This is a genomic window from Anaerolentibacter hominis, assembly GCF_032380675.1.
Lineage (GTDB): Bacteria > Bacillota > Clostridia > Lachnospirales > Lachnospiraceae > Anaerolentibacter > Anaerolentibacter hominis.
On record NZ_JAWDIX010000001.1, the window covers coordinates 1,268,774 to 1,384,116 of the forward strand.

The 115,343-nt window shown below is 47.4% G+C and carries 101 protein-coding genes, 3 tRNA genes, 2 pseudogenes and 1 other annotated feature (1 of these 107 cut by a window edge); of the genes and pseudogenes, 85 read left to right on the forward strand and 21 right to left on the reverse strand.

What is annotated here, in order from left to right:
• Positions 1-356: 356 nt before the first annotated feature.
• Positions 357-1,628, forward strand: coding sequence for a glycosyltransferase family 2 protein (locus ABCW47_RS05870; RefSeq protein ID WP_343208923.1), 1,272 nt, complete (start codon positions 357-359; stop codon positions 1,626-1,628).
• Between the two features lie 95 nt (positions 1,629-1,723).
• On the opposite strand, the gene ABCW47_RS05875 is transcribed toward ABCW47_RS05870, so the two are convergent.
• The 3 genes from ABCW47_RS05875 to holA all read right to left on the reverse strand — a co-directional run bounded on the left by ABCW47_RS05875 (position 1,724) and on the right by holA (position 3,378).
• A complete protein-coding gene (locus ABCW47_RS05875; protein ID WP_343208924.1) occupies positions 1,724-2,209 on the reverse strand; it encodes a GNAT family N-acetyltransferase in 486 nt (161 codons plus the stop codon).
• A gap of 90 nt (positions 2,210-2,299) precedes the next feature.
• Positions 2,300-2,387: transfer RNA gene (locus ABCW47_RS05880), tRNA-Ser, on the reverse strand.
• A gap of 10 nt (positions 2,388-2,397) precedes the next feature.
• A complete protein-coding gene (gene holA, locus ABCW47_RS05885; RefSeq protein ID WP_343208925.1) occupies positions 2,398-3,378 on the reverse strand; it encodes a DNA polymerase III subunit delta in 981 nt (326 codons plus the stop codon).
• A 276-nt stretch (positions 3,379-3,654) separates the two neighbouring features.
• On the opposite strand from holA, the gene ABCW47_RS05890 reads away from it, so the two are divergent.
• From ABCW47_RS05890 to ABCW47_RS05950, 13 genes and pseudogenes are all read left to right on the forward strand, one after another.
• A complete protein-coding gene (locus tag ABCW47_RS05890; RefSeq protein ID WP_343208926.1) occupies positions 3,655-4,371 on the forward strand; it encodes an MBL fold metallo-hydrolase in 717 nt (238 codons plus the stop codon).
• A 16-nt stretch (positions 4,372-4,387) separates the two neighbouring features.
• Entirely contained in the window at positions 4,388-5,167 is a 780-nt protein-coding gene (locus ABCW47_RS05895) for a PAS domain-containing protein (protein WP_343208927.1), read from the forward strand.
• Between the two features lie 132 nt (positions 5,168-5,299).
• Positions 5,300-6,660: pseudogene (locus ABCW47_RS05900) on the forward strand (FAD-dependent oxidoreductase).
• A 15-nt stretch (positions 6,661-6,675) separates the two neighbouring features.
• Complete coding sequence (locus ABCW47_RS05905) at positions 6,676-8,004, forward strand: redoxin family protein (RefSeq protein ID WP_343208928.1); 1,329 nt, start codon at positions 6,676-6,678, stop codon at positions 8,002-8,004.
• Between the two features lie 390 nt (positions 8,005-8,394).
• Positions 8,395-9,531: a tyrosine-type recombinase/integrase gene (locus ABCW47_RS05910; protein WP_343208929.1), complete on the forward strand. Its 1,137-nt coding sequence runs from the start codon at positions 8,395-8,397 to the stop codon at positions 9,529-9,531.
• Between the two features lie 175 nt (positions 9,532-9,706).
• Entirely contained in the window at positions 9,707-10,591 is an 885-nt protein-coding gene (locus ABCW47_RS05915) for a GGDEF domain-containing protein (protein WP_343208930.1), read from the forward strand.
• 173 nt (positions 10,592-10,764) lie between these two features.
• Positions 10,765-12,192: an MATE family efflux transporter gene (locus ABCW47_RS05920; protein WP_343208931.1), complete on the forward strand. Its 1,428-nt coding sequence runs from the start codon at positions 10,765-10,767 to the stop codon at positions 12,190-12,192.
• Between the two features lie 297 nt (positions 12,193-12,489).
• Positions 12,490-13,326: a tyrosine-type recombinase/integrase gene (locus ABCW47_RS05925; protein WP_343208932.1), complete on the forward strand. Its 837-nt coding sequence runs from the start codon at positions 12,490-12,492 to the stop codon at positions 13,324-13,326.
• Positions 13,327-13,812: 486 nt separating this feature from the next.
• Complete coding sequence (locus ABCW47_RS05930) at positions 13,813-16,593, forward strand: InlB B-repeat-containing protein (protein WP_343208933.1); 2,781 nt, start codon at positions 13,813-13,815, stop codon at positions 16,591-16,593.
• Between the two features lie 365 nt (positions 16,594-16,958).
• Positions 16,959-17,294, forward strand: a complete 336-nt coding sequence (locus ABCW47_RS05935) for a hypothetical protein (protein ID WP_343208934.1) — start codon at positions 16,959-16,961, stop codon at positions 17,292-17,294.
• Between the two features lie 93 nt (positions 17,295-17,387).
• The gene (dapA, locus tag ABCW47_RS05940) at positions 17,388-18,284 is read left to right on the forward strand and encodes a 4-hydroxy-tetrahydrodipicolinate synthase (protein WP_343208935.1); all 897 of its coding nucleotides are present in this window, start codon (positions 17,388-17,390) and stop codon (positions 18,282-18,284) included.
• A 126-nt stretch (positions 18,285-18,410) separates the two neighbouring features.
• Positions 18,411-18,678, forward strand: a binding site (T-box leader).
• A 493-nt stretch (positions 18,679-19,171) separates the two neighbouring features.
• Positions 19,172-20,377 (forward strand): tyrosine--tRNA ligase, encoded by a 1,206-nt coding sequence (gene tyrS / locus ABCW47_RS05945; RefSeq protein WP_343208936.1) that lies wholly within the window; start codon positions 19,172-19,174, stop codon positions 20,375-20,377.
• Positions 20,378-20,709: 332 nt separating this feature from the next.
• Positions 20,710-21,633 (forward strand): GH25 family lysozyme, encoded by a 924-nt coding sequence (locus ABCW47_RS05950; RefSeq protein WP_343208937.1) that lies wholly within the window; start codon positions 20,710-20,712, stop codon positions 21,631-21,633.
• Between the two features lie 105 nt (positions 21,634-21,738).
• Here the strand turns inward: ABCW47_RS05950 and ABCW47_RS05955 are convergent, their stop codons facing one another.
• On the reverse strand, positions 21,739-22,167 hold the full coding sequence (locus tag ABCW47_RS05955; RefSeq protein ID WP_343208938.1) for a hypothetical protein: 429 nt from the start codon (positions 22,165-22,167) through the stop codon (positions 21,739-21,741).
• Between the two features lie 169 nt (positions 22,168-22,336).
• On the opposite strand from ABCW47_RS05955, the gene ABCW47_RS05960 reads away from it, so the two are divergent.
• Genes ABCW47_RS05960 through bioD form a run of 3 tightly spaced genes read left to right on the forward strand, consistent with a single transcriptional unit; the run spans position 22,337 to position 24,551 of the window.
• Positions 22,337-22,912, forward strand: coding sequence for a biotin transporter BioY (locus ABCW47_RS05960; RefSeq protein ID WP_343208939.1), 576 nt, complete (start codon positions 22,337-22,339; stop codon positions 22,910-22,912).
• Entirely contained in the window at positions 22,909-23,871 is a 963-nt protein-coding gene (bioB, locus tag ABCW47_RS05965; protein WP_343208940.1) for a biotin synthase BioB, read from the forward strand. The genes ABCW47_RS05960 and bioB overlap by 4 nt, the downstream gene beginning before the upstream one ends.
• Positions 23,868-24,551: a dethiobiotin synthase gene (gene bioD / locus ABCW47_RS05970; protein WP_343208941.1), complete on the forward strand. Its 684-nt coding sequence runs from the start codon at positions 23,868-23,870 to the stop codon at positions 24,549-24,551. Before bioB ends, bioD begins: the two co-directional genes overlap by 4 nt.
• A gap of 247 nt (positions 24,552-24,798) precedes the next feature.
• On the opposite strand, the gene ABCW47_RS05975 is transcribed toward bioD, so the two are convergent.
• Entirely contained in the window at positions 24,799-25,044 is a 246-nt protein-coding gene (locus ABCW47_RS05975; protein ID WP_343208942.1) for a spore coat protein, read from the reverse strand.
• A gap of 29 nt (positions 25,045-25,073) precedes the next feature.
• Complete coding sequence (locus ABCW47_RS05980; RefSeq protein ID WP_343208943.1) at positions 25,074-25,247, reverse strand: hypothetical protein; 174 nt, start codon at positions 25,245-25,247, stop codon at positions 25,074-25,076.
• Between the two features lie 225 nt (positions 25,248-25,472).
• On the opposite strand from ABCW47_RS05980, the gene ABCW47_RS05985 reads away from it, so the two are divergent.
• From ABCW47_RS05985 to ABCW47_RS06000, 4 genes are read left to right on the forward strand one after another with little or no spacing between them, the layout of a single operon-like run.
• Entirely contained in the window at positions 25,473-26,105 is a 633-nt protein-coding gene (locus tag ABCW47_RS05985) for a TetR/AcrR family transcriptional regulator (RefSeq protein ID WP_343208944.1), read from the forward strand.
• 4 nt (positions 26,106-26,109) lie between these two features.
• On the forward strand, positions 26,110-27,003 hold the full coding sequence (locus ABCW47_RS05990) for an ABC transporter ATP-binding protein (protein WP_343208945.1): 894 nt from the start codon (positions 26,110-26,112) through the stop codon (positions 27,001-27,003).
• Positions 27,000-27,794 carry an ABC transporter permease gene (locus ABCW47_RS05995; RefSeq protein WP_343208946.1) on the forward strand — a complete coding sequence of 265 codons (795 nt, stop codon included), beginning with the start codon at positions 27,000-27,002 and terminating at the stop codon, positions 27,792-27,794. The genes ABCW47_RS05990 and ABCW47_RS05995 overlap by 4 nt, the downstream gene beginning before the upstream one ends.
• A gap of 46 nt (positions 27,795-27,840) precedes the next feature.
• The gene (locus ABCW47_RS06000; protein WP_343208947.1) at positions 27,841-29,718 is read left to right on the forward strand and encodes an EAL domain-containing protein; all 1,878 of its coding nucleotides are present in this window, start codon (positions 27,841-27,843) and stop codon (positions 29,716-29,718) included.
• A 37-nt stretch (positions 29,719-29,755) separates the two neighbouring features.
• Here the strand turns inward: ABCW47_RS06000 and ABCW47_RS15125 are convergent, their stop codons facing one another.
• A complete protein-coding gene (locus ABCW47_RS15125) occupies positions 29,756-30,019 on the reverse strand; it encodes a PF20097 family protein (RefSeq protein ID WP_425516059.1) in 264 nt (87 codons plus the stop codon).
• 197 nt (positions 30,020-30,216) lie between these two features.
• Here ABCW47_RS15125 and ABCW47_RS06005 point away from each other — a divergent pair, with 197 nt between their 5' ends.
• From ABCW47_RS06005 to ABCW47_RS06040, 8 genes are all read left to right on the forward strand, one after another.
• Positions 30,217-30,873 carry an HAD family hydrolase gene (locus ABCW47_RS06005; RefSeq protein ID WP_343208948.1) on the forward strand — a complete coding sequence of 219 codons (657 nt, stop codon included), beginning with the start codon at positions 30,217-30,219 and terminating at the stop codon, positions 30,871-30,873.
• A gap of 330 nt (positions 30,874-31,203) precedes the next feature.
• A complete protein-coding gene (locus ABCW47_RS06010) occupies positions 31,204-32,190 on the forward strand; it encodes a 2-hydroxyacid dehydrogenase (RefSeq protein ID WP_343208949.1) in 987 nt (328 codons plus the stop codon).
• Between the two features lie 98 nt (positions 32,191-32,288).
• Positions 32,289-33,287 (forward strand): DUF4846 domain-containing protein, encoded by a 999-nt coding sequence (locus tag ABCW47_RS06015; protein WP_343208950.1) that lies wholly within the window; start codon positions 32,289-32,291, stop codon positions 33,285-33,287.
• A 165-nt stretch (positions 33,288-33,452) separates the two neighbouring features.
• The gene (metF, locus tag ABCW47_RS06020) at positions 33,453-34,322 is read left to right on the forward strand and encodes a methylenetetrahydrofolate reductase [NAD(P)H] (RefSeq protein WP_343209603.1); all 870 of its coding nucleotides are present in this window, start codon (positions 33,453-33,455) and stop codon (positions 34,320-34,322) included.
• 21 nt (positions 34,323-34,343) lie between these two features.
• The gene (gene proC / locus ABCW47_RS06025) at positions 34,344-35,156 is read left to right on the forward strand and encodes a pyrroline-5-carboxylate reductase (RefSeq protein WP_343208951.1); all 813 of its coding nucleotides are present in this window, start codon (positions 34,344-34,346) and stop codon (positions 35,154-35,156) included.
• Between the two features lie 150 nt (positions 35,157-35,306).
• Entirely contained in the window at positions 35,307-36,443 is a 1,137-nt protein-coding gene (locus ABCW47_RS06030; RefSeq protein WP_343208952.1) for an aldo/keto reductase, read from the forward strand.
• A gap of 337 nt (positions 36,444-36,780) precedes the next feature.
• Positions 36,781-37,815 (forward strand): lysylphosphatidylglycerol synthase transmembrane domain-containing protein, encoded by a 1,035-nt coding sequence (locus tag ABCW47_RS06035; protein ID WP_343208953.1) that lies wholly within the window; start codon positions 36,781-36,783, stop codon positions 37,813-37,815.
• A 31-nt stretch (positions 37,816-37,846) separates the two neighbouring features.
• Complete coding sequence (locus tag ABCW47_RS06040; RefSeq protein WP_343208954.1) at positions 37,847-38,221, forward strand: hypothetical protein; 375 nt, start codon at positions 37,847-37,849, stop codon at positions 38,219-38,221.
• 147 nt (positions 38,222-38,368) lie between these two features.
• Here the strand turns inward: ABCW47_RS06040 and ABCW47_RS06045 are convergent, their stop codons facing one another.
• Together ABCW47_RS06045 and ABCW47_RS06050 are read right to left on the reverse strand one after the other, a co-directional pair.
• Entirely contained in the window at positions 38,369-40,822 is a 2,454-nt protein-coding gene (locus ABCW47_RS06045) for an ATP-binding cassette domain-containing protein (RefSeq protein ID WP_343208955.1), read from the reverse strand.
• 170 nt (positions 40,823-40,992) lie between these two features.
• Positions 40,993-42,519 (reverse strand): sodium:solute symporter family transporter, encoded by a 1,527-nt coding sequence (locus ABCW47_RS06050; protein ID WP_343208956.1) that lies wholly within the window; start codon positions 42,517-42,519, stop codon positions 40,993-40,995.
• 206 nt (positions 42,520-42,725) lie between these two features.
• Here ABCW47_RS06050 and ABCW47_RS06055 point away from each other — a divergent pair, with 206 nt between their 5' ends.
• Together ABCW47_RS06055 and ABCW47_RS06060 are read left to right on the forward strand one after the other, a co-directional pair.
• Positions 42,726-43,367 carry a pentapeptide repeat-containing protein gene (locus ABCW47_RS06055; protein WP_343208957.1) on the forward strand — a complete coding sequence of 214 codons (642 nt, stop codon included), beginning with the start codon at positions 42,726-42,728 and terminating at the stop codon, positions 43,365-43,367.
• A gap of 49 nt (positions 43,368-43,416) precedes the next feature.
• Positions 43,417-43,872: a GNAT family N-acetyltransferase gene (locus tag ABCW47_RS06060; RefSeq protein WP_343208958.1), complete on the forward strand. Its 456-nt coding sequence runs from the start codon at positions 43,417-43,419 to the stop codon at positions 43,870-43,872.
• Positions 43,873-44,204: 332 nt separating this feature from the next.
• On the opposite strand, the gene rpsT is transcribed toward ABCW47_RS06060, so the two are convergent.
• Positions 44,205-44,468 (reverse strand): 30S ribosomal protein S20, encoded by a 264-nt coding sequence (gene rpsT / locus ABCW47_RS06065; protein ID WP_343208959.1) that lies wholly within the window; start codon positions 44,466-44,468, stop codon positions 44,205-44,207.
• A 227-nt stretch (positions 44,469-44,695) separates the two neighbouring features.
• Here rpsT and gpr point away from each other — a divergent pair, with 227 nt between their 5' ends.
• From gpr to ABCW47_RS06180, 23 genes are all read left to right on the forward strand, one after another.
• Positions 44,696-45,502 (forward strand): GPR endopeptidase, encoded by an 807-nt coding sequence (gpr, locus tag ABCW47_RS06070; protein WP_343208960.1) that lies wholly within the window; start codon positions 44,696-44,698, stop codon positions 45,500-45,502.
• Positions 45,503-45,588: 86 nt separating this feature from the next.
• The gene (gene spoIIP, locus ABCW47_RS06075) at positions 45,589-46,788 is read left to right on the forward strand and encodes a stage II sporulation protein P (protein ID WP_343208961.1); all 1,200 of its coding nucleotides are present in this window, start codon (positions 45,589-45,591) and stop codon (positions 46,786-46,788) included.
• 161 nt (positions 46,789-46,949) lie between these two features.
• A complete protein-coding gene (gene lepA, locus ABCW47_RS06080; protein WP_343209604.1) occupies positions 46,950-48,764 on the forward strand; it encodes a translation elongation factor 4 in 1,815 nt (604 codons plus the stop codon).
• A gap of 2 nt (positions 48,765-48,766) precedes the next feature.
• The gene (gene hemW, locus ABCW47_RS06085; RefSeq protein WP_343208962.1) at positions 48,767-49,897 is read left to right on the forward strand and encodes a radical SAM family heme chaperone HemW; all 1,131 of its coding nucleotides are present in this window, start codon (positions 48,767-48,769) and stop codon (positions 49,895-49,897) included.
• A 93-nt stretch (positions 49,898-49,990) separates the two neighbouring features.
• A complete protein-coding gene (locus ABCW47_RS06090; protein ID WP_343208963.1) occupies positions 49,991-50,410 on the forward strand; it encodes a hypothetical protein in 420 nt (139 codons plus the stop codon).
• On the forward strand, positions 50,407-50,637 hold the full coding sequence (locus ABCW47_RS06095; RefSeq protein WP_343208964.1) for a hypothetical protein: 231 nt from the start codon (positions 50,407-50,409) through the stop codon (positions 50,635-50,637). The genes ABCW47_RS06090 and ABCW47_RS06095 overlap by 4 nt, the downstream gene beginning before the upstream one ends.
• Before the next feature lie 187 nt (positions 50,638-50,824).
• Positions 50,825-52,003 (forward strand): iron-containing alcohol dehydrogenase, encoded by a 1,179-nt coding sequence (locus tag ABCW47_RS06100; RefSeq protein ID WP_343208965.1) that lies wholly within the window; start codon positions 50,825-50,827, stop codon positions 52,001-52,003.
• A gap of 116 nt (positions 52,004-52,119) precedes the next feature.
• Positions 52,120-53,406: a dihydroorotase gene (locus ABCW47_RS06105; protein WP_343208966.1), complete on the forward strand. Its 1,287-nt coding sequence runs from the start codon at positions 52,120-52,122 to the stop codon at positions 53,404-53,406.
• A 30-nt stretch (positions 53,407-53,436) separates the two neighbouring features.
• Positions 53,437-54,357: an orotidine-5'-phosphate decarboxylase gene (gene pyrF, locus ABCW47_RS06110; protein ID WP_343208967.1), complete on the forward strand. Its 921-nt coding sequence runs from the start codon at positions 53,437-53,439 to the stop codon at positions 54,355-54,357.
• 10 nt (positions 54,358-54,367) lie between these two features.
• Positions 54,368-55,138, forward strand: a complete 771-nt coding sequence (locus ABCW47_RS06115; RefSeq protein WP_343208968.1) for a dihydroorotate dehydrogenase electron transfer subunit — start codon at positions 54,368-54,370, stop codon at positions 55,136-55,138.
• Positions 55,135-56,040: a dihydroorotate dehydrogenase gene (locus ABCW47_RS06120; RefSeq protein ID WP_343208969.1), complete on the forward strand. Its 906-nt coding sequence runs from the start codon at positions 55,135-55,137 to the stop codon at positions 56,038-56,040. The genes ABCW47_RS06115 and ABCW47_RS06120 overlap by 4 nt, the downstream gene beginning before the upstream one ends.
• A 21-nt stretch (positions 56,041-56,061) precedes the next feature.
• Entirely contained in the window at positions 56,062-56,739 is a 678-nt protein-coding gene (gene pyrE, locus ABCW47_RS06125) for an orotate phosphoribosyltransferase (RefSeq protein WP_343208970.1), read from the forward strand.
• Positions 56,740-56,821: 82 nt separating this feature from the next.
• On the forward strand, positions 56,822-56,974 hold the full coding sequence (locus tag ABCW47_RS06130; RefSeq protein ID WP_343208971.1) for a hypothetical protein: 153 nt from the start codon (positions 56,822-56,824) through the stop codon (positions 56,972-56,974).
• A 591-nt stretch (positions 56,975-57,565) separates the two neighbouring features.
• Positions 57,566-57,907: a hypothetical protein gene (locus ABCW47_RS06135; protein ID WP_343208972.1), complete on the forward strand. Its 342-nt coding sequence runs from the start codon at positions 57,566-57,568 to the stop codon at positions 57,905-57,907.
• 16 nt (positions 57,908-57,923) lie between these two features.
• Positions 57,924-58,736 carry a hypothetical protein gene (locus tag ABCW47_RS06140; RefSeq protein WP_343208973.1) on the forward strand — a complete coding sequence of 271 codons (813 nt, stop codon included), beginning with the start codon at positions 57,924-57,926 and terminating at the stop codon, positions 58,734-58,736.
• Positions 58,737-58,831: 95 nt separating this feature from the next.
• Positions 58,832-60,361 carry an ATPase, T2SS/T4P/T4SS family gene (locus ABCW47_RS06145; protein ID WP_343208974.1) on the forward strand — a complete coding sequence of 510 codons (1,530 nt, stop codon included), beginning with the start codon at positions 58,832-58,834 and terminating at the stop codon, positions 60,359-60,361.
• 77 nt (positions 60,362-60,438) lie between these two features.
• A complete protein-coding gene (locus tag ABCW47_RS06150) occupies positions 60,439-62,118 on the forward strand; it encodes a hypothetical protein (RefSeq protein WP_343208975.1) in 1,680 nt (559 codons plus the stop codon).
• A 16-nt stretch (positions 62,119-62,134) separates the two neighbouring features.
• On the forward strand, positions 62,135-62,587 hold the full coding sequence (locus ABCW47_RS06155) for a hypothetical protein (RefSeq protein WP_343208976.1): 453 nt from the start codon (positions 62,135-62,137) through the stop codon (positions 62,585-62,587).
• A 5-nt stretch (positions 62,588-62,592) separates the two neighbouring features.
• Complete coding sequence (locus ABCW47_RS06160) at positions 62,593-62,748, forward strand: hypothetical protein (protein ID WP_343208977.1); 156 nt, start codon at positions 62,593-62,595, stop codon at positions 62,746-62,748.
• Positions 62,749-62,762: 14 nt separating this feature from the next.
• The gene (locus ABCW47_RS06165) at positions 62,763-63,251 is read left to right on the forward strand and encodes a hypothetical protein (RefSeq protein WP_343208978.1); all 489 of its coding nucleotides are present in this window, start codon (positions 62,763-62,765) and stop codon (positions 63,249-63,251) included.
• On the forward strand, positions 63,199-64,047 hold the full coding sequence (locus ABCW47_RS06170) for a hypothetical protein (protein ID WP_343208979.1): 849 nt from the start codon (positions 63,199-63,201) through the stop codon (positions 64,045-64,047). Before ABCW47_RS06165 ends, ABCW47_RS06170 begins: the two co-directional genes overlap by 53 nt.
• Positions 64,044-67,124, forward strand: a complete 3,081-nt coding sequence (locus tag ABCW47_RS06175; protein ID WP_343208980.1) for a DUF5704 domain-containing protein — start codon at positions 64,044-64,046, stop codon at positions 67,122-67,124. Before ABCW47_RS06170 ends, ABCW47_RS06175 begins: the two co-directional genes overlap by 4 nt.
• Before the next feature lie 99 nt (positions 67,125-67,223).
• Positions 67,224-68,240 (forward strand): LacI family DNA-binding transcriptional regulator, encoded by a 1,017-nt coding sequence (locus ABCW47_RS06180; RefSeq protein ID WP_343208981.1) that lies wholly within the window; start codon positions 67,224-67,226, stop codon positions 68,238-68,240.
• A gap of 136 nt (positions 68,241-68,376) precedes the next feature.
• Here ABCW47_RS06180 and ABCW47_RS06185 read toward each other — a convergent pair whose 3' ends face one another.
• Complete coding sequence (locus ABCW47_RS06185; protein WP_343208982.1) at positions 68,377-69,657, reverse strand: HlyC/CorC family transporter; 1,281 nt, start codon at positions 69,655-69,657, stop codon at positions 68,377-68,379.
• A gap of 356 nt (positions 69,658-70,013) precedes the next feature.
• On the opposite strand from ABCW47_RS06185, the gene ABCW47_RS06190 reads away from it, so the two are divergent.
• Positions 70,014-70,616: a zinc dependent phospholipase C family protein gene (locus tag ABCW47_RS06190; RefSeq protein ID WP_343208983.1), complete on the forward strand. Its 603-nt coding sequence runs from the start codon at positions 70,014-70,016 to the stop codon at positions 70,614-70,616.
• A gap of 85 nt (positions 70,617-70,701) precedes the next feature.
• Here the strand turns inward: ABCW47_RS06190 and ABCW47_RS06195 are convergent, their stop codons facing one another.
• A complete protein-coding gene (locus ABCW47_RS06195) occupies positions 70,702-72,333 on the reverse strand; it encodes an ABC-F family ATP-binding cassette domain-containing protein (protein ID WP_343208984.1) in 1,632 nt (543 codons plus the stop codon).
• 476 nt (positions 72,334-72,809) lie between these two features.
• Here ABCW47_RS06195 and ABCW47_RS06200 point away from each other — a divergent pair, with 476 nt between their 5' ends.
• Both ABCW47_RS06200 and ABCW47_RS06205 read left to right on the forward strand, forming a co-directional pair.
• Positions 72,810-74,639, forward strand: coding sequence for an alpha-amylase family glycosyl hydrolase (locus ABCW47_RS06200; RefSeq protein WP_343208985.1), 1,830 nt, complete (start codon positions 72,810-72,812; stop codon positions 74,637-74,639).
• Entirely contained in the window at positions 74,636-75,304 is a 669-nt protein-coding gene (locus ABCW47_RS06205; RefSeq protein WP_343208987.1) for a TraX family protein, read from the forward strand. Before ABCW47_RS06200 ends, ABCW47_RS06205 begins: the two co-directional genes overlap by 4 nt.
• A gap of 277 nt (positions 75,305-75,581) precedes the next feature.
• Here the strand turns inward: ABCW47_RS06205 and ABCW47_RS06210 are convergent, their stop codons facing one another.
• From ABCW47_RS06210 to ABCW47_RS06225, 4 genes are all read right to left on the reverse strand, one after another.
• On the reverse strand, positions 75,582-75,935 hold the full coding sequence (locus ABCW47_RS06210) for a DUF2200 domain-containing protein (protein ID WP_343208988.1): 354 nt from the start codon (positions 75,933-75,935) through the stop codon (positions 75,582-75,584).
• Between the two features lie 4 nt (positions 75,936-75,939).
• Positions 75,940-77,712, reverse strand: a complete 1,773-nt coding sequence (gene ade, locus ABCW47_RS06215) for an adenine deaminase (RefSeq protein WP_343208989.1) — start codon at positions 77,710-77,712, stop codon at positions 75,940-75,942.
• Positions 77,713-77,951: 239 nt separating this feature from the next.
• Complete coding sequence (locus ABCW47_RS06220; RefSeq protein ID WP_343208990.1) at positions 77,952-79,283, reverse strand: NCS2 family permease; 1,332 nt, start codon at positions 79,281-79,283, stop codon at positions 77,952-77,954.
• 317 nt (positions 79,284-79,600) lie between these two features.
• A complete protein-coding gene (locus ABCW47_RS06225; protein WP_343208991.1) occupies positions 79,601-79,798 on the reverse strand; it encodes a hypothetical protein in 198 nt (65 codons plus the stop codon).
• A 301-nt stretch (positions 79,799-80,099) separates the two neighbouring features.
• Between ABCW47_RS06225 and ABCW47_RS06230 the strand changes: the two genes are divergently transcribed.
• From ABCW47_RS06230 to ABCW47_RS06275, 10 genes and pseudogenes are all read left to right on the forward strand, one after another.
• Positions 80,100-80,537 (forward strand): DUF5721 family protein, encoded by a 438-nt coding sequence (locus ABCW47_RS06230; protein WP_343208992.1) that lies wholly within the window; start codon positions 80,100-80,102, stop codon positions 80,535-80,537.
• A 152-nt stretch (positions 80,538-80,689) separates the two neighbouring features.
• Positions 80,690-81,394 (forward strand): UMP kinase, encoded by a 705-nt coding sequence (pyrH, locus tag ABCW47_RS06235; protein WP_343208993.1) that lies wholly within the window; start codon positions 80,690-80,692, stop codon positions 81,392-81,394.
• A gap of 19 nt (positions 81,395-81,413) precedes the next feature.
• A complete protein-coding gene (gene frr, locus ABCW47_RS06240) occupies positions 81,414-81,971 on the forward strand; it encodes a ribosome recycling factor (protein WP_343208994.1) in 558 nt (185 codons plus the stop codon).
• A gap of 228 nt (positions 81,972-82,199) precedes the next feature.
• Positions 82,200-82,907 (forward strand): undecaprenyl pyrophosphate synthase, encoded by a 708-nt coding sequence (gene uppS / locus ABCW47_RS06245; protein WP_343209605.1) that lies wholly within the window; start codon positions 82,200-82,202, stop codon positions 82,905-82,907.
• Between the two features lie 9 nt (positions 82,908-82,916).
• Entirely contained in the window at positions 82,917-83,729 is an 813-nt protein-coding gene (locus ABCW47_RS06250) for a phosphatidate cytidylyltransferase (protein ID WP_343208995.1), read from the forward strand.
• A complete protein-coding gene (locus ABCW47_RS06255; RefSeq protein ID WP_343208996.1) occupies positions 83,726-84,868 on the forward strand; it encodes a 1-deoxy-D-xylulose-5-phosphate reductoisomerase in 1,143 nt (380 codons plus the stop codon). Before ABCW47_RS06250 ends, ABCW47_RS06255 begins: the two co-directional genes overlap by 4 nt.
• 57 nt (positions 84,869-84,925) lie before the next feature.
• Positions 84,926-85,969 carry an RIP metalloprotease RseP gene (rseP, locus tag ABCW47_RS06260; protein ID WP_343208997.1) on the forward strand — a complete coding sequence of 348 codons (1,044 nt, stop codon included), beginning with the start codon at positions 84,926-84,928 and terminating at the stop codon, positions 85,967-85,969.
• A gap of 38 nt (positions 85,970-86,007) precedes the next feature.
• A pseudogene (gene ispG / locus ABCW47_RS06265) lies at positions 86,008-87,066 on the forward strand (flavodoxin-dependent (E)-4-hydroxy-3-methylbut-2-enyl-diphosphate synthase); the annotation flags it as partial.
• Between the two features lie 35 nt (positions 87,067-87,101).
• Positions 87,102-91,472 carry a PolC-type DNA polymerase III gene (locus ABCW47_RS06270; RefSeq protein WP_425516060.1) on the forward strand — a complete coding sequence of 1,457 codons (4,371 nt, stop codon included), beginning with the start codon at positions 87,102-87,104 and terminating at the stop codon, positions 91,470-91,472.
• 127 nt (positions 91,473-91,599) lie between these two features.
• Positions 91,600-92,475 carry a class II fructose-bisphosphate aldolase gene (locus ABCW47_RS06275; RefSeq protein WP_343208999.1) on the forward strand — a complete coding sequence of 292 codons (876 nt, stop codon included), beginning with the start codon at positions 91,600-91,602 and terminating at the stop codon, positions 92,473-92,475.
• Positions 92,476-92,753: 278 nt separating this feature from the next.
• On the opposite strand, the gene ABCW47_RS06280 is transcribed toward ABCW47_RS06275, so the two are convergent.
• Positions 92,754-92,825, reverse strand: a tRNA-Glu gene (locus tag ABCW47_RS06280).
• Positions 92,826-93,035: 210 nt separating this feature from the next.
• Between ABCW47_RS06280 and ABCW47_RS06285 the strand changes: the two genes are divergently transcribed.
• Positions 93,036-93,833, forward strand: coding sequence for a prepilin-type N-terminal cleavage/methylation domain-containing protein (locus ABCW47_RS06285; protein ID WP_343209000.1), 798 nt, complete (start codon positions 93,036-93,038; stop codon positions 93,831-93,833).
• 114 nt (positions 93,834-93,947) lie between these two features.
• Positions 93,948-94,451: a COG2426 family protein gene (locus tag ABCW47_RS06290; RefSeq protein ID WP_343209001.1), complete on the forward strand. Its 504-nt coding sequence runs from the start codon at positions 93,948-93,950 to the stop codon at positions 94,449-94,451.
• 69 nt (positions 94,452-94,520) lie between these two features.
• Here ABCW47_RS06290 and ABCW47_RS06295 read toward each other — a convergent pair whose 3' ends face one another.
• Positions 94,521-95,882, reverse strand: coding sequence for a polysaccharide deacetylase (locus tag ABCW47_RS06295; RefSeq protein WP_343209002.1), 1,362 nt, complete (start codon positions 95,880-95,882; stop codon positions 94,521-94,523).
• Positions 95,883-96,176: 294 nt separating this feature from the next.
• Here ABCW47_RS06295 and ABCW47_RS06300 point away from each other — a divergent pair, with 294 nt between their 5' ends.
• The 9 genes from ABCW47_RS06300 (at position 96,177) to ABCW47_RS06340 (ending at position 104,957) form a co-directional block, all read left to right on the forward strand.
• The gene (locus ABCW47_RS06300) at positions 96,177-96,641 is read left to right on the forward strand and encodes a ribosome maturation factor RimP (protein WP_343209003.1); all 465 of its coding nucleotides are present in this window, start codon (positions 96,177-96,179) and stop codon (positions 96,639-96,641) included.
• Positions 96,642-96,666: 25 nt separating this feature from the next.
• A complete protein-coding gene (gene nusA, locus ABCW47_RS06305) occupies positions 96,667-97,950 on the forward strand; it encodes a transcription termination factor NusA (RefSeq protein ID WP_343209004.1) in 1,284 nt (427 codons plus the stop codon).
• A 35-nt stretch (positions 97,951-97,985) separates the two neighbouring features.
• Positions 97,986-98,261, forward strand: a complete 276-nt coding sequence (rnpM, locus tag ABCW47_RS06310) for an RNase P modulator RnpM (RefSeq protein ID WP_343209005.1) — start codon at positions 97,986-97,988, stop codon at positions 98,259-98,261.
• Entirely contained in the window at positions 98,248-98,547 is a 300-nt protein-coding gene (locus ABCW47_RS06315; RefSeq protein ID WP_343209006.1) for a L7Ae/L30e/S12e/Gadd45 family ribosomal protein, read from the forward strand. The genes rnpM and ABCW47_RS06315 overlap by 14 nt, the downstream gene beginning before the upstream one ends.
• 21 nt (positions 98,548-98,568) lie before the next feature.
• The gene (gene infB, locus ABCW47_RS06320) at positions 98,569-101,436 is read left to right on the forward strand and encodes a translation initiation factor IF-2 (RefSeq protein ID WP_343209007.1); all 2,868 of its coding nucleotides are present in this window, start codon (positions 98,569-98,571) and stop codon (positions 101,434-101,436) included.
• Positions 101,437-101,493: 57 nt separating this feature from the next.
• The gene (gene rbfA, locus ABCW47_RS06325; protein ID WP_343209008.1) at positions 101,494-101,865 is read left to right on the forward strand and encodes a 30S ribosome-binding factor RbfA; all 372 of its coding nucleotides are present in this window, start codon (positions 101,494-101,496) and stop codon (positions 101,863-101,865) included.
• A gap of 76 nt (positions 101,866-101,941) precedes the next feature.
• The gene (locus ABCW47_RS06330) at positions 101,942-102,913 is read left to right on the forward strand and encodes a DHH family phosphoesterase (RefSeq protein ID WP_343209009.1); all 972 of its coding nucleotides are present in this window, start codon (positions 101,942-101,944) and stop codon (positions 102,911-102,913) included.
• A gap of 74 nt (positions 102,914-102,987) precedes the next feature.
• Positions 102,988-103,893, forward strand: coding sequence for a tRNA pseudouridine(55) synthase TruB (gene truB / locus ABCW47_RS06335; RefSeq protein WP_343209010.1), 906 nt, complete (start codon positions 102,988-102,990; stop codon positions 103,891-103,893).
• Between the two features lie 128 nt (positions 103,894-104,021).
• Positions 104,022-104,957 (forward strand): bifunctional riboflavin kinase/FAD synthetase, encoded by a 936-nt coding sequence (locus ABCW47_RS06340; RefSeq protein WP_343209011.1) that lies wholly within the window; start codon positions 104,022-104,024, stop codon positions 104,955-104,957.
• 180 nt (positions 104,958-105,137) lie between these two features.
• Here ABCW47_RS06340 and pdxR read toward each other — a convergent pair whose 3' ends face one another.
• From pdxR to ABCW47_RS06355, 3 genes are all read right to left on the reverse strand, one after another.
• The gene (pdxR, locus tag ABCW47_RS06345; protein ID WP_343209012.1) at positions 105,138-106,553 is read right to left on the reverse strand and encodes a MocR-like pyridoxine biosynthesis transcription factor PdxR; all 1,416 of its coding nucleotides are present in this window, start codon (positions 106,551-106,553) and stop codon (positions 105,138-105,140) included.
• Between the two features lie 3 nt (positions 106,554-106,556).
• Positions 106,557-107,081, reverse strand: coding sequence for a peptidylprolyl isomerase (locus ABCW47_RS06350; protein ID WP_343209013.1), 525 nt, complete (start codon positions 107,079-107,081; stop codon positions 106,557-106,559).
• Positions 107,082-107,268: 187 nt separating this feature from the next.
• Positions 107,269-107,351, reverse strand: a tRNA-Leu gene (locus ABCW47_RS06355).
• A 78-nt stretch (positions 107,352-107,429) separates the two neighbouring features.
• Between ABCW47_RS06355 and polA the strand changes: the two genes are divergently transcribed.
• From polA to ABCW47_RS06390, 7 genes are all read left to right on the forward strand, one after another.
• Positions 107,430-110,072, forward strand: a complete 2,643-nt coding sequence (polA, locus tag ABCW47_RS06360; RefSeq protein WP_343209014.1) for a DNA polymerase I — start codon at positions 107,430-107,432, stop codon at positions 110,070-110,072.
• On the forward strand, positions 110,059-110,676 hold the full coding sequence (gene coaE, locus ABCW47_RS06365; RefSeq protein WP_343209015.1) for a dephospho-CoA kinase: 618 nt from the start codon (positions 110,059-110,061) through the stop codon (positions 110,674-110,676). Before polA ends, coaE begins: the two co-directional genes overlap by 14 nt.
• A 94-nt stretch (positions 110,677-110,770) precedes the next feature.
• On the forward strand, positions 110,771-111,565 hold the full coding sequence (locus ABCW47_RS06370; RefSeq protein WP_343209016.1) for an MBL fold metallo-hydrolase: 795 nt from the start codon (positions 110,771-110,773) through the stop codon (positions 111,563-111,565).
• A gap of 114 nt (positions 111,566-111,679) precedes the next feature.
• Positions 111,680-111,952, forward strand: a complete 273-nt coding sequence (locus ABCW47_RS06375) for an ACT domain-containing protein (protein ID WP_343209017.1) — start codon at positions 111,680-111,682, stop codon at positions 111,950-111,952.
• 22 nt (positions 111,953-111,974) lie between these two features.
• Entirely contained in the window at positions 111,975-113,339 is a 1,365-nt protein-coding gene (locus ABCW47_RS06380) for a PFL family protein (RefSeq protein ID WP_343209018.1), read from the forward strand.
• Positions 113,340-113,354: 15 nt separating this feature from the next.
• Positions 113,355-114,908: an LCP family protein gene (locus ABCW47_RS06385; RefSeq protein ID WP_343209019.1), complete on the forward strand. Its 1,554-nt coding sequence runs from the start codon at positions 113,355-113,357 to the stop codon at positions 114,906-114,908.
• Positions 114,909-115,206: 298 nt separating this feature from the next.
• Positions 115,207-115,343: the 5' end (the start) of a phosphohexomutase domain-containing protein gene (locus ABCW47_RS06390; protein WP_343209020.1), read on the forward strand. 1,384 nt of this gene lie beyond the right edge of the window; the window shows 137 of its 1,521 coding nt (coding positions 1-137); the start codon lies at positions 115,207-115,209; its stop codon lies beyond the right edge, outside the window.

The window sequence follows — 115,343 nt, forward strand, 5'->3', positions numbered from 1 at the left end:
AAACCGGGAAGAATGAATGAAAAAAGCGGTTATAAGAGACTTGACCCAAGAAAATCTTATGGTTGTTTCATTTTTCATTAATAAATTCTTCATAATTTGGTCATAAAAAGAACACAGGAAAGAGCTTATACTGTGTGTGATTTGAATGGGAAGCCAGACTATCCGGCTTTGTCTAATTCAGACAGAACGAATATGGCGGGTTGACCAGCGGTTTGGACGGTGCTGTGTACATAGGTATTTTTCTATATCAGTAAAGAAAAATAGTGCATGGAGTTTGCTGCCGGACAGAAATGCTGCCCCACGAACTCTTTTTAGAAAGAGGGGTTGGATGGCACAAACAGGAGGAGATATGTAACATGCTTGCATTTGTCAGAAACTTTAATTTTCTTATCTTAGTGCTGTTTTTTTTGTGCTATTCCTATCAGATTGTTTACATTTTTATTTGTTTTCTGAAAAAAGATAAGAAAGAAAATGAACCAGCTAAGGAACAGCATAAGTTTGCAGTGCTGATATCAGCCAGAAATGAGAGCGCGGTGATTGGAGAACTGCTGGACAGCATTAATCAGCAGACCTACCCGAAAGAACTGCTGGATGTCTATGTTGTGGCGGATAACTGTACGGATAATACGGCGCAGATCGCCAGAGATCACGGCGCAAAAGTATTTGAACGGTTTAATAAAGTCAATGTGGGAAAGGGATATGCCTTAGATTATGCCTTTGCCAAAATTGATGAAAAGGTGGGTGTCAGAAATTACGAGGGTTATCTGGTCTTCGATGCAGATAATGTGCTGGACCCCCACTATGTAGAAGAAATGAATAGGACGTTTGACAGGGGCTACCGTGTCATTACCAGCTATCGGAATTCCAAGAATTATGATTCTAACTGGATTTCAGCGGGTTATGCCCTGTGGTTTTTAAGAGAATCCACTTACTTAAACGGAGCGAGAATGCTCTGTCATTCCAGCTGTGCGATATCAGGAACCGGATTCCTTGTCTCCAGTGAGATTATTGAGAAGAATCACGGATGGAAACATCATCTGCTGACGGAAGATATTGAGTTTTCCATCGACAATGTAATTCAGGGCGAGGTGATCGGCTACTGTAAGAATGCAGTGGTGTATGATGAACAGCCCACCAGATTCGGCGCTTCCTGGAAACAGAGAATGCGCTGGGCAAAGGGCTTTTACCAGGTGCTCCAGCACTACGGCAGGAACCTTCTGGCCAAATGTGTGAAAGGCAGAAGCTTCCAGTGCTTTGACATGATGATGACGATTGCACCGGCTACGCTGCTTACGCTGGGAAGCCTGGCTGTAAACCTTTTTGTATTCCTCTATGGCCTTGCGAACGGCCGGCCATTTCTGGCGGAAGTGGCGCTGGCGGAGATTGGGGCGACTTTTATGGGTATCTATCTGTCCCTGTTCATGTTCGGCGCGATTACGACGGCCACGGAGTGGAAGAGAATCTACTGTTCGCCGGTTAAAAAGCTGGCCTATATGTTTACGTTCCCGATCTTTATTTTTACCTATGTACCGATCGCGATCGCGGCGCTCTTCAAACCGGTACAGTGGGAACCAGTTCATCATTCCATCAGCAAGAATGTGAACGAGATACAGCAGAGGGCATCCTGACGGATTGAGGCTGAAAAGAATAATAGGAAAATTAAAACTCCGGCAGACTGGAAATGGCAGTCTGCCGGAGTTTGTTCTATAGGAAGCTTTGCCTGTTACAGAGTATGGTAGAAAAGGATAATATCCTCATAAGTTCCATCCTTTAAAAGGAAACCTCCCGGAACTGTACCAAGCTCAATGAACCCCAGTTTTTTATAAAGGTGGATCGCCCCCGCATTGGATTTCACCACAGCGTTAAACTGAAGTACGTGAAAGCCCAGCTCGGCGGCCTTTTCCAGTGATCCGCACACCAGAGCCTCACCGATATGCTGGCCTCTCAGATCGGAGCGCACTGCATAGCTGGCATTTGCCAGATGGCCGCAGCGTCCTATATTGTTGGGATGAAGAATGTATAGTCCGGCGATTGCGCCGTCCATTTCAGCTACCGCGGTAAATGTCTGGCTGCCGAAAAAAGATGGGGCAGTTTCCTCTGTCAGGAAATCAAGCTGCGGAAAAGCAACGCCATCCTCCACCACTTTATTCCAGATGGGAATCATCTGGGGCAGATCCTGTACCGTAAATTCTCTGATATGTAATTCCATTTTTATACCAATTCCTTTCCCTGTGTATGTTCAAAACAATAACTCTCCGGAAAAAAAGCTGCCGATAGTCCGACAGCTTTCTGTGTGAAACGGAGACGGAGGGATTCGAACCCTCGTGCCCGGTAAAGGACAAAACGATTTCGAGTCGTTCTCGTTATGGCCGCTTCGATACGTCTCCATAATTTATTTCAAGACGGATTGCTGAACTCGATCAGCAGCAGTTCTACGCCGATAACATCCTGCAAACGTCCTGTTTTTATATATTCTTCTGTCTCAAGACAGCGGGTAACGGACGCTGTCAGCTGACTGTGTGTAAATTTACTGCTCCCGGCAATATACTTATTTACCACGAAGGGAGGAACCCCAACGGCGGGAGCAATTTCTTTCGGACTTTTATGTTCTTTCTGAAATCCCTTCACCTGCATTAAGATATTGTAATGCCTGGTCAGCAGATAAAGAATCGAAAGCGGACTTTCCCGCAGAAGCAGGAGATCGTGATAAAGAGCCAGTGCCTTTTCCTGCTGCCTTGCGGCAATTGCGTCCACCATTTCAAAAATCTTGCCGGAGATCTGAGGTGTACAGACCGCATCAATATCCTCATCCGTAATCACTTCCCGGTCCAGGGCATAACAGATGACCTTCTCCAGTTCGGTGCGGATTCGTTCCATATCGGTTCCGGTCTGGCTCAGAAAATAGCGGATCGTCTGTTCCGTAATCTTCTTGTGATCTCTCTTTAACAGAGTTGCCGTCCACACGACCAGTTCCCGCTCGGACATACCATTTAATTCCGCAATATAGCCCTTTTCCTTTACCGCTTTATACAGGCGGCTGCGCTTATCAATCTCATTCTCCACAAACAGGATATAAGTGGTTTCCGGCAGGGAGGCGATTACCTCGGGCATATCGCTCTGTGCTTTGAAAAAACCGCTCTGCTCAATTAAGACCAGCCTTCTGTCCCGAAAAAATGGAAGTGTCTGGGAGATCGCCCCGACTTCCTTTACATTGATGCCCTTTCCCTCAAAATGGCTGAAATTCATACCATCGTCATCAGCAAGGATACCGGCCTTTAACTTATCTCTGTAAAAATGTTTCAGATAGGATTCACTTCCGCAAAGAAGATAGATCTGTTTAAACTGACCGTCTTTTAAGTCCTGCTTTAACTGTTTCATACCATTGTCCAATTCTGAAAGCCGGTTTTTATGCGCTGCATATGAATCGGGATGATCTGCGGCGAAAACCTGTTTGAAAGGTACTTATATAGTGTACTAAAAAGTGCTTCAATTATCAAGCGGGAATCGGGTAAAAATTGAATTCTTTCCCCATGAGAAAGCTGGAAGTGACAGTTTTCTGATTAAATATGTTGAGATTTCATTGAGTATATCTGCTATCTGGTATTATACTAGTTAATAAACAGGAAAATATTCCGTCGGAAAGGATGAGGAGAGATGCTTGTAACTTATTTGGATCACAGCGGCTTCTGTGTGGAGCTTGAGAAACACATATTTGTATTTGACTATTATAAAGGAAGGGTGCCGGATTTTGATAAAGAGAAACAGATCTATGTGTTTTCCAGTCATGCCCACCATGACCATTTCAACCGGACCATATTAACGTGGCAGGAGCAGTATCCGGATATACACTATGTATTTTCGGCAGATATAAAGTGCCCGAAAGCAGAAAATATTACGTTTGTTCCGGCAGATAAAGCTGTGACGATCGGGGAGTTCACGGTAGAGACATTTGCTTCTACGGACGAGGGTGTTGCTTATCTCGTTACGGCGGAGGGCAGGACCATTTATCATGCGGGAGATCTGAACTGGTGGACATGGATAGGAGAGACTAGTCTGGAGTACCAGGATATGACAAAACGTTTCCAGCACGAAATGGAGAAGCTGCGGGGAAGGCGTCTGGATCTGGCTTTTATGGTTCTGGACCCAAGGCAGGAGGAACGGTATTACTGGGGGTTTGATTATTTTATGCGTACGACAGACACGCAGATTGTTTTTCCCATGCACTTTTGGGGGGACTTTCCGGTGATCGGCAGACTGCTTGCAGACCCTCATTCCGAACCGTACCGGAAGCAGATCCAGGTGATACACCACGAAGGAGAACAATTTCTGATTCAGGACAATCCATCCGGTGAACCGGAATGTCTTATATAGAAGGAGGCAGGCTGATATGAAAGAACCAGAACACAGATCCGATGCAAAAGAGGTGCAGGATTCGCCTGGGAAAGAGTGGAAGATCAATCTGAGCAGACAGCAGGTAGAAGATGTGGTTACGGAACGGCTGGGGAAGAACCTGTTGGTGGGAATTACCGGAGTATATGACGTACAGGATTATCCGTTCTTCTATATCAACGATGCCTTTCTCGGGTATCTGGGATACACCAGTTTGGAATTTATTTACGCTACCAGATGTGCGGCCGCGAACAGCGTAGTACCGGAAGACCGGGAGAGGCTCCGGGATGAGGTGCTGGCGGCTCTGAGCCGGAATAACGCTTATACGGCAGAGTACCGGATGCTGAAGCAGGACGGAAGCTATATCTGGGTGAGAAGCAGCGGACAGCGGCTGATTGCAGAGGAAAATCCTCCTATCATTGTCAGCACCTGTGTGGATATCACAGAGCTGGTGAATCTTCGTGCCGCCATGAAGCGGCGCATGGAAAACATGCACCGATTTCTGGAGCAGCTGTCAAACCCGGTATGTGCCGTCTCAAAGAAAACGTTACAGATTGTATCTGCCAATACTGCCTGCTGCCGAAGTTTTGGCTGGAGCGATTCGGATTTTCCTATTTCTGTTCAGGGATTGCCGGATGAATGGAAAGCGGAAGGGGCAGGCGCAACGGAGACGCCGGTCTTATGTTCTGTTCAGCAGCGACCGGTAAGATTAACCTGCTATCCGGAGCTGGGACACCCGGATGAATCTATTTGTCTGATCGAAAAGGCCTGTAATTGAAAATTGTTACAGGCTTTTTCAATTTCTGCTTGACAAAACTAACTGTAATTAATATAATAACAGTATAAAGTGTAATTGGTAAAGTTACAGTTGTTGGAAAGAACTGAAAAAACGAGGAATGAGGTCAGCAGAATGAGAGAATATGACGCGATTGTTATTGGATTTGGAAAAGGCGGAAAACATTAGCCGGTGCATTGGCCGGTGCAGGGAAAAAAGTAGCCGTTGTAGAACAATCTGCCGGTATGTACGGAGGTACCTGCATTAATGTGGGGTGTATCCCTTCAAAATCGCTTATCAAGAGTGCGGAGCTTTCCGAAGTACAAAAAGGGGGCTTTGAAGAAAAGGCGGCCAGATACCGGGCGGCTGTCCGAAAGAAAAATCAGCTGACCGGTATGCTGAGACAGAAAAATTTTCATAAACTCAATGATAATGCTGCTATAGATGTGATAAATGGGAAAGCTGAATTTGCAGACAATCACAGAATAAGGATAATAAAAACGGATGAAGAGGAAATTATTACTGGAGAGCAGATTTTTATTAACACGGGCTCCAGACCCTTTTTTCCTCCGATACCGGGACTGAAGGAGAGCAGCTTCTGTTATACCAGTGAAACGTTGATGGACCTGGAAATCCTGCCGGAGCATCTGATCATTATTGGGGGAGGCTATATTGGCATGGAATTTGCATCGATGTATGCTAATTTTGGCTCTCAGGTTACGGTGATTCAGGATGGAGATGTTTTTCTTCCAAGGGAGGATGAGGAGATTGCGGCGGCCGTACTGGAAAGCTTAAGGGAAAGGAACATAAGAGTCATCCTTTCCGGTAAGACGGAAGAAATAAAGGACGATAAGACGAACGCGGTTGTTGCCGTGAATACTGAAAATGGAAGAGAGATGCTCAAAGCAGATGCAATTCTGATAGCCGCGGGCAGAAGACCAAATACATCGGAATTGAATCTGGAAGCTGCCGGAGTCGAACTGGATGAAAGAAATGCCGTAAAGACGGATGCTCGGAAAAGAACATCTGTACCGAATATCTGGGCGATGGGAGATGTAACAGGCGGCCTCCAGTTTACCTACATTTCTCTGGATGATTTTAGAATCGTGAAATCACAGATTCTGGGTGATAAAAGCAGAACCGGAGAAAACCGGGGGACGGTACCATACAGTGTCTTTTTAGATCCGCCCTTCTCACGTGCAGGCCTGACCGAGCGGGAAGCCCTGGAACAGGGATACTCCATTCTGGTGAAGAGGCTGCCGGCAGCAGCTATACCGAAAGCCCAGGTTCTTAGCAAGCCACGGGGATTACTGAAGGTGATTCTGGATGAGAAGACGGGCTATATTCTTGGGGCACATCTCTTTTGTGCACAATCCCATGAAATAATTAATTTGATTAAACTGGCGATAGATGCTAAAATTCCTTATACTGTGCTTCGTGACGGGATTTATACCCATCCCACGATGGCCGAGGCGTTTAATGACTTATTTGCATAATAAAGGAGAATAATTATGGGACTTTCACTAGGAACCAGTGTTCCGATACTAACTGTATTTTTGCAGGGAATACTGAGCTTTTTTTCACCTTGCGTATTGCCCCTTGTACCACTTTATATCGGTTATCTGGCAGGGGGGACCAGAACGGTAGACGAAGACGGGACTGTCCGGTATGAAAAGAAAAAGGTAATGCTCAATACGCTCTTTTTTGTAATAGGCGTAAGTTTTGCATTCTTTCTGCTGGGACTGGGATTTACGGCAGCCGGTCGTTTCTTCGGCGGCAACAAGGTGCTTTTTGCCCGTATCGGCGCAATCATTGTAATACTGTTCGGCCTGTATCAGCTGGGATTTTTTGGTTCAAAGGTTTTGAACAGGGAACGCCGCCTGCCTTTCCAGATGGGAAAGCTGGCGATGAATCCGCTTGTGGCTCTTGTTCTGGGCTTTACGTTCAGCTTTGCATGGACACCTTGTGTGGGGCCGGCGCTGGGCAGCGTGCTTCTTATGGCTTCTTCCGCAGGCTCATCAGCAGCAGGATTCGGACTGATTGGCGTATATACACTTGGTTTTGTCATTCCGTTTCTGGCTGTGGGACTCTTTACCGGATCTCTGCTGGATTTCTTCCGGAAACATCAAAAGGTCGTTAAGTACACGGTCAAGGCCGGCGGTGTGCTGATGATTCTCATGGGAATCATGATGTGGACCGGCTGGATGAATGGCATTACCAGCTATCTATCCAGAGCGGATCAGCCAGACAGCAGCAAGACGGCGCAGACAGGTGAGAAGACGCCGGGAGAGAATCCGGAGCAGGATGGCGAAGATCAGCCGGTTCCCGGATCGGATGAACAGGGAGAACCTTCTTCGGAGGATAAGGAAGAAGAGGATGAGAAAATTCCGGCACCTGATTTTACTCTTACCGATCAATATGGCGAAGAACATACGCTCTCTGATTATAAAGGCAAAGTTGTATTTTTAAACTTCTGGGCGACCTGGTGCGGGCCGTGCAGGCAGGAGATGCCGGATATCCAGGAGCTGTATGAAGAATACAGGGAAAACGGGGAAGATGTGATTATACTGGGTGTCGCGAACCCCAAGTCTGAGGATTCTCCGAAGCAGCAGGATGTTTCACTGGATGAAGTGAAAGAATTTCTTACAGAAAATGAGTACACGTATCCGACGGTTATGGATATGACGGGAGAATTTCTTTATAAGTACAATGTAAATGCATTTCCTACCACATTTATGATTGATACGGACGGCAATGTATTCGGCTACATTACAGGAACACTGACAAAGAGTATGATGCAGGAAATTATCAAACAGACAATCGAGGGGAAAAGACCTTAGACGAATATCCCGGCAAGCGGATCTGTTTGACAGGAATAAAACGGCGGTATGCAGGCAGTACGATAAGTACACCTGTATGCCGCCGTTTTTTTCACTTAAAAGATTACATAAAATACTTCATTTTATGAAAATGATTTTTATTTTTCTATTTTATGATAGTAAAAGAAGGCATGGTTGTCAATAATCGACATGCTTTTTATCTGTATTTCCAATCTGATATAAATATTTCAGCTATCCATTGTTTTTTATGCCTTATGGGGCTGGACTTAAGGATCAGAGGGGAATTCCGGGGTAAAGCATTCATCATTTAAGCCGTCAGCCGGGCCGTCAGAATTTATACTATTACGGCGGCGAAGCAACCAAGAAAAAAACAGAAGGAGTAGAGTGTATATGGCACGGCATGGTGAAAATATTTATCAGAGAAAAGACGGACGTTTTGAGGGACGGTATGTTAAGGGGAAAAGAGAAAATGGGACAACTTGTTTCGGTTATGTTTATGGAAAAAAATATACGGAAGTGAAAAAAAAGCTTCTCTGCGTCAAAGCACAGATGGAAATAGAGAAGAGGGAGTACAGAAATACGGACGGGTTAACAGCCGGAGAGTGGCTCTGGCTCTGGCTTGAAAACGGAAGACCGCAGTGGAAAGATTCCACCTATGGGGTTTACCGGGGATTGATTGAGAAACATCTGATTCCCTATATCGGGCAGATGCCTCTGGAAGAGATCAATACGGCATCCATTCACCTTATCCGTTCCAGACTGGAAGAGGTGAATCCGGGAGCGGCGGCAGAAGCAGCCACATTACGGCTTCTCAAATCTGTGTTAAAAACTGCTGTAGAGGAAGGCCGCCTGGAGAAACTGCCGCTGTTTACCCCTGTCAGAAAGAAATGGGATCAGAACAGCCCTCGTTATTTGACTAGAGAGGAACAGAACAGGCTGGAGAGAATCGCCCTGGAGAAAAAACGCTATGAGGTACTTGTGGCTCTGTATACAGGCCTTCGTGTAGGGGAAGTGGCGGCTCTGCAGTGGCAGGACGTAGATCTGAATACCGGCACAATTTTTGTCAACCATACAATCCTGCGGATCAGTCAGTTCGGCGGGCCAGAAAAAACCGCCCTCAGGCTTGGAGAGCCGAAGACGAGACATTCCCGGAGAAGTATACCAATACCCGCATCCCTGACCAACCTGCTCAGGGATGCCAGACCAGAAAAGGCGGAGGGAACGGATTTTCTGTTTGGCAAGGACGGACGGATGCCAGATCCCCGGAGTATTCAGAGCCGCTTTTGTACGCTGGTACAAAGAGCCGGCCTGGCAGATGTACATTTTCATACGCTGAGACATACCTTTGCAACCAGATGTCTGGAATACGGATTTCATCTGGAACTGATCCGGGATCTTCTGGGTCACAGCTCTGCCAACATCACATTACAGTTCTACGCACACAGTACCGATCAGTTTAAACGGGAGGCTATGAACCGGTTTCCAGGTCCGAATCTGGAAGAAGCTCCTGGAGAAAGAGCCGTTTAGGCCGTCCAGACGCCGTCAGACCGTTATAAAAGGCCTGTCGCTCTATCTTTTTCAGACTGTCGTAAAATGAAGTATTTTGCGAAAAATGCAAGCCGTCTTCCTGATACTATTTTGTACAATATTCAGGAATTTAACAGCCAGGTAAAGATTTCAGCGAAATAGGAATGGAGAAAGAATGGAAGAAACCAAAATGATATCCATGAAAAAGATGGATGTAAAATTGAAGGAAATGCTTGATCATACACTTCTTTTCGAATGTTATCTGCTGGTAGATCCGGAAACAGGCGACTGTTATGACTATAAAGACGGCGAAATCATCCGGCTGGAACAGAAATGTTATGAGTACTGGAGAAAAGAGGAAATGTGCAGGAACTGCCCGGGAAAGAAAGTACTAGAACAGAAGCACCCCATGTTTAAACTGGAATTTTCGGATGGAAGAGTATACCTGGTTGCTTCTGTTCCGATTGAGCTTGGCGGAGCAGTCCGGACGGCGGAGCTGATTCAGGATGTAAGCGGTTCTCTTCACATCTCAGACGGGCCTTATCAGGCGCAGGATATTATAGAATGGATCGACGGACTCAATGAGCTGGCAATCAGAGACAGCTTTACGAGACTGTACAATAAAGATTACGCCCAGGTTAGATTAAAACGGGAGCTGGAAAACTGTACACGCGATATCACCATTGCTCTCCTGGATATTGATGATTTTAAAATGGTGAACGACTGTTACGGACATCTCATGGGGGATGACGTCATTCTGTACGTGGTTGAACAGATGAAAGAAAGTACCCGGAAGAGGGCAGGATGGTCGGCTAGAATCGGCGGGGATGAGTTTCTGCTTGTATTCTATCAGATGGAATGGGAGGAAGCATCTCAGGTCTGCAAGGGACTGGAGCGGCAGCTGAAGGAACATGTTTTTATAAAGGAAAAGAAAACATTTTCAATCGAGGTCAGTATCGGCATGGCCCGAACAGAGGGGAAAGAAGAGTTCCGAAGCCTGATGGAGCGCGCTGACCAGGATATGTACCGGATCAAACAAAGGAAACGTTCAACTTTATAGTTCTCTCGGAAAGGCAGCGCTGCATGTTATGCACCTGCCTTTCCTTATAGGCAGAACCGGGTGTTTGCTGTTTGATTTTTCATTCTTTAACGGCTATACTTAATAATATTAAGGGTGTACAAGCGGGCACATGTCCGCCGGATACATATTTGGAAGAAGAAAGAAGGGTACATATGAACGTACAACAGGCAGAAGTTTCCAATCCCCTGGGAAGGGATAAAATAGGCGTCCTGCTGGCGCGATTTGGAATCCCCAGTGTGATTTCCATGTTAGTCAGCGCTCTGTATAATATAGTGGACCAGATTTTTATCGGGCAGGGAGTAGGGCTGCTGGGAAATGCGGCGACGAATGTAGCGCTGCCCCTAACCACAATCAGTATGTCAATTGCACTGCTTCTGGGGGTAGGAGGAGCTTCGAATTTTAATCTGGAACTGGGGGCCGGCAATCGGGACAAGGCTATGAAGATCGGGGGTAATACTCTTAGTCTGCTGGCTGTGTGCGGAGTGGCTCTGTGTGTACTGATCCGGATTTTTCTAAATCCGCTTATGCTGGCCTTTGGCTCAACGGAGCTGGTGCTTCCCTATGCGCTGACCTATACGGGTATCACTTCGTTTGGATTCCCTTTTTTGATTTTGTGCAGCGGTACCTGCAACTTGATCAGGGCGGACGGATCGCCCAAATATTCGATGGTCTGTATGGTGACCGGTGCGATTATTAATACGATTCTGGACCCTCTTTTCATCTTTGTATTTCACTGGGGCATTGCAGGAGCAGCCTGGGCAACTGTAATCGGACAGGTGGTTTCCTGTCTGATCGCGCTGAAATATCTGACCGGCTTTCGTACCGGGAAGTTCACCAGAGATTGTTTCCGAATCCGCAAAAAACAGAGTATATCGATCTGTGCGCTGGGGGCTTCCTCCGGTTTTAATCAGATTGCCATGATGGTAGTGCAGATAGCCATGAATAATACCATGACCCACTACGGCGCACAATCGGTTTACGGCAGGGAAATACCCCTGGCTGTCTCCGGCATCATCGGCAAGGTAAATATGATATTGATGGCTTTCGGTATCGGCATTGCCCAGGGCAGCCAGCCGATTGTAGGATTCAATTATGGGGCCAAAAATTATAAACGCGTAAAGGATACGTATCGTCTGGGAATCTTGGTGGTTACCGGAATTTTTACTCTGGGATTTTTGTGTTTTCAGCTGTTCCCGAGACAGATAATCCGTATATTCGGCGATGGGGACGAGCTGTACTATGTGTTTGCGGCCCGGTATTTCCGCATCTATCTGATGCTGGTATTTATTAACGGTCTGCAGATCGTCAGTTCTTCTTTCTTTACCTCCATCGGAAAAGCATTTAAAGGTGTGATTCTTTCTCTGACGAGGCAGATTATTTTCCTTCTGCCGCTGATTTTATGCCTGCCGGTGTTCTTTGGCATCGACGGGGTTATGTTTGCCGGGCCCATTGCGGACGGTATGGCAGCGATAACCGCGGTGATACTGGTCCTTGGCGAGATGAAGAAGATGAGGCTTCTTGAGGAAAGCTATTCCGGCGGGATGCACACTCGCGTGAAAGGAGATAGTCAGCTAAGCTGACCACACTTTGTTCTAGAAAGCCGTATAAAAACAGATGCGGAGACTGTGGAAATGAAGTCCGGTGCGGGATTCCCCTGGAACGGTTAACCCCTCAGATGTACGAACTAAAATAACCATTTGTGCCCGCAGCCGGATTTCTGTAAAATTGAAAGAATGAAATGCCAGCTCCATGTGATGAATGATATCACATGGAGCTTTTTCGTTACGTCGGAAAGGTCTTGTAATCATAAAACCTTCTCAGCCTTTCACTAATACTTATTAAAATTGAGGGGAAGATATCAGAAGGAGGTTGTTTTTATGAATATGATCACAGAAAAAAGTATACGGGCCTTTGAAGACAGCATGTATATCGACGAAAAATCCAGAGCCACGATAGTTAAATATGTGCATGCGGTAAAACAGCTGGCCGGGTATCTGGCAGGGCGGGAGATGACGAAGCATAAGCTTCTGGAATACAGTGACTATCTGCAAAAAAACAGGAAGGCAAAGACGGTAAATGCAAGACTGTCGGCGATCAACAATTATCTGGAATTCTGCGGACATCCTGATCGTAAGATAAAGCTGCTGAAAGTCCAGCGCCAGGCCTTTCTAGAAGAATCGAGGGAACTATCTCAGACCGAATACAAACGGCTGCTGACGGCAGCGCAAAGCCGGGGAAATGAGCGGCTGCATCTGCTCATGCTTACGGTGTGCAGTACAGGCATTCGGATTGGAGAACTGTCGTATATCACGTTAGAGGCGGCGGAAGCAGGGCGTGCCGAGATCAGCATGAAGGGCAAGACCAGGACTGTTTTATTGCCGAAAGAACTGCGAAGAAGACTGATCCACTATGCGGCGGGACAGGGGATCACCGGCGGACTCCTTTTTCGGACTAAGAGCGGCAGGCCGATGGACCGTTCCAACATATGCCATGATATGAAAAAGCTGTGCAGCACCGCAAATGTTGATCCCCGAAAAGTATTCCCCCACAACCTGCGCCATCTGTTTGCACGGACGTTCTATGCAGTGGAGAAAAATCTTTCCCATCTGGCGGACGTACTGGGTCACAGCCGGATTGAAACGACCAGAATCTATGTTGCTGTCAGTGCGGCAGCCCACGAACGCACCATAAATAAAATGAAACTGATTTTATAAAAAGTATACCAGGATAAAATAAAAACCACGGAGTAATCCTTCCGTGGTAAATCCCTGTCTGATCCGCGCTGTACAGGCGTGTTACAGATACATATATTATAGTTTAAAAGGACTGAAATTACAATAGAAAACAACTAAATGTCATATTCTTTTCATGCTGAAAAAGCCTGTAACCGTTCTCCCTTGCTGCAGGCTTTTTTCGAGTGCATATGAGAGACAGCGGATTGTCGAAATCCCTGTCTCTTTTTTATTTCTACACTGCTTTATGAGTGTTTATCAGTAAACAAGTACCACAGAAGGATTATTCCGTGGTATCGAAAGGACCGGAAAGTACTGCAGAGAAAGGAGGCTGCAGTTTCAAACGATACAAAAGCATTCACTTTAATATACCGCCGGAGACATATCCCTTCGAGATTCCTGCTGCAGGCAACAACGGCTGTTAATAGTTCAGCTTGAAACAGCCAATATAGGAGGAAGGGAAAATATATGAAACGAATAAACTATGTGAAATGTCTGGCTTTGCTGTTGGCTGCGGTCATGCTTATGACTGCGGCTCCAGGAATGGCGTCTGCGTCAGAAAAACAGGAATTCAAAAATACACCGGCTCTGAAAGCAGCCGGGAGCACTTCCGGAACAGGCGGCCCCAGCAGATTGAATGACAGAGGATATGGAACCGGCCATCTGATCAGAGTCAATATTGTCAAGGTTACACTTAAGGCAGATGGAAGATATGCAGCGGAGAATGTGGGCAGCCGTCAGGAGTACTGTGTTGACAGAAGCAGCCATTCCAGCGGTAATCATTTTATGCCGCTGAAATGGTTTCATCCCTCTAATAACGGATTAAGCACAGAAAACTGGGCCGGCTGGTCATGCTACAGCTACTGGAATAACAGGTATAACGGCACATTTACAGCCTCAACGAGTGATTCCTTCTACATAGACTGTACCATAGTGGGCAAAAAAGACATCTATGATGCACAGTACAACTTTTACCTGGTTTACAGGGAAGCAGCGCCTGCTGTCAATAGCTACAGTTTATCCTACGACGCCAATACACCTGCGGACGGAACTGTCACGAATATGCCCGATCCCAACCCCCAGACGCTGAAAACGACAGAGACATCCTGGTCTCCGGCTGTATCCTCTGCGGTTCCGGACTGCCAGGGATATACATTTAAGGGTTGGAATACGAAGAGGGATGGGTCAGGGAATACCTATAAGGCTGGAAATCAAATTACAGGAATCATTACTGCCTCCAGTCCGTCTCTCGTATTGTATGCACTATGGGAAAAGAATACAGACACCGAACAGAACCTGACCGTTGAAAAGCATGTCACGCAGATAGGAGCACGAAATTTTGTTTCACCTGCAGAATTCCAGGCAGCGAAGGACAGCAGCGGCAAAGTATATTATCAGCTGGGAGATACCGTCAAATGGGATATTGTCATCACGAATCCCGATCGTTCTGACAAGACAATATCTCTGGGAGAATCCATGTGCTACAACGATGAAGGCGGCACTGGAAATTCATATGTTAAGCCTGGAAAATATACGGTAACAGGAGGGGGCATCATCTGGACAGGCAGCAGCACGAACGCCAATGTCACGATCCCCGGCGGCGGCAGCGTGACGCTGACTGTTGCCTATACGACCAACCTGGAAGATGTAAAAGACCAATCACGTAAAAATGCGGAACGTCTGTTTAACCATGTGAATATATCCAACTATCAGATTAACGGAATATCTGCATCAAATGAAGCCGACAGTGAGACTGTGTTCCAGAAAGATGAGACCAGCCTTGTGCCGGAGAGAAAAGGAGAGTACCAGTTTGGCGTTAGAAAGGAAATCAATCCGATAGGATGTACGCTTACCAGTGAAAATCTTCCGGAGAACTACTCGATGGATTATCATGTAGTAAATAAAGCCGCGGGAATTGATAAAACAGGCACACTGACCCTTTCCAATGCAGCTGTGAAGAAGGCTACAGTAATTGAATGGACAGTAAGCGATCTGATGATCCCTGATTATCAGTTTGATTTTGACGGGAGCGGAAAGACTGCGGCCGATTTTGAAGATTATACGACGACAGTTACTTTAACAGAACATAATTATGATATCGCCGGCTATACCTGCGAAGTGACTTCACTGATTTCCGGGGAGCTAAACGATACGGCCTCCATAACGGCATCGATGCCCGTAAAGGAATGGAATGAGAACGGGAATGCTGATACCGACTGGCACGGAATGAGGAACAGCTACAAAGCCGCCGGAAGTCAGAATCCTGATACAGTCACATTCCGGATTCCGTTCCAGAAGACGGTCATTCAGGAAGGCACTCAGGCGCCAGGCGCCGAAACCTTCCAGTTCAATGTTACGATACCGGCCTTTAATGATATAGGATTTAACCAGGCTCTACTGACCATTAGCGGCAATCGGATTGAAACCAATGGAGCGGGAACTTATGAAGGAACGATACTTGTTACAGCAGATCGGAACGATGCTGTGTTTTTATCCGATGGAATTTTGATTTCCGAAGTGAACAGCGGGACAGGCGGGTGGAAATACGACGATACTGTGTGGACTGTAATTCCAGAAGCACACGATGACAGCGGAGTACCCGCCGCATTTCGATTTTTATCCGACAAGGATAGCAATAAGGAATTTGAGTTTATGACCTTCACCAATTCTTATACGAAAAATCAGGGAAGCGTTATCATCCCGGTTACCTACACGGTCACCTATACAGACGGTGTTGAAGATGAGGAGGTTTTTAAGGATCAGATCTATGGCGGACTCGTCTATGGAACGGCAACACCGGCGTTCCAGGGTACACCGGAGAGGGATGGCTACCATTTTAAGGGATGGAGCCCCGTACCAGACAACACCGTCAGGGGCAGTGTTATTTATATCGCTCAGTGGGAACAGGAGGATGGTAATCCAGGTCAGGAGACTCCCGGACAGAATGGTACGGATAAAAATGATCCTGATACGAATGGTTCCGGTAAGGACAGCACTGATCCGGATGTGACTGATAGAGATGGCTCTGGTATAGAACGTCCAGGAAAAACAGACCCGGCCAGAGAGGACGCTGCCAAAGATAATTCCGGTCTGACCGGCAATGAGAAAAATACAGAAGGGGATCATATGGATAAGAAAAATCCTCAGACCGGTGATCATGACAACCTGCTTTTCTGGATCTTACTTGGGGGTATTTCTTTACTCGGCGCGGTGACGCTGCACATGGTATATCGGAAAAAGATAAACTGAGAATAAGTATAACGAAAAAACGGCGTGGAGCCTTGGGGTATCCACGCCATTTTATTCTGGAAGCAGATAAGACTCCCACCTTAATAGGTGGTGAGTAAATAACAAATTCGTCTTATGGGAGCCCAGTCTCCTTCCAAGATAAAGCCTCCGGCGGATTGCAGAGCCGCACAGATGTATAATGTCATGCAAAGCATGACGTGCGGCTCGCAGCAAGTACGCCAAGGCGTACTTGAAATGGCGGAGAACGTACAGGGGGAAGCTTTATACAATTCTTATACCGGTCCGGTTTTCTTAATAGCATATTGATCGCATTTTTCTGCGGCATGTATATAATTAGACTTAATTCAAAAAGAGGAGGCTATAGTATGCAAATCAAAGAATATGGTGTAAAGACGAATCCGGGCGTACTGCTGATTGATAATAAGGATGAGTCATTGTACAGGGAACTGTCCCGGCAGTACCACATTTTATGCCCTTGTCTTAGTCAGGAGGAAAGAAAAGATTTGAGTAAACTGCATGCAATATCTTCCTATATCCGGCGTAACTTTCAGGGAAACGTATATGCTGTTGCCGTAACGGCCGGTAATATGGAGGTGGCCAGGGTTATACTGCTGGAGGATGGTATCCGTTCAAAGAAAATCATTATTGAGAGCAGGGAGGGAAAGCCAGGTAACCTGATCGCGAAAATTCTGAGAGAATAGCGGCGGTCTGAAAAACACATGGACATGTACTTTTGAATAGATTACATATAAGGAAAAGGCAGCGTCGCAGCCCATCGACGCTAGGGTAGAACAATGAAAAAAACGATATTTAAGGGTTCCGGCGTCGCGATTGTCACGCCTATGAAACCGGATTACACCATAGATTATGATAGTCTGGAAAAGATGATTGAGTATCAGATTTCTCACCATACAGATGCGATTATTGCGGCCGGCACAACCGGAGAGGGTTCCACACTTACGGAAGAAGAGCATATGGAATTGATTCGTTTTGTGGCGGATCAGACCAGAGGAAGGGTTCCGGTTATTGCAGGCGCAGGCAGCAACTGTACCAGACATGCACAGGTGCTGTCACGAAATGCCCAGAAAGCCGGAGCGGACGCACTTTTGCTGGTAACACCCTACTACAATAAAACGTCGCAGAGAGGCTTGTACCTTCACTTTGAGGCCTGTGCCAGGGCAGTGGATCTGCCTATCATTTTATATAATATCCCTTCCAGAACAGGTCTTAACATTCTGCCGGAGACATACGAAAAACTGAGTCATATTGAACAGATTCAGGCAGTAAAGGAGGCCGGAGGCAATTTTGCACAGATAGCTGAGACTGCGGCACTTTGCGGGGACAGACTGGATCTTTACTCCGGAAATGACGATCAGGTAACCGCACTGCTCTCACTGGGCGGCAAAGGGGTGATCTCTGTTCTTGCAAACATACTGCCGGAGGAAGTACACCGACTCTGTGCAAGCTTTTTTCAGGGGGAACAGAAAGAAAGCCTGCGGCTGCAGACATATTATATGGCATTAATTAAAGCTCTTTTTTCCGATGTAAACCCCATACCGGTTAAAGAAGCGCTGCATCTGCTTGGGATCACTGAAAACACGGTGAGACTGCCTCTTTGCAGCATGGAGAAAGCCGGAGCGGAAAAATTAAGAAATGTACTGGAACAATATGGACTGAAAACACTTTCATAAAAGGGGTTGACAAAGGCGGCGCAGGAAGGCTATAATTTGATCAATTTAATTTTGCATAACGAAGAAGGCATCCGGCCTTCGGAGTATAAGTGTATGATTCCGGACTGATTCATTTCGTTTGGAATGAGAAAAGCAACGAAGAGAAGAAGTAGCAATATGTGGAGCCAACAGAAAGCAGCCGGCAGATGAGAGGCGCAGGAGAAGCAGATTGTGAATACATCTTGGAGCTTCGCACCGAACAGGTAATGTAAGTAGGCTGCGACGGAAGAGGGGAAGCCCTCGCACCCGTTATCGTGCTGGAGTATCGCTGTAACAGGCCGTACTTGAGGAGTCGGACAATGTGAGTTGTCCGTGAAAAAAGGTGGTAACACGGGATATGGCTCCCGTCCTTTTCAGGACGGGGGCTCTTTTTTTTGCGTTAAAGCCGGTCAAGTGGCTGACTGAATGTGCAGGCTTGCCTGTACAGACAGTCAGACATTTGACCGGCAAGCGGAAATGAGTAAGAAGGGCGATAGCCCGAATTACGAATTTACGTAGCGGTTGCGGGAGTGCGAAGCACGTAGCAACCGACTTTAACGCAAGAAAGCTGATAAAACCATCAAGCGGCTGGGAGTTTGCACAGGCTTGCCTGGGCAGACGACCAGACATTTGATGGGCTTTAACGGAAATGAGTAAGAAGGGCGATAGCCCGAATTACGAATTTACGTAGCGGTTGCGGGAGTGCGAAGCACGTAGCAACCGACTTTAACGCAAGAAAGCTGATAAGACCGGCTTTAACGCTAAAGCTGATAAAACCGTCCCGTTGGCTCCTGGAACGAAAGTTGTCTCTCCACTCTATAGATCTTGCAGGATTAAAGAAAAAAGACCAAGAAAGGAAGTATAATTGCATGATTAGCGTACAAGAACAAATGAAGATCATTACAAAAGGAGTGGACACTTTGGTAAATCGGGAGGAGCTTGAGAAAAAGCTGACCCGCAGTCTGGAAACCGGGCGGCCTCTCACCATCAAGCTGGGGCTGGACCCAAGCGCGCCGGATATTCACCTGGGCCACGCGGTTGTCCTGAGGAAAATCCGCCAGATGCAGGACCTTGGACACAGAGCGGTTATTATTATCGGGGATTTTACAGGACGAATCGGAGATCCGACCGGCAAATCCAAAGGGCGTGCGGCTCTGACAAAAGAGCAGGTTATGGAAAATGCCCATACCTATCAGACACAGATTTTTAAGGTACTGGACCGGGAGAAAACAGAAGTCCGCTTCAACAGTGAATGGCTTTCTGAACTGAATTTTGAGGAAGTGATCCGGCTGGCTATGACAACGACGGTAGCCCGGATTCTGGAAAGAGACGATTTTATGAAGCGGTATAAGCAGAACAGCCCCATCGGTCTGCATGAATTTTTCTATCCCCTCATGCAGGCTTATGATTCCATTGCGATAGATGCGGATGTGGAGCTGGGCGGTACGGATCAGACCTTTAATATCCTCATGGGACGCACGCTGCAGAAAAACCTTGGGAAGGAACAGCAGATAGCCATGTTTATGCCGATTCTGGAGGGCCTGGACGGCGTGGAGAAGATGAGCAAAAGCCTGGGCAACTATATCGGGGTTCAGGAGGAGGCACCGGTAATGTTTAAAAAAGTTATGGAGGTACCGGATGAGCTGATCCTGAAATACTTTGAACTGGCTACCGATGAGCATCCGGACCGGATTGCTGAAATAAGAAAAGAACTGGAAGAGGGGAAGAATCCGAGGGATGTAAAATACGCACTCGCTGAGATTATTACTTCTTTGTACCATACGGAGGAAGAGACTAGGAAGGCGAAAGAATTTTATGATACCGCGTTCTCACGGAAGGAAATCCCGGATGATATACCGGATTTGGTGATCGCGGATGACAATGACCGTCTTATTGATATTATTCCCCTTCTTGTCAAAAATGGATTGGTGCCTTCCGGGAGCGAATTCAGGAGACTGTTAAAACAGGGCGGCGTCCGCATCAACGGAGAGCAGCAGGGGGACCTGGACTGGGTGCTTGCTCAGGGAGATGTGCTGCGGATCGGCAAGAAGAAATTTGTACGCATTATAAAATAATATCACCAGATATAACCTTATTTATCATGGAAGTAGATAAGACTCCCCCTCTATAGGTGGTGAGTAAATAACAAATTCGTCTTGGTGGGAGCCCAGTCTCCTTTCAAGATAAAGCCTCCGGCGGATTGCAGAGCCGCACAGATGTATTATGTCATGCAAAGCATGACGTGCGGCTCGCAGCAAGTACGCCGAGGCGTACTTGAATTTTCTGCTCCAACTCGTCCTAACCTTTTTTCAATATTCACATATATTGTTAATACCATCTGTTGTCAGGAGGATCATAAATACTAGCATAGCTCCTTTCCATGGATGGTAAAAAGGAGGGCAGGAAAATGGATCGAGGAATCGATGTAAGCAGCTGGCAGGGAAAAATTAATTTTGCCAGGGTGGCAAGAGCCGGTATTAAGGTGGTTTATATCCGCTCCAGCCTGGGAAGTGACTATACGGACCCCCAGTTCAGGAGAAATTATAAAGAGGCGAAAAAGCATGGCCTTAAGGTGGGATTTTATCATTTTGTGACCGCACGGAGTAAGGAGCAGGCCAGAGCACAGGCGAGATTTTTTGTTTCCGTTCTGCGGGAAACTGATCCGGATTGTGCGCTTGCCATGGACTTCGAAAGCTTTGGTACGCTGAACAGGCGCGAAATAAATGAAATCGCTGAGGAATTTATTAAAACAGCCGGAAACCTGAGCAAAAAATCAATGGCGGTATACAGCGATCAGTATAATGCAGCGCATACCTTTGATGAAACTCTGACGAAATATCCGCTCTGGATTGCTCAATACGGCGTCAGGAGGCCTTCTTCCGATATCCGCTGGAAGGACTGGGCCGGCTGGCAATATTCCGATAAGGGAAGGATCGACGGAATCGGAGGGGAGAATGTGGACCTGGACTGGTTTAAGGATCAGATTTATCTCAGGGAGGAAGAGAAAGGAAAACTTCCCTCAAAGAAAAAACATGTGGTATATTATGTCGTGAAGAGCGGGGACACCCTCTCACGAATCGCCGCAAAGTACCATACTACAGTGGCAAAGATAGCGAAAGAGAACCATCTGTCCAACCCGAACCTGATTTATCCGGGAACAATATTAAAAATACCGGTCAAAAAGGTCAGAAGAAGATATTACAGAGTAAAGTCAGGCGATACAATCTGGGGAATCGCCCGGAAGCTGGGTGTATCCGAAGCACGGCTGACAGGAATCAACAAAATCAAGAATCCTGATCTGATTTATCCGGGGCAAAGACTGGAATATTAATGGGATAATAGTAGGATAATGAAGAATGAATAGCGAATAGTGAATAATGAATAATGAAGAACTGAAGTAATGAGATGCAGGGCCTTCGGCCCTGCATTTTGTTCGTCAAACAAATTTTTTCAGCTCTTCAAAATTCTTTTCTTCCATATGGAGCAGGTTTTTCATCAGATCTAAAATGTTTTTTTCTGCATCTTTATATTTGCGGCTGTTGCGCAGGGCGTTAATAATACCCATTGTGCTGCCGGTCATCATCATTTCCGCGATATGATTGCTGGACTTATCATTCATTGTCTGGATATCAATCATAAAATTCGTTCTGACCTTCTCCATTCTGCTCAGCCCTTTTTCGTCCAGTCCGTGCTGGTTCAGCAGTTCCTTGGATTTGTGGTGAAATATTTTATACTCTCTTAACTGTTCTTTCAAAACTGTCTGAAATTCTTTATCGGTTACAATCTCCAGCAGCTGTGAGATGGTAAGCACGCCCATCTGGGAGTTTTGATAAATATAATTTAATAATTCAGTATTTCCATTCACAATATCTTCTCCTTCCGAATCACCGTTTTATGCCATTTGCTCATTAGTTTTTCATACGTTAGTATGTGCAGTATACTCATATTTATCCGAATATTGTAAACTTATAATAATATAATAGTTGACAAAATGATAAAGTTTGACTATTCTGGATAGCAGAAAGGAGAGGGATATGAAAGAAAAAACGTTAACAAAATCTGGATTTAAAACAAAAGAACTGGTTCTGTGTGCACTGTTTACCGCTCTGACTGCAATTGGAGCTTTTATTCAGATACCCGTGCCGAATATGGATTATTTTACACTGCAGTTTTTCTTTGTGCTGATGGCCGGCATGCTGCTGGGAGCAAAGCTTGGGGCAATCTCGACGGCGGTCTATGTGCTGCTGGGACTGGCCGGAGTTCCCATCTTTGCAGCAGGGGGAGGGATCAGTTATGTGTTTCGGCCCAGCTTCGGCTATCTTCTGGGCTTTATTCTGGCTGCCTTTGTAACCGGATTTATTCTGGAACGGACATCTCTGAAAGGAACCGCCGGCTGCCTGACTGCGGCTTTTGCCGGACTTCTTATCTGCTATGGGGTGGGCCTGGTGTATAAATATATCATTTTAAATAGTTATATGGATACGCCAACACCCTGGTCGGTTGTGCTGCTTTCCTGTTTTCCGCTGGATCTGCCGGGAGATATTGTACTCTGTATTCTGGCCTCCCTTTTGGGCGTCCGGCTCAGACCAGTTATCAGGAGGGGAATATGAGGGAAAATTCGATTATAGAGGCAGCCGAAGCGGGGCTGTCAAAAGAACAGGCGCTCTCATTGCTGGAGGAAGATACTGGAACACTTGTCTGTGCCGCCGGCGAAGTCCGGTCCCGTTTCTGCGGCAGCCACTTTGAACTATGTACGATCATCAATAGCAAAAGCGGCAAATGCTCGGAGGATTGCCGTTACTGTGCCCAGTCTGCCCATTATCCGTCCGATACAGAATGTTATGACATGCTCTCAGCGGAGGAGGTGTCAGCGTGCGCCGTCTCCAATGAAAAGGCCGGTGTGGAGAGGTTTTCCATTGTTACATCGGGACGAACCCTCTCGGACTGCGAGACCGATAAGCTGTGCGGTATCGTACGGACGCTGAAGCAGAATACGACACTTTCTCTGTGCTCCTCCAATGGTCTGCTAAAATATAACCAGCTAAAAAAACTGTATGAGGCGGGAATCACCCGCTATCACTGTAACATGGAGACATCAGAAAGCTTTTTCCCTTCCATCTGTACCACCCATACCTACCAGGACAAGAAAGATACCATAGCGGCGGCACAGAAGGCCGGAATGAGTATCTGCAGCGGCGGAATCATTGGTTTGGGGGAATCTTTTGAGGACAGAATTGATCTGGCCTTTACCCTGAAGGAAATACGGGCCGATTCCATTCCCCTTAACATACTGAATCCCATACCGGGCACGCCCCTTGCCGGGCAGCCGTCCCTCTCCGAGGAAGAGATAGTAAGGACTGCGGCGCTGTTCCGGCTGATCTTAAAAGATAAGACCATTCGACTGGCAGGCGGACGGACGCTGCTTGCCGATAAGGGACGTTTGGCTGTCCGGGCAGGGGTCAATGCTATGATATCGGGCGACATGCTGACTACCGCGGGGATTCGTACGATGGAAGATATTCATATGGTGAAGGAGCTGGGTTTTGAAACCGGGAGGGAAAACAAATGAGCGGAATATTTATCGCCGGGACAGGAACCGACGTGGGCAAGACTTATATAACGGGTCAGCTGATAAAACTTCTTCGCGATGCAGGAGAGCAGGCGGGCTATTATAAGCCGGTGCTCAGCGGGGCGGAGAACCGGGATGGACGCAGGGTGCCGGGAGACGCGGAATATGTTGTAAAAACAGCGGGACTGCCCGGCAAACCGGAGGATTACGTCTCTTACTGCCTGGAGTTTGCTGCCTCCCCTCATCTGTCGGCCAGAATGGAACAGGAAGAAATAGGGCTGGAGAAGATTCTGGAAGATTTCAGGGAGAAATGTAAAGAATTTGACTGGCTGACCGTGGAGGGGTGCGGAGGCTTATATTGCCCTCTGTGGGAAGATGATGGGAGAGAGCTGCTGCTCACCGATGTGATTCAGGCTATGAAACTGCCGGTATGTCTGGTCGCCGACGCGGGTCTTGGCACACTGAACCATATTATGCTTACGGCAGAGAGTATGGCAGCGAAAGGGATAGTACTAAAAGCTGTAATTCTAAACCGCTTTGTAAAGGGTGATCCAATCTGCAGGGAAAATCAGCGATGGTTATCAAACCATCTGAGAGTACCTGTTATACCGTGCGGGGAAAATGGAGTGCCGCAGACCGGTGCGGATGAATGGAAGAACTTATATTCATCATGGAAGTAGATGAGACTCCCCCTCTATAGGAGGTGAGTAAATAACAAATTCGTCTTGGTGGGAGCCCAGTCCCCTTCCAAGATAAAGCCTCCGGCGGATTGCAGAGCCGCACAGATGTATTATGTCATGCAAAGCATGACGTGCGGCTCGCAGCAAGTACGCCGAGGCGTACTTGAAGATAAAAAAGAAGTCCTGGCCGCAGCCTGGACTTCTTTTTTTTATCATATATTGTAGGCTTCCAGAGTAACGGGAGGTGTTACTTCATGGAAAAGCTCTGTTTAACCTGATCCATTTTCTGCTGTTCAGCCTGTTCTGACTGATACCAGCCTTTTGCTTTCATTTTCTTGTAGATATCGTCCTGCATTTTTAATGTTTCATCCAGTGCTTCTTTAAAGGTACATCTTACGTTTTCTGTGCCGGATTCGATCGTTCCGTGCATATACAGATCACATAATCCTTTTGTGTTGTTCAGAAGATTCATCATTGTATTTTTGTCTTCCATGGTATCCCTTCCTTTCTTCTTTGGTTTTCTTAAACCAGATTATAAAATTTGCCGAATAATTCCTGATGCTTTGTGGACATCTGATCCGCCAGCTGTTTTAATTCAGAATCGGTTAATTTCTGGCCGCAGTTGCAACATTCCGTTTTAATAAATTCCTCATGACCCAGAGCATCTTTTACATATTCTAATTCTTTTGGACTCATTTTTTCTCCATCCTTTCCGGGACCTGCTAATCAGATGAAAACAGTCCCCAAACCAGTTGTTTTCGTCTGTTTTATTTTCGATCCGTGTTATATATTCTGCGGATTTACGGCTCAAAATATGTGATAAAAGCACGGCTTTAAATATTACTAATTGTGGCATTACTTAGAAAAGTGTTGACCGAATCGGTCAATAAATGTATACTGAAAAAAGGAGGTAAAATAAGAATGTTACCTAATATAAATAAGAAATTTTTTGATCTTCCGGCGGCGCGGCAGAATGCTATTTTAAACGGCGCAATGAAGGCATTTGCGATTTTCGGATACCGAAAAACTTCCACAGAAGAAATCGCCGGCCATGCCGGAATCTCCAAGGCTCTTATATTTCATTATTTTAAAAATAAAAAAACGCTCTATCTGTTTCTCTATGGGTATGCCTTAAATCTGATGATACAGGAGCTTCAGAAGGGAGGAGGACTGAGAACAGACGGGGGAGACCTGTTTGACATGCTGAAACAGTCGCAGAAAATAAAGGTAAGAGCGATGGAAAAGCATCCTTACTTATTTGAGTTCATAGCGGCAGCTTACTATGAAGAGGACCCGGAGATTGTAACGGAACTGGGAAATCAGAACAACGATTTGATTGGACGCAGCAAAGCAAATGTACTAGAAAAGATCGACCGTGAGAAATTCAGGACGGACGTGGATGTACCCCTTCTCCTGGATACGATTATCTGGTGCGCGGACGGAATGATGCGGGAGCGGATGCGCAGTTTTGACGGAAACGTACAAAAGATTGCGGACGACTTCAATCAGGTTTTGGATTTATTAAAAACGTTAACATATAAAAAGGAGGTTTAAATTCTTGAATGAAATTGAACTGAATGGCCTGACAAAATCATATGGTCCGGAGAAAGGCGTGTTTGACCTTACCCTTTCGGTGAAAAAAGGCGAGGTGTTTGGATTTTTAGGTCCGAATGGAGCGGGCAAGACGACGACGATCCGTCAGCTGATGGGCTTTATTAAACCCCTGAGCGGCAGCAGCCGGATCAGAGGCATGGACTGCTTTTCAGAAAGTGCCGAAATTAAAGAAATTGTCGGCTATCTTCCGGGAGAAATTGCCTTTATGGATGAAATGAGAGGCAGGGAATTTCTGGAATTTATGGCCAAACTAAAGGGGATGAAGGAAAGAAAGCGCATGCATGATCTGATCGAACGCTTTGATCTGGACCCTTCCGGAAGAATACGGAAAATGTCAAAAGGAATGAAACAGAAGATCGGGTTGGTCTGCGCCTTTATGGATGAGCCGGAGATACTGATTCTGGATGAGCCTTCCAGCGGTCTGGACCCTTTGATGCAGAACCGGTTTATCGAGCTGATACTGGAAGAAAAAAAGGCAGGCAGGACCATATTTTTGTCCTCACATATTTTTGAAGAAATCGAGAGAACCTGTGATCGGATGGCGATGATCAAAAACGGCAGGCTGATCGCCACAGAAGAAATGAAGAAGCTGAAAAAGGCAAGAAGCCGTCAGTACATACTCTCCTTTGAGACGGAGGAGGCCTGTATGGCATTCCGGAAGGAAGACTTTGTGATGAAACCGGTGGATGCGACCCACCTTCTGATCACCACTCACCACAATCTGAAACCGTTTCTTGCACGGGCCTGCGAGTATCCCATCAATGGCCTGGAATCCGGAAAAGAAAGCCTGGAGGAGCTGTTCTTGAACTTTTACAGTGAGGAGGTACCTGGCAAATGAATCTGACGCTGCTTAAAAAAGAATGGAAGTCCAACTATAAACTCTGCCTGATCTTTGCGGGTGTTCTGGCGCTCTATCAGGCGGTCATCCTGTATATGTTTGATCCGGCGCTGGGCAGTTCCCTGGACCAGTTTACGGAGGCCATGCCGGAGCTTATGGCTATGTTCGGTATGGCAAATGCGGGAGGTACCCTTATCGAATTTCTGGCCAATTATCTTTACGGTGCGCTCCTGCTGATCTTTCCGCTGGTATTTGAAATACTGCTGATCAATAAGCTGGTAGTGCGGTATGTGGACAGAGGCTCCATGGCCTACCTCTTATCTACAAAAAACAGCAGAAGAAAAATTATTGTTACCCAGGCAGCGGTGGTTTGGATCTTTGAGCTGGTATTGCTGGGATTTTCCACCCTGTTTATGATTCTGACCAGCCAGATTGCTTTCCCCGGAGAACTTGCGGTTTATGAACTGCTGAAATTGAATGTCTGTCTGTTCCTGCTTCAGTTCTCTCTCAGCGGAATTTGTTTTCTGGCCGCCTGCGCCAGCAGTGACAGCCGGTATTATCATCTGTTCGGCGCCGGTATCCCGGTACTGTTTTATCTGGTGCAGATGCTGGCGAATATGGGAGGCAAACTGGAAAATTTAAAGTATGCCACGCTGTTTACCCTGTTTGAACCGATGCGAATTATCGGCGAGGGCATAAACTGGGTTAGTGTGATAATATTGGCAGTTTTGGGCATTCTACTTTATGGGCTGGCTATCCGTATCTTCTGCAGAAAAGATTTGTCACTATAGGGTATTTCTGGTATTATGGGGTACATAGAAAAAAGGAAATTTGCACATGATACCGGGAGTGAATATGGACTTGAATAAGAGCAATGCAATATCTGAACTGGATGGATTAACCGGCCTTTATCAATATAGAGCCTTTGCGGAAAGAACGGACTTCTTTTTTGAAACGAACCGGGGAGCCGTAGGACAGCTGCATGCTTTTTATATTGTAGACCTGATTAACTTTAAATTGCTCAATGATCTCTATGGACACAGGACCGGAGACATGATCCTGCGCACGGCGGCGGAACGGTTACAGGCTCTCTTTAAGGGAAGCAGCGCCTGGCTTGCCCGGTTCGGCGGCACCAAGTTTATGGTATTTCTTCCCAGGGCACAGGATATGGACGCTGTGGAGGCAAAGGCGGAAACCTTGTTAAAGACCGGTCAGGATATTCCGGTTGAGAACTCTGGTATCGTATCCGTTAAAACCGGCGTGGGTGTGGCGCTGTCACCGAAGCATGGCAATTCGTTCGATGATCTCTTTACAAGAGCCGACCGTGCCCTGGTATTTGCTTCGTATTTTGATCATAAGCGTCATGTGATTTTTGATACGGCCCTGGATCTGTCCAGGGATTACCCGGAGGCCAATTTCGGCAGTTTCATGGACCCGCTGACGGAGAACGTGAATTATGACCGGTTCCGGCTGCTGGCCGGGGATCTGCTTCGGACAGAGCGTTCCGTCAACCATCTGCTCTGCTATGGCGACCTGAAACGATTTAAGCATATCAACGATCAATACGGCTTCGAAGTAGGGGATGTTGTTTTAAAGAAGATGGCCAGGATTCTAAAGACCGACCTGGAAGAGGGAGAATTCTTCACCAGAGTGATGGGGGATACGTTTGCGGTTTTTGCGAAGTGCAGCGGCACCGGAGGCCTGAAACGTAAATTTCAAAATATTATGAGGCAGATCCTGGATATTCCGGAACTGAACCGGAGTAATTTTATCCCTGAAATTGCGGCCGGCTATGTCATTATTAATGAAAAGAACCGGGATCTGGGAATCAACAGGCTGATCGACCAGACGATTACCGCTCAGAAATATGCCAAGCAGCAGACCGGCAGCTGCGTCATCCAGTATGGAGAGAAATTTGAGAAGGCGCTGCGGGAAGAACAGCAGCTGGAGCATGATCTGAACCGGGCATTTGAGCGCGGAGAGTTCCAGGTTTATTTTCAGCCTCAGTACGATCTTGTCAGCCAGAAGTATGTAAAGGCGGAGGCGCTGGTGAGATGGGAGAGACCGGGGCATGGAATACAGGGGCCGGATTGGTTTATACCTGCCTGTGAGAAACGGAATATTATTGACCGGATGGATTTTTATATTCTGGATGAAATTTGTGCAGATCTGGCGGAACGGATGTATAGCGGCAAACCTGTGCTTCCCATAGCGGTAAACCAGTCCAGAATTACGCTGCACACGCCGGATTATCTGAAGCGGTTGATAGGGATCGTAAATTATTACCATATTCCGCCCGCTCTGATTGAACTGGAGGTGACGGAGAGTACTTTCATCCGGAACAGTCAGAGAACCGTAAGAATATTGAATCAGCTGAAGAGATCCGGCTTCTCTATTTCAATGGATGATTTCGGCTCCGGTTATTCATCGCTGAATTTACTGCGGGAGATCCCGATTGATGTATTAAAACTGGATCGGGAATTTATCAGAGAAGGGATCGATTCCCGGCGTACTCGCACAATCATCCGCTGCATTGTGGATATGGCGGCGGAGCTAGGTATCACCGTGGTGTGCGAAGGGGTGGAGATCAGGGAACAGGTGGACTTTTTAAAACAGATCGGCTGCCGGATCGTACAGGGCTATTATTTTGCCAAACCAATTTCAATGGCTGACTATAATCTCTTTTTGCAGTATGACGATGTTGATTGTAAATAGAAAATATACAGAAAAGGCAGTCCGGGTCCGGACTGCCTTATTCATAGTCTATTATTATTTTTTTACAGCTGCGGCAGCAGTGGGCGGCCGGCCACTCCGGCTGCGCAGATACGTCGTACGGCGAGGGCGGCAGAGCAACAGCATTTGCTTTCCTGATAAATTTCTCCGTATAGAACGAGATTTTACACGGAGATACACCTTCAGGGAGAAAATAATTTCCACCTCTGCTTCTCAATGTGCCGCTTTCTAATTCGGCTCCGCAATACGGACATAACATAAGATCACCTCCCGACGGAATCATTCCAATTATATAAATTATACCATGAAAAGACCGGCTGCGCAATAAAAGACAGGAAGTCCGGGCCAGGAAGTCAGGGAAGAGAGACCATGTCTTTTCCCTTGTACTACAGCGGGATACTGTGCTATACTTTTTACATGAGATACAGCTGGAACAAGAACAGATTCCGGCGGGTATCCCTGACTGGGGAGGAAAAGAGCATGAAAAAATATAAGGGAATTATCTTTGATCTGGACGGGACGCTGCTGAATACCATAGCGGATCTCTCGGACAGTGTAAATGCGGTTCTGGACGAGTACGATTATCCGGGATTTACGTATGATCAGTATAAATTAAAGATTGGAAAGGGATTCCGCAATCTGCTGGAGAATAGTTTTCCGGAAGGCCTCTGGGATGACAAGCTGATTGATGAGGCTTTGGAAAAGTTCTTGTCAATTTATGATAAGAATTATATGAATAAAACAGCGCCCTACGAGGGGATCGACAGGATGCTGGATGAACTGGCTGCACGAAATATACAGGTAGGAGTAAACTCCAATAAACGGACAGATTATACGAACGATCTGATCCATAAGTTTTTCTGCCGTATACCATTTGTGGAAATATTCGGCGAGCGGGAAGGAATACCCAAGAAGCCTGATCCTGCAGCAGCGCTGGAGATTGCAGGACTGATGGGATTAAAGCCGGAAGAAGTGTTATACATAGGCGATTCAAAGACGGATATGGTAACCGGCAAAAATGCAGGTATGGATACGGTCGGTGTACTATGGGGATTCAGAGATTTTAAGGAGCTTTCTGAAAATGGCGCTACCTATATTGCCGGTACCGTTCAGGATATTCTTGACATAGTAAAATAAACTTTCAAGTACGCCTCGGCGTACTTGCTGCGAGCCGCACGTCATGCTTTGCATGACATAATACATCTGTGCGGCTCTGCAATCCGCCGGAGGCTTTATCTTGGAAGGAGACCTAACTCCCACCAAGACGAATTTGTTATTTACTCACCACTTATAGAGGTGGGAGTCTTATCTACTTCCATGATAAAATATAAGCCCGCTCTGGGAAGCCTGCTTCCCTGGCAGGCTTATATTTCTTTCGGCAATTATACTTATAAGGATTGGTATTTTTGTACAGACTAACCAGAGGAACCAAATCGAACAAAGGCTTGGGCCAGATGGAGGTCTGTTATGGAAATAGCATTTTACAGTACAAAGGAATATGATAAAAAATGGTTTGAACCGCTGTCCAAAGAATATGGGTATGAGATCCGCTTTATCGAAAGTGCTCTTACCCTAAGGTCAATCTATGCGGCGAAGGGATGCGACGCGGTCTGTGTTTTTGTGAATGACAAGGTGACGGCAGAGCTCGTGGATCAAATGTGCGAAATGGGTGTAAAGGCGCTGCTGCTTCGGTCTGCCGGCTACAATCATGTGGATATCAAGGCGGCCAAAGGAAAACTGCCGGTCTTAAGGGTGCCCAGCTACTCACCTGAGGCGGTTGCGGAATTTGCTATGGCAATGCTTCTGACCGTAAACCGCAAGACCCACAGGGCCTATATCCGGACCAGAGATTTCAATATGAGTATTCTGGGTCTGATGGGTGAGAATTTATATCAGAAAACAGCGGGTGTGATCGGAACCGGTAAAATCGGACAGGCGATGATCCGCATATTAAATGGGTTTGGGATGAAGATTCTGGCCTACGATATCTACCCCAACCCGGATCTGAATGTGGAATATGTTTCTTTAGAGGAACTGATGTCCCGCTCCGATGTGATCACGCTCCATTGTCCGCTTACAAAGGAGACGCAGCACATTATTAACCGGGACAGCATTGCGGGTATGAAGGATGGCGTTTATCTGATCAACACATCCAGAGGAGCGCTGGTGAACTCGGAAGATTTGATTGAGGCGCTCAAGGAGAAGAAATTTGCCGGTGTGGGTCTGGATGTCTACGAGGAGGAAGAAGACCTGTTCTATGAAGACCATTCCAATGATGTGGTGGAGGATGATGTGCTGGCCAGGCTGATGTCGTTCCCCAATGTACTGATTACGTCACATCAGGGCTTTTTTACAGAGGAGGCAACCCGCGCCATCGCTCTGGTTACCCTGGAAAACGCCAGGGCAGTGGAAGAGGGAAGCGAGTTGGTGAATGAAGTTCAGTGGAATAAGTAAAGGAGCGATAAAGGTTGAAAGAAATCTTTCAACTGTACGTATTTGGGCCTATTCCCGTTTTGGGAAGAACTCAAAACGGGAAAGGAACGGGTATAAAAATGGAAAGTAAAATAGAAAAGAGACAGAAAACAACAAGATGGGGCAAAAAGGGTATGCTGAAACGTTATATCATGGCCTTTTGTTTTATCTGTATCCTTGCGGCTATGCTGTCCGGATGTTCCAAAAATGAACGGGAAGATATCGACCTGGTATCTTCCCCGGGGCAACCCGCACTACATAAGGAAGAAGTGCAAAAACCAACGGATGAGGAAGCGGAACCGGAGCCGGCTGTTTCCTATGCAGTAAATCCAGAGGGGATATCATTGGGAGAACGATTTCCGGAGCCGGAGGGATTTACGCGTATCCAGGCAGAAGAAGGCTCCTTTTTGGAGTTTATGAGAGATTTTACTCTCAAACCGGATGGCAGTCCGGTGCTGCTCTATAATAAAGAAGAGAAGGGGAATCAGTCCGGGCATGCGGCGGTGTTCGACTTGAGCCTGTCGGAACGGGATCTGCAGCAGTGTGCGGATTCTATTATGAGAATTTACGGGGAATATTATCTGGAACGGGAGGCCTATGATCAGATTGCGTTTCATCTGATGAATGGATTTTTGATGAAGTATACCCAGTGGAGAGAGGGTTACCGCCTGAATGTAGATGGAAATAAAACAAGCATGGTAAAACGCGCCGGTGCCGATTCCTCCTATGAAAGCTTTCTGGACTATATGAATATGGTGTTTGCCTATGCAGGAACCTTGTCGCTGGAAGGAGAATGTGCTGGAATAGGGCTGGATGAAATTCAGGCGGGAGATCTGTTTTTAAAAGGCGGAAGTCCCGGACACTGTGTTCTGGCGGCGGATATGGCGGAAAATGAGGAAGGGGAGAAAGCCTTTCTCCTGGCCCAGGGCTTTATGCCGGCTCAGGAGTTTCATATTATAAAAAATCCGGCCCATGAAGAAGATCCCTGGTATTATGCATCGGAAATCAGTTATCCGCTGCTGACACCGGGATATACGTTCCCGGAAAACAGCCTGATGAGATGGAAAGACGGGTTATAACACTGAGCAAATCCGGTTGCGCAATAAAAAATCTTATGACATAATATAGACTGGACGAGTTAAAATAAGTTGAAATGGCTGAAAGAAATTTACTCAAGAAGGAGACAAACAGCACTGCCCCTTCTTTCAGTCGGATAAGAGGGCAGTTTATGTGTGAAGAATCGTATGAAAATAGCATCTATGTTTCAGGAAGGGAAGACTATCTTTTCCTTTGAGGTATTCCCTCCGAAAAAGACAAGCCCCATCGAGACTATTTATAATACGCTGGATGAACTGGAGGACTTAAAGCCGGACTTTATCAGTGTTACATATGGAGCGGGAGGAAATGTGGCGGATACCTCCACGGCGGACATTGCCTGTGCGATCCGGAATAAATACCATATTGAGGCTCTGGCCCATCTGACCTGTGTGAATAATTCCAGGGATGAGATCGACGCGGTTTTGAAGAATCTTCGCGAGCTGGGAATTGAGAATATTATGGCTCTGCGGGGAGATATAAACCCGAATGTTCCTCCCAAGCATGATTTCCGTTATGCCAGCGAACTGGTAGCTTATATCAGGGAGCACAGTTCCTTTCATATTTCGGGAGCCTGTTACCCGGAATGCCATGTGGATTCCCCGTCCCCGAAGGACGATATCCTGCATTTAAAAGAAAAAGTGGATGCCGGTGCGGAACATCTTGTATCACAGCTGTTCTTTGATAACCGCTTCTTTTATGATTTTCTGGAACGGGCAAGAAGCGCGGGCATAACTGTGCCGATTGAGGCGGGGATTATGCCGGTGGTAAATAAAAGACAGATTGAGAGAATGGTGACGCTCTGCGGTGCCAGCCTGCCGCCCAAATTCACCAAGATGATGCAGCGGTATGAGAATCATCCGGATGCCATGCGGGACGCTGGTATCGCCTATGCGGTGGATCAGATTATTGATCTGGTTTCCCACGGAGTGGACGGTATCCATCTGTATACGATGAACAATCCTTATGTGGCGCGCAGGATCAGTGAAAGCGTGGAGAGCGTGATCCGGCTGAATTAAAGCGGAAGAGAGGAAGATGAAATGGAGAAAAGAATTAGTTTTATCGGCGGCGGCAATATGGGCGGAGCCATCCTTGGCGGTATGTTAAAGGCCGGCCTTGTGGACCGTAATCTTGTGACGGTGGCAGATATCTCAGCTCCCGGCAGAGAAAAGATAGAGAAAACCTATGGAGTGCACGTGACCGGGAGCAACACCGAGGCAGCGGAAAATGCGGATATTCTCTTCCTGGCCGTGAAGCCGTTTATTTTACCTGGTGTGCTGGAAGAAATTCAGGGAAAGGTACCGCAGCACACGATCATCGTTTCTATCGTGGCCGGGCAGTCACTCGATTCACTTCAGGCTGCGTTCGGAGAACATATGGGGATTGTGAGGGTTATGCCCAATACCCCCGCACTGGTGGGCGAAGGAATGGCGGCTGTCTGCCTCAATGCGGAGATGGAGAAAGAAGAGCATAAGGAGCAGGTGGATGAAATCCTTCAGATATTCACCAGTTTTGGGCAGTGTGAGCTGGTGCCGGAACGGCTGATGGATGCGGTCACTGGTGTAAGCGGCTCATCGCCCGCCTATGTTTTCATGTTTATAGAGGCGATGGCCGATGCGGCTGTCATGCAGGGGATGCCCAGGGCCCAGGCGTATAAATTTGCGGCTCAGGCTGTTTTGGGATCGGCTAAAATGGTGCTGGAGACCGGAATGCATCCGGGAGCGCTCAAAGATATGGTGACGTCCCCGTCCGGCACGACCATCGAGGGTGTAGCAGCTCTGGAACGTGGCGGTATGAGGGCTGCCGTGATAGAAGCGGTTAATGTGGCTGCGGAAAAATCCAGAAATTTATAAAATGCCGGCAGAGAAGGAAATTGCACATATTGTGGGGTTTCCTTCTCTTCTAATTTAAATATAGCAGTAATACTGCTATTGACAAGCATTTTCATTTTGGTATCATAAGAGAGAACCAATGACGATGATTTTTATGCAGGAGGAGACAGAATGGAAACAGCGAATTTAGGAAGTGGTATCGGAAAACTGGGTTTTGGGCTGATGCGGCTTCCCATGATCGGGAATAAGGTGGATATTGAGCAGAGTAAAGTGATGGTAGATCACTTCATGGAGAAGGGATTTACCTATTTTGATACGGCATTCGGATATCTGGAAGGGCAGTCGGAGAAGGCGGCAAAGGAAATTCTCGTTTCCCGCTATCCGAGAGAATCGTTCCAGCTGGTGACCAAGCTGCCTATCTGGATGGTAGACGAACCGGCCGGGATGCAGAAAGTATTTGACACACAGAGGGAGAGAACCGGAGTAGAATATTTTGACTTCTATCTGCTTCATTCCCTGAGCAGTGAGAAGCTGGATAAGCTGGATAAATTCGGGGCCTGGGATTTTATGAAGGAGCTGAAGGCAAAAGGCCTGGCAAAGCATATCGGCTTTTCCTTCCATGACACGGCTAAGCTGCTGGACCGTCTGCTGACCGAGCACCCGGAGATGGAATTTGTCCAGCTGCAGATTAACTATGCGGACTGGGACAACTCTATCGTACAGTCCAGAGAATGTTATGAGGTGGCAAGAAAGCACGGGAAATCAGTGACCATCATGGAACCGGTCAAGGGCGGCTCTCTCGCCGCACTTCCGGAAGAGATCGAAGCGATCTTTAAAAAGGCAGATCCGGCGGCCTCGATTCCGTCCTGGGCGATTCGTTTCGCCGCTTCCCTGGATGGCGTTATCACGGTGCTAAGCGGAATGTCTTCTATTGAACAGATGGATGACAATCTTTCCTATATGACCGACTTTAAACCTCTGACAGAGGAGGAGAGAACGGTTATCGGCAGTGTCGTGGAGGAACTAAAGAAAGTTCCATCCGTTCCCTGTACCAGCTGCCGATACTGTATGGAAGAATGTCCTCAGGGCATCGTAATCCCGTTGATCTTCTCGGCATTTAATAATTATAACCTGCTACATAATTTTGCATTGACCAAGCGTAACTATGACTGGGAGACCAGAGACGGCGGAACGGCGAATAAATGTATCCAGTGCGGCGCCTGCGAAGCTATCTGCCCGCAGCACATCAAGGTAATTGACAAGCTGAAAGAGGCTTCGGCAGTCTTTGACGTTTCAATGAATCCATGACGGAACGAACCGGCTCCTTCCATATAATAGAATGGGCCGGTTTTTCGTTACATAGGAAAGTTCTCCAAACTTTCCTATGTAACGAAAAAAACCTTCGGGGGATCGCACTGCGGCGGAAAGGAATTGTGTTGCCAGAACAACCCGCCGCAGGCGGAGAATCCCGCTTGCGGGATTCTTTGTTCCTTCTTTCAAGCCTGTAATTTATCAATCTTACTTCCTGACGCTTGACAAGCCGGTTAAACTTAATCATAATAGAGCGGTGATAAGAGACAGGTATTATGCGGGGAGAGAGAAATGGGAATAAGATGAGCCCGCAGAGAGATTGGGTACAGGTATTATGAAAAAATATATGTCGAGTCTGTATGTGCTTCTGGGAATGGTAGCACTTACTTTTTATGTCATCTTCCGCAATTACCAGCTGGGAGATGTATTTCAGATAGCGAAGAGTGCGGATATCCGGCTGATTCTGCTGGGTGTTGTCATGGTTTTTGTACATCTGGTGCTGGGAGGACGAGTGTTACAGTTGCTTCTCCGGTCCATGCGAAAGAAGTCTTCCCTTATGGCCTGCAGTAAATATGCGGGGATCGAGTTTTACTTTTCAGCGATTACCCCTTCGGCCACCGGCGGGCAGCCGGCCCAGGCGTTTTATATGGCAAAGGATGGAATACCGGCGGGCAGTTCCACCGTGGCGCTGCTGCTGATTACAGTGGTTTATAAATTAGTGCTTTTATTTCTTGGTATCGTGGTCGTTCTGTTTCGTCTGCCGCTGGTGTTCGGCGGTAATACAATATGGATATTTTTACTCTTTATCCTGGGCTTTGTCATCAATGTAGCGGTGATTGCTTTTTGTCTGACCTGTATGTTCTCCAGAAATCTTGTCTATCAAATTGCAGTCAAGGGAGTCAGACTGCTGGTGAAGCTACATTTGATGAAGGAGCCGGAGAGAAAGATCGCCGCCCTGGATCACTATGTGGCGGGATTAAGAGAGAGTGCGGGTTATGTAAAACAGAACTTCGGCTTGTCTGTCAGGATCTTTTTCCTTACGCTGGTACAGCGGGTAGCGCTGTTTTCCGTATCCTACCTGATTTACCGTTCGTTTGGGTTAAGCAGCACCGGATATTTCGATTTTCTGGCTATTCAGGTTATCATTGCGATTGCAGTGGATTCCCTTCCTCTTCCGGGAGGCGTGGGAATTTCAGAGGCAATTTTCCTCATATTATATAAAGGAATATACAGCGCTTCCATGCTGGTGTCGGCTATGATTCTAAGCCGGGGTATTTCTTATTATTTTTATCTGGTTCTGACAGCAGGTATTTCTATCATTAACCACCTGGTGTTGATGCATGAGCAAAAGAAAATGGCCGGCTATTAAGAGACGGGCCGGGACGATTGGAGGAAATGGTATGAAAAAGAGACTTTGTTTTTTCCTGATACTGATATGCTGCCTCTGTGCGGGATGCAGCCGGAAGAACGAGGGGGATAAACCATATACGGAGGGGGAGGAGAGCACCTGTATCATTACATTGGATAATAAAGATGATAAAGAGCAGATTTTTAAAGTACTGAAAGATCAGCAAATCATGTTTGATCTTTCCGATACACAGGGAAAGGTAAATATAAAAGTATTAGATGAAGAAAAGAATGTGATTTTTGAAGGTTATAAGATGAATGCGGACAAGGAAGGGACGTTCGGCATTGTGGCCGATGAGGATGTAACTTATACGGTAACGGTAGAGGTGATAGAAACAGGCGGTTCGCTGTCTGTGACAATTCGATAACGAAAAAAGGCCGGAATGGTTGAAAACTGGTTTTAGGAAGGGAACCGCCCTGTGATTTGTCAGGGCTGCTCCCTTTTTTGATAAGGGAAACTACGTCTCCTATATCAAAAAAATGCAATACTCCGCAGGAAGCGCACTCTTTGTTCTTTATAATTGCTGTAAATAGGCGGCTGTAACGCTCCTGCTATCCGCTAAAAGCTGTGTTGGCGTTCCGGTAAAGATCACTTCCCCGCCCTTTTCCCCGCCATCCGGGCCCAGATCGATAATCCAGTCACAGTTCCTGATCAGCTGCTGGTTATGCTCCACGACGACAACCGTGTTGCCGGCGTCGGTCAGACGGTTTAGCAGTACAAGAAAATGTTCCACATCCAGTGGGTGAAGGCCGGCAGTGGGTTCATCCATCAGGTACAGGTTTGCCCTGCCTGAATTTGAGCCGATCAATTCCTTTGCCAGCTTGAGCCGTTGACCTTCTCCGCCCGAAAGAGTCGTAAAAGTCTGCCCCAGTTCCAGATAGCCAAGTCCCACATCCTGGAGTAATTTCAGTATCCGTGTGATCTTCCTGTGCCCGTGAAAGAACCGGCATGCCTCTTCTATGGAAAGATTTAGTACATCTTTTATGGAAAGCCCGTTGTATTTGACGGAGAGCACTTTGTTGTCGAACTGACTGCCGCCGCAGACCGGGCAGACCACTTCTGTATTGGTAAAAAAGAGCATATTGCTTTCTATATACCCCAGGCCCCCGCAGTTTTCGCATCTTCCCCCGGGAGAATTAAAGGAAAAATATCCGGATGTAAGTCCCGCCTGCTTCGCCGCGTCAGTTCCGGCAAAAAGCTTTCTGATTTCTGCATAGGCCCCTGAGTAGGTGGCAATATTGGAACGGCGCATTCCTGTAATTGCCGCCTGTTCTATCTTAACAATGCTTTCAAATTGTTCCAGGCCGACGATAGAGCATTTGGAACCGGGCCTGTGCTTCCCCAGGACCTCAAATATGAGTGTGGATTTACCCGACCCGGAAGGGCCGGTAACAGCGGTCAGACATCCGACAGGGATATCTGCGTTTAACTGCTTTAGGTTATATAAATCTGCGTTCCGGATGCGGATCGTACCAGCTGCGTTCCGGCAGACTGACTTCAGTGCCTGAGGCTGATTTAGGTAGCTTCCGGTTACAGACTGAGGCTGATTCCTGATTTCGTCTATCGTACCGGCCGCGATGACTTCACCTCCGAACTGGCCGGAACCAGGGCCGAGATCAATGATGTAATCTGCACTGGCCATTATATCGGTATCATGTTCGATGACCAGAACGGAATTGCCAAGGTCCCGGAGTTTTTTCAGAATGTCTGCCAGCCCCTTCGTATCTCTGGGATGAAGCCCGGCCGTGGGTTCATCTAAAATGTAGATAACACCGGTAAGATCGGAGTCCAGCACGGCAGCAAGACGCAGTCTCTGCAATTCACCGCCGGACAGGGTGATAATCAGACGGTCGAGAGTGAGATAATTAAGGCCTGCGTTCATAAAACGACTCAGTTTCGTTTTGATATCCAGCAGATAGGATTCCACCAATACAAAATGCTGCCTGGACAGAGTTCCTTCTAATTGTTCGATCCATCGATATAAATGTTCCAGAGAAAGCCTGGACAGCTCCGGAAGCCTGGTTTGGTTTACCGTCACACCTCGGCTCAGATCACAGAGACGTTCTCCTTTGCAGTCAGGACATTCGGTTACATCAAAATATTGATCCAGGGCTCCGGCGTCCCCGCCCTTTTCCGCGAAGCGGCGTTTCAGAATGGGGATGGCTCCCTCAAATTTCCCGGAAGCAGTATTTTTAGGAGGTTTTTGATCGGGAAAGGTTTCCTTTACCAGATTACAGTCAACTCCATACAGCAGAATGGCTTTCTGCAGCTTGCTCAACTTGTTCAACGGTGTACCCGATGGTACCGGAATACCGTAATAACGGTAAGCGGAATAGAGAATCGAGAGCTGATATTTTCCATACTGTTTTTCCCAATATCTTACCGCACCGCCTTCCAGGGATCTGGTCTCATCGATGATTCGCCCCTCTATAACAGAATGAATTTTCCCCAGTCCCTCGCAGGCCGGACAGGCTCCTTCCCTGGTGTTAAACGAAAAATGTGTACGGGTTATTTTGTCCATTCTGGCCCCGCATTTGCAGCAGTACATGTATACATAGAAGGAATCCTTAACTTTTTCTGTTTCTTCTTTACAGTCTCCTGCGGAAATGACTTCCCCGCAGAAGGGACATCTCCTGACTCCGAGTTTTTCATATACCATCCGCAGGTCTGTATAGATATCGGAGGAAGTTCCGACTGTAGAGCGGGGGTTTTTATTTCCATCTGTCTGAGCGATGAGAAGAGCGGGGGAAATACCACGGATGCGTTCTACCTTCGGCTTTTTGATGCCCTGAAGAGACATCGCTTCCAAATATTGCCTTTGACATTCCTGAAACAGCACGTCTACCAGCAGGGTTGATTTCCCGGAGCCGGAAAGTCCTGTGAATACAACCAGCTTATTTTTTGGTATGTTTAGTGAAATATTTTTCAAGTTACCTTCGTTTGCGTTTATTATTTGGATATCTGCCATTGCCCTGCCTCCTTTTAAGCCGGATGTAATGAACTGCTGCAAAATGCCTTTATGGTAAATTATTATTATACAACATATTAAAGGAGAGAGCACGAAAAAGGGAGGTAATGTCGTGATAAATAAAAAGAAGGATGGCAAGCCATCCCTCTTAATTTTATCTTTATCTCTCTTTATTTCGTTAGCTGTGACTTCTTGCTTGTGGTAACCGGTTCGTCATAGCAGGAGAATATTTCCGTAAGCTTCTCCTGATCCGGTTTTTTGGTGATGATGCTGACGATGGGAACCAGGATTAATCCGATCAGCATGGCCGCCGCGCCTGCCGTAATGGATGAACCAAAGACAGGAACGAACATATTAAATACGGTAATACCCACACCGCTGATAAAACTGGCCCAGACAGCTTCTTTCGTTACCCGCTTCCAGTACAGACCGTAGAGGAACGGAGCGAGAAACGCCCCTGCCAGTGCGCCCCAGGAGATTCCCATGAGCTGGGCGATAAAGGTGGGCGGGTCCAGAGCCAGAATGACGGAGAGCACAACAAAAAACACAACCAGAATACGGAGAACAAAGAGCTCTTTCTTATCATTCATTTTCTTGATGATATTTCCCTTTAAAAAGTCCAGTGCAAGTGTAGAGCTGGATGTGAGTACCAGGGAAGAAAGTGTTGACATGGAGGCGGAGAGCACCAGCACCACCACAATACCGATCAGAATATCCGGCAGTGAGGACAGCATAAATGGAATGATGCTGTCGTAGATCACGGAGCCGTCCGCGGCGTGGATGGCAGGATTGTCAAATAACCGGCCGAAACCGCCCAGGAAATAGGAGCCTCCCGCAATAATAAGAGCAAAAATAGTCGATACTATGGTTCCGGTACGGATGGATTTTTCATCCCGGATTGCATAAAACTTATGTATCATCTGAGGCAGTCCCCAGGTTCCCAGGGACGTGAGGATAACCACGCTCAGCAGATTTAAAGGATCGGGACCGAAAAACGAGGTAAATGCACCGGACTGGCCTAAGGTTACTGCAACATCGCTTTCCAGCGCAGAGAGTTCCCGAATTGCATTCATAAATCCGCCCTGGCCGGAAAGTACGGCCGCAATGACCGCAACGATTCCGCCGAGCATAATAATACCCTGGATAAAATCGTTGATAGCGGTTGCCATATAGCCGCCCATGATAACATAAGCTCCCGTGAGGGCAGCCATGCCAATCACACAGATGCGGTAATCAATATTAAATGCCATACCGAACAGACGGGATAACCCGTTGTAGACGGAAGCGGTATATGGAACCAGAAAGATAAAAATAATAGCGGAAGAAACGATCTTCAATGCTTTGCTGTTAAACCGCTTCCCGAAGAAATCAGGCATGGTGGAAGAGGATAGATGATTCGTCATGACTCTGGTACGTCTTCCCAGAACCGCCCAGGCCAGCAGACTTCCCAGAATCGCGTTGCCGATTCCAACCCAGGTGGCGGAGATGCCGTATTTCCATCCAAATTGACCTGCATATCCCACAAAGACAACTGCTGAGAAATAGGAAGTGCCGTAGGCAAATGCCGTCAGCCAGGGCCCTACGCTGCGGCCTCCCAGCACAAAGTCATTTACATTCGTCGCATGTCTCCGGGAGTAAATACCTACAATCAGCATACAGCCGAAGAATAAAATAACAAAAATCAATTTGGTTACCATTTCTAAAAATCTCCTCTCAAAACTTCAATACATTAAACTTCAACGCAGTAAAGCGTTGCGCTTTAACCTATGTTAGCAGTAATGGAAGGAAAAGTCAAGGAAAAGAATAGAAGGCGGGGTAGAGTGAATTATAACATGACAGGGGTTGTTTCTCTCCGGTGAGTGCGATAAAATGAAGAACATCTGGAACAGAGGAGAATCATTTTATGCAGAATAATAAAAAGCCGGTACTGGAGCAGGTTTCAGGATTAAGAGACTGGATCGGGCAGTCCGTTGACAGGGAAGAAATGCTGGAATATAAACTATTTCAGGAAGAGACTCTAAATGGGATGGATGGGACAAGAGCAGAATTTCATTCGGTATGTTTTATCCGCTGCCGCTTTGAGGACTGTGACTTTACAAAGGGATCTTTTTTAAATTCGGAGTTTCAAAATTGTGATTTTTCTAACTGCCGCTTTACAGACTCCTACTGGAAGGAAAGCTGTATCTCCGGGTGTAAAGCCCAGGGCAGTGACTTTCAGCATGTGATCTTTCGCGGTATGAAATTAAACGATACCAAGTTTGACTACGGGAATTTTCATCAGGTTTTGTTTGAAAATACAACGATAGAACAGTGCACTTTTGACAGCGCCTCCTTTGCCGAGGCCAAATGGAAAAAAGTGAGACTGCACGGAAACAGGTTTGAGCATACCGATTTTTTCAGAACGTCACTGAAGGGTCTGGATTTTTCGGAATGTGAATTTCATGCGCCGCTTCTCTCGGAGGACTTTAAGGAGCTGAGAGGAGCCAGATTCAGTGTGAACCAGGCCGCCGAGCTAGCCGGTCTGCTGGGGATAACCATAGTATAGAAGAATGCCGGGTGTATGGGCAGCAAACAGAGAAGGGCATGAATATAGAATGAATATAAACTTTGAACCGGTTAATCCGGATAACAGAAACGAGATAGAACATTTACAGCTGCTGCCGGAACAGGTGGATTTTATCGAGAGTGTAAAAGACTGCCTTGCCGAGGCAGATAAGGATAAAAGCTGGAGGCCGGTTGGAATTTACGATAATGAAACTCTGATTGGTTTTGCCATGTACGGTTATTTTGATCAGCCCCAGCCGAACGGACAGGTGTGGTTAGACCGGTTCCTGATTGATCAACGTTATCAGGGAAAAGGCTATGGAGCGGCAGCGGTCAACGGGCTGCTGGAAAAACTGTTCGGGGAGTATGATACGCAAAAGATTTATTTAAGCGTTTATGAGGAGAATAAAGCCGCGATACACCTCTATGAGAAATCGGGCTTCCGTTTCAACGGCGAAGTGGATACCAAGGGGGAAAAGGTGATGGTGTGCGGAAAGATGAAGTAGAGTTGGTTTAAAAGACGATCAGGACGTAGTAGAAATGATTCGTCAGTTAAGGAAGAATGGTTAATATATGAAGGTAAGCCATGCCAAGCTTAACAAGCTAACGCTTGTACGCTTTACGGCTGTCGCACTATTAAAACAAGCCATGCAAGCTCCGCAAGCTGACGCTTGCTCGCTTTACGGCTGTCGCCGTATAATAAAACAAACATAAGCCTGCTTTGGTGAGCAAGCTCCCCTGCAGGCTTATGTTTGTTTTATTGCATGGCTTGTAGCTATAAAAAAATCTAGACCTGCAGGGTGATGCAGGTCTGGTAGGTCAATCTATAGATCAATAATTAAGCAAGTTTATTGACCGCTTTTGTCAGACTAGAAACTTTTCTGGAAGCTGTATTCTTATGATAAACTCCCTTTGAAGTAGCTTTCTCGATCTCAGAAATAGCATTTACTAAAGCAGCCTGTGCAGTAGCCTTATCGCTGGCAGCCACAGCGCCGTCTACTTTCTTAATTGCTGTTTTAACTCTGGAACGGATTGCTTTGTTTCTCTCTGTCTTTACTCTCGAAACTAAAATTCTCTTCTTTGCAGATTTAATATTAGCCAATTTTCACACCTCCCATATCACATATTTTCAATTGCATCATCCGATGAGTAGGTGATGCGGCGTTCAGACAACTTGTCTGTTCTGTTTCATTAAACACGGACACGGTCGTTTCAATGTAAACACACTTACTTATTCTAGTATATCCCAAGATTCCTGTCAATACATATTCTCCCGAAAAAATGGAAATATTGAAGAAAAGGAAGCCGTGAAGGAGGATTAACAGCAAAATGGAACAATTGATGCGAACAGACCTTGCCCTGGAGGCAAAAGAACGGTTTGAACAGGACAATGTGGAGATCAAGGGAGTCATTCTGGAAAAAGAGGGGAAGAGAATTCCTGTAACTACTGTTGTCATTGAAACACAGGAAGCTGCGGATAAGATGCAGAAGCCAATCGGTACTTATATTACAATAGAGATACCGGAGGAAGGAGCACGGGATGAAAAGGTTCTGGAAACCTTTTATAAGTATTTCCAGAAATTAAAAAAGGATAACAGCTGGAAGAAAGCGCTTGTGGTTGGCCTGGGAAACAGGGAAGTGACGCCGGACCGCCTGGGACCCGAGATGACGAAATATATTCTGGTAAGCCGGACATTAAATACAATCGCGCCGGGGGTACTTGGCCAGACGGGCATGGAGACAGTCTCTATTATTAAGGGAATTGTAGCGGAGACGAAGCCGGATGTATTGGTGGCTGTGGACGCCCTGGCGGCCAGAAACACCAAACGTCTGAACCGGACGATCCAGATGACAGATACCGGTATTCATCCGGGAGCGGGAGTTGGTAATTTCCGTCCTGCCCTCAACCGGGATACTCTGGGAATTGATGTGATTGCGGTAGGGGTGCCCACCGTCGTGGATGCCCTGACGATCGTGGCGGATAATCTGGAGAAGCTTGGAGCGCAGGAGCTTTTAACCTATATGGATCAGAAGGAGCTGCGGGAATTTTTTGTGACGCCAAATGATATTGACGAATCCATATTTCATATGAGCCGGCTGCTGGCAGAAGGAATGAATGCAGTATTCGGGGAATAGGGAGGACGTCCGGGCCATATATTGTATGGAACGATCAGCCGGGAGAGCTTGGACACCGGCTGTATCTGTTCAATACACGGAAAGGTATGGACTTGAGAATGGCGGGAAAGAGGATAAGAATTCGAAAAGAGGCCTGGATTCGGCTGGCGGTGCTGCTGATCACGGCCCTTTTTCTCCTTTTGTGCGGCAGCCGTATCGGGAAAGCCTGTCTGACCGGATTCTGCGAAGCTGCATACAGAGAGGCCGGGGGAATTATGACCTACCAGAGCAGGTATGCCCAGGAACAGAAGCTGGGGTCCGGGCTGCTGGGGCAGATTGTAGGAAATTTTTCTATCAACCGCTATTTTATGGAATATGCAGATATAGAACCGGTGGAAGAAGATGAAAGTACATTTCTTTTATTAGAAGAACTTCCTGGCTTTCAGAATGACCGGACGGAAGTGAGCTATATTTTCGGTGAGACCTACTATGAGGAATCCAAAGATACACAGGATGGCAATGACAGCAAGCTGGCAGCGAATCGAAAGGTAGTGGAAACACTGAAAAAAAATAAGGATTATGAATACCTGCTGTCGAATTTTTATATTCTGGATTCGGTCACCTCTGTAAATGAGAAGGTGCTTCCGGTTAAAACAATGCTGTCCAAAGATATGACGCTGAAACAAAGTGATCAGCCCCAGATTTTAATCTATCATACCCACGGATCGGAGACATTTGCCGACAGTAAGAAAGGAAAAACAGAAGATACCGTTATCGGCCTGGGGGATACACTGACCGCAGAGCTTGAAAAATATGGATACAATGTAATACATGACAGAAATGTCTATGATGAGGTGGACGGCGTGCTGGACCGAAGCAAGGCATATACGTATTCTCTGGAGGCTGTTAACCGTCACCTGAAGGAAAATCCCAGCATTCAGGTTGTACTTGATATTCATCGGGACGGAGTGGCGGGAGATGAGAAAACCTACACGACCATTGACGGTGAAAAATCAGCTAGAATAATGTTTTTTAACGGCCTGAGCCGAAATAAGAAAGGCCCGATTGACTATCTGAACAATCCCAACCGGACCGGCAACCTGGCGTTCAGCCTTCAGATGGAGTGCAAGGCGATGGAGGAATTTCCGGATTTTGTGAAGAAAATTTATCTGAAAAATTACCGCTATAATCTCCACGTACGGGAGAGATGTCTTCTGGTAGAGGTGGGAAATCAGAATAATACGGTGCGGGAAGGTAAAAATGCCATGATTCATCTGGCGTATTTGCTCAATGAGGTATTGCAGTAAATTTCCTTTTTATGCTATACTTATCCGGATATGTAAAGAAGCAAAAACAGCAGAAGTGTGCTTCATTGGCGCTGAATGGTCTGCTGATGGATACATACAGGGCAGAAGATATCCCGCAGGCCGGGATGGATATTGCTGCAAAAGTACCGGGAGGAAAAAAGATGGCGGTCAATGACCAGGAAAAAATCAGAAATTTTTGTATTATTGCTCATATTGATCACGGTAAATCCACTTTGGCGGATCGTATTATTGAAAAGACGGGTCTGCTGACCAGCAGGGAGATGCAGGATCAGATTCTGGATAATATGGAGCTGGAAAGAGAAAGAGGCATCACAATTAAGGCGCAGACAGTGCGGATTATTTATCATGCCAAAGACGGGGAAGAGTATGTCTTTAACCTGATCGACACTCCGGGACATGTGGACTTTAACTATGAGGTATCCAGAAGTCTTGCCGCCTGTGAAGGGGCTATTCTGGTGGTGGACGCAGCCCAGGGAATCGAAGCGCAGACGCTGGCCAATGTTTACCTAGCGCTGGATCACAATCTGGAAATTATGCCTGTCATTAATAAAATTGATTTGCCGAGCGCGGAGCCGGAGAGAGTCAGAACAGAAATTGAAGATATCATTGGTCTGGATGCTGCGGATGCTCCGCTTATATCAGCCAAGAACGGAATTAATATAGAAGATGTACTGGAACAGATCATCGAAAAGATTCCGGCACCGGAGGGGAAAAAAGAGGAGCCGCTGAAGGCGCTGATTTTTGATTCTCTGTATGATTCTTATAAGGGTGTTATCGTTTTCTGCCGTGTATTTGACGGGAGTATAAAAAAAGGAACTGCGATGCGCTTTATGGCCACAGGAGCAGAGGCTGAGGTGGTGGAAGTGGGATTCTTCGGACCCGGCCAGTTTATTCCCTGTGAGGAGCTCTCCGCAGGAATGGTAGGCTATGTGACGGCCAGCCTGAAAAATGTAAAGGACACCCGGGTGGGTGATACGATTACAGATGCATTAAACCCATGCAGCGAGGCGCTGCCTGGATATAAGAAGGTTAATCCCATGGTATACTGCGGGATGTATCCGGCCGACGGCGCAAAATATCCGGATTTGCGGGATGCGCTGGAGAAGTTACAGCTTAACGACGCGGCACTCCAGTTTGAACCGGAGACCAGCGTGGCTCTGGGCTTTGGCTTCCGGTGCGGTTTTCTGGGTCTGCTCCATTTGGAAATCATGCAGGAGCGGCTGGAGAGAGAATATAATCTGGATCTGGTGACAACCGCCCCCAGCGTTATTTATAAAGTACACAAGACCGACGGTGCGATGCTTGAGATTACAAACCCCACCAATCTGCCGGACCCTTCCGAGATCGACTATCTGGAAGAACCCTTTGTCTCTGCCGAGATTATGGTGACGACGGAGTTTGTGGGAGCCATTATGAAGCTTTGCCAGGAGCGGAGAGGTATTTACCTGGGCATGGAATATATGGAGGCTACAAGGGCACTCTTAAAATACGAACTGCCGTTAAACGAAATTATTTATGATTTCTTTGATGCTCTGAAATCCCGCTCGAAGGGTTATGCATCCTTTGATTATGAATTAAAAGGCTATGTTCAGAGTGATTTGGTCAAGCTGGATATCTTAATCAACAGGGAAGAGGTGGACGCTCTCTCCTTTATCGTACATGCAGACAGCGCATATGAGCGAGGGAGAAAGATGTGTGAAAAACTGAAAGAGGAGATTCCGCGTCAGCTTTTTGAGATCCCGATTCAGGCAGCGGTGGGAAGCAAGATCATTGCACGAGAGACCGTGAAAGCACTCCGAAAGGATGTGCTGGCCAAGTGCTATGGCGGCGATATCAGCCGGAAGAAAAAACTTCTGGAGAAACAGAAGGAAGGCAAGAAGCGGATGCGTCAGGTTGGTAATGTAGAGATACCGCAGAAAGCATTCATGAGCGTACTCAAGCTGGATGAGGATTAAAGATGAGAGAAGTCAGCCTGTATATTCATCTGCCTTTTTGTATCCGCAAGTGCAATTACTGTGATTTTCTCTCCGGAGCTTACCCGGACAGAGACAGAAGAAATTATCTGGCTGCTCTGGCAGCCGAGATGAAACGATATGGAATGAAGATGAAGGGGTATGTTGCCGGTACGGTTTTTATCGGAGGCGGCACCCCTTCTATTCTGGAAACGGACGAGATAGAGTATCTGATGGTGGAGCTGCGGAAGAATTTTTGGATCAGGCCGGAGGCAGAACTTACCATGGAGGCCAATCCCGGCACGTTGACCATGGACAAGCTGTCCTGCTACAGGAGACTGGGAATCAACCGGCTGAGCATTGGGCTGCAATCCGCTGATAATGAACTGCTCAGGGTACTGGGAAGAATCCATACCCGGGAAGAGTTCGAGGTAAACTACCAGATGGCCAGAGAATGCGGCTTTGATAATATTAACATAGATCTGATGTCCTCTCTTCCGGGACAGTCTGTACCGTCCTGGGAAGATACCCTATTGTATACGGCAGGTCTTGGTCCGGAGCATATTTCCGCCTACAGCCTGATTATAGAACCGGGCACACCGTTCTACGACAGGTATCAGAGCGGGGAAGGGCTTCCTACAGAGGAAGAAGACCGGCAGATGTATTACAGCACAAGAGAGATTTTAAGTGAATTTGGCTATCACAGGTATGAGATATCAAATTATGCCAGACCGGGCAGAGAATGTGTTCATAATCTGGTCTACTGGCGCCGGGGGGAGTATCTGGGCCTTGGGTTGGGGGCCGCTTCACTGATGGAAGACAGGCGGTTTACAAATACGGACAGCTTCAATACTTATGTAGAATCCGCCGGAAGGAAGGATGTCCGGACGGAAATAAATCATTTGAACCGGCAGGAACGGATGGAAGAATTTATGTTTCTTGGACTGCGTTGTATAGAAGGCGTGTCTGCGGCAGAATTTGAAAGACAGTTTCATAGTTCTCTGGATTCTGTTTACGGAGGCGTCCTGGAAGCGCTGGGAAATGACGGGCTGGTCCGGCGGACGGGAGACAGGATAGCTCTGACAGACCGGGGAATTGATGTGAGCAACGTGGTGCTGGCGGAATTTTTATTCTGATAGAAAATTGAAACTTAGTTTATAGATGGCGCAGCAAAGAAGTCTATTCCCGTCTTGGGAGAGACTCAAAACGGGAAAGGCAAGGGTGTGAATATGAATAAGAAAAAAGGAAAGATTCCGCAGAAGTATCTGCAGCTGTACTATATGACTCCGGCACGGGCGGATGCGGCAGATCTGTACGGCCTGCTTTGCAGTGAGGCCGGGATATCCGTCCAGTGCTGGAAGGAAATGAATGTACTTGAATTGGAACTGGAAAATGGGAGCAGTATAGATATAGAAGGAATCTGCCCGGACGAGTGGGACGGTGAGGACGGCGATTTTTTGAAACAGCATCATATCCAGTCGGTTTTTGCTCTCACGGTTCCGGAACCGGATAAAAACAGCGCTCTTTCCTGTATGGAGAAGGTGCTGCACGGCTTCGGCGGATTTGTATGTGCAGATTCGGAAAACTTTGAACCGGTGCTGCTGGGGAGAAAAGAATTGAATACAGAAGAGGAGGCCGGCATAAGATGAAACCTGCAACGAAGGAAGAACTTAGAAAACTGGTTACAGCAACCACGATTGATGTCTATGAGGATCTGGCTCCTCAGGCGATGCAGATGCTTAAGGAGACGTCAAACAATAAGAATCTGACCGCAGAGCAGCTTCAGGCCGAACAGCTTCTTAATATTATGGCTTATATAAAATCCTGCACGAATGATATAATCGTCGAGGTGCTGGCCGAGGTGCTGGAGCTATAGGACCGGCCGAAATATGCCTGACAGACGGCAGCGAAAAGGGTTGCGTTTCATGCCCCGGACGTTTATAATAAAATAGATTGGGCAGGAAAAAAGTGACACAGGATTCCGGCACAGTCGGGACAGGCCTGCGGCAGTTTTGCAGACCTGCGTACAGTAAAAGTTTACATATTACAGGAGGGACAGGAACATGCTTAATTTTCAGCTTTACACACCAACCAAGGTAATCTTTGGTAAAGATACCGAACTGGATGCAGCACAGGAGATCAAAAGCCTTGGCTGTAAAAAAGTTTTAGTTCACTACGGCGGCCAGAGTGCCAGAAAGTCAGGTCTTCTGGATCGGATTGAGAACTCTTTGAAAGAGGCCGGGATTGATTATATTTCATTGGGCGGTGTTGTTCCGAATCCCCGTCTGAGTCTTGTATATAAAGGAATTGAACTATGCAAGGAAGCCGGTGTTGACTTTATCCTCGCAGTGGGCGGCGGAAGTGTTATTGACTCTGCCAAAGCGATCGGCTACGGTCTGACGAATGATTTTGACGTATGGGATATCTATGAGAAGAAGGCGGTTCCTACCGCATGCACACCGATCGGCGTTATTCTCACCATCGCGGCTGCAGGCAGTGAGACCAGCGACTCCTCCGTTATCACAAATGAGGAAGGCTGGCTCAAGAGAGGCTTCTCCAGCGATTACTGCCGTCCGAAATTTGCTATCATGAATCCGGAGCTGACCTATACTCTTCCGGAGTATCAGACATTCAGCGGCGGCACCGACATCCTGATGCATACCCAGGAGCGTTACTTTACCCCGACCAAGGATGTGGATTTTACCGATGCACTCTGTGAAGCACTTCTGCGGGTTGTTATCAAACATCTGCTGATCCTGAAAGAGGACCCGAATAATTATGATTCCCGCGCACAGGTTATGTGGGCAGGAAGTATTTCTCACAACGGTCTGATGAGTACCGGCCGCGGTACAGATTTTGCCAGCCATCAGATGGAGCATGAGCTGGGCGGTCTGTTTGACTGTGCACACGGCGCAGGCCTTTCCGCAGTTTGGCCGAGCTGGGCTCGTTATGTATACAAGCATGATGTAGGACGTTTTGCACAGTATGCAGTGAACGTTATGGGCTGCACCATGGACTTCCAGAATCCGGAGAAGACAGCGCTGGAAGGTATCGCCAAAATGGAAGAATTCTATCATAAGATCGGTATGCCGATTACGATCAAGGAACTGGGCTTTGATGTGACAGATGAGCAGATCAATGAGATGGCTGAGAAGGCAACCTGGTTCGGACAGAGAAAGATCGGCGGCTTTGTGGAACTGGATAAAGATGATATTGTTGCTATCTACAAGATGGCAAGATAGTAAGTAACCGGCGGCTGACCGGGAGTTTTGCGGGAAGCCGGACAGTAAAGTAATATAACCTCCAAATCGATACCAATTGATTTGGAGGTTTTTGCGAAAAGGAGTGAAGAAGAGAATTGCAGAGACGTACACTGATCCAGAATGGACATGTCATAGACCCAGCTTCCGGCAGGGACGGGATTTATGATGTACTTGTTGTAGGAGATAAGATTGAGAAGGTGTCGGAGCAGATTTCGGAGCAGGCGGACGAGATCGTTGACGCGAAGGGCTGTCTTGTTATGCCGGGCTTTGTTGACCTGCATGTACATCTGAGAGAACCGGGACTGGAGTATAAAGAAACGATTGCCACCGGCACTCAGGCGGCGGCCAGGGGCGGCTTTACAACCATATGTCCTATGGCAAATACGAAGCCTCCCATCGATTCTCCGGAGATGGTGCGCCTTCTCCGGGAAAAGATTGAAACGGACGGCCTGGTCCATGTCCTGATCGTGGGAGCCGTGACAAAGGGTCTTGATGGAACGGAGGTCTGCGATATCCCCGGGATGGCAGCCGAAGGGATGAAGGCTATCAGCGAGGATGGAAAGTCAGTCATGAATTCCGCTGTATATGCCAGGGCCATGAAGCTGGCGAAGGAACATCAGGTCGTTGTTCTGGCCCACTGTGAAGATATTAATCTGGTGCGGGGCGGCGTGATGCATGAGGGGAAGAGATCAAAAGAACTTGGGCTTCCCGGTATTACCAGTGCAGTGGAAGATATTATTACCGCCAGGGATATTGCACTGGCTAAGGAAACGGGAGCACGGCTTCATCTGTGCCACTGTTCCACCAAAGCCAGCGTGACTATGGTGCGGCTGGCCAAGGAGGCCGGTGTATCTGTATCGGCGGAAATATGTCCCCATCATTTTACACTCTGTGACGAAGATATTCCGCGAGATGACGGAAACTATAAGATGAACCCGCCCCTTCGCGGCAGAGAGGATCTTGAGGCGCTGAGGACGGGACTGAAAGACGGAACGATGGAAGTCATTGCGACGGATCATGCTCCCCACGCGCAGGAAGAAAAGGAATGTTCCATGCGTCAGGCGGCATTTGGAATCGTGGGGCTTGAGACTGCGTTCGCCCTGGGTTATACAGAGCTGGTAGAAAAAGGAGTCTTGAGTTTATCGCAGCTGGTAGAAAAGATGAGCTTAAATCCTTCCCGTATTATCGGGATTGAGAAAGGAAGTCTGGAGGAAGGCAGGACGGCTGATCTGGTGATTGCAGATGTAAGTGAACCGTACTGTATAGACACGAATACATTTGCATCCAAGGGTAAAAATACGCCGTTTAACGGCCGCAGGGTGAAGGGCAGAATACGGATGACAATGGTAGACGGAACAATCGTGTATCGGGATCAAGTGTAAAACGGCAGAGCCGGAGAGAGGAGAAAACAAATGATAAATAAGCTGATCAGGAAAATACAGGAAACAGAGGCTCACCTTTGCGTGGGTCTGGACCCTATGCTGGGCTTTGTACCGGAGCATATCAAGGCAAAGGCATATGAAGAAAAAGGGGAGAATCTGGCCGGCGCCGCAGAGGCAATCTGGCAGTTCAACAAGGCAATAGTAGATGCGACTTATGACATTATACCTGCTGTGAAGCCGCAGATCGCCATGTATGAGCAGTTTGGCATGGAAGGACTGATGGTCTTTAAGAAAACGGTGGACTACTGTAAGAGTAAAGACCTGATTGTAATCGGCGACATTAAGCGCGGCGACATCGGTTCCACATCGGCGGCCTATGCGGTGGGACATCTGGGCAAAGTGCAGGTGGGCAGCCATGTTTACAGTGGTTTTGATGAGGATTTTTCTACGGTCAATCCTTATCTGGGCAGTGATGGAGTAAAACCGTTTATCGATGTGTGCAAAGAAGAAAAGAAGGGGATTTTTGTCCTTGTAAAGACATCCAATCCTTCCAGCGGAGAATTCCAGGATCAGCTGGTGAATGGCAAACCGGTCTATGAGATTGTAGGCGAAAAAGTTGCAGAGTGGGGCGAAGAGGCAATGGGAGGCGATTACAGCTATGTTGGAGCTGTAGTCGGGGCTACCTATCCGGAGATGGGCAGAAGACTGCGTCAGATTATGCCGAAAGCATATATTCTTGTGCCTGGTTACGGCGCACAGGGCGGAAAAGGTAAGGATCTGACCCATTTCTTTAATAAAGACGGCCTGGGTGCGATTGTAAACTCTTCCAGGGGTATTATTGCGGCATATCAGCAGGCAGGGTATGAGAAATTCGGGCCTGAGAACTTTGCGGATGCAGCCAGAGCGGCTGTGATTGACATGAGAGAAGATATTAAAAATGCACTGAAATAGGAGAAAAATTATGGTAAAGAAACGTGCGCTGATTACCAGCAACATCTGTCTGCTTGACGATATTTACAGCATGTGGCTGAAAGATGCTGATATTGCGGCGGAGGCGAAGGCGGGACAGTTCTTATCTCTTTACTGCAATGACGGCAGCAGGCTGCTTCCCCGGCCTATCAGCATCTGTGAGATAAATGCCGGCGAGGGAATGCTCCGGCTGGTGTATCGCATTGCCGGAAAAGGGACGGAAGAATTCTCAAGGCTTAGCCCGGGCACATCGATTGAAGTGATGGGGCCGCTGGGCAATGGGTTTACGCTGGAGGGAACCCATCCGGTAGTAATCGGAGGCGGAATCGGAATTCCGCCCATGCTGGAACTGGCGAAGCAGTTAACGGCAAAAGGGCTGCCGGTGCAGATCGTTCTGGGATACAGAGACAGAACATTTTTAACAGAGGAATTTGAAAAGGCCGGCACCGTGACCATTGCGACGGAAGACGGAAGTTCGGGCGTGAAGGGAAATGTGATTGACGCGGTACGAAAGAAGGGTATCGTGGGAGATATCATTTTTGCCTGCGGTCCCACGCCGATGCTGAAAGGTATAAAGGCGTATGCAGAGGAACAGGATATCCCAGCGCAGATATCTCTGGAAGAGAAGATGGCCTGCGGAATCGGAGCCTGCCTGGCCTGCGTGTGTAAATCAAAAGAGACAGATTCTCATTCTCATGTGAAAAATAAGAGGATATGCAAAGACGGTCCGGTATTTTATGCGAAGGAGGTAGAACTGCCGTGAATATGAAAGTAGACATAGCAGGGGTGACTCTGAATAATCCGGTTATGGTGGCTTCCGGCACCTTTGGGTCCGGTAGTGAATATGCCGATTTTGTAGATTTGAGCCGTCTGGGTGCAGTTGTCACAAAGGGCGTGGCCAATGTCCCGTGGGAGGGAAACCCAACGCCCAGAATCGCAGAGACCTATGGCGGCATGCTCAATGCCATCGGACTGCAGAATCCGGGGATTGATGTGTTTGTAGAACGGGATATTCCATTCTTACGACAGTATGATACCAAAATCATCGTGAACGTATGCGGTCATTCTACAGAGGAATACTGCGAGGTGGTGGAACGGCTGGGAGAAGAAGATGTGGATCTGCTGGAGATAAATATTTCCTGTCCCAACGTGAAAGAAGGCGGTATTGCCTTTGGACAGAACCCGAAATCAGCAGAAGCAATTACGGCGGCGGTGAAGAAATATGCCAGACAGCCCATTATCATGAAGCTGAGCCCGAATGTAACGGATATTACAGAGATGGCAAGGGCGGTGGAAGCGGGCGGCGCGGACGGTGTTTCTTTGATTAATACTCTGACCGGCATGAAAATTGACGTAAATCGGAGAACATTTGCACTGGCCAATAAGACAGGCGGCTTGTCCGGTCCTGCTATCAAGCCGGTAGCGGTGCGGATGGTATATCAGGTTGCTCAGGCGGTAAAACTGCCTGTTATTGGTATGGGAGGAATTGCAAACGCAGAGGATGCGCTGGAGTTCATCCTGGCGGGAGCGACAGGGGTTTCCGTAGGAACAGCTAATTTTGCGGACCCATATACAACCATACGGGTGATCGAGGGTATCCAGGAGTACATGGAACGTTTTGGGGTAACTGACATTAGGGAGTTAATCGGAGCAGTTAGAGAATAGAAGAAAGGCTGGGGACAAAAGATGGAACAATATAAGCAGGAGTTTATTGAATTTATGGTGGACTGCCAGGTCTTAAAATTTGGCGATTTTACAACAAAGAGCGGGAGAAAGACACCTTTTTTTGTGAATACCGGATTTTACCGTACCGGAACGCAGCTGCGCAGGCTGGGCGAATACTATGCCAGGGCGATTGCGGACAAATTTGGCTTTGATTTTGACGTGCTCTTCGGGCCTGCCTATAAGGGAATCCCGCTGAGCGTGGCTGCCTCAATGGCAATCAGCGAGCACTATGATAAAGAGATCCGCTACTGTTCTAACAGGAAAGAGGTAAAGGATCACGGAGATAAAGGAATCCTTTTGGGCAGCCCGATTCTGGACGGCGACAAAGTTGTGATTATTGAAGATGTAACCACAGCCGGTACGTCCATCGGAGAGACGATGCCGATTCTGAAGGCACAGGGAGATGTGGACGTGCTTGGACTGGTTGTCTCCGTTGACCGTATGGAGAGGGGCCAGGGAGCGAAGAGCGCCCTGCAGGAGATCGAGGACACCTATGGACTGGCGACGACAGCGATAGTAACAATGGGGGAAGTTGTAGAACACTTGTATAACCGTGAGTATCGTGGTAAGATTATAATTGATGACAATTTAAAAGCTGCCATCGACGCGTATTATGAGAAATACGGTGTGATCCAATAATCATGAATTGATCCTGCCGTCCGGGACAGCATCGGTTCCGTATGGAAAAACCGAGATTGAGAAGCCGAAAAGGAGGACTGATATGGGAGAAAATGTATATAAGACAATGAATACTGTCGGCAGTATGGCAATAATCCTTGGAATTTTAACCATTGTTCTGGGTGTGGCGTCCGGTGTGTTAAATATTGTAAATGGAGCGATGCTGTTAAAGAAAAAATCAGATTTACTGTTTTAAGCACTTTACAAACGAAATGAAATCAGATATGATATTGCTATCATATCTGATTTGTTTTTTATAGCTACAAGCCAGGTAAGAATGAAAAGATGAAGAAGGCATGGGGAGCTTGCTCACCAAGCCGCCGTCATCTTTTCGGGCTTATACGGCGCCAGCCGTAAAGCGTGCATACGAAGTATGCAAAGCTTCCTGGCCTGCAGCAGAAGTATGCAAAAGTTATTTCTGGCTTGTGATGAACCACCTAAGCAAGTATCTGCGGCGTCAGCCGTAACTTCAATTTCCCGCTGTGATCATAATTGAAGAAGGGAGGTTTCCTTCATCGGGGAGAAATTTTATGGATTTCTCGGTGCACCGGCTTATGATTTTATTCTGTACCTGGCTCTGCTTCTGCAAAAGTCGGGACACAACGTTCTGATACTGGACCTGACAGAGAAACAGGAGCTGTACGGCTGCCTGGATTCTCAGGAGCCAGAGTCACAATATCAGGGGATTTTATGCCGGAACAACTGGCATATCGAATCGGAGGATCACTGCGATTTCATTCTGTTATATCTGGAACATCCGGATCAGGTACGGAACCTGGAACCGGAATTGCTGTTCGGCATTTCTGACTGCGAACGGCAGAATCTGGAACATCTGGCGGAAAGCCTGGATCAGTCCAAATTACACTGGACCATTTTAATCCGGGATATCTGCTCTTCAAAATTTCCTAATGCATTTTTAAAACATGAATACTTTGACGGTCTGGACATGCGTCTGGTGCGGCTTTATTTCGATGAACAGGATTACAGAAAGAGAATAGAGCTCAGTCACTTTTTCCCTGTCTGCCTGAGACGACTGTCCGGCGAATATGCCAGACTGCTCTGCGCCGCCGCAGCGCGGATGACGGGACAGCCGGCAGGGAACTTGAAAAAGATATGGAACGAATCTTAAAGGGAGGGATGTAAACTTGAACGCGGCTTTCTGGAGCAATGCCAGAGGGAGGGGCAGGACAACCAGCAACCTGGCTGCACTGTGTATCATGCACGTGCTTCTGACAAAGCATAAAAGCATCGTGATGGAAAACCACTGCGGCAGACATAGTCTGGAGAGCGCACTGGTGGGCTACCGGTACAGAAGTGCAATTCGGGAACAGGATTATTATCACAGTCAGATCGGACTTGATTATTTGATCAAAACGTTCCATACAGGTCATATACCGGATAAAACGATAGAAGAAGTGTCACAGAGCATGCTCAGCGGGAAGCTCTGCTATCTTCCGGCGGCCAGGACGAACGAAGACATATTTGATTATAATCTGAATCTGGTAATGGACTCCTTATTCCCCTATCTGGAAAAGCAGGGAGAAGATATATTCTTTGATCTGGCGGAAGAAAACAGTATGACAACAAAGTTCATTCTGGAGAGGGCGGACCGGATTGTAGTAAATCTGCCGCAGGACCCTGAGGCAGTGGAAGCATTTCTCAAGGAACACCCGGAAGAAACGGGGAAAATATTCTATCTGATCGGTGATTATGACCGGGAATCCAGGTACAGTAAAGCATATCTGTCAAGAAAATTTTCTATTCCCAAAGACCAAATCGGGATTATTCCACATAATATTCATTTTTCGGATGCACTTCTCTCCGGAACCGTTCTGCGTTTTATTACATCCGGTTACCGCTGCAGCAGAGATGACCCAAATCACTATTTTATCTATGAGGTAAAGCGGACGCTGCGTCTGATGGAGAAGATGAAAGGAGGGGACTGCCAACGGATATAACAGAATTAATTCAGGGAGTAAACGAGGAAGCCGGCAGGTTTGTAAACCGGAACGTCCTGGAAGCCGGACTGGACGAACAGGAGATAAAACTGCGTATGGAACAGAAGGCGAAGCTGCGGTATGCGCTGCGCCGCTGTATGAATGCAGATGGAACGTCTAAGACGCGTATCACAGATTTTATAGCGGATATTTTAATTCACCGTTTCCATTTATCGGATGAAAAGAGCCTGGAGGAAATTCTTCCCTTTGAGGATGCCGAAAGACTGACAGGAAGAGACAAATGGGATATCCTGTTATTCCAATTTCAGCGGCAGTTTGGCGAGATGGCACTTGTGGAGCTTCTGGATGAGATGGAAAAAGCAAAATGCAATGACAGCACCGCCTGTGACTGCCGGGAAATTAGTGAAGCGGAGGTTTCTCTGTTTTATGAGCAGGTTCCGGTCAGGCTTGCCTACCGGGATAAACTAGATATTATTGTGCAGAGGATTTATGAGCAATGGAAAGGGTTCGGGGTAATAGACCGGCTTCTGGAACTGCATATTGACGGTATTAATGGAGGTGTTTCGGGAATACCGGAAGAACGTGCACAGATTCTTCATAAAACCGTGCTGCCCTGGTCCCATGAATGTGTATGGATTCTGGTGAGAGGACAATCGGTGCGTCTGTCCTTTCTGGGATTTGAAAGTTACTGGGAGCTGATCCGGGTCTGCAGAAATCTCTGCCGCTTTCATGCGGGACAGCTATCAGAGAATAAAGGATATCTGGTAGGGGAGCGGCCGGACGGAACGAGAGTTGCGGTGGCAAGACCGCCGTTCTCAGATGGATGGGTTTTCTTTGTGCGTAAGTTCGATGTTTCCCTGCAGGCAGATATAGGCAGGCTGATTACAGATAAGGGAGCGGAACGGGTCCTGAAGACCTTATATCTTCTCATACGGGGACAGGGCATACTGGCTATTACAGGAGCACAGGGAACAGGCAAGACGACTCTTTTGGCGGCTTTGGTGCACTATATGCCTGAATCATGGCACCTGAGAGTCCAGGAACTCTCCTTTGAACTTCATTTGAGACGGCTGTATCCCGGCAGGAATATCGTATCATTTCAGGAAACGAATTCTATTGGGGGACAGGAAGGGCTGGATTTTCAGAAGAAGACAGATGGTACAGTGAACATTCTGGGAGAGGTGGCGACGGCCCAGGTAAGCAGCTGGATGGTACAGATGGCCCAGGTAGCCTCCGAGATGACGCTGTTCACACATCATGCTAAGACCGGGGAGGATCTGGTTCTCTCCCTGCGCAACAGCCTGCTTCAGGCAGGCGGATTTTCCAGTGAGAGGGCTGCCACAGAGCAGGTTATTTCTGTTCTGGATTTTGATATCCACCTGAGAAAGGATCGATCAGGACACCGCTATATCGAGCGTATTACAGAACTGACCGCCGGGGAGGCACAAGGGGATCTGACAAGGCCTATGTTTTTGTGCAGGGACATTATGCGGTTTCAGAATGGAGAATACCGTTACTGTAATCCTATTTCAGAGAAAAAGGCCGCCAGGATTATGGCGATGTTAGATGAGGAGGAATTGGCGCTATTTTTACACAGTCCATTAAAGGAAAAAGGGAACGGATAATCGGCCTGCTATGTCCGGGAGATGAGATAACCCGGTATCAGATTGAGAAAAATGACCGCAGAAGAGATATTGTGATTTTGGCTGCGGGAACAGCAGCGGTGTTCTGGCCGGGCCTGAATCTGATGCTGAAACTTGTTGTGATATTCGAACTGTTCCTTCTCCGTGACATGTTAATGGAAAACCAGCTTAAAAATATAGAACGGAGTGTTCTGAAACAGTTGAAGGAATACATAATCAAGGTGCGGTATTGCTGCAATCAGCCCGGCCAGATTGAAGATATATTGCTGGATGCGGCTCAGGAACTGCCAGGGGAGATCAGTCCGCATATCCGCCTGCTTTTGGAGCATCTATGGAGTAAAGATGTACCGGAACAGTACTTTAGAAAAGCGATTGTTCCGGAGTTAACAGCCCTCTTCGGACTGTGCAGAGTAACCATTTCATTTGGTACGGAAACAAACGGAGGATTCCAGGAGCAGCTGATTCAGCTGGAGAATGAGATTCAGGAAAGACTGCTTTTTATGGAAGAAATTCATCACCGTTTTTCCGGCCTGCGGGCCATGATTTTAGTTCCAGGTTTTTGCCTGCCCTTTATCAAAGCTTGGGGCATAGCAAATCTGCCAGAGCTTGGGAGTTATTATGACGGCAGTTACGGTGTGGCTGCCGTGGGCTTGTTTATGCTTTTTTCCGGGGCCGCCTATGAACTGATTCGTGTCATGGGAAGAGAGCACCGATTTCTGGTTCCGATAACTGAGACTCCATTGGAGAGAAGAATGGCAGGACAGGACCTGTTCCGGGCAGGGGGAGACTGTTACAGCAGACGATTCCCGGCTTATGCCGTATGGATTCAACAAAGGCTGGATGAGGAAAATAGTCATATGACCCTTTATCAGTTCCTTGTAAGAAGGCTCCTTGCCTTTGCAGCGGGATGTGTGCTGGGTACACTTTTTTTGGGGCTTATGGTGCAAGCCGGGCGCAATAGCGCCATACATAATACATCCTCTTTTACTGGCACAGCCTTTACTTCCTCCCAGAAAGAACTAGAGGAACAGAGAACCTGGATCGGGGAGACGGCACAAAGATGGAAGAACGAAGAGAAATTACCGGAGGAACAGCTGCGGTCAGAACTGAATGACAGAGTAAGACCCTCTGAGACTGAACTGCTGATCAAAGAAGTAAAGGCGAGAATACAGCAGTATAAAAACTGCAGATTTCGCTGGTTTTATCCTATTCTTATTGGTCTGACCGGATATATAGCGGGATTACTGCCTGTCGTGTCCCTTTGCCTGAGTATACTTCGGAAACAGGAAAAAGAGGCGGAAGACCTGTTTCGGCTGCAGCTTATCATGGCGGATCTTATTCCGATACAGGATTTGGACATCTTCCGGCTTCTGGAGCAGATGGAACAATACGCAGGCACCTATGCACGAAGTCTGGGATTGTGTCTGGATATCTATGACCAGGGACCGGAACAAGCTCTGCTCCAGCTGGAGGCGGAAGAGAAAGACCCCTATTTTAAAGATCTGGTACAGAGTCTGCTGGCCGCCGACAGAATCGGAATATCCAAGGCTTTTTCGGACCTGGAATATAAGAAAAAACAGTTTGCGTCCGCACGCGGTCAGAAAAGGAAGATCAGACTGTCCAATCAGGGCATACTGGGCAGGTTCGCGGGTTATGTGCCATTGCTTTGGAGCCTGGGAGTTTATTTAATCATACCTTTTGTTCTGGAGGGACTTACACAGCTGAAAGGATTTTTTTGAAAGGAGGAACTACATATTGGAGAATAGTTTGAAGGGGCTGCTCCTTGCAGCCGGAACAATCATTACCTGTATCGTGATCAGCCTGGGGTTTTTTATTGCCAGGGAGGCGCGGGATACGGCGTCCTCAGGGACCGGGCAGATCAGCAAATTAAATGCTGAATTCAACGAAAGCGATAAGCTCATCTATGACGGTATGACGGTGTCCGGGAGTGAGGTAGTGAACGCAATCAATAAGTTTAAAAATGAGGAGATCGGTGTGAAGGTAACTACCCACAAAAGTACGGTGCACTACATCCGTACCCTTGGGCAGGATAATCAGACGATCTCCGGAAAAAGCAGCGCATCCGTGAAAGATGCCCAGGCGGTGGCAAATGAACATTATATCAATCCCAACGCCAGATTTTTGGGAGAGGTGCTGCGGGATAAAAACGACACGATTATCGGCCTGTTTTTCCAGCAGACAAGCTAGAGAACATGGAACATGGAAAAGAATTACTGTATCTGGCTTTTGCGGTAACTTTGTTTCTTACGGGTATATTTCTGGCGGTCAGAGTGGAAAACGAGGTCAGGCAGACGGCAGATTTCGTCAGTCAATCTATTTATGAGAACCATCTATATCAGATCCGCTGAATGGGAGGTTGAGAATGGAAGCATTTGGAAGAGTAGCGGAGATTATGGTTACCGTGGTGCTGATCTTTCTCTGTCCGCTGTATTATATGGCGCAGAAGCAGGATATGCTCTGCCAGACATATCTGACAGGAAGTACAACTTACTTTGTGGACAGTATCAGAAACACAGGAAAAGTAACCAGAGATATGTATGAGACTTTTTTGAACGAACTATATTTTACCGGTATGCACTTCGATATTTTGCTGACCTGCTATGAACCCTATGTCCTATGGGATGGGGAAGAGCCGGTTAAGAAATACCGGATCGTAGATCAGACAGAACTGATTGAGCAGCTCTACCAGGAGGAAGCCTGTTTTTTTCAGGCCGGGGATTACATCCAGATACATATCCGCAACCGTACGCCAAGTCTGGGAATGAAGCTGCGCAATACGTTTCTGGGAACCGATTATTATGGAGAAACTTCTGTGCGCTATGGAGGAACGATCAGAAATGAGACTGGCTGAGTTTGGAATAATATCCGCACTTTTGCTGTGCTGCGGCGCTATACAGACAGATGCCGCCGTCATGCGCACAGAAAAGGCAAGAGAATACCAGTTGGCCTATAATCTCGCTATAGATCAGGCTGCGGAGGATGCTCTTTACAGCCTGGCGGAATGGGATGACGGCCGTCTGGCCGAGGTGAACCGGGATATCGCTGCGGCACAGTTTTTTGAGAGTCTGGCGCGCCTGTTGCCCGGACAGATCTATGAGGAAGACCAGAATACACTCAATTATTATGTCCCTCTGCTTATATTTGTGGAGAGAGACGGTTTCAGCTTTTATGAATGGCAGGAATCAGAGGGTGGATGGAACCGGAGCTTTTCCGATAAAATCTTATACAGCAGCCGGTTGGAGGATATGACCATTTACTATACTCTCACGGACGATATCAGGATATACGGCAGCGAGGGGGAACTGCTGGGGGAGGGGGACTATCACGATCTGTATCTCTTCTTCTCTATACCGCTGCTTAAACCGGAGGTATTTGATCAGGCTAGGCGCATCTGTATCTGCAATCTGCTGAAACAGGAAATCGAGGCGGCACTCCTTCGCGCGGACACGATTGGAAGGAAATACGGATGGACGTATGAGTTTTCGCTGCCGGTTATTGACGGGGAGGATTGGTACAATACGATCGATGACATTTCTGTCCTTGCGCTCTATCAGCAATATCCGTTTGCTGTGCCGGGGAGAAAGATGATGCCAAGAATGGCTGTGGGAGGAGCAAGGCTTGTGAAACGGAGGGAGGTGCAGATGTGACAAAGAGACAACGGATTTTTCTGTTTCTGCTTGCGGCAGGTATCTGGCTTGTTCTGCCGCCGCGGATGTGCTGTGCGAAAAACAGCGCACATTTTGAGCAGGGTTCAATTGTATTTGTAACAGAGGACACGATCGCAACCTCATCCACGAAATGGGGAATTGTGGGGTTTCATATCAGAAGAGACGCCACGCATGGCAATCCATTGACAGACAATGCCTATGCCACACTGTATCTAAAAGAAGAATATCGGGTAAAAGAAGACATGGGCAACGGAAAATATAAGGTTACCTTTACAATTCCAAGGAAGGTGGTAGATGAAGCGTTAATACAGGGGAATATGGCGGGAATAAAGGATTCTGACACTCTGTATCTGAACGGTATCTTTCAGGTAACCAGGAAGGGGATTCCGGACCGGGTTTATTATCACACATTAAAATCAATCAAGGCTGCTGCCCCCTGGAGGAATCCGGATGATTTTCTGGATCATTTTGACGTTAAGATTAAGTTTCAGTCGGGCACTTATCCGGCATTGGTGGAATACCGTCTCCGTGACGGAACACGTTTGAAGGAAGAAAAACTGGATAAGAAAAAGGCAGGAGCCCGCATTACTGTCAATCTTAAGGAAGAATTGGAGTATGAAGGAGAAAACTACTCCTTGATACAAAGCTATCTTGTACATCTGTATGAACCGGAGAAGAAGCAGGAGAACTATAAACGTTCGGCAGGATACAGTACGGCTCAGATTGCGGCGCGCAACGGGGTGATGAAGATCGGCGGTATCAAATTTGTGGCCGTGATGGACAGAGAGGGGAAGGGGGAAGAGGATACTCCTCAGACAGATGTAAAAGAAACAGACCTGCCCGAAGAACTGGCCGATGCCCAGGTTGTCATCGAGGCGGACGTTAGGGACAACGAACACTTTCTTGTCTCAAGCGGTATTCCCGTCACGGATTCCTTATATATTAATGGCTTTGTCCCTGAATATCTGGCAGAATACCGCTTCCGAAAGATAACTGGTAAGAGAAACTACACGATAAAAGTAAAACGGAATTATCATCTCATCTGGTATGAAGTGACGGGGACAGAGGGGGATATGCAGATTCTTCCCCGCGAACAGTGGACCAGCAGAGAAAAAACTGTAACGGTGAGCCGTACCTATGCATTCTGGACACTGGAAAAATTAAATGTATATATTCCGGACAAGCTGACCGTATTTAACCAGTCTCTGCCAGGGGGGTCTGCACAGCTGTCTGCTGCAAATCAACAGATCCCTTCTGTCTATACCAGAAGAGAAACCGAACCCTGGCACATAATGGATTCGGATTATCAGAAAGAAATCCTGCTGCCCGACCGGACTATCTCCGGGGATGGCGTCTGCCCGGCGATACCGGAGGAGGATTTTATCTGGGAGGCAGACCGGAGGACCGGACAGATTAATGTAAGAAACGATCCGGTTATCTTCAACAGTATGACAATTATGGCCGACGGCTGGCAGGAAAAAGAGACGAAGGCGCCGTCATATCTGCCGGCGGAAGGGATTAACTGCCAAAGAGATATACTGTTTCAACCGGGCTTTGTGATTCCGGCGTCGGTATCGAACGGCTGGAAGGACTCAAATAGCTCGGTTTCCTATCGGTGCATGTATCAGGCAGAGACGGGATTGCCTGTAAAGAATGTTTTCTATCCGGTCAATCTGGTGAACCCTGTGCTTGTACATACACCTGTTGTATGCGACGGGGCGGTGGAAGACTGCCGGAGATTCTGTCAGTTACTTGAGCCGGAGCAGGAAAGAGCGGCGCTGGTGCTGGACCGGACCTTTCAGGTTGTTCTGCTGACCCAGGGTAATCATAAAGCGGCCAGGGGCTATTACTTCCGGGACTATGGTAAATATACTGCAAAACGCCAGGTGAGATTTCCCTTTGATGTCTACCGTGATAAACAATATTATCCGCCGGATACCTGGATTGATATCGGAGATGAAACAGAATTTTATCTGCCGATCTGGGTGGAAGAGGGGAATTATAAAGTGGAATTTCGTTCTGTTGCGGTCAATGCATCCGGCCGGACAGACCGGACCGAGTATTTGTATAATGGAGATTATGAAAATTATACAGCGGTGGATACTGTCAATGTACAGGTATCAGGAAGACTTTATTCCTTTCGGATCTATGATATAGCCGATTATCCCAGATGGCGTGCAGTATTCCGCAGAATGAACTCTCTGCACAAGAGCGGTTTTTCTTTTTCCGTCGCAGATATGCCACTGAATGAGAAAAGCCATCCTCTCCTGAAAACAGATGTTCCTCTCAAGCCGGGCTATTTTCTCAGAATGAGGCTGACCACAGTAGGTGAGATGGATGATGAAGCCTGCCATGTGGTGATACGTCCCGCTTTTTATTATACAGATGCAGATGGTAACGGGCGAAGACCGGTAGATATTTACTATAATGAAACCATTCAGGGAAAATCCAGAAAACTGGTCAAAGTAGGAAGCAGAGCGGACAGTGAAAATCAGAAGCGGATGAAATTGGGGGACCCCTATCTGGCGGTAGATAGCAGAGAACTGGATGTAACGGGAAGACTGAAGAATAAGGAGGTCAGCGCTCTAAAAGAATCCTTGTATCCGGTCTTTACCTATGCGTATATCGATATACCAGAAGGCATGCAGACACTGACCGGCAGCATGCACTATGAGGCTGTTTTCCCTATACCGGCGGAAAAAATGGAACTGGCCGGATGCTCAAAGCAGGAATGGTATTTTTCCTATACACTGCCGGGACAGATCTATGTGGCAGAGAAAGATGCCCCGGTCGAACAGACTGGAAAAGAGTATGGAATTGATTTCAGTGAACGCTTCTGGCTGAAAGACGGACGGCTGGTGCTGAGCTTTGATATTATTACGGTCAGAGAGAAAAAACCGGTTTTGAGCTATATCAATGCAGAGAATGCAACGGAGGGATACTGCAATCAATGGGCGCAGGAGCAGCAGAACGAATACCTGCCTTACGGAGATGTTGCCGTTTTTACCCTTCGGGATGGAGTTATGACCGATTATGAAAATTTTGGCAGTCATTGATATGCCGATTCGTATTGCAGAACGGATGAACGAATGGTAAACTATTTTTGAAACGTTTCAATGGGAAACGAGATAACAGAAATAGAAAGATGTGAGAAGATGGCAACGATGAAGGATGTCGCCAGAGAGGCAGGAGTCTCCCTGGGAACGGTATCAAATGTACTGAACGGACATGCGTCTGTACAGGAGAAAAACAGGGAAAAAGTCTGGGAGGCAGTGAGAAAGCTGGGATTTCGGTCCAATATGGCTGCAAGGACGCTGAGAACGAATTCTTCCAGAAATCTGGGACTGGTCATACCGGATATTCAAAACCCTTATTATCCGGAATTGGCCAGGGGAGTGGAAGATGCGGCGCGGGAGGCGGGATTTACTGTGTTCTTGTGCAACGATGACAGAGACAGCAAAAAGGAAGAAGATTACCTGGAAGCGCTGGTTGGAAAAAGTGTAGACGGTATTATTCTGGTAAAACCGCAGGTGAGCGAAGAATTATTGGAGCGAATGTCAATACATACCCGTTTTGTGCTGGTGGATTCCGGAGAAATCCGGAAATCTAACTATCATGTAGTCAATGTGGATGATGCGGCTGGGATAAAGGAGGGTATGGAATATCTGTATACCCTGGGCCACCGGAAAATCGGATTTATCCGGGGAATGCTGGAATCCTACAGCAGCAAGATACGGGCAAATGCCTATGTAAATTTCCTGAATGAGAAAGAACTGCCCCTGTCTTATGGCCTGATTCAGCGCGGTGATTATACCTGGAGCAGCGGGTATACGGCAGCGAAGGAAATGATCCGAATGCCGGAACCCCCAACGGCCATATTGGCGTCCAATGACGTTATGGCAATCGGCTGCATGAAAGCAATTCAGGATTCGGGACTCAGGATTCCGGAGGATATCTCGGTGATGGGGTATGATAATGTGGACGTATGCAATCTTTGTACGCCGTCTCTTACGACTATTCATCAGCCAAAGTATGAAGTGGGCCATGAAAGCCTTCGCATGCTTGCAGCCTGTATGTGCGAGGATGTGGGGGTGTGGAAGGACCGTCCGGAGCAGCTTATTTTGAAGCCCAGGTTAATCGAGAGACGGAGTGTGGGGCCTGCTCTGTCTTAGGGACAGGTAAGATTATTTGAAAAAGCCGGCCGGAAATGAGATTCATTCCGGCCGGCTTTGTTACAATAAGACGGTACGCGCAGCACACGGCGTATGTTACAATAAGACATTCGCGCAACGCACGCAATGTAGTTTGTTATTCATCCTCTTCTTCCGGAAGAGGACCGTCGATATGAATCCGGATTTTGTCAATCCGGTTTTTTTCTACATTTTCTACTGTAAAAGTAATGTTTTTATCCGTTACCTTTTCACCCTGGACCGGAAGATAGTCCAGCAGATGAATGATATGCCCTGCTATGGAATCGTAATCATCTGACTGCAGGTTCAGCCCGATTGTTTCATTAATTTCATCAAGCTTCGCTCCGCCGTCCACTAAGTACTCTGTATCCGACAGCTTTAAAATGATATCCTCTTCATCTTCATCATATTCATCCCGGATTTCTCCAACGATTTCTTCCAGCAGATCTTCTAATGTAATCAAGCCAGCAGTGGCCCCATATTCATCCAGAACAATTGCCATGGAAAGACTGGATTCCCGGCGCATTTCAATCAGAAGCTCCGAAGTTTTTTTGAATTCATAGGTATAGAGGGGGGCACGCATCAGATCCTCGATGGAAAAGCTTTCCTGATCCCCCTGAAAAAAGAACAAATCTTTTAAATTCAGGATACCGACAATGTTATCTCTGGATTCCCGGTAAACCGGAAGCCGTGTAAATTTACTTTGGCGGAAGGCCTCCATGATTTCTTTATAGGAACAATCCGCATCCACACATTCCATATCGATCCGCGGAATCATAACATCTTTGGCATAGGAATCTCCGAAATCCACCACATTCGTGATCATCCGCCGTTCTTCACTTTCTATGACACCCTCTTCATGGCTCACATCCACAATAGTTCGCAGTTCATTCTCCGTAATGGCCGCACCACGGTTATCCATATTGATTTTAAACAGCTTTAAGAACATCTGTGAAAATATATTTACAATGAAAATAACCGGTGTGAGCAAAATGGTGAGCAGATAGATAACCCGGGCATATTTTAAAGATAGGGCCTCTGCATTGGCGGTTGCAATGGACTTGGGCATAATTTCACCGAATACCAGTACCATAAAGGTAAGGATGCCGGTTGCAATCCCCACCGCATAATTGCCGAATACCCGTATGACCAGCGAGGTGGTCAGTGAGGAAGCGGTCAGATTCACAATATTATTGCCGATCAGGATAGCACTGAGCATTTTTGACTGGTTTTCCAGCAGTTTATTTACAATTGAGGCGCCTTTTACCTTATCTTCCTCCAACATACGCATACGCAGCTTATTTACTGTGGTAAGCGCAGTTTCTGCAGAAGAGAAAAAAGCAGACAACAAGAGTAATAAAAACAGAATGATCCATTGCGAGACGTCACTAGGGTCCAAAAAAAATCACCTTCCTAAATTGTTAAGTATACAGTACAGAAAAACTGCCCTGGGACGCCGGAACCGGCGGGGCGGACATTTTGTTCCACTGCCTGTCAAGATATATAAGTACGCCTCATTCTACACTAGAATTTGCCTGACTGTCAAGAAAGCGGGGTAAGAATAGATTACAGAATTATTAAATTACTTAAAAAAATCTGAAAAAGCTTGCAATCCTGAATCCGATTGTATAGTATAAAACATGTTGGGAGTAGAAACGGGAGGGGATTTCTGAATGATTTTTTCCTGTTTGAGTGGAAGAAAATAGGGTTTTCCATTTCAATATCGACCCCGTCAGAGGAGAAAGGAAGTAGTAGATGTTTAAGGGCTCACATATTTCACTGGCCAAATATATTGTTAATAATATGGAGGTCAGCGATATAGAGGATCACAAGAAGGCCTTTTATTTTGGCAGCATTTTACCCGACTGCACTCCTTCTTTTTTAGTAAAGAAGCATCGGATGGATGAGACATTTGATGTTTTGCAGAAGAAGATTCATAAGGTGACAGACGGTTATAATGTGGACAAAGGAATTGGCACAGTCTACTGTAAGAATCTGGGAGTAATAACGCATTATCTGGCAGATTATTTTACCTATACTCACAATAATTTATTTCAGGGCGGTTTTAAAGAACACTTCAAATACGAGACCCGATTAAAAAAGACGTTCAAAGAATATGTTAAAAGTGATGAGGCAAGGCAGATTCGCTCAGAAGAGAGAAAGATCAATTCAATCGATGAACTGATTACGTTTATCAAGCGGGAACATCAGAATTATCTGGATGTGATTGAAAAGGTAAAGGATGACTGTCAGTTTATCGTGAGAGTAGTATACAGGGTGGTGGATGCCATCATGAAGTTCTTTCAGGGCCGTCAGGTCAGCGCTACCGGGCTGCTGGTAGCAGCGTATGAGGCATAAATAGTAAGTAAAAGTCAGAAACAGCTTCGGCAGAGTGCCGAAGCTGTTTTTTTTATAACATAGGAAAGTTCTCCAAACTTTGTTCTTAGTCATCCTCTTCTTTGCTGATATTCATAACCATACGCTTTCTGGCAAGTTCATCGCTTTCCAGATATTCATCGTAGGTCGTTATCTTATCAATCAGGCCGTTTGGCGTAATTTCCATAATACGGTTTGCTATTGTCTGAACGAACTGATGATCCTGGGAGGTGAAAAGCACAACACCGGGGAATTTGATCAGACCATTATTCAGAGCCGTAATCGCTTCCATATCCAAATGGTTGGTAGGTTCATCCAGCATCAGTACATTGGAACCCAGAAGCATCATTTTAGAGAGCATAACCCGGACTTTTTCACCACCGGATAAAATCCGGACCTTTTTCAGGCCCTCTTCGCCGGAGAAGAGCATACGTCCCATAAATTGTCTGACATAGGTGACATCCTTTTCTGTTGAAAACTGCATCAGCCAGTCCACAATGGTATCGTCACAGTCAAAATCTTTCGTATTGTCTTTCGGGAAATAAGACTGACTTGTGGTAACACCCCATTTATAATTACCTTCATCCGGCTCCATCTCGCCGGACAGAATCTGAAACAGGGTAGTGGCAGCCAGAGTGTTGGGACCGACAAAGGCAACTTTATCATCATGCCCGATGATAAAGGAAATATTGTCCAGTACCTTAACCCCATCAATCGTCTTGGAGAGGTTGGTGACAGTCAGCACTTCATTGCCGATGGAACGCTCCGGACGAAAGTCGATATAAGGATATTTACGGCTGGAGGGCTTTAATTCGTCCAGCTCGATTTTTTCCAGAGCACGCTTACGGGAAGTTGCCTGCTTTGACTTCGAAGCATTTGCGGAGAATCTTTGTATAAATTCCTGCAGCTCCTTAATTTTATCTTCTTTTTTCTTGTTTGCTTCCTTGATCTGCTTGATCATCAGCTGGCTTGACTCATACCAGAAATCATAGTTGCCTGCATAGAGCTGAATCTTCGCATAATCAATATCTGCAATATGAGTACAGACCTTATTCAGGAAATAACGGTCATGGGATACCACGATAACAGTATTGTTAAAGTTAATTAAGAATTCTTCCAGCCAGCCGATTGCCTCCATATCCAGATGGTTGGTCGGCTCATCCAGAAGCAGAATATCAGGATTGCCAAACAGCGCCTGGGCAAGCAGGACTTTCACTTTTTCACTGCCGCCTAAATCCTTCATCATTTTAGAGTGAAGATCTGTCTCAATTCCCAGACCATTCAGCAACGTTGCAGCATCTGATTCCGCCTCCCAGCCGTTCATGGCGGCAAAATCGGCTTCCAGTTCGCTGGCGCGGATTCCGTCCTCATCGGTGAAATCTTCTTTCATATAAATAGCATCTTTTTCCTTCATAATATCATAAAGCTTCTGATTGCCCATGATGACAGTGTCCAGAACCGGATATTGATCATATTTAAAATGGTCCTGCTGCAGGAAAGAAAGACGCTCCCCGGGTGTGATGGCTATTTCACCCTTTGTGGGTTCCAACTGACCATTCAGAATTTTTAAAAAGGTTGATTTCCCGGCGCCGTTCGCACCAATCAGACCATAACAATTTCCCTCGGTAAATTTAATATTAACATCTTCAAATAACGCGCGTTTTCCGATACGCAGAGTGACATTACATGCCTGAATCATAAAATCCTCCTAAAATCGTTCAAATCCTAACATTTGATATTTGGTGATGCCGGGCGGACTGCAGGCATCAAGAAAAAGTATTTTACCAAACCCGAATGTACAACTCATCCAGGAGTATAAAACACCACACTTTTTCTATTGTACCGTATTTACCGTAATTTGCAAGGGTTTTTCAATCCTCAGCAGACAGAAACGAGGTAAATATGGTATAATGTTCGAAAGCCAAGCCATGCAAGACCAGGAGCCGGAAGAATCCTATGCTTGCATAAGGGATTCTTCCGGCTCCTGGTCTTATAGGGCGCAGCCCGAACCGAGCATCCGAAGGATAGCGAGGTGCATGGCTTGAGAGGAAATGAAAAGGTGCGCAGCCCGAAACCGAGTATCCGAAGGATAGCGAGGTTGCATGGCTTGCATAGACGGAGCTTTAGTAAAATTAGCATGACGTGAAAATCGGAAAGAGAAAGGAATTGTGTTGTATGAATAGAAGAAAAGGGACAGGCTCGCCGCTGGGCGTGCTTTGTATGGAACATGAAATACAGTTTTCTGTTTTCCTTCCGAAGGCAGAGCAGTGCGATTTGATTTTGTACCGTACCGGCACCGACGAACTGCTCCAGCGTGTGACGCTGACAGAACACTATAAAAGCAATGGGATTTTTTCTGTCATATTTACCGACTGGGAGGAACAGTCCTTTGATTATGAGTATCAAACCGGAGGTTCCGCCTTTACAGACCCCTATGCGGTTGGAATTGCCGGACGGAGGCAGTGGGGAGAAGATGAACCATGCCGCTGTCATTTTGAGCGCCTTATGCCGGTTACGTCACCGGTTAAAATTGTTCTTCATGATATGATCCTGTACCGCATTCATGTGCGGGGATTTACAAAACATCAGACCTCCGGTGTGAAGGCAAAGGGAACATTTGCCGGGGTAGAAGAGAAGATTCCCTATCTGAAAGAACTTGGCATTAATGCGGTGGAACTGATGCCCTGTTATGACTTTCATGAATTTGACCAGCCTTTGTTTCCAGCTTCCGTCGAGGGGAATGTTAACAGAGACAGGAAAAACCTGCCTGAGGTATATAAAAAGATCAATTACTGGGGCTATACGCAGAAGGCTTCCTATTTTGCTCCTAAAAACAGTTTCTCCTGGTCGGAAAACGCCATCACGGAATTCAAAGAGCTTGTGGAACGGCTTCATGAGCAGAATATTGCGGTGATTATGGAATTTTATTTTTCACCCGGGACGCCGGGAGGAAGGATACTGGATTGCCTGCGGCACTGGAGGCTGTATTATGGGGTGGATGGTTTCCGTGTGAATTCCAATGTGGTTCCTCTCCAGGTCATTGCGACAGATCCGCTGCTGTCTCAGGTGATCCTGTTTACAGACGGCTGGAGCGAGGAGACCATACAGGATACGGCAGGCATGGCTGACGGCAAGCATCTGGCCGAATACAACGACGCCTATCTGGAGCAGATCAGATCATTTCTGCGGGGGGATGAGGAGAGGACCGGGAATCTGGCAAAGTGGTTCTGCCACAATCCGGAGAAGATCGGTGCGGTGCACTATCTGGCCAATACCAACGGTTTTACTCTGGCTGATGCCTTTACGTACGATATAAAACACAATGAGGAAAACGGCGAGAATAATAAAGACGGGAGAGAGCGGAATTACAGCTGGAACTGCGGTGTGGAGGGGCCAAGCCGTCAGAAAAAGGTGCTGCAGCTTCGCCGGCAGATGATAAAGAATGCCTGGGTGGTTCTGCTGTGCAGTCAGGGAATTCCCCTGATCCAGGCAGGAGACGAGATGGGACATTCTGCCGGGGGGAACAATAATCCCTACTGTCAGGATAATTCTGTCAACTGGCTGAACTGGAACGATGTAAAACGGAATGACGAACTCTTTTCCTTTGTAAAACAATTGATTTTTATTCGAAAAAAGAATATGATTCTTCATATGGAAAAACCACTGGATGGCCGGGATACGAAAAGAGTTGGCAGTCCTGACGTGTCATTTCACGGCATCATGCCCTGGTATCCGGATTACGGCCCTTATTCCCGGCAGTTAGGCATTTTGCTGTGCGGAGCCTATTCAGGGGGCGACTCCCTGTATTTCGCCTTTAATATGCACTGGGAGGCTCATACGTTTTATTTCCCCAATCTTTCCGGTCAGTCCGGAAATGATAGGAAGCAGTGGGAAATATTGCTGCAGACCGCAGCGGAGAATATCGTAATGGACGGGGAATCCTTTACCGTACCGCCCAGGTCTATTGTGGTTTTTGTAAAAAGGAGAGGAGAAAAGACTAGATGACTTCATTTGCATTAAAGCTCATAGCGATTGTGAGCATGCTGCTTGACCATATCGGTGCAATCTTATTTCCTGATGTGATTGCGCTGCGCTACATAGGAAGGCTTGCTTTCCCCATTTTCTGTTTCCTGTTGGTGGAGGGTTATTACCATACGTCCAATGTTAAGAAATATTTATTGAGGCTGGGTATCTTTGCCGCGATCTCTGAAGTGCCTTTTGATCTGGCATTCCGGGGCCGCCTGTTTGATCTGGGTTATCAGAACGTGTTCTTTACGTTATTCCTGGGGCTGACCGTTATCTGGCTTATGGATGAGGCGGTAAAAAAACTTGGTGCGGACAGCTTAAAAAGCAAACTGTTCCGTGTCGGATTTATTCTTGTCGGCTGTCTGCTGGCTGAACTGCTGCACACGGATTACAGCGCTACCGGCGTGCTTGTGATTGTATTTTTCTATATGCTCCGGGATAACAAAACGCTGCTTACTATTTTGATTGCTTTGTTCCTGGGATCGGATGTGTTCTATGGAGGAATCGAGTATGTTGCGGTGCTGTCCATGATACCGATTTTGAAGTACAACGGAAAGAAAGGGCCCGGAATGAAATATTTCTTCTATGTATTTTATCCGGCTCACCTGCTGATCCTGGTAGCGATACGGACATTTCTTATGTAAACAAACGCCGGTCCGTTTTGCGGACCGGCGTTTGTATTCAAGTACGCCTCGGCGTACTTGCTGCGAGCCGCACGTCATGCTTTGCATGACATAATACATCTGTGCGGCTCTGCAATCCGCCGGAGGCTTTATCTTGGAAGGAGACTGAGCTCCCACCAAGACGAATTTGTTATTTACTCACCACCTATTGAGGTGGGAGTCTTATCTATTTCCATGATGAAAGGCCCTGCCCATGATGCTCATGGGCGGGGCCTTTTTGTGCACGGTATGCAGCCAGTCAGCTGCCGCGCAGTATTTTCTTCATTTCTTTCCCCTTTGCCAGTTCGTCGATCAACTTATCCAGATAACGGATTTCCCGCATGACAGGATCTGTTATATCCTCGACACGGACACCGCATATGACACCTGTGATCAAATTCCTGGATGGGTTTGGGGACGGCGCCTGGGAAAAGAACGTTTCAAAATCCGTTCCAATTTCCAGTTGATGCTCCAGTTCTTCCCGACTGTATCCGGTCAGCCAGCCTATGATTTCATCCACTTCTTCTTTGCTCCGGTTTTTCTTTTGCGCTTTGGCGATATAGTAAGGATATACGCTTGAAAAACTGGCGGAAAAAATACGATGTTTCTCCATAGCGCTATTCCGCAAAGAGAGGAATCATTTCTTTGGTATTTACATCCACAAGTCCGATATCCGACATCTTGGCATTTGGAATAACCGGAAGTGCCAGCGTAACGATACGAAGAAGCGGATTCGGCATCTGAACAAGACCCAGCCTGCGGTTGGCCTCCTTCATCTGCGCGGCATCTTTTGCCAGCTCGGCAGCGGGCTTGGAAGAGATCAGGCCGCCTACATTTAAACGGAGCGTGTGAAGCACTTTGCCGTCCTCGACCGCACACATCCCGCCTCCGGCCTGAATCAGCTCAGAAACAGCCAGATAGGCGTTCTCTGGGGTATCATAGACACAGGTCAGGTTGTGGGAGTCATGGGACACAGTGGAGGCCAGGGCGCCGTGGTCCGTCCCAAAATGACGGACGACATGGAGAGCCATCCGTTTGTGGCCGTAGCGGTTAATTACGGCTACATATTTTAAATCAGGATCGTGGCTTATATCCAGATAACCGTCTTTAACCGGCAGTTCTTCGCAGACTGCGTCGGTTGAACTCAGCGTATAATCGGCAAATACCATAACATTGGTTTTTACCCGGCCATCGCTGACAGGTGCTTTGATGCGGAATGACTCCGGAGAAAGGTCCACGGCAACATGCATGGAATTCTTCTCCTCAATTGGGAATACCCTGGGCTCGATCGGAGAGAGCAGCACACCGTTCTCTGCTACAAGCTTGCCTTCAAAGAAAACAGCGGACGGTTTCATCTCTGTGATGGAGGGAAGGATAACCAGATCGGCCGCATAGCCGGGAGCAACAGCACCCAGATGTTCCAGCTTGATTTCTCTGGCGGTATTGATTGTGGCGCTCTTGATTGCCAGGATCGGGTCCATGCCATGCTCCATGGCGATCTTTAGTACATCATTGATATGGCCTTTTTCCAGGATTTCATGGGATTCCCTGTCATCTGTGCAGATACAGAGAGTATCAAAAAACTTAAAGTTCTTAACTCCATTCCAGATCTCGGTTACATTTTTGGAGATACTGCTTTCCCTCATGTCCACGAACATGCCCTGGCGCATCTTCTCCACAGCCTCATCGCCCCGCCTGGACTCATGACAGGTATTAGGGCCGCCGCACAGATACGCGCTGAGCATACGTCCGGAAAGGAAGGGGGCATGTCCCTGAATATAGAGACCGTTGTCCTCGGCAACTTTCAGAATCTCCATCATACGGTCCTCACCATAAATAACAGCAAGGAAATCCATAACCTCTGCCAGACCGATGACACGGTCCAGTTTCACCAGTTCCCGTATCTGCTCTGCGAGGAAATCAGCACCGGCCACTTCGATTGTGGGCACGGCAGGTACGCAGGAAGGAATATCGATCAGCTGACGCATCGGAACATCGGACGCACTGTCATGCATGTATTTGACACCGTCGATTCCCCATACATTGCCGATCTCGTGAGGATCTGTAATAACGGTAGTCGTCCCCCACGGAACTACAGCTTCTGCAAAGTGGCGGGGAGTCAGCATGGAGCTTTCGATATGAACGTGTGCGTCAATAAGACCGGGGATAATAAACTGTCCGTTGGCGTCATAGACTTTTTCTGCGTTTAAATCATCCAGGTTACCGTACTCAACATGTGAGATAAACCCATCGTATAGAAATACATTTCCGGGCAGAATTTCGCCGGTAAAAACATTAACTACCCTGGCGTTTTTAATGACCAGGTCACTGGGGATAGTGCCCAGGGCAGCCTGCAGCAATTTCTTTTGATTCCTTGGTTTTAATTTCATATGGATTCCTTTCTTATTAGCTTGGGGTGTCAAAACGGTACTTTGCACCGGCTTAGAAAATATTTTCTCAGTATGTTTCTATTTTATTCTTGGGGAGGAGGAATTTCAAGGTCTGTTCCCGCAAAAGAGGGCATAACCTTGCAGAAAAGATTCCCCCGGAGAGTTTGATCCTATCGGACCATAAAAATTTAAGCTGAGAAGTAAACTCCTCAGCTTAAAATTCTAAAAGATCATTCTGATTACATGTAGATGAAATACAGAATCAGCGGAATTGCAAGAATATACATACCTGGATGAATTTCTTTGAATTTACCGGTACATAATTTAATAAAGATGTAACTCAGAATACCGGCAGCGATTCCGACTGCAATCGAAGCGGAGAACGCACCGAATACAATCATTACAAACGGTCCGAACGCCTCGGTAAAATCAGAGAAGTCAATATCTTTAATACCCTGGATCATTAAGAAACCTACGAAGATAAGAGCAGGTCCTGTAGCCGCATTCGGCACCATGAGAGCCAGAGGTGAGAGGAATACGAAGATCAGGAAAAGAACGCCGGTAACAACAGCGGTCCATCCGGTACGTCCGCCTGCTTCCACACCTGCGGTGGATTCAACAAAAGTAGTAATTGTTGTACATCCGAAACATGCACCAACCGTAGTACCAACAGCATCTACCAGGAACGGTTTTTCAATACCGGGCAGGTTACCATCTTCATCCAGCATATGAGCTCTTCCGGCAACACCAAGAACTGTGCCCAGTGTGGAGAAGAAATCACCGAAGAAGGCAATAAACATAAGTACAATACCTTCTGCCGTCCAGATGGATGTCAGATCAAATTTAAAGATAATATCGCTTACCGTTGAGAACTGCGGAACTTTTGCAATTGCATCCGGCATTGCGGTAATACCCATCGGGATACCAACAATAGTGATAATAACAATACCAATCAAAATCGCGCCATTTACTTTAAATGCTGTCAGGACAGCGATGATACCCAGACCTGCAATCGCGAGCAGAACAGCCTTGTCCGTAAAATCACCAACATTTAAACCTGCGGAGAAATCACAGATACCACTGTTTGAAAAGCCCAGGTACGCAATAAAGAAACCGATTGCCGTACCGATCGAAACCTTGATGTTCTTCGGAATCATCCGCACAATCAAATCCCGGATACCGAATACTGAAAGTACGATAAAGATAATACCGGTAATTAAAATCATACCCATTGCCTGAGCATAGGAGAGAGTACCATTCTGAATCATTGCACCCAGAATAAAGTTTGTTCCCATACCTGTGGACAGAGCAAATGGGAAGTTAGAATAGAATGCCATCAACAAAGTGATAAGACCGGAAACCAGTGAAGTCAGAATCATGATTGCTTCTTTTGTAACCATGACACCGTTCATGTCAACGACACCGGCCTCGGCACCGAACCCACAGATAGCACCAGGCTGTGTTACAAGAACATAAGCCATGGTCATAAACGTGGTTAATCCGGCAATTGTTTCTACTTTGAAGTTTGTGTTACGCTCTTCAAATTTGAAAAACTTAGCGATTTTTTCCATCGTTTCCTCCTTGTGAACATCGTGTTCCGGCATTAAAAACCTCTCGAACTATGTAATAATTTACATCAAATGGCTTTCAAAATGGGAACATCGTGTGTTCGTGTAAAGTTTTTTTCCAATTTTGAGTATACCGATAGCAACTTTTTATGTCAATTAATAAACCCAAGAGTGCTTATATCTTTTTCTAATAAATTTAAACTCTTTTGCTTATAAGTTATTCCAATCAGCTGTAAAATCAGCCTGTATAAAGGAAGAAAAGGAACTTCCTGAGAAAAGATCCCAGGAAGTTCCTTTATCCGTCTATGCATGGCTTCCAGTTATTTCAGATTGTGATTTTCTACGATTTTATCGTAAAGATCAATGTTGCAGTGCTCATGCTCAAAATGACCGCAGTTCGTGCAGGAGATAGACTCTCCATTTTCTAAACGATTGTGATAACATTCACAGCCATCTTTCGGTTCGTACTCATTGCACCGTTTGGCAACCTCTTTGTAGGTTTCAGACATTGTACTCATGTGATTTCTCCTTTCTGAAATAAAACAAATACCGGCGGTATTGCAGACCAGCTTTTTGCAGATAAGCATAGTTACTCCACTTACGCTTTGTAGCTATGAAATTAGTATGTTGAAAATGGTCATTTTTATTCAAAGTGACAGGACAGCGCGGGCGAGTCTTTTTTGTTCCGGCTGGAAATTTGGATAAAGATTGATTATAATAATAAAGATACGAAATGCAATGTTTCCCAATCTTGCCTAAAATAACATGATGAAGAGGTAAATGATGGTCCTTCTGACAATTTTGGATGTAAAACAATTTATGAAAGAACTTCTTTTGGAAGATACTTTTGATTCCTTTCTATATATAGAAGGAAAAGTGACGACCTACGCAGATTTTCTCATAGACGGTACGAGAAAAAAAGATTGGTATACCAGGGATGAGCTGGAGGAACTGGAGGACAGGAACAATCTGCTGTGGAAGGAGATACGGCCGGTTTTGTTCCAGATGATTAAGGGGAATAAAACGCCGCTGTTTTTCCGGATTGTGCTGAGTCCGCCGGTATCTCTTACAGGCGGGGATTTTGCAATGAACCCGGATGACCGGTATTTCTTTAATATAAAATATGAAAACAGGAAGTTGACTATAACTACGGGTATTTCCCAGAAAGTATTCAGTATGGATAGAAGCTCTGAGAGAGAATGGGACGAGGCGGCATCTGTGTTTTTAAAGAAGAAGGGGTTTGCATTTGAGTCATAGAAATGGTAAAATGGCGTAAGATAAGATCTATTTTGTGATTAAAGAGATGTATTATGTCATGCAAAGCATGACGTGCGGCTCGCAGCAAGTACGCCGAGGCGTACTTGAAATCAGATGGAAGTTCAGACAGGAAAGGTATGGTATAGCAGGCAATGGGCAATTTAAAACGAGTGATGTTAAAACTCAGCGGGGAAGCGCTGGCTGGGGATAGAAAGACCGGATTTGACGAGGAGACCTGTATCAGTGTGGCAAAGCAGGTCAGGACAATCGTGGATTCCGGCGTCGAGGTGGGGATCGTGATCGGCGGAGGAAATTTCTGGAGGGGCCGTACCAGTGAGACCATTGACCGGACGAAGGCAGACCAGATCGGCATGCTGGCCACGGTGATGAACTGTATCTATGTATCTGAAATATTCCGCTTTGTGGGAATGAAAACAGAGGTTCTGACCCCATTTCTATGCGGAAATATGACGGGCCTGTTCTCCAAGGACCTGGCAAATGAATGTTTTGCAGCGGGAAAGGTAGTCTTTTTTGCGGGAGGCACCGGGCACCCTTACTTTTCAACGGATACGGGCGTTGTTCTCCGTTCTATCGAGATGGAGGCGGACGCTATTCTTCTGGCAAAAGCAATTGACGGGGTTTATGACAGTGATCCTAAGGTGAATCCCAATGCCAGAAGGTATGATGAGATAACCATAGAAGAGGTGGTGGATCAGAAACTGGCTGTCATTGACCTGACTGCTTCCATGATGTGCATGGAACACAGAGTCCCTCTGCTTGTTTTTTCACTGCAGGAGGAGAACAGCATAGTCAATACAGTAAACGGGACATTTTCCGGTACAAGAGTTACCGTATAATTAAGAGGAGGAATAAAGAATGGATATAACAAGAATTGAACCTTATGAGGAGAAAATGAAAAAATCACTGCGTGCGCTGGAGAGTGAATATATGAATATTCGTGCGGGCAGAGCAAATCCCCATCTGCTGGACAGAATCAAAGTGGACTATTACGGAACCCCCAGTCCGCTGCAGAGCGTGGCAAATGTTTCTGTGCCGGAAGCCAGAATGATTACCATTGCACCCTGGGAAGCCAGCCTGATTAAAGTAATCGAAAAGGCAATTCTTGCCTCTGACCTGGGCCTTACCCCCAGCAACGACGGAAAGGTAATCCGCCTTGTATTTCCTGAGCTTACGGAAGAGCGCAGAAAAGAACTGGTCAAAGACGTTAAGAAAAAGGGCGAGGGAGCCAAGGTGGCAGTCCGCAATATCCGCCGGGATGCCATGGATCAGTTCAAGAAGCTGGGAAAAGCATCTGAGATTTCTGAAGATGAGCAGGCTGAATTGGAAGAAAAGATGCAGAAGGTTACTGATAAATATGTAGCCGAGGTGGAGAAAGCAATCGAAGAGAAATCAAAAGAAATTCTTACTGTATAGACAGCGCCAGCGCGCTTCGCGAGCCGGCTGTTGGATGAAAATGTTGCAGCCGGTGCAGATCTGCCGGCTGTCCGGAGATAACAGGGGCGTATTTGAATGAGAATGCTGCGGTATCGGGAAGCAGCTGTCGCAGGTACGTCCTGTTTCTTCGCTTTGAGAGGAATTCTGCCCGGCTCTGAGCAGCAAGAGTTTGGGATAAATATAGAAGAACAGATAGGAGCAGCAGATATGAAGGATACGAACGTGCCGGAGCATGTGGCGATTATTCTGGACGGCAATGGAAGATGGGCTAAAAAACGTCTTATGCCGCGCAGGTACGGCCATGCCCAGGGCAGCAAGGTTGTGGAAAGAATATGCGAGGATGCCTACAAAATGGGTATTGAGTATCTGACGGTGTATGCTTTTTCCACGGAGAACTGGAAGCGTCCTCAGGATGAGGTAGAGACGCTGATGAGTCTGCTCCGTTCTTATTTAAAAGATTGTATTAAGATCAGTACGAAGAATAACATGCGTGTGAGGATTATAGGGAATGTGTCAGGGCTTGCGGACGATATCCGGGAGGCAATCAGACACCTGGAAGAAACCTCCGCGAAGAATACCGGCTTGAAATTTCAGGTTGCATTAAATTACGGGGGCCGGGACGAGATAGTCAGAGGCGTGAAAGCGCTGGCGAAGGATCTGGAAGCCGGAAATCTCAGAAGTGAGGATATCACGGAGAAATCTCTGGAATCTTATCTGGACACTAAGGATATACCCGATCCGGATCTGCTGATCCGGACCAGCGGAGAGCAGAGGCTCTCCAACTTCATGCTGTGGCAGATTGCCTATTCGGAATTATATTATACCGATGTGCTGTGGCCTGATTTTACGAAAGATGATTTACAGAAAGCCATAGATTATTATAACAGCAGAGACAGACGATATGGCGGAGTTTAGGAGGTACCTATGTTTGGAGTAAGACTGGTAAGCAGTATTATGATTATGGCTCTGACCATTCTGTCCATGGTTCTGGGCGGAACCTTTCTGTGGGGAGTTCTGCTGGTTATTTCCCTGATCGGAATGTGGGAGTTATACCGGGCTGTGGGCATGCACAAAAGCATACCCGCTGTTCTTGGATATCTGGCTTGTATCGGCTATGATATCATCGTTTATTTGAATCAGATGGAGGCTGCATTTCCTCTCTTTGTCCTGTTTCTGCTGGTACTGATGGCGTCTTATGTTTTTTCTTTTCCCCGCTATCAGGCGGAACAGATCGGTATGATATTCCTCGGGTTGTTTTACGTGGCGGTGATGCTGTCTTTCATCTACCGTGTCAGGATTGTCCCGTCGGGAGCTTTCTTTGTATGGCTGATATTTATCGGTTCATGGGGCTCGGACTGCTGTGCTTACTGTGTAGGCATGCTGATCGGCAAGCACCGTCTGCCGGGACATTTAAAAGAACTGAGTCCTAAAAAATCCATCGAAGGCTGCATCGGCGGCGTGGCGGGAGCGGCTCTGATTGGTTTTATCTATGGAAGTGTCGTGGGCAGTCATCTGCCGGGGCTGTTTCATCCGGGAGCGGCCTGCGCCATCATTGGCGCAGCATCTGCTGTCATATCTCAGATCGGTGATCTGGCGGCATCTGCAATTAAACGAAATCACAACATTAAGGATTACAGCAGGTTGATACCCGGACACGGAGGAATTCTGGACCGGTTTGACGCGGTTATCTTTACGGCGCCCATTGTATTTCTTCTGGTGGAGGCATTATCAAGATGAAACATTTGATTTTACTGGGATCTACCGGTTCAATCGGTACGCAGACCCTGCAGGTTGTAAGAGAACAGAAGGATCTGAAGGTGTCGGTTCTGGCCGCAGGCGCCAATATTGATCTGCTGGAAAAGCAGATAATAGAATTTGAACCTTCCCTTGTGTGCGTATGGGAAGAGCGTAACGTGAATATACTGAAAGAGAGAGTTTCCCATTTGCCGGTTCGTATTGTCTGGGGAATGGATGGACTGATAGAATGTGCCAAATTCCCGGAAGGGGACATTGTAATCGGCGCGATTGTAGGGATGATCGGTATACGGCCTACTATCGAGGCGATGCGGGCGGGCAAGGATATTGCCCTTGCCAATAAGGAGACGCTGGTGACGGCAGGCCATATTATCATGCCTCTGGCAAAAGAGTGCGGCGTAAAAATTTTGCCTGTAGACAGCGAACATTCTGCTATTTTCCAGTGCCTGCACGGCGAGGATTACAGGACGGTACATAAAATATTGCTGACCGCATCCGGCGGGCCGTTCCGGGGCCGGAAGCGGGAAGAACTGGCATCGGTGACAGTGGAAGAAGCGCTGCGCCATCCCAACTGGTCCATGGGACCGAAAATTACGATTGACTCTTCCACGATGGTAAATAAGGGGCTTGAGGTCATGGAAGCGGGCTGGCTCTTCGATGTGGATATTGATCAGGTTCAGGTGGTGGTTCAGCCTCAGAGCGTGATCCACTCCATGGTAGAATTTGAAGACGGCGCTGTGATGGCACAGCTGGGAGTGCCGGATATGCGGCTCCCGATCCAGTACGCGCTTTATTATCCCGAGAGAAGAGTTCTTTCCGGGGAACGGCTGGATTTTGCAAAGCTGAGAAGTCTCACCTTTGAGGAACCGGATATGGATACATTTGAGGGACTGCGGCTGGCCTACGAAGCCGGACACCAGGGCGGCAGTATGCCCACGGTATACAATGCGGCCAATGAGCTTGCCGTGCAGTTGTTTTTAAAACGCAGGATCGGTTATACTGATATTACCGCCTGTATTCAATACGCCATGAGGGCCCATCAGCTTATTGAGAATCCTACGCTGGAACAGATACTGGCGGTGGAACAATGGGCTCATGAATGTGTGAGAAACAAGCTGTGATACTTGGGGGAGGCTTGGGATCATGAATGGGAAACAATGTGAAAGGATAGAAATTGAATGAAAATTATTATTGCGATACTGGTATTTGGGCTGATCATTTTCTTCCATGAACTGGGCCATTTCCTTCTGGCAAAGAAGAACGGTATAACGGTGACGGAGTTTTCTCTGGGAATGGGGCCAAGACTGTGCTCCTTTGAAAGAGGCGGTACCCGTTACTCGCTGAAGCTTTTTCCAATCGGGGGCTCCTGCATGATGCTGGGAGAAGACGAATTGGTGGAGGACGAAGGCGCTTTTAATAAAAAGGGAGTCTGGGCCCGTATTTCCGTAATCATCGCGGGCCCGGTTTTTAACTTTATCCTGGCCTTTTTTATGGCTCTGATTGTGATCGGCGTGATCGGCTATGATCCGGCGGTGGTAATGGGAGTAGAAGAAAATGCTCCTTTTGCGGAGGCAGGCATTCAGGAGGGGGATGTTATTACCCGCTTTGACGGCAGAAAAATCTATTTTGCCAGAGAACTGAATTTGAATCTGCAGCTGGACCCTCTTACGGATGAAGAGGTTACATTAACCTATGAAAGAAATGGCGAAAAGCAGACGGTTACCCTGACTCCGCAGAAAACAGAGAGCGGCAGCTACCGGCTGGGCTTCTCATACAGTATGTATAACCGGCAGAAGACAGGTCCTCTGGGAACTGTGAAATATGCCGCCCTGGAAGTGAGATATTGGATTCAGTCCACGATCAAGAGCATCGGTATGCTGATCCGGGGACAGGTATCAAAGGATGATATCGCGGGTCCTGTTGGTATCGTGGATATGATTGGAGACAGCTATGAACAGAGCAAGCCGGACGGTCCGCTGTATGTGCTGCTGAATATATTGAATATTAGTATTCTGCTGAGTGCGAATCTGGGTGTGATGAACCTGCTGCCCATCCCTGCATTAGACGGAGGAAGATTGGTATTTCTGCTGCTTGAGGCAGTTAGAGGGAAACCGATTAATCAGGAGAAAGAAGGACTGATTCACATGATAGGCCTGATTGCGCTGTTAATTTTGATGGCATTTATCGTGTTTAACGATTTCAGCAGGATCTTTAGCAGGTAAGCGTTAGGCGGACTTCACCTGAAAGGCGGGAGGTAGCGGATATGCTGCGGGAACATACAAAGGAAGTATGGATCGGAGACCGGGTGATCGGCGGAAAGAATCCGATTCTGATACAGTCGATGACCAATACAAAGACAGAGAATGTAGAAGCTACCGTTGGGCAGATCCTGAGGCTGGAAGCGGCAGGCTGTGAGATTGTCCGCTGTACGGTGCCGACGATGGAGGCCGCCGCCGCTCTGACCCGGATAAAAAAAAGGATACACATTCCTCTTGTGGCTGATATTCACTTTGACTATCGTCTGGCGGTTGCGGCCATAGAGGCAGGAGCGGATAAGATCCGGATTAATCCGGGTAATATCGGTTCACAGGATAAAATCCGCCTGGTAGTGGAAAAGGCAAAGGAGAGAACTATCCCGATCCGGGTAGGAGTCAACAGCGGCTCTCTGGAGAGGGAATATATAGAAAAGTATGGGGGCGTAACCCCTCAGGGACTGGTGGAAAGCGCCCTGATGAAAGTGAAATTGATTGAACAGATGGGGTACGATAATCTGGTTATCAGTATCAAAGCCTCTGACGTACAGTTCTGTGTCAGAGCCCATGAGCTGATCGCGGGGAAGACCCCCTATCCTCTCCATGTAGGCATTACGGAGGCAGGTACGGTGTTTTCCGGCAATATTAAATCGGCCGTGGGACTTGGCATTATTTTAAACAAAGGAATCGGCAATACCATCCGGGTATCCCTGACCACAGATCCGGTGGAAGAGATAAAAAGCGCCCGTCTGATTCTAAGTACCTTAAAGCTGCGGACAGACGGAATTGAAATTGTATCCTGTCCCACCTGCGGCCGGACTAATATTGATTTAATATCGCTGGCAAACCAGGTGGAAGATATGGTAAAGGATATTCCGCTGAATCTTAAAGTGGCGGTGATGGGCTGCGCCGTGAACGGACCGGGAGAAGCCAGAGAGGCGGACATCGGTATCGCCGGCGGAAATGGCGAAGGCCTCCTTTTTAAAAAGGGCGAAATTATAAAAAAGGTTCCGGAGGATCAGCTCTTGAATGCTCTCCGGCAGGAACTTCTTAACTGGGACAATTAGATACGGCGGTATGCCGGCAATCGGGAAGTGTGCATATGCAGTTTTTTGAAGTTTTTGATCAAATGGAAGTAAATAACGGATTATATGACCTGTTTCGGGATGTGGATGTTGAGAAGGTTGCGGTTTCCCGGAAAAAGAACCAGATATGTCTCTTCATTCACTCCGGACGTCTGATTCCCTACCGGAACAGGGTGTCCATGGAATCCCTCTTAAAGCGCCAGGTATTTGTACAGATGCCGGGGGCGGTACATATTGTGGAGCATTATGAGCTCTCTGCCCAATATACTCCTGAGAAGCTGTTTCAGATTTATCTGGACAGCCTTCTTGCCGAGCTTTCCGATACCAGCTATGTGGAATACAGTATTCTGAAAGAAAGTGACTGGGAATTTAACGGGAATATTGTCACGTTCACGCTGGGAGATAATTTCCTGAACCGGACCTATGAGAAACACCTCCAGGAATTTTTGGGACAGGTCTTTGACCAGCGCTTCGGCATACCGGTGGACATCCGTTTTATTTTTGAAAAAAGGCAGGAGCCGGAAGAAGAAGAGGAAAATATCGTCAGGATTCCCAGAAAGGAAAAGCCTGTGCAAAAGCAGGAAGAAAAGGCGGCTCCCGCACAGTCTGCGCCGTCCGGGGGAATGAAACGGGAGAGTAAGATCCCCGGAGGAAGATCTTACCGGGATACCAGACGCTCCAGTGACCCGGATGTGTTTTTTGGCAGAAATACAGAAGGTGAGACGGTAAAAATCTGTGATATCCAGGACGAGATCGGAGAAGTTGTCATTCACGGACAGGTTGTGGATTACGAGGAACGGGATATTCCCAGCGGTAAAAAACTGGTGATCTTTTCGCTGACGGACTTTACAGATACCATATCGGTGAAACTTTTTCTGAAGCCGGAACAGGCGGAGGAAGTCTGCCCGAATGTGAAGAAGGGATCGTTTCTTCGGGTCAAGGGTATGGCGCTGATGGACCGGTATGACAAAGAAATCGGCATCAGCTCTGTGACCGGCATGAAAAAAATAGAAGATTTTACAACGATGCGTATGGATCAGGCTCCGGTAAAGCGGGTCGAGCTGCATGCTCATACGATGATGAGCGATATGGACGCGATGGTAGATCCCAAGGCGTTGGTGAAACGGGCAAAAGCCTGGGGTCACAAAGCCGTGGCTATCACGGACCACGGTGTGGTACAGGCATTTCCGGACGCGGCTCATGCCCTGGACAAAGGGGATGAATTTAAGATCATCTACGGCTGTGAGGCCTATGTGGTTGACGATGATAAAACTGTCGTGGAAAATGAAAAGGGACAGGATCTGAATTCTACATTTGTGGTGTTTGATATTGAGACCACCGGCTTTTCTTCCAAACGTAATCAGATCATAGAAATCGGCGCCGTCAGGGTACAGGAAGGCAGAATTACCGATCATTATTCGACTTTTGTCAACCCGGACGAGCCAATCCCATTTGAAATAGAAAAATTGACGGGCATCAACGATGAGATGGTGCTGTCTTATCCAAAGATAGATGTGATCCTTCCCCAGTTTTTGGAGTTCGCGCAGGATTGTGTGCTGGTGGCCCACAACGCCTCTTTCGATGTGGGATTTATCAGGCAGAAGGCTGCCAATTTGGGAATTAGCACTGACTTTACAGTGGTGGATACCCTTTCTCTGGCCCAGGTTCTGCTGCCCGACCTGAAAAGATTCCGGTTAAATCATGTGGCCGAGGCGCTGGGCGTATCTCTGGAAAATCATCACCGGGCGGTGGATGATGCGGGGGCGACAGCAGAAATTTTCGTGAAATTCCTGGACATGCTGAAAAAGCGGAATGTACAGAATTTAAAAGATATGGAAGGAATCTATGAACTTTCACCGGAAGTGATCAAAAAGATGCCGACCTATCATGGTATTATCCTCTGTCAGAGCGATATCGGCAGGGTAAACTTATATAAGCTGATCTCTATGTCCCACCTGAATTATTATCACAGGCGGCCCAGAATTCCCAAAAGTCTGATTCAGAAGAACCGGGAAGGGCTGATCCTGGGATCTGCCTGTGAGGCGGGCGAGCTCTACCGGGCGTTATTAAACAACGCCTCCCAGGAGGAAATAGACCGGATTGTGCGTTTTTACGACTATCTGGAGATCCAGCCGATAGGCAACAATGAATTTATGATCCGAAGCGATAAAATTGATGTGAACTCCGAGGAAGAGCTGAAGGATTACAACAGACGCATCGTGGAGCTGGGAGAAGAGTACAAAAAACCGGTTGTGGCTACCTGCGACGTTCATTTTATGGACCCGGAGGATGAGATATACCGGCGTATTATCCAGGCCGGCAAGGGATTTCCGGATGCGGATCTGCAGGCCCCGCTCTATCTGCGCACTACGGAGGAGATGCTGGAAGAGTTCTCCTATCTGGGCAGGGAAAAGGCGGAGGAAGTGGTAATCACCAACACAAACCTGATCGCCGACCGGATTGAACATATTTCACCGGTGCGGCCGGATAAGTGCCCGCCGGTCATCGCCGACTCCGACAAGACGCTGCGGAACATCTGCTATGAGAAGGCACATTCCATGTATGGAGAGACGCTGCCGGAGATTGTGGAGACGAGGCTTGAGAAGGAACTGAACTCAATTATCAGCAACGGCTTTGCCGTTATGTATATTATTGCGCAGAAACTGGTGTGGAAGTCCAATGAGGACGGTTATCTGGTGGGTTCCCGTGGATCGGTCGGCTCGTCCTTTGTAGCCACCATGTCCGGTATTACCGAGGTAAACCCCCTTCCGGCACACTATTACTGCAAGAGCTGCCACTATTCCGATTTTGATTCGGAGGAAGTAAAGGCCGCTTCCGGCCGTTCCGGCTGCGATCTGCCGGATAAGATCTGCCCGGTCTGCGGACAGCCGCTGACCAAGGACGGCCACGATATTCCCTTTGAGACGTTTCTGGGATTCTACGGGGATAAAGAGCCGGATATTGACCTGAACTTCTCCGGGGATTACCAGAGTAAGGCCCATGACTATACGGAAGTAATCTTTGGCAAGGGCCAGACGTTCCGGGCCGGAACCATAGGTACTCTGGCGGATAAAACTGCCTTTGGCTATGTACTGAGATACTATGAGGAAAGAGGCATTCACAAGAGGAAAGCAGAGGTGGCACGTCTTGTAAACGGCTGTGTGGGAGTGAGACGAACCACGGGGCAGCATCCCGGAGGCATCATCGTACTGCCTCATGGGGAAGAAATATTTTCCTTTACCCCGGTTCAGCATCCGGCCAATGATATGTCCACAAACACAATTACAACCCATTTTGATTACCATTCCATCGACCACAACCTGCTGAAGCTGGATATTCTGGGCCATGATGATCCGACCATGATCCGTATGCTGGAAGATTTAACAGGCCTGGACGCCAAGACGATTCCGATGGATGATCAAAAGGTTCTGTCTCTGTTTCTGAATCTTTCCGCCCTGAAGATATCCAAGGAATCCCTGGACGGGTGTGACCTGGGAAGCCTGGGCATACCAGAGTTCGGAACGGATTTTGTTATGCAGATGCTTCGGGATACCAAACCCAAGTGTTTTTCAGAGCTGGTCCGTATTTCCGGCTTGTCCCACGGTACGAATGTGTGGCTGAACAACGCGCAGGAGCTGATTGAATCCGGAAAATGCGATCTGTCATCCGCGATCTGTACCCGTGATGATATCATGACCTACCTGATTTATACCGGAGTGGAAAATGGACTTTCCTTTAAAATCATGGAGTCGGTGCGAAAGGGCAAGGGGCTGACGCCGGATATGGAAAAAGCAATGATTGAGGCCGGTGTGCCCGACTGGTATATCTGGTCCTGCAAGCAGATTAAATATATGTTCCCCAAGGCCCATGCGGTTGCCTATGTTATGATGGCGTTCCGGATTGCCTATTTTAAAGTATATTACCCTCTGGCCTACTATGCCGCTTACTTCAGTATCCGTGCCACATCCTTTAACTATGAACTGATGTGCCAGGGAAAAGAAAAACTGAAATTTTATATGGATGATTTCAAGCGGCGCAGCAATGAGCTGACCAAAAAGGAACAGGATACCGTAAAGGATATGAAAATTGTCCAGGAGATGTACGCCAGGGGATTCGAGTTCTATCCGCTGGATATTTACCGGGCGAAGGCGACGAAATGTCAGATTATCGATGGTAAAATAATGCCGCCCTTCTCCAGCATCGACGGGATGGGTGACAAGGCGGCGGAGGCCGTGGAGGCTGCGGCAAAAGAAGGAGAGTTTTTGTCCAGGGAAGATTTTAAGGAGCGCACCAAGGTAAGCGGCACGGTGGTGGATCTGATGGCGGACCTGGGAATGTTCGGCGATCTGCCCATGACCAATCAGATTTCGCTGATGGACTTCTTTTAAAAGAAGGCAGTGCCGGGCACACAAACCGCAATTTAAATGATTTTCATCCGAAAGGATAAAAATAAAGAGACAAGGAAAGGAGAGTGCGGAAATCTATCCGCACAAACAAAAAATCATGTTAGTATCAATGAAAGACATTCTCGACCGGGCAAGTGCAGGTAACTATGGGGTGGCAGCACCGAACGTAGCAACGGAGCTGGATGCAAGAGCTTGTATGGAAGCAGCTGAGGAATTAAATGCTCCTATTATTATTGATCTGCACTACACCATGAATCCGGATATCGTTACGCTGGGCCACCTGATTACATCACTGGCTCATCAGTGCAGAGTTCCGGTAGCGCTGAATCTGGATCACGGCGGCGATATGGTACAGTTTATCAAAGCGTTCCGCGGTCAGTTTACTTCCGTTATGGTAGACCGTTCCGTACTGCCATATGAGGAAAATGTGGCACAGGTAAAACAGATCGTTGAGATGGCACACTCCATTGATGTTTCTGTAGAAGCAGAGCTGGGGCATGTAGGACAGGGAGATAACTATGCTGTAGACGGCAATGCTGCCCTTACCGATCCTCAGGAAGCTGCGCGTTTTATCAAAGACACCGGCATTGACTGTCTTGCAGTTGCAATCGGTACCGCTCACGGAGCTTATACCGGCATACCGAAACTTCATTTTGACCGTCTGAAAGAGATCAAAGAAGCAACCGGCAACTTCCCGCTTGTTCTTCACGGCGGTTCCGGTTCCGGTGATGAGAATCTTCAGAAAGCCTGCACTATGGGTATCAACAAGGTTAATATCTGCAACGATCTGTTAAAACAGGCTTCCATTGATGTTCAGGCAGCAGATCTGACCGGCAATCATGCATATGATATCTGGGATGTAGTAAAGAATGGATATAAGAAAGCTCTGAAGAAATACATCGAATTATTCGGCGGAAAAGACAAAGCTTGGTTTGAGGCTCCGAAGGGACTTACCAGAGCTGCGATTATCGGCAGAGAAAAATAAGATAAGAGTTTGGTTACATAGTTTTTGTGAATCAGACAATTCATTTCACGGAGAACTGCTGCAAACAGTAATGTCTGCAGCAGTTCTCTTTGAGTTCTATATAGAATATAGAATCCCGCTTGCGGGATTCTCCGCCTGCGGCGGGTTGCTCTGGCAACACAATTCCTTTCCGCCGCAGTGCGATCCCCCGGAGGGTTTTTTATTACATAGGAAAGTTTGGAGAACTTTCCTATGTAATAAAAAAGACTTCACAAACTTTGTGAAGTCTTTTTAAAGAGCAGTCCGTAGGGGAATCGAACCCCTGTTTCCGCCGTGAGAGGGCGGCGTCTTAACCGCTTGACCAACGGACCAGCATCGCAAGTGCTATGATAACCTATCTTTTGTAATTTTGCAAGTCCTTTTTTATAATTTTTTTAATTTTGTAGAAAATTGTCTTCTTAAACAACAATTTACATAACTGAGATATTCCTTTTTTGCCTCATACGCGGTATACTAAATTAAAATAATTGACACAACAGGGAACGATTCTGAGAACAAATCAGGATAAAAAGGAGTATGAGATGATGAAACAAAAGAACAATCATGGCTTTACATTGGTAGAACTGATTGTCGTGATCGCTGTTCTTGTCATACTGGTAGGATTGCTGGCGCCAAATGTCATTCGATATATAGAAAAATCCAGAGATGCCAAATGTCGATCTGCTCAGGATGCAGTTCTAAGAGATTATAAATATGCGTTGACTGAACTTATGGCAGTACAGACTGTGACCAGAGCGGACGCCCTGGATCTTCTTAAGAAGGAGATAGAAGGCATGGGGGCTAAGATTCAGGAGAGCGCCACTACTATAACCGGTATTTGTCCGTCCGGGGGAACCTATCTTTACTCGGTACTGGGGGATGACTTTGATCTGACCATTACCTGCAGCAAGCATGGGTCTGACAGCGGAATTGATTACAGCAAGGCGCTGAATCATCCCAAGGTTACGGAATACTTTAATAAAAAAGGTGTGGGTGAATCTGTAGATTCTTCGGCCCAGTTCGGGACCACCCAGAGCAATGCCTCCAAATTTGAGCAGGCGGTGAAAGAAGATTATGGAATTGATCTGACCGGGCTGTCATGGAAGATGGTAAAGACCGGCAAAGATAACATCGACCTTTACTGGACGCCGGTTGACATCAAGTCTCTGGACTATAATACGGAGAAAGATACCCGGATAACGGTGACCCGCTTTAATGCCGCCACCGGCAAGCAGGAGACAGGAACCGTCAAACTGTCCCGAAAGACTACCTCTGCCGGATATGATAAGCCCTATACCTATAATGTACTGGATATTACAACCTTCCAGCCTGAATCCTAAAAGAAAATTAAGCGGAATTTTACAATATATTTATTTTTGACTGTTTCTTTCCGGCTCCGTTTCGGTTATACTATCTCAGTAAACAATTGACAAAGGATACGGAAGGATACAGCAATGGTTGAGAATCTTGTCACCTGGTTTATGGGTATTTTGGGTGGAATTCCCGGTGAATTAATTATATTTATTATCTCTATGGTTCCGATTCTGGAACTGAGAGGAGGTTTGCTTGCGGCGCCGCTGCTGGGCATTTCCATAGGACCGGCGGTCCTGATCTGTGTTGTGGGCAATATTTTGCCTGTTCCTTTCATTCTGCTTTTCATCACACCTATCTTTAACTGGCTGAAGAAGACACGGCTCTTCAGGCCAATGGTCGAGAAGCTGGAGAATAAGACGATGAAAAAGAAGGACAAGCTGGAAAAATACGAATTCCTTGGCCTGATGCTGTTTGTGGGTATTCCTCTTCCCGGAACCGGAGCCTGGACCGGAGCGCTGCTTGCCTCTCTGCTGGGACTTAAGTTTAAGAAGGCATTTCCGGCTATTGTACTTGGCATTCTCCTGGCCACGGTGATTATGTGTATAATTTCCTACGGCATACCCTGGCTTGTTTCCGTATTTTAAATCGTTTTGGTATAACTACAGGCCCGCCGGCTTTATGCCGGCGGGCCTGTCTGCGTTTTGCTTATTTCATTATTCTTTCAAAGGAGGCCTGGCCGGATCGTAGACCGATGTTACATCAAATAAATCCTCTGTCCGCTTTGGATAGAAATACATGGTGAAACCGTCCAGATTCCGCCTGGTCATCCGGACATAATCATCGTGAATCTGAATCCAGGGGTAAGCGTAAACCCCGCAGAAATAATTAAATCCCATTTTTTCTTTCATATAAGTATACTTTTTCGTGGTGTAATCAATTTCTTCCCCATAGGGATAGATATAAACATCTGTGCCGCCGATCAGTACGCCGATGGTATCCCGCCATTTTTTGCAATCCTCTTTCAACAGGTCGTAGCTGATCTGATCCATATGGCGGTGTCCGTATCCGTGGGAAGCGAAGCTCCAGCCTCCGTCTTTCAGAACGGCAGCGATCCGGCGGACGGCTTCTTTATCCGCCTCCAGGTTCTCGTTTTTTTCATCGTTAACACGGTAACCCAGAGCACCTTCATAGCCGGTCAGTGCCAGAATTCCTTTTGTACCCTGGTAGGAGAAGTCGGGATGCTGTTCCACAAACACATCCAGGAGCGGAACCACATCAAAATCTCTGGCAATCACTGACTTGCCGTCCACAATCATTTCACAGGCGGGTTTTCCGTTCTCATCCAGCACGATTCGTTTGGCAAAACCGTCATTTTTCATATAGTTATAGTAACTGACATCGTCCTGAGAGAGCACGAAGGGTATTTTTCCTTCCGGAAGCAGGATTTCCTTTTTGCGGTAGACCGTTTTGCCATCCTGTTCAACCGGGCCAGCCACATCGTGGATATCTACCAGCACATAGCCTCTTTTATACATCTGCTCCATCATTTTATTGAACTCGGATACGGTGGTCATCCAGTAATTATATCCATTTTCCATGGAATCTCCGTCGAAGGCTTTGGAGGTATCCGCGATCAGAGAGTGAAAAAATACATGGCTTACATCCCCCTCATAGGGAACCAGGGAATCCAGCTGAGACTGGTAGCGGCTCAACGCATCGGTCAGGACGGGATAGTTTTCATACTGATCAAAGCTTTTGACCTTTTCAATCGCATCCTGATAAAAATAGCCCAGAGCCAGACGGTCTGTTTCCTGAACCAGGGAAGCGGCTTCCTCCTCCTTCTTTTTCTGCTCTTCCTGCCGTTTAACTTCTTCTGTTTCCCGTTCATTTGTCTGAGCGGCATGTTGACCGGTGTCTGACGGAGAGCTGCTGTCCGGTATGGGAGCCTGCTTTTTCCCAAATAATAAAATACTGCACAGGGCAGCCGCCAGGATCAGCACCAGAATCCAGACGATTATGACCAGCTTTTTCAGATTGCCGCCGGAACTGTTCTTTTTGTGTTGCTGACTTGCCATCTGCGTTCCCTCTCTTTTCATTTGTTTAATAATCATTGCATTGATATCAATACCATACCATAAGGATTTTGTACTTTTATTAGAATAATATTAGGATTGTGTTAACTTACATAGAATATATTTATCAAAATAGTATAAATCCCCTTAAAATCGGATAATTGCTTGCAATTTGAATTGCTTGGTGCTATACTAAGTAAGGTAAATATTGTTAATGCTTAAGAGTGGATGCGAATCCACTCTTTTGTATTGCAGGAGGGATAAATCATCCTGCAAAGATTATAGGAGTGAATTGGATTGACCAAAAGGGAAGAGTATGAATCCAGGACAGAGGAACTGGTGGTTCCGATTATTGAGGAAAACGGCTGTGAACTGGTGGATGTGGAGTATGTAAAAGAGGCAGGAACCTGGTATCTTCGGATTTTTGCAGATAAGGAAGGCGGCATTACGATTGATGACTGCGAGTGTATCAGCCGGGCGTTAAGTGACAAGCTGGATGAAAATGACTTCATTCCGGATGCATATATTCTGGAGGTAAGTTCTCCGGGGCTGGGACGGCAGCTTAAGAAAGAGAAGGATTATGCCAGGAGTATCGGTGAAGAGGTGGAAATTCGTCTTTACCGGCCATTAGAAAAGAAAAAAGAGTTTACCGGCGTTTTTACGTCGTATGATAAAGAAAAATTTGTCATTGAAGAGGATGGGCGGTTGATTGAAATACCCAGGGCGGATGTGGCGATTATAAAACTTGCGTTGGATTTTTAAGTCAGATCAGGAGGAAAAGGAAAAGATGAACTCAGAATTAATGGAAGCACTGGATCAGATTGAGAAAGAGAAAAATATCAGCAAGGAAATTCTGATTGAAGCCATGGAGAATTCTCTGGTTGCCGCATGTAAAAATCATTTTGGCAAGGCGGACAATATTAAAGTGAATATTAACCGGGAGACAGGTGAAGTCGGTGTATTTGCAGAGAAAGAAATTGTGGAAGAAGTGGAAGATGCGCTCACTCAGATCAGTGTGGAGGAAGCAAAGGTCAAATACCCGAAAAATGAGTTGGGCGATGTTGTCAATATTGTCGTCACCCCCAAGAACTTCGGCCGTATTGCAGCTCAGAAGGCAAAACAGGTTGTGGTGCAGAAAATAAGGGAAGAAGAACGAAAAGTACTGTATAATCAGTATTACGGCAAGGAGAAGGATGTTGTAACGGGTATTGTACAGAGATACGTGGGAAATAATGTAAGTATAAATCTGGGCAAGGTAGACGCGATCCTGACAGAGAATGAGCAGGTGAAAGGCGAGGTTTTCCGTCCTACGGAGAGAATCAAATTATATGTGCTGGAAGTGAAGGATACGCCGAAGGGGCCAAGAATTACCGTGTCAAGATCCCACCCGGAACTGGTGAAGCGGCTGTTTGAATCTGAAGTTGCGGAAGTCCAGGACGGCACCGTTGAAATTAAGGCAATCTCCAGGGAGGCAGGCTCCAGAACAAAGATGGCGGTTTATTCTGAAAATCCGGATGTGGACCCGGTGGGCGCCTGTGTGGGTCTGAACGGAGCCAGGGTAAATGCCATAGTGAATGAACTCCGGGGAGAGAAGATAGATATTATCAACTGGAGCGAAGATCCTGAGGTGCTGATTGAAAATGCACTGAGCCCGGCCAAGGTGGTATCCGTAAGGGTCAATACCGGGGAGAGGAGCGCTCAGGTCGTAGTTCCGGACTATCAGCTTTCTCTTGCAATCGGAAAGGAAGGACAGAATGCAAGACTTGCAGCCCGGCTGACCGGTTATAAAATTGACATCAAGAGTGAGTCTCAGGCACAGGATCTGCCGGCCGAGGATTATGGCAGCGGGGAATCACCGGATGACTATGCTGACGTGGGTGAAGCATACGGCAGTTATGATGATGCCTACGGGGAGGACGAATACGAAGACTCCTATGCGGACGGCGAGTACGGCGACAGTGAATATGATGACGCCGGGTATGATGAAAATTATGAGGAAGACGGCGGTTACGAAGAATATGAAGTAGCAGACGAAGAGTATGCCGACGGGGATTACGAAGAGGAAGAATAGCAGACAGATCGAAACCAAGTTTAGGAAGTGATGAAATGGGAGTTAAAAAAGTTCCTCAGAGACAATGCCTCGGCTGCAGAGAAATGAAGAGTAAACGGGATCTGATTCGGGTAATCCGGACCCCGGAGCAGGAGATCATGATTGATGCTACCGGCAAGAAGAACGGAAGGGGTGCCTATCTATGCAATGACTATCAGTGCTTCGAGAAAGCCAGAAAATCAAAAGCACTGGAGAGGTCATTGAAAACCGAAATTCCGGACGAAGTATATGATGCATTGGAAAAGGAGCTGAAGGCGATTGAACAAAAGTAAAATTCTCTCCTATCTGGGTCTGGCCACAAAAGCCGGCCTGGTAGTAAGCGGTGAATTCAGTACGGAAAAAGCGGTGAAGGAGAGAAAGGCAGTTATAGTAATCGTGGCAGAGGATTCATCTGATAATACCAAAAAAAGATTCGAAAATATGTGCGCTTACTATAAAGTGCCGCTTTACATTTTGAGTGACAAATATGAATTGGGGCATGCGATGGGAAAGGAAATGAGATCTTCCCTGGCCGTGCTGGATAAAGGATTTTCCGATGCAATAATAAAACAGTTATAGAGAGTGACGGAGGTAGTAGATATGGCAAAAGTGAAAATATATGAATTAGCGAAAACACTGGATACGCCCAGTAAGGATATTGTAGGTTATTTGAATGAGCATGGATATGAAGTAAAGAGTCATATGAGCAGCATTGAAGATGCTCAGATTGCACTTGTACTGAAACGGTTTGCTCCCAGGCCGAATGGAAAAGGCGGAGCTCCGGAAAAAAGCAGACCTGTTCAGGAAAGAATGACGGCAGCGCCGGCAAATGCAGCCAGGGTTCCGGAAAAGACGGTGAATCCTGCAGCGCCTGCGGCATCCGCGCAGGTCCAGGATACGGTCAGACCCCAGAGACCGGATGGTCAGCGGCCGATGCAGAACAATGGGGCCAGACCCCAGAGACCGGATAGCCAGCGCCCTGCACAGAATAATGGGGCAAGGCCGCAGCAGAGACCGGATGGCCAGCGTCCGATGCAAGGCGGAGCAAGGCCGCAGCAGAGACCGGACGGCCAGCGTCCGATGCAGAATAGCGGAGCAAGGCCGCAGCAGAGACCGGACGGCCAGCGCCCGATGCAGAATAGCGGAGCAAGGCCGCAGCAGAGACCGGACGGCCAGCGCCCGATGCAGAATAGCGGAGCAAGGCCGCAGCAGAGACCGGATGGCCAGCGCCCGATGCAGAATAGCGGAGCCAGACCTCAGAACGGTCAGCGTCCGATGCAGAATAGCGGAGCCAGACCTCAGAACGGTCAGCGTCCGATGCAGAATAGCGGAGCCAGACCTCAGAACGGCCAGCGCCCAATGCAGAATAGCGGAGCCAGACCTCAGAACGGCCAGCGCCCGATGCAGAATAATGGAGCAAGGCCGCAGAACAGTCAGCGTCCGATGCAGAACAGCGGAGCAAGGCCGCAGCAGAGACCAGATCAGAGAGGCGGACGGCCGGACAGTATCCGCAGAGACAGCAGTATGGAGTTTAAACCGGATGCAGCAGCAGGCAGAAAGGCACAGGCACAAAAACCCAGATATCAGAAGGATAATCGGTTTGGCAATAAAGAAAATACAAGATTCAGAGAAAAAGATATCAAGAAAAAAGATCCAAATCGGAAAGGCGCTTTTATCATGCCGAAGCCAGTGGAAAAAGATCCCAACGAAGAAGTAATTAAAGTGATTACCATACCGGAAACACTGACAGTGAAGGAACTGGCGGATAAGATGAAGATGCCCGCTTCCAACATTGTTAAGAAGCTGCTTCTTGCAGGGAAGATGTATTCAATCAATCAGGATATTTCATTTGATGAAGCGGAAGAAATCGCTATTGAGTTTGAGTATATTGTAGAAAAAGAAGAAGTGATTGATCAGATTGAGGAGCTTCTGAAGGAAGAGGAAGAAGACGAGAAGGATATGGTAAAACGTCCTCCTGTTGTCTGCGTTATGGGTCACGTTGACCATGGCAAGACCTCTCTGCTGGATGCGATCAGGGAATCCAATGTGACATCCCGTGAAGCAGGCGGAATCACACAGCATATCGGTGCTTATGTTGTGGAAATTAACGGAGAAAAAATCACATTCCTTGACACCCCCGGGCATGAAGCCTTTACTTCCATGCGTATGCGGGGCGCCAAGTCTACCGATATTGCCGTACTGGTAGTTGCGGCAGACGATGGTGTTATGCCTCAGACCGTGGAGGCGATCAGCCATGCAAAAGCAGCCGGTGTGGAAATTATTGTGGCTGTGAATAAAATTGATAAAGAAAGTGCCAATATAGAAAGAGTAAAACAGGAACTGGTAGAATATGAACTGATTCCTGAGGACTGGGGCGGTGAGACTGTCTTCGTTCCGGTTTCCGCGCATACAAAAGAGGGAATCGACCAGCTGCTTGAAATGATTCTTCTGTCGGCGGAGATGTTAGAACTGAAGGCGAACCCGGACCGTCTTGCAAGAGGTATTGTCATTGAGGCACAGCTGGATAAAGGCCGGGGACCTGTGGCAACCATTCTGGTACAAAAAGGAACACTTCGTGTGGGCGACGCTATTGCAATCGGTGCGGCTCACGGCAAGATCCGTGCCATGATGGATGACAAGGGACGCCGTGTCAAGGAGGCAGGCCCGTCGACGCCGGTGGAGATTCTGGGCTTGAATGAAGTTCCGGATGCCGGTGAGATCTTTATGGCCGTAGAGAATGAAAAAGAAGCGAGAACCATTGCGGAAGCATATATTACGCAGAGTAAAGAGAAACTATTGGAAAATACCAAGGCAAGACTGTCTCTGGATGGACTGTTTTCTCAGATACAGGCCGGCAATATTAAGGAACTGAATCTGATCATCAAAGCGGATGTACAGGGCTCCGTGGAAGCGGTGAAACAGAGTCTGCTCAAGCTGAGCAATGAGGAAGTAGCTGTCCGTGTCATCCATGGCGGCGTAGGTGCGATCAATGAATCAGATGTTACCCTTGCCAGTGCTTCCAATGCGATAATCATCGGTTTTAATGTAAAACCGGATAATATGGCAAAGGAAATTTCAGAGAGAGAAAAAGTAGATTTAAGATTATACCGTGTTATTTACAATGCGATCGAGGATGTGGAGTCCGCCCTTAAGGGCATGCTGGAACCTACCTTCGAAGAAAAGGTAATCGGTCATGCGGAAGTCCGTCAGGTATTCAAGGCTTCAGGACTTGGCACAATTGCCGGTTCCTATGTACTGGACGGCAAGATTGTAAGAGGTTCCAAAGCCAGAATTTCCAGAGACGGAGTTCAGATATTCGACGGCCCGCTGGCTTCTCTGAAGCGTTTTAAGGATGATGTGAAAGAAGTGGCAAGCGGCTATGAATGCGGACTTGTATTTGAAAAATTTAATGATATTAAAGAAGAGGATCAGGTCGAGCTTTATATGATGGTGGAAGTGCCCAGATAACCGGCGCTTCCGTCCGGAATAAGACGTGATTCTGTCTGCCGGAAAGGATGGAGCAGATTGAGAAAAAACAGTATTAAAAATACCAGAATAAATGGTGAGGTGCAGAAGGAATTAAGCCGTCTCATCACAACAGAGATCAAGGACCCGAGGATTTCCCCGATGACCTCTGTAGTGGCGGTGGAAGTGGCGCCGGATTTGAAGCAGGCGAAAGTATATATCAGTGTTCTTGGCGACGATGAAGCCAAAGAAAATACCAGACAGGGATTAAAGAGCGCGGCTCCGTTTCTGCGGAGTGCCCTGGCTAAAACTGTAAATCTGCGCAATACGCCGGAACTCCATTTTGTTCTTGATCAGTCGATCGAATATGGGGTTCACATGTCAAAACTGATTGATGAAGTGAACCGCAGGGATGATGATGACGAACAATAGATTTTTTGAATGAAAGACGGGGATAACTGATTAATGCAGTATCGCAGGCAGGCCTGCGGTATGCAGGGGGATGAATATGAATCTTATTGAGATATTGAAGGACTGTAAAACAATTGGGATCGGCGGTCATGTGCGTCCGGACGGCGACTGTGTGGGTTCCTGCCTGGGGCTGTACCACTATCTGCACAAGAAACTGCCGGGGGCGGACATTACTGTTTATCTGGAATTTGTGCCGGAAGCTGTAAAATTACTGGCCGGGAGCGATTCAATTGTCTCTGGTTATGAACCCGGGAAGAAGCATGATGCATTCGTTGCCCTGGACTGCGGGGATCTGGCCCGCCTGGGCTTTTCCGGTCCCTATTTTCAGGAGGCGGGCGTAACCGTGATGGTGGATCACCATATCAGCAATCAGAACAGTTCTTTTGGCCAGCATGCACTGGTTGACCCGAGGGCATCTGCAACCTGTGAGATTCTGTTTGATCTGATGGAGCCGGACGGCATAGACAAAACAGTAGCGGAATGTTTATACCTTGGTATCGTACACGATACAAACAGCTTTAAAAATTCCAATACAACCGAGCATACCATGCAGGTTGCGGGAGCGCTGATCGGCCATGGAATTAATTTTACTAAAATTATTGACGACAGCTTCTACATGAAGACCTATGTTCAAAACCAGATTCTGGGCCGGTGTCTTCTGGAAAGTCTGCTGGCTTTAAACGGCAAAGTAATCCTCTCTGTTCTGAATAAGAGGGTTCTGGACTTTTATCAGGCCAGCTCCCAGGACGTTGACGGGATTATTCAGCAGCTGAATGTGACAGAAGGAGTGGAGGTTGCCATACTGGTCTACGAACTGGAGCAGGATGTCTTTAAAGTCAGCCTGCGTTCCCATGATATTGTGGATGTCAGCAGGATAGCCACCGCATTCGGCGGCGGCGGGCATGTGAGAGCGGCCGGTTTTACCTTCCGGGGAGATTCCAGAGACGTAATAAACAATCTGATGCTGTATATTTCCAATCAGCTGCAGGAACACAGTGACGACATCTGAAGAATTTACACATAGAAATAAGGTTGGAAGGAATCTTTCAACCTTACGTTAATGCATGCTGCAGGGGTATAAAAATGAACGGGATTATAAATATATATAAGGAAAATGGCTATACTTCCCACGATGTGGTTGCAAAGCTCCGTGGAATCCTGAAACAGAAGAAAATAGGGCATACGGGAACCCTGGACCCGGCAGCGCTGGGCGTCCTTCCGGTCTGTCTGGGAAATGCCACCCGTGTGTGTGAACTGCTGACGGACAGAGAGAAAACCTATGTTGCCGTCATGAAGCTGGGTATTACTACGGATACACAGGACATGACAGGCAAGGTTCTTACGGAAGGTTCGGTGGAAGTCACGGAGGAGACGGTCAGGCAGTCTGTGCTCTCTTTTGAAGGGGACTATGATCAGGTCCCTCCCATGTATTCGGCACTTAAGGTAAATGGAAAAAAATTGTACGAGCTGGCGAGGGCGGGCAGAGAAGTTGAGCGAAAGCCCAGACCGGTTCATATTTATAATATTCATATAAATGAAATAAACCTGAACGAACAGGAAGTGGTATTCGAAGTAACCTGTTCCAAGGGGACCTATATCCGAACACTCTGCCATGATATTGGAGAAATGCTGGGCTGCGGCGCCTGCATGGCCTCCCTGATCCGCACGAAGGTGGGCCCTTTTGTAATTGAAGAAAGCCATACCCTTGGTGAGGTGGAAGCAATGGTTTCCAGGGGAAGAATAGAAGATATTGTTCTTCCGGTTGACCGGCTTTTTGAGGCGTATCCGGCTTTTCGTGTATTGCCGGAAGCGGAGAAGCTGCTTAGAAACGGGAACGAGATGGAAACGGCCATGGGTGTCCTGCTGCAGGGCGGAGAACTGGGTGACGGGGAGAGTATCCGTATCTATGACTCGAACGGTACTTTTCAGGCAATCTACAGACTGGACGCGGGCAGAGGTGTAATCAAGCCTGTCAAGATGTTTTTATAGGAAGTAGATAAGACTCCCACCTCTATAGGTGGTGAGTAAATAACAAATTCGTCTTGGAAGTACGCCGAGGCGTACTTGAACATAGACGGTGCAATGATATACTGATACGCGGCAAAGAGGAATGGAAGATGAAGCACATAATCGGCACAACGGATTTTCAACTTCATAACAGCGCAATCTCTCTGGGCAAGTTTGACGGAATCCATATCGGTCATCAAAAGCTCATGCACGAGATATGCAAAGAGCAGAATGGGCTGAATCCTGCTGTGTTCACCTTTGATCTGAGGGATATCAAAATAAACCCGATTTATACAGAGGAAGAGCGGATTCAGAAATTTAAAAGACTTGGTATCAGGACTGTAGTATCCTATCCTTTTAATGAAGCGGTGATGAAGCTGGAGCCCAGAGAATTTATCCGGAATGTGCTTGTGGGACGGATGGACGCGAAGAAAATTGTAGTCGGAGAGGATTTCCACTTCGGCCATAACCGGAAAGGGGATACAGCACTGCTTCGCCAGTGTGCCGGCGAGTTTGGTTTTGAACTGATTTCCATGAAAAAGCTGTCTTATGACGGTACCGTGGTGAGCAGTACCAGAATCAGGGAAGAACTGCAAAACGGCAGGATTGATCTGGTGAATGAGATGCTGGGAGAACCCTATTATATTTACGGGACTGTTGTACATGGCCGGCATATCGGAAAAAAGATTTTTCATATGCCTACCATCAACCTGCTCATACCGGAACATAAGCTGCTGCCTCCCTTTGGCGTTTATGCTTCCCTGACCCGCATCGAGGGAAAGACGTATGAAGGGGTTACCAATCTGGGCCGGAAACCTACGGTGGAAGGAGAAAATCCGGTTGGGGCGGAAACCTATCTGTTCGATACGGAGGAAGACCTGTATGGAAAACAGGCGTCGGTATCTTTGCTTTCCTTTCAGAGAAAGGAGAGAAGGTTCCCTTCTCTGGAGGCGTTGAAAGAACAGATCCAGCGCGATACCGGACAAGCCCGGGAATATTTTAAGACAAATAAAGCAAAAGAAAGCGTCGGGCTCAGAAATTTCTGAACCGACGCTTTTTCATCCCAAAGGAAACTTCGTTTCCTTTGGGATGAAAACCCTCCGGGGGATCGCACTGCGGCGGAAAGGAATCGTGTTGCCTGAGCAACCCGCCGCAGGCGGAGAATCCCGCTTGCGGGATTCTTTGTTCCTATAATCTGCAGGGACAAAGCGGGCAAGCCGTGTTTGTTAGGAAATGGGAAACCAGGGAAGCATAAGGTTATAAAGACGCCTGATCCCTTCGTCAATTTTATCTGCCGGAAGATTTGCGTACCCCATGAGCAGGGTAACAACACCGGATGCTGTGTCTCTGGCCGGGCGTATCCGATGATCATTTAAACCATACAGGCGTATGCCGGCGTTCAGAGCCTGCTTGCGCAGTTCTTTTTCCGGCAGAGAGACCGAAAAGGAGGCCGTCAGGTGAAGTCCGGCATGACCGCCTTGAATCTGTACATGGTTTCCAAAGCACTTCATTGCATGGAGCATGGCGTCGTGTTTGGCACCGTAAATCTTCCTCATGCGGTTGATATGCCGCTCAAAATAACCGTCCGAGAGGAAGCGCTGAAGTATCTTCTGATCGATGCGGGATACTGTGCAGGAATAATAGCTGAATCGTTCCCGGTACACAGCCAGGAGAGACAGGGGCAGTACCATATAACCAACTCGGATCGCCGGTGCGACGGCCCTGGAAAAGGTACCCAGATAGATGACTCTGCCGCTTGTATCCAATCCCTGGAGAGAAGAGAGCGGTTTTCCACGGTAGCGGAATTCGCTGTCGTGGTCATCCTCTATGATATAGCTGTCCGTCTCAGCGGCAAAGCGCAGCAATTCCAGACGGCGCTTGACAGACATTGATACTCCCATGGGAAATTGATGGGAAGGTGTGACATAGGTAAGCGTACAGGGCTCTTTTTTTAGACAGTCCACACGGATGCCGGAAGCGTCCAGGGGAACAGGGACCACGGGAATATGCAGTCCATTAAAAATATGACAGGCCTGCATGTAAGCCGGGTCCTCCATTGCGACGGAAAGGCCCTCCGGAAACAGACGGACGAGAAGCTGGAGCAGATAGTCTGCACCAGCTCCCACGATGATCTGTTCCATACGGCAGTGAACGCCCCTTGACTGATGCAGATATTCCATGATTGCCTGACGAAGCTCCCGATCGCCCTGGTTATCCCCCTGCAGAAACAAAGAATTATCTGTTTCCTGCAGCACCTCCCTGGCCAGCTTCCTCCATACGGATACCGGAAAGTGCTCCAGGTCCACCGAAAAGGGAGAAAAGTCAATTTCAGCGGCCGGTCCTGCAGGGGGAGCCGATGAAGCTGGTTGCGGACCTGTATTTTGCAGGTGGAGCAGTGCTGCAACTTCACTGACAAAATAGCCGGATTTGGGAACCGCCTCAATATACCCTTCCGAGAGCAGATGGGCATAGGCCAGGTCTACCGTATTGCGGCTGACCTGCAGATGGGATGCGAGGCTGCGGGTGGAAGGAAGCTTCATTCTGCACGGGTAAACACCGGCACGTATTTCCTCCCGGAGAAACAGATAGATCTGTTCATAGAGAGGGATGCCGGTGCCGGGATTTAAGGGAATGGTAATCATATTCTAAACGGTTTCGGGCTGAGGATAATTCTCTCCGAACAGTTCAACCGTCACCTTTTTCATGACCTGAGGTGTGCGGGGGCGATCGGAATAATCGGTAGAAACAGCCGCAATCTCATCAACCACGTCCATTCCTTCAGTTACCTTGCCGAAAGCGGCGTAAGCGCCGTCTAAGTGGGGCGCATCCTTATGCATGATAAAAAATTGAGACCCTGCGGAATCGGGCATTGCGGAGCGTGCCATAGACAGTACACCTGCAGAATGTTTCAGTGTATTGGAAAAACGGTTTTGGGAAAATTCACCGCGGATTGCATATCCGGGACCGCCCATGCCGGAACCCTCCGGACAGCCGCCCTGGATCATAAAGCCGGGGATAACCCTGTGAAAGATCAGACCGTCATAAAAGCCCTTCTGAATCAGGGAGATAAAGTTGTTTACCGTGTTAGGGGCAATCTCCGGGTACAGCTCTGCTTTGATCTGTTTTCCGTTTTCCATTTCAATTGTTACAACTGGGTTTGTTTTAGACATAATACATCTTCCTTTCAAAAAGTATATTAAAAATAGTGTTCCTATGCTATAATATCGAATGGTATTACAGCAGGAGAAGCCGCAGTGCGATCCTGTCAGGATAGCTTCTTTCATCACAGGGCAAGGATCTTTAAACTTTCCCGTGTAATGAAAGAAAGACATTCGGATCTCCGAATGTCTTTCAGCGTGCGGATGGAGGGACTTGAACCCTCACGAGGTCGCCCCCGTCAGATTTTGAGTCTGATGCGTCTGCCATTCCGCCACATCCGCGTGGTTCATAGCAATGGTTATGATAACACACTTGGATTCAGATTGCAAGACCCAAGATTCAGATAAAAAGGAGAAATTATGGAGTCAAAAATAGTATTAATTGATGGTCACAGTATCTTAAACAGGGCCTTTTACGGAGTACCGGAACTCACCAACAGCGAGGGCCTTCACACCAATGCGGTGTATGGTTTTCTGAATATCATGTTTAAAATTCTGGAGGAGGAAAAACCGGAATATCTGACGGTTGCTTTTGATGTGAAAGACCCTACCTTCCGCCACAAAATGTTTGCGGAGTACAAAGGGACCAGAAAACCCATGCCGGACGCCCTGCATGAGCAGGTGCCCGTGATGAAAGAGGTCCTGCATGCCATGGGAATCCGTACGGTAGAGATGCCGGGCCTGGAGGCAGACGATATTCTCGGGACACTGGCCAGACAGGCTGAGGGCAAAGGATATAAGGTTTCCCTTGTCTCAGGAGACCGGGATCTGCTGCAGCTGGCATCGGAAAAGATAAAGATCCGTATACCAAAGACCAGAAGTACCGGGACGGAAGTAGAGGATTATAATACAAAAGAGGTTGTAGAAAAATATGGCGTAACGCCGGAACAGATCATAGATCTAAAGGGACTGATGGGGGATGCTTCTGACAATATCCCCGGGGTGCCGGGGATCGGGGAGAAAACGGCGTCCAAGATAGTGGCCCAGTTTCACTCTATTGAGGAAGCATATGAACATCTGGAAGAGGTGAAGCCTCCAAAGGCCAGGGAAGCCCTCAGAAATAATCATGAGCAGGCTCTGCTGTCCAAAACCCTTGCTACCATCAAGACAGACTGCGATCTGAACTTTGAGGTGGAGGATGGAAGAATCACAGATTTTTATAATGAAGCTTCTTTCGGCTGGTTCCAGAAGCTGGAATTTAAAAGCTTCCTCAGCCGCTTTACAGAGGATATGACAAGAAATGAGTCACTGGAAGAGAATTTTGAGACGATTTCTGAACCGGAGAACATACAGTCCGTGTTTGAGGAAGCCCTGGGAGAAAAAGAAGCGGTTGGACTGTTTATACCGGTACAGGAAAAAGATGTGCTGGGGGTCGCTCTCTCCCTTACTGGACGTACGGTATTTATACCGGCAGGAGGTGAAGTGACGGGCGCATACTTGACGGAACGTCTTACGGCCCTCCTGGAAAATCGTATTACCTTCTCGATGCCGGATGTGAAATCGGCCCTTCCTTATTTGAATACGGACCGGATGGAATCGTTCTTTGACTGCGGGGTGGCGGCCTATCTGCTTAACCCTATCAAATCGACTTATTTCTGCGAGGATATGGCAAACGACTATCTGAATTTTTCCGTTCCTTCCTATTCTAATCTGTTTGGAAAGGAAAAACCGGCTCAGGTATTGGCTGGTCGTCCGGATGAGGCTGCCCGCTATTTTTGTTATCAGGCATATACGGCGGCCAGGCTGGCTCCCGTGCTGACGAAACGGCTGGACGCGGAAGGCATGGAAGCTCTGTTTAGGGAAATCGAGATGCCGCTTGTCCTCGCCCTTTATGAGCTGGAACAGCGTGGCATTCGGGTAAAACGGGAAGAATTGAGCGAATACGGAGCGCAGCTTACCGGCAGAATCTTGGAGCTGGAACAGGAAATTTACGGTATGGTAGGCGAGGAATTTAATATCAATTCACCCAAGCAGCTGGGTGTGATCCTTTTTGATAAGCTGGGACTGCCCTTTGCAAAGAAAACAAAGACAGGCTATTCCACTTCGGCCGATATACTGGAGAAGCTTAAATGCGAACATCCGGTTATCGGGCTGATCCTGGAGTACCGGCAGCTGACTAAATTAAAGTCCACGTATGCGGATGGGCTGGCGGCCTATATCAATCCGTCTGATCAACGGATTCACGGCACGTTCAACCAGACGATCACGGCTACCGGCCGGCTGAGCAGCACCGAGCCCAATCTGCAGAATATACCGATCCGCATGGAGCTGGGACGGCAGATCAGAAAGGTATTTGTGCCGGAGGATGGCTATGTGTTCCTGGATGCGGACTATTCTCAGATTGAACTGCGTGTTCTGGCCCACATGTCGGGGGATGAGGCGCTGATCGAAGCCTACAGACAGGATCAGGATATCCATCGGATCACCGCTTCCAAGGTATTTCATATGCCGCTGGAGGAAGTCACCGATGCCCAGAGACGGAACGCAAAGGCGGTCAATTTCGGGATTGTGTATGGAATCAGCTCCTTCGGCCTTGGCCAGGATCTGGGGATCACTAGAAAGGAAGCGGAGCGCTATATTGACAATTATTTTAAAACGTATCCCAAGGTAAAGGAATTCCTGGACGGACTGGTAAAGGAAGGCAAAGAAAAGGGCTGCGTCTACTCCATGTTTCACCGGAAGAGACCAATCCCGGAACTTTCTTCCGGGAATTTCATGCAGCGATCCTTCGGCGAACGGGTGGCGATGAATTCCCCGATCCAGGGTACGGCAGCAGATATTATTAAAATAGCCATGATCCGGGTAAATGACCGTCTGAAAGAAAAACAGATGAAGTCCAGGCTGATCCTGCAGGTACACGATGAGCTTCTGGTGGAAACCCATCGTTGTGAAATTGATCTGGTGCGGTCGATTCTTCTGGAGGAGATGGAACATGCGGCGGATCTTAAGGTTCCTTTGATTGTGGAAGTAAGCCAGGGGGATAACTGGTATGAAGCTAAGTAAGACAGATATGAAGGTGATCGGCCTGACCGGCAGCGTGGGCAGCGGGAAATCGACAGTGGCGGCAATTCTGCGTGACCAGTACGGTGCCTGCCTGCTGGCGGCGGATGAAATAGGAAGAAAGCTGATGGAGCCCGGCGAGATCAGCTACAGCAAAATAGTGGAATATTTCGGGCCGGAGATCGTAAAGCCGGATAAGACGCTTAACCGGGCCAGACTTTCGGGCATTGTCTTCGGGGACAGGGAGAAGTTAAAAAAGCTGAACTCCTTTGTCCACCCATACGTTACGGAACAGATTCTGACCGGTCTGAAGGCGGCCGGAGAGTCCGGGAAGTACAGGCTGGCGGTGGTAGAGTCTGCCATCTTATTTGAGGTACATTATGAAGCATTCTGTGACGAAGTCTGGTATGTGTATGCTGACGGGGAGGCACAGAAGAGACGGCTGAAGGAATCCAGAGGATATACGGAGGATAAGATCAGGGCGGTTTTACAGAACCAGCCCTCCCCGGAAGAGTACCGGAAACACTGTGATTTTATGCTGGATAACAGCAAATCCTTAAGAGATTTGGAAAAAACTATTAAGAAATATTTTTGTGTAGATAATTGAAATCTGTTGTGCTATAATGACAACGTTATTATGGTAAAAATTTGACTTAAGGACGGACTTTCCGAAATTAAGTAAAGAAAGGCATGAGTATGATATGAAGTTTTGCAGTATAGCAAGCGGAAGCAGCGGCAACTGTATTTACGTGGGCTCGGAGAATACCCATGTGCTCGTGGACGTGGGCATCAGCGGAAAAAGAGTTGCAGGCGGGCTGGAACAGATTGAGGTCCGGCCGGATGAGCTGAGCGCTATCCTGATTACTCATGAACATACCGATCATATTTCCGGGCTTGGCGTTATGGCAAGAAAGTACCATATTCCGGTCTATGCCACCGCAGAGACCCTGGATGCGATCCTTTCCACCAGGAGTATAGGCAGGATCGAGGAGAGTCTGCTCCACGATGTCCGGCCGGATGAGAAATTCTCACTGGGAGAATTTAAGATAGATCCCTTTTCCATTCCCCATGATGCTGCCAATCCGGTCTGTTACAGCCTGGAAGCGGGGAATCACAAAGTAGCGGTAGCTACTGATCTGGGACAGTATGACGACTATATCGTCAAACATCTGGAGGGCGCTGAGATTTTACTTCTGGAGGCGAACCACGATATTAATATGCTGGAGGTCGGACCTTATCCCTATATGCTGAAGAAGCGGATTCTGGGTGAACGGGGTCATCTGAGCAATGATAATTCAGGACGGCTGATCTGCCGTTTGTTCAATGACAGCTTAAAATACGTCATCCTGGGACATTTGAGCAAAGAAAATAATTATCCCGCCCTGGCCTATGAGACGGTAAAATATGAATTGGGACAGGAACAGCCGGGTTACGAGATAACCTGCAAGATACAGGTTGCCAAGAGAGACGAACCGTCCCTTTTAATTACACTTTAGAATGATCTGTGAGCTTCGTGGGAGAGATAGTCTTTCACTGAAAAGTTTACATAAAATAGAAATTTGAAAAAGCCGGAAGCTTATCCGGCCGATACAGGAGGAGCAGGAAAACAGATGAACAAGCTGATTATTACAGTGGTAGGGAAGGACAGTGTGGGGATTATTGCCAAGGTATGTACCTATCTTTCCAATAACCGGGTCAATATTCTGGATATTTCTCAGACGATTGTCCAGGGATATTTTAATATGATGATGATAGTGGACAGCAGCGCTGCCGAAAAAGACGTACATCTGCTGGCGGATGAGCTGGAGCAGATCGGCGGGGAAATCGGCGTAAGTATCCGTATGCAGCACGAAGACATTTTTAATAAGATGCATCGAATCTGATCCGGAGGGAGACTGACAGACAATGATTAATATATATGAAGTAATTGAGACGAACAAGATGATCGAGCAGGAAAACCTGGATGTTCGTACCATTACGCTTGGAATTAGCCTTCTGGATTGTATGGACAGCGATCTGGACAGAATGAACCGGAAAATCTTTGACAAGATTACGGCGACGGCCAGAGACTTGGTTAAGACAGGAAAGGAAATAGAGAAAGAGTATGGAATTCCCATTGTCAATAAACGGATTTCCGTGACTCCCATCGGGCTGATCGGAGCCAGCGCCTGCCACTGCCCGGAGGACTATGTAACCATCGCACGTACCCTGGATGCCGCTGCCAAACAGGTAGGCGTAAATTTTCTGGGCGGATATTCCGCTCTGGTTTCCAAGGGGATGACCCAGGCCGATGAATATTTGATCCGTTCTATTCCGGAGGCGCTCTCCGTAACGGATGTGGTGTGCAGCTCCGTCAATGTGGGTTCCACGAAGACAGGCATTGATATGGATGCGGTCCGGCTGTTGGGTGATATTGTAAAGGAAACGGCGGAAAAGACAAAAGAGCAGGATTCCCTTGGATGTGCCAAGCTGGTTATTTTCTGCAACGCTCCGGATGACAATCCGTTTATGGCAGGTGCCTTTCACGGTGTCACCGAGGGTGACGCTGTTATTAATGTGGGTGTCAGCGGACCGGGTGTGGTAAAGGTTGCCCTGGAACAGTGCAGAGGCGCAGACTTTGAGACATTGTGCGAAACCATTAAAAAGACGGCATTTAAGATAACAAGAGTGGGACAGCTGGTGGCCAGAGAGGCCTCTAAGCGTCTCGGGATTCCCTTCGGTATTATTGATCTGTCCCTTGCTCCGACTCCGGCTGTGGGAGACAGTATCGCGGAGATACTGGAAGCAATGGGGCTGGAAAGGACTGGGGCGCCGGGTACTACCGCGGCTCTGGCACTGCTCAATGATCAGGTGAAGAAGGGCGGCGTAATGGCTTCCTCCTTCGTTGGAGGCTTAAGCGGCGCGTTTATTCCGGTCAGCGAGGATCAGGGTATGATCAATGCCGTGCAGGCAGGAGCCCTGACCATAGAGAAACTGGAAGCAATGACCTGCGTCTGTTCCGTGGGACTGGATATGATCGCAATTCCGGGGGATACCAAGCCTGCAACCATTGCGGGTATTATCGCAGACGAGATGGCAATTGGGATGGTCAATCAGAAAACGACAGCAGTGCGGCTGATTCCGGTGATCGGAAAAGGTGTGGGCGAGATGGTGGAATTTGGAGGACTTCTGGGATATGCTCCAATTATGCCGGTTAATTCCTTTGACTGTTCTGAATTTGTAAACCGCGGGGGACGGATACCCGCGCCGATTCACAGCTTTAAGAACTGAGGAATGGAGTAAAGAATGGGAAAGTATTACGACGACGATGACAGCGATTTCGACGATTCCTTTCTAACGGATATCAGTGAATCAATTGCAAATCAGGTAAAGAGGGAACTTAAGCGGTCCGATTCTGACGGATATGACTATTATTCGGGCAGAGAGCCGGGCGGAAGATCTAAGCAGGACCCCGATTATATTAAGGATTACCGGAATTTTGAACGCCGGGCCGATGAGTATGATTTTGACGACGACTATGACGATATCGGAGAAATACGCCATTACCGGGATGAGCGTTCGTATAAGGAGCGCAGCAGATCGGCGGAGCAGAAGCGTTCGGCTGATCCGAAACGGTCTTCAAACAGAAAGAGTACGGTAAAAAAGAGTTCTCCTTCCCGCAGACATTCCGGAAAACGCGGGGAGCCGGACAATTTTCGCGGGCTTGAAGCAGGCGGCGGCAGAAAGAAGAAGGGCTTCTGGAGGCGTATGCCGGTCTGGGGCAGAGTGGCAACGGTTATTTTAGGGGTGATTGCAGTGTTCCTGATCGCCGGCGCGGCTTACTATTATTATCTGCTGTCCCTTGTAAAATATGACAAAGAGCCCTCCAAGGCGCTGGATGATACTACGGTGCAGGCAAATGATACCGGCGGCGAGAAGCCGGAGGATGTTTCCTGGGACGATGTGAATACCACCTATCGGAAGGAAGAGGGAGTCTTGAATTTCCTGTTGGTAGGGGAGGAAAATGTATATGGAGACGAGCGGGGACGTACCGACTCAATCATGATCGTTACCCTGAATGAAAAAGAGGGGGCGATCAAGCTGACGTCTGTCATGCGTGACTGCTATGTCAAGATTCCGTCCTACGGCGGCAAGAATTATCGTGACAATAAGATAAACGCTTCTTATACCCTGGGCGGCATGACATTGACGACCATGACGGTAGAAGAAAACTTTGACATTTACATTGATGGCTATGCGAAAGTAGATTTTAACGGCTTTGAGCAGATGATCGACGCCCTGGGAGGCGTGGAAATCACCCTGAGTGCCCAGGAAGCCAGTTATCTGAACCGGACAAATTATATTTCCAAGAAGAAATACAGAAATGTAAAGGAAGGAAAACAGACCTTAAACGGCAACCAGGCGCTGGGTTATTCCAGAGTCCGGAAAGTGGCTACCCCGGAAGGGCTCCACGATGATTTCGGCCGTACGGCCCGCCAGCGAAAGGTACTGGACTCCCTGTTTGAGAAGTATAAATCCAAGAGCCTGGTGGAATTGATGCTGATGCTGCCGAAGGTGATGGAACTTGTGACAACAGATTTGAATAAAACGCAGATTACCAGCCTTTTGACAAAGCTGGTGACAATCCGGCCCACAAAGCTGCAGACGAAGAGTATTCCGGTGGACGGGGGCTGGTCCGACAAGACAATATCCGGCGTTGGGGAATCTCTGGTGCTGGACATGAACAAGAATATAGACGAACTTCACAGATTTATTTTCGGTTCTACGATGAGTGAGAAAGAAAATGGCACGTCCGGTAACGACAGTACCGGCGGACAGAGCCAGAATCAGAAGCAGTAATTGACTGATGGCAAGTATACTTATGAGAAAAGCGTGGCTGGGAGTTTCCCTGTTGCGCTTTCTTTTTTCGGGGGCTGGAGGCAGGGACCCGGCCGACGTATACCGGATAAGGATAGCAATAGCCAAGAACAGGAAATTATGGTATACTACATTTTAGATTATGTTCCTTTAAATTGCCGGGAACATAAATTGTCACGAAAGAAAAACGAAAACAGGAAATAGCCGGGTTTTCGTACATATACAGGAATATCATAGATAGTGGTTGCTGTCTGAATCAGGAAATGGAGGTATTGATCAGATGAATAAGGAACAATGGATTCAGAATTTGAATTCTCTTCAAAATGGAAGTGATGTGCGCGGAATCGCGATGGAAGGTATTGAGGGGGAGAAGGTTAATCTCACTCCTGAGGCGGCTAATGTTATTGCAGGGGCGTT

What these genes read in the sequence shown, in the direction of transcription:
- uppS (WP_343209605.1), top strand. Translation starts at nt 82,200, where the DNA reads ATGAAGGATACGAACGTGCCGGAGCATGTGGCGATTATTCTGGACGGC.
- ABCW47_RS06100 (WP_343208965.1), top strand. Translation starts at nt 50,825, where the DNA reads ATGCTTAATTTTCAGCTTTACACACCAACCAAGGTAATCTTTGGTAAA.
- ABCW47_RS06210 (WP_343208988.1), bottom strand. Translation starts at nt 75,935, where the DNA reads ATGGAGAAACATCGTATTTTTTCCGCCAGTTTTTCAAGCGTATATCCT.
- rnpM (WP_343209005.1), top strand. Translation starts at nt 97,986, where the DNA reads ATGGGAGTTAAAAAAGTTCCTCAGAGACAATGCCTCGGCTGCAGAGAA.
- ABCW47_RS06250 (WP_343208995.1), top strand. Translation starts at nt 82,917, where the DNA reads ATGTTTGGAGTAAGACTGGTAAGCAGTATTATGATTATGGCTCTGACC.
- bioB (WP_343208940.1), top strand. Translation starts at nt 22,909, where the DNA reads ATGAGGGAAAATTCGATTATAGAGGCAGCCGAAGCGGGGCTGTCAAAA.
- ABCW47_RS06095 (WP_343208964.1), top strand. Translation starts at nt 50,407, where the DNA reads ATGAAACCTGCAACGAAGGAAGAACTTAGAAAACTGGTTACAGCAACC.
- metF (WP_343209603.1), top strand. Translation starts at nt 33,453, where the DNA reads ATGAAAATAGCATCTATGTTTCAGGAAGGGAAGACTATCTTTTCCTTT.
- ABCW47_RS06375 (WP_343209017.1), top strand. Translation starts at nt 111,680, where the DNA reads ATGAACAAGCTGATTATTACAGTGGTAGGGAAGGACAGTGTGGGGATT.
- ABCW47_RS06055 (WP_343208957.1), top strand. Translation starts at nt 42,726, where the DNA reads ATGCAGAATAATAAAAAGCCGGTACTGGAGCAGGTTTCAGGATTAAGA.
- polA (WP_343209014.1), top strand. Translation starts at nt 107,430, where the DNA reads ATGGAGTCAAAAATAGTATTAATTGATGGTCACAGTATCTTAAACAGG.
- ABCW47_RS06040 (WP_343208954.1), top strand. Translation starts at nt 37,847, where the DNA reads ATGAAAAAGAGACTTTGTTTTTTCCTGATACTGATATGCTGCCTCTGT.
- ABCW47_RS06340 (WP_343209011.1), top strand. Translation starts at nt 104,022, where the DNA reads ATGAAGCACATAATCGGCACAACGGATTTTCAACTTCATAACAGCGCA.
- ABCW47_RS06015 (WP_343208950.1), top strand. Translation starts at nt 32,289, where the DNA reads ATGGAAAGTAAAATAGAAAAGAGACAGAAAACAACAAGATGGGGCAAA.
- ABCW47_RS05985 (WP_343208944.1), top strand. Translation starts at nt 25,473, where the DNA reads ATGTTACCTAATATAAATAAGAAATTTTTTGATCTTCCGGCGGCGCGG.
- bioD (WP_343208941.1), top strand. Translation starts at nt 23,868, where the DNA reads ATGAGCGGAATATTTATCGCCGGGACAGGAACCGACGTGGGCAAGACT.
- ABCW47_RS06035 (WP_343208953.1), top strand. Translation starts at nt 36,781, where the DNA reads ATGAAAAAATATATGTCGAGTCTGTATGTGCTTCTGGGAATGGTAGCA.
- proC (WP_343208951.1), top strand. Translation starts at nt 34,344, where the DNA reads ATGGAGAAAAGAATTAGTTTTATCGGCGGCGGCAATATGGGCGGAGCC.
- ade (WP_343208989.1), bottom strand. Translation starts at nt 77,712, where the DNA reads ATGAAATTAAAACCAAGGAATCAAAAGAAATTGCTGCAGGCTGCCCTG.
- ABCW47_RS05950 (WP_343208937.1), top strand. Translation starts at nt 20,710, where the DNA reads ATGGATCGAGGAATCGATGTAAGCAGCTGGCAGGGAAAAATTAATTTT.
- ABCW47_RS06180 (WP_343208981.1), top strand. Translation starts at nt 67,224, where the DNA reads ATGGCAACGATGAAGGATGTCGCCAGAGAGGCAGGAGTCTCCCTGGGA.
- ABCW47_RS05920 (WP_343208931.1), top strand. Translation starts at nt 10,765, where the DNA reads ATGAACGTACAACAGGCAGAAGTTTCCAATCCCCTGGGAAGGGATAAA.
- pyrF (WP_343208967.1), top strand. Translation starts at nt 53,437, where the DNA reads ATGATAAATAAGCTGATCAGGAAAATACAGGAAACAGAGGCTCACCTT.
- coaE (WP_343209015.1), top strand. Translation starts at nt 110,059, where the DNA reads ATGAAGCTAAGTAAGACAGATATGAAGGTGATCGGCCTGACCGGCAGC.
- ABCW47_RS06060 (WP_343208958.1), top strand. Translation starts at nt 43,417, where the DNA reads ATGAATATAAACTTTGAACCGGTTAATCCGGATAACAGAAACGAGATA.
- dapA (WP_343208935.1), top strand. Translation starts at nt 17,388, where the DNA reads ATGAAAAAAACGATATTTAAGGGTTCCGGCGTCGCGATTGTCACGCCT.
- holA (WP_343208925.1), bottom strand. Translation starts at nt 3,378, where the DNA reads ATGAAACAGTTAAAGCAGGACTTAAAAGACGGTCAGTTTAAACAGATC.
- ABCW47_RS06330 (WP_343209009.1), top strand. Translation starts at nt 101,942, where the DNA reads ATGAATCTTATTGAGATATTGAAGGACTGTAAAACAATTGGGATCGGC.
- ABCW47_RS05910 (WP_343208929.1), top strand. Translation starts at nt 8,395, where the DNA reads ATGGCACGGCATGGTGAAAATATTTATCAGAGAAAAGACGGACGTTTT.
- ABCW47_RS15125 (WP_425516059.1), bottom strand. Translation starts at nt 30,019, where the DNA reads ATGATTCCGTCGGGAGGTGATCTTATGTTATGTCCGTATTGCGGAGCC.
- infB (WP_343209007.1), top strand. Translation starts at nt 98,569, where the DNA reads ATGGCAAAAGTGAAAATATATGAATTAGCGAAAACACTGGATACGCCC.
- ABCW47_RS06380 (WP_343209018.1), top strand. Translation starts at nt 111,975, where the DNA reads ATGATTAATATATATGAAGTAATTGAGACGAACAAGATGATCGAGCAG.
- ABCW47_RS05895 (WP_343208927.1), top strand. Translation starts at nt 4,388, where the DNA reads ATGAAAGAACCAGAACACAGATCCGATGCAAAAGAGGTGCAGGATTCG.
- ABCW47_RS05995 (WP_343208946.1), top strand. Translation starts at nt 27,000, where the DNA reads ATGAATCTGACGCTGCTTAAAAAAGAATGGAAGTCCAACTATAAACTC.
- ABCW47_RS06160 (WP_343208977.1), top strand. Translation starts at nt 62,593, where the DNA reads ATGGAACATGGAAAAGAATTACTGTATCTGGCTTTTGCGGTAACTTTG.
- nusA (WP_343209004.1), top strand. Translation starts at nt 96,667, where the DNA reads ATGAACTCAGAATTAATGGAAGCACTGGATCAGATTGAGAAAGAGAAA.
- ABCW47_RS05980 (WP_343208943.1), bottom strand. Translation starts at nt 25,247, where the DNA reads ATGAGTCCAAAAGAATTAGAATATGTAAAAGATGCTCTGGGTCATGAG.
- ABCW47_RS06030 (WP_343208952.1), top strand. Translation starts at nt 35,307, where the DNA reads ATGGAAACAGCGAATTTAGGAAGTGGTATCGGAAAACTGGGTTTTGGG.
- ABCW47_RS06005 (WP_343208948.1), top strand. Translation starts at nt 30,217, where the DNA reads ATGAAAAAATATAAGGGAATTATCTTTGATCTGGACGGGACGCTGCTG.
- ABCW47_RS06000 (WP_343208947.1), top strand. Translation starts at nt 27,841, where the DNA reads ATGATACCGGGAGTGAATATGGACTTGAATAAGAGCAATGCAATATCT.
- lepA (WP_343209604.1), top strand. Translation starts at nt 46,950, where the DNA reads ATGGCGGTCAATGACCAGGAAAAAATCAGAAATTTTTGTATTATTGCT.
- ABCW47_RS06385 (WP_343209019.1), top strand. Translation starts at nt 113,355, where the DNA reads ATGGGAAAGTATTACGACGACGATGACAGCGATTTCGACGATTCCTTT.
- ABCW47_RS06225 (WP_343208991.1), bottom strand. Translation starts at nt 79,798, where the DNA reads ATGAGTACAATGTCTGAAACCTACAAAGAGGTTGCCAAACGGTGCAAT.
- ABCW47_RS06145 (WP_343208974.1), top strand. Translation starts at nt 58,832, where the DNA reads ATGGAACAGAAGGCGAAGCTGCGGTATGCGCTGCGCCGCTGTATGAAT.
- ABCW47_RS06205 (WP_343208987.1), top strand. Translation starts at nt 74,636, where the DNA reads ATGACTTCATTTGCATTAAAGCTCATAGCGATTGTGAGCATGCTGCTT.
- ABCW47_RS06290 (WP_343209001.1), top strand. Translation starts at nt 93,948, where the DNA reads ATGGTTGAGAATCTTGTCACCTGGTTTATGGGTATTTTGGGTGGAATT.
- ABCW47_RS06190 (WP_343208983.1), top strand. Translation starts at nt 70,014, where the DNA reads ATGTTTAAGGGCTCACATATTTCACTGGCCAAATATATTGTTAATAAT.
- tyrS (WP_343208936.1), top strand. Translation starts at nt 19,172, where the DNA reads ATGATTAGCGTACAAGAACAAATGAAGATCATTACAAAAGGAGTGGAC.
- ABCW47_RS05915 (WP_343208930.1), top strand. Translation starts at nt 9,707, where the DNA reads ATGGAAGAAACCAAAATGATATCCATGAAAAAGATGGATGTAAAATTG.
- ABCW47_RS06230 (WP_343208992.1), top strand. Translation starts at nt 80,100, where the DNA reads ATGAAAGAACTTCTTTTGGAAGATACTTTTGATTCCTTTCTATATATA.
- ABCW47_RS05930 (WP_343208933.1), top strand. Translation starts at nt 13,813, where the DNA reads ATGAAACGAATAAACTATGTGAAATGTCTGGCTTTGCTGTTGGCTGCG.
- gpr (WP_343208960.1), top strand. Translation starts at nt 44,696, where the DNA reads ATGGAACAATTGATGCGAACAGACCTTGCCCTGGAGGCAAAAGAACGG.
- ABCW47_RS06010 (WP_343208949.1), top strand. Translation starts at nt 31,204, where the DNA reads ATGGAAATAGCATTTTACAGTACAAAGGAATATGATAAAAAATGGTTT.
- ABCW47_RS05890 (WP_343208926.1), top strand. Translation starts at nt 3,655, where the DNA reads ATGCTTGTAACTTATTTGGATCACAGCGGCTTCTGTGTGGAGCTTGAG.
- ABCW47_RS06090 (WP_343208963.1), top strand. Translation starts at nt 49,991, where the DNA reads ATGAATAAGAAAAAAGGAAAGATTCCGCAGAAGTATCTGCAGCTGTAC.
- ABCW47_RS05870 (WP_343208923.1), top strand. Translation starts at nt 357, where the DNA reads ATGCTTGCATTTGTCAGAAACTTTAATTTTCTTATCTTAGTGCTGTTT.
- ABCW47_RS06050 (WP_343208956.1), bottom strand. Translation starts at nt 42,519, where the DNA reads ATGGTAACCAAATTGATTTTTGTTATTTTATTCTTCGGCTGTATGCTG.
- ABCW47_RS06275 (WP_343208999.1), top strand. Translation starts at nt 91,600, where the DNA reads ATGAAAGACATTCTCGACCGGGCAAGTGCAGGTAACTATGGGGTGGCA.
- ABCW47_RS05925 (WP_343208932.1), top strand. Translation starts at nt 12,490, where the DNA reads ATGAATATGATCACAGAAAAAAGTATACGGGCCTTTGAAGACAGCATG.
- ABCW47_RS06370 (WP_343209016.1), top strand. Translation starts at nt 110,771, where the DNA reads ATGAAGTTTTGCAGTATAGCAAGCGGAAGCAGCGGCAACTGTATTTAC.
- ABCW47_RS06350 (WP_343209013.1), bottom strand. Translation starts at nt 107,081, where the DNA reads ATGTCTAAAACAAACCCAGTTGTAACAATTGAAATGGAAAACGGAAAA.
- ABCW47_RS06200 (WP_343208985.1), top strand. Translation starts at nt 72,810, where the DNA reads ATGAATAGAAGAAAAGGGACAGGCTCGCCGCTGGGCGTGCTTTGTATG.
- truB (WP_343209010.1), top strand. Translation starts at nt 102,988, where the DNA reads ATGAACGGGATTATAAATATATATAAGGAAAATGGCTATACTTCCCAC.
- hemW (WP_343208962.1), top strand. Translation starts at nt 48,767, where the DNA reads ATGAGAGAAGTCAGCCTGTATATTCATCTGCCTTTTTGTATCCGCAAG.
- pyrH (WP_343208993.1), top strand. Translation starts at nt 80,690, where the DNA reads ATGGGCAATTTAAAACGAGTGATGTTAAAACTCAGCGGGGAAGCGCTG.
- frr (WP_343208994.1), top strand. Translation starts at nt 81,414, where the DNA reads ATGGATATAACAAGAATTGAACCTTATGAGGAGAAAATGAAAAAATCA.
- ABCW47_RS06270 (WP_425516060.1), top strand. Translation starts at nt 87,102, where the DNA reads ATGCAGTTTTTTGAAGTTTTTGATCAAATGGAAGTAAATAACGGATTA.
- ABCW47_RS06165 (WP_343208978.1), top strand. Translation starts at nt 62,763, where the DNA reads ATGGAAGCATTTGGAAGAGTAGCGGAGATTATGGTTACCGTGGTGCTG.
- ABCW47_RS06295 (WP_343209002.1), bottom strand. Translation starts at nt 95,882, where the DNA reads ATGGCAAGTCAGCAACACAAAAAGAACAGTTCCGGCGGCAATCTGAAA.
- ABCW47_RS05935 (WP_343208934.1), top strand. Translation starts at nt 16,959, where the DNA reads ATGCAAATCAAAGAATATGGTGTAAAGACGAATCCGGGCGTACTGCTG.
- ABCW47_RS06255 (WP_343208996.1), top strand. Translation starts at nt 83,726, where the DNA reads ATGAAACATTTGATTTTACTGGGATCTACCGGTTCAATCGGTACGCAG.
- ABCW47_RS06285 (WP_343209000.1), top strand. Translation starts at nt 93,036, where the DNA reads ATGATGAAACAAAAGAACAATCATGGCTTTACATTGGTAGAACTGATT.
- rseP (WP_343208997.1), top strand. Translation starts at nt 84,926, where the DNA reads ATGAAAATTATTATTGCGATACTGGTATTTGGGCTGATCATTTTCTTC.
- spoIIP (WP_343208961.1), top strand. Translation starts at nt 45,589, where the DNA reads ATGGACTTGAGAATGGCGGGAAAGAGGATAAGAATTCGAAAAGAGGCC.
- ABCW47_RS05975 (WP_343208942.1), bottom strand. Translation starts at nt 25,044, where the DNA reads ATGGAAGACAAAAATACAATGATGAATCTTCTGAACAACACAAAAGGA.
- ABCW47_RS06115 (WP_343208968.1), top strand. Translation starts at nt 54,368, where the DNA reads ATGGTAAAGAAACGTGCGCTGATTACCAGCAACATCTGTCTGCTTGAC.
- ABCW47_RS05960 (WP_343208939.1), top strand. Translation starts at nt 22,337, where the DNA reads ATGAAAGAAAAAACGTTAACAAAATCTGGATTTAAAACAAAAGAACTG.
- ABCW47_RS06195 (WP_343208984.1), bottom strand. Translation starts at nt 72,333, where the DNA reads ATGATTCAGGCATGTAATGTCACTCTGCGTATCGGAAAACGCGCGTTA.
- ABCW47_RS05875 (WP_343208924.1), bottom strand. Translation starts at nt 2,209, where the DNA reads ATGGAATTACATATCAGAGAATTTACGGTACAGGATCTGCCCCAGATG.
- pyrE (WP_343208970.1), top strand. Translation starts at nt 56,062, where the DNA reads ATGGAACAATATAAGCAGGAGTTTATTGAATTTATGGTGGACTGCCAG.
- ABCW47_RS06130 (WP_343208971.1), top strand. Translation starts at nt 56,822, where the DNA reads ATGGGAGAAAATGTATATAAGACAATGAATACTGTCGGCAGTATGGCA.
- ABCW47_RS06220 (WP_343208990.1), bottom strand. Translation starts at nt 79,283, where the DNA reads ATGGAAAAAATCGCTAAGTTTTTCAAATTTGAAGAGCGTAACACAAAC.
- ABCW47_RS06045 (WP_343208955.1), bottom strand. Translation starts at nt 40,822, where the DNA reads ATGGCAGATATCCAAATAATAAACGCAAACGAAGGTAACTTGAAAAAT.
- pdxR (WP_343209012.1), bottom strand. Translation starts at nt 106,553, where the DNA reads ATGATTACCATTCCCTTAAATCCCGGCACCGGCATCCCTCTCTATGAA.
- ABCW47_RS06170 (WP_343208979.1), top strand. Translation starts at nt 63,199, where the DNA reads ATGGAGAAACTTCTGTGCGCTATGGAGGAACGATCAGAAATGAGACTG.
- ABCW47_RS05905 (WP_343208928.1), top strand. Translation starts at nt 6,676, where the DNA reads ATGGGACTTTCACTAGGAACCAGTGTTCCGATACTAACTGTATTTTTG.